The organism is Streptomyces sp. NPDC111744 (assembly GCF_055634995.1).
The window spans coordinates 110,376-223,340 of record NZ_JBVKCG010000013.1 but is presented as its reverse complement, the minus strand read 5'-3'; the positions used below and the strand labels follow the sequence as shown (position 1 = coordinate 223,340).

The 112,965-nt window shown below is 70.5% G+C and carries 94 protein-coding genes and 6 pseudogenes (1 of these 100 cut by a window edge); 48 read left to right on the top strand and 52 right to left on the bottom strand.

Annotated features, from left to right (window positions below; all coding sequences use genetic code 11):
- Positions 1-9: the final stretch of an Hsp20/alpha crystallin family protein gene (locus ACZ7OO_RS27400; RefSeq protein ID WP_471508610.1), read on the top strand. The gene continues 324 nt to the left of window position 1, outside the view; only the last 9 of its 333 coding nucleotides appear in the window; the start codon falls outside the window, past its left edge; it ends in the stop codon at positions 7-9.
- A gap of 64 nt (positions 10-73) precedes the next feature.
- Here ACZ7OO_RS27400 and ACZ7OO_RS27395 read toward each other — a convergent pair whose 3' ends face one another.
- From ACZ7OO_RS27395 to ACZ7OO_RS27355, 9 genes are all read right to left on the bottom strand, one after another.
- A complete protein-coding gene (locus tag ACZ7OO_RS27395; protein ID WP_471508609.1) occupies positions 74-694 on the bottom strand; it encodes a V-type ATP synthase subunit D in 621 nt (206 codons plus the stop codon).
- Positions 691-2,085, bottom strand: a complete 1,395-nt coding sequence (locus ACZ7OO_RS27390; RefSeq protein ID WP_471508607.1) for a V-type ATP synthase subunit B — start codon at positions 2,083-2,085, stop codon at positions 691-693. The genes ACZ7OO_RS27395 and ACZ7OO_RS27390 overlap by 4 nt, the downstream gene beginning before the upstream one ends.
- Complete coding sequence (locus tag ACZ7OO_RS27385; RefSeq protein WP_471508605.1) at positions 2,082-3,881, bottom strand: V-type ATP synthase subunit A; 1,800 nt, start codon at positions 3,879-3,881, stop codon at positions 2,082-2,084. The genes ACZ7OO_RS27390 and ACZ7OO_RS27385 overlap by 4 nt, the downstream gene beginning before the upstream one ends.
- Positions 3,878-4,387, bottom strand: coding sequence for a hypothetical protein (locus tag ACZ7OO_RS27380; protein ID WP_471508603.1), 510 nt, complete (start codon positions 4,385-4,387; stop codon positions 3,878-3,880). Before ACZ7OO_RS27380 ends, ACZ7OO_RS27385 begins: the two co-directional genes overlap by 4 nt.
- Entirely contained in the window at positions 4,384-4,611 is a 228-nt protein-coding gene (locus ACZ7OO_RS27375) for a V-type ATP synthase subunit F (RefSeq protein ID WP_359377107.1), read from the bottom strand. The genes ACZ7OO_RS27380 and ACZ7OO_RS27375 overlap by 4 nt, the downstream gene beginning before the upstream one ends.
- A 2-nt stretch (positions 4,612-4,613) precedes the next feature.
- Positions 4,614-5,027: an ATP synthase subunit C gene (locus tag ACZ7OO_RS27370; RefSeq protein ID WP_471508601.1), complete on the bottom strand. Its 414-nt coding sequence runs from the start codon at positions 5,025-5,027 to the stop codon at positions 4,614-4,616.
- On the bottom strand, positions 5,012-6,454 hold the full coding sequence (locus ACZ7OO_RS27365) for a V-type ATPase 116kDa subunit family protein (RefSeq protein WP_471508599.1): 1,443 nt from the start codon (positions 6,452-6,454) through the stop codon (positions 5,012-5,014). The genes ACZ7OO_RS27370 and ACZ7OO_RS27365 overlap by 16 nt, the downstream gene beginning before the upstream one ends.
- Complete coding sequence (locus tag ACZ7OO_RS27360) at positions 6,441-7,220, bottom strand: hypothetical protein (RefSeq protein ID WP_471508597.1); 780 nt, start codon at positions 7,218-7,220, stop codon at positions 6,441-6,443. Before ACZ7OO_RS27360 ends, ACZ7OO_RS27365 begins: the two co-directional genes overlap by 14 nt.
- A gap of 149 nt (positions 7,221-7,369) precedes the next feature.
- On the bottom strand, positions 7,370-7,807 hold the full coding sequence (locus ACZ7OO_RS27355; protein WP_471508595.1) for a hypothetical protein: 438 nt from the start codon (positions 7,805-7,807) through the stop codon (positions 7,370-7,372).
- A 168-nt stretch (positions 7,808-7,975) separates the two neighbouring features.
- On the opposite strand from ACZ7OO_RS27355, the gene ACZ7OO_RS27350 reads away from it, so the two are divergent.
- Complete coding sequence (locus ACZ7OO_RS27350; RefSeq protein ID WP_471508593.1) at positions 7,976-8,860, top strand: CBS domain-containing protein; 885 nt, start codon at positions 7,976-7,978, stop codon at positions 8,858-8,860.
- A 26-nt stretch (positions 8,861-8,886) separates the two neighbouring features.
- Here the strand turns inward: ACZ7OO_RS27350 and ACZ7OO_RS27345 are convergent, their stop codons facing one another.
- Both ACZ7OO_RS27345 and ACZ7OO_RS27340 read right to left on the bottom strand, forming a co-directional pair.
- Entirely contained in the window at positions 8,887-9,612 is a 726-nt protein-coding gene (locus ACZ7OO_RS27345; protein WP_471508591.1) for a response regulator, read from the bottom strand.
- A gap of 123 nt (positions 9,613-9,735) precedes the next feature.
- Positions 9,736-10,392 (bottom strand): CBS domain-containing protein, encoded by a 657-nt coding sequence (locus ACZ7OO_RS27340; protein WP_471508589.1) that lies wholly within the window; start codon positions 10,390-10,392, stop codon positions 9,736-9,738.
- Between the two features lie 218 nt (positions 10,393-10,610).
- Between ACZ7OO_RS27340 and ACZ7OO_RS27335 the strand changes: the two genes are divergently transcribed.
- Both ACZ7OO_RS27335 and ACZ7OO_RS27330 read left to right on the top strand, forming a co-directional pair.
- Positions 10,611-11,516, top strand: a complete 906-nt coding sequence (locus ACZ7OO_RS27335; protein WP_471508587.1) for a universal stress protein — start codon at positions 10,611-10,613, stop codon at positions 11,514-11,516.
- A 25-nt stretch (positions 11,517-11,541) separates the two neighbouring features.
- A complete protein-coding gene (locus ACZ7OO_RS27330) occupies positions 11,542-12,444 on the top strand; it encodes a universal stress protein (protein ID WP_471508585.1) in 903 nt (300 codons plus the stop codon).
- A gap of 182 nt (positions 12,445-12,626) precedes the next feature.
- Here ACZ7OO_RS27330 and ACZ7OO_RS27325 read toward each other — a convergent pair.
- Positions 12,627-13,656, bottom strand: a pseudogene (locus ACZ7OO_RS27325) (hypothetical protein).
- Between the two features lie 347 nt (positions 13,657-14,003).
- Between ACZ7OO_RS27325 and ACZ7OO_RS27320 the strand changes: the two are divergent.
- Both ACZ7OO_RS27320 and ACZ7OO_RS27315 read left to right on the top strand, forming a co-directional pair.
- Positions 14,004-14,339, top strand: a complete 336-nt coding sequence (locus tag ACZ7OO_RS27320; protein WP_471508584.1) for an NAD(P)H-binding protein — start codon at positions 14,004-14,006, stop codon at positions 14,337-14,339.
- 365 nt (positions 14,340-14,704) lie between these two features.
- Positions 14,705-14,932, top strand: coding sequence for a hypothetical protein (locus ACZ7OO_RS27315; protein WP_471508583.1), 228 nt, complete (start codon positions 14,705-14,707; stop codon positions 14,930-14,932).
- 90 nt (positions 14,933-15,022) lie between these two features.
- Here ACZ7OO_RS27315 and ACZ7OO_RS27310 read toward each other — a convergent pair whose 3' ends face one another.
- The 4 genes and pseudogenes from ACZ7OO_RS27310 to ACZ7OO_RS27295 all read right to left on the bottom strand — a co-directional run bounded on the left by ACZ7OO_RS27310 (position 15,023) and on the right by ACZ7OO_RS27295 (position 17,294).
- The gene (locus ACZ7OO_RS27310) at positions 15,023-15,283 is read right to left on the bottom strand and encodes an OsmC family protein (RefSeq protein WP_471508581.1); all 261 of its coding nucleotides are present in this window, start codon (positions 15,281-15,283) and stop codon (positions 15,023-15,025) included.
- A gap of 177 nt (positions 15,284-15,460) precedes the next feature.
- Entirely contained in the window at positions 15,461-16,219 is a 759-nt protein-coding gene (locus ACZ7OO_RS27305; RefSeq protein ID WP_471508654.1) for a CBS domain-containing protein, read from the bottom strand.
- 92 nt (positions 16,220-16,311) lie between these two features.
- Positions 16,312-16,635: pseudogene (locus ACZ7OO_RS27300) on the bottom strand (site-2 protease family protein); the annotation flags it as partial.
- Positions 16,632-17,294 (bottom strand): Rv1733c family protein, encoded by a 663-nt coding sequence (locus ACZ7OO_RS27295; RefSeq protein ID WP_471508579.1) that lies wholly within the window; start codon positions 17,292-17,294, stop codon positions 16,632-16,634. The gene ACZ7OO_RS27295 and the pseudogene ACZ7OO_RS27300, both read right to left, overlap by 4 nt.
- Positions 17,295-17,701: 407 nt before the next feature.
- On the opposite strand from ACZ7OO_RS27295, the gene ACZ7OO_RS27290 reads away from it, so the two are divergent.
- Together ACZ7OO_RS27290 and ACZ7OO_RS27285 are read left to right on the top strand one after the other, a co-directional pair.
- Positions 17,702-18,772: a zinc-dependent alcohol dehydrogenase family protein gene (locus tag ACZ7OO_RS27290; protein WP_471508577.1), complete on the top strand. Its 1,071-nt coding sequence runs from the start codon at positions 17,702-17,704 to the stop codon at positions 18,770-18,772.
- Positions 18,773-19,011: 239 nt separating this feature from the next.
- The gene (locus tag ACZ7OO_RS27285) at positions 19,012-19,467 is read left to right on the top strand and encodes a pyridoxamine 5'-phosphate oxidase family protein (RefSeq protein WP_471508575.1); all 456 of its coding nucleotides are present in this window, start codon (positions 19,012-19,014) and stop codon (positions 19,465-19,467) included.
- Between the two features lie 80 nt (positions 19,468-19,547).
- Here ACZ7OO_RS27285 and ACZ7OO_RS27280 read toward each other — a convergent pair whose 3' ends face one another.
- Both ACZ7OO_RS27280 and ppdK read right to left on the bottom strand, forming a co-directional pair.
- Positions 19,548-20,006, bottom strand: a complete 459-nt coding sequence (locus tag ACZ7OO_RS27280; protein ID WP_471508573.1) for a pyridoxamine 5'-phosphate oxidase family protein — start codon at positions 20,004-20,006, stop codon at positions 19,548-19,550.
- A 60-nt stretch (positions 20,007-20,066) separates the two neighbouring features.
- Complete coding sequence (ppdK, locus tag ACZ7OO_RS27275; RefSeq protein ID WP_471508571.1) at positions 20,067-22,754, bottom strand: pyruvate, phosphate dikinase; 2,688 nt, start codon at positions 22,752-22,754, stop codon at positions 20,067-20,069.
- Between the two features lie 250 nt (positions 22,755-23,004).
- Here ppdK and ACZ7OO_RS27270 point away from each other — a divergent pair, with 250 nt between their 5' ends.
- From ACZ7OO_RS27270 to ACZ7OO_RS27260, 3 genes are all read left to right on the top strand, one after another.
- Entirely contained in the window at positions 23,005-24,753 is a 1,749-nt protein-coding gene (locus ACZ7OO_RS27270) for a GAF domain-containing sensor histidine kinase (protein WP_471508569.1), read from the top strand.
- A 164-nt stretch (positions 24,754-24,917) separates the two neighbouring features.
- The gene (locus tag ACZ7OO_RS27265; protein WP_471508567.1) at positions 24,918-25,604 is read left to right on the top strand and encodes a CBS domain-containing protein; all 687 of its coding nucleotides are present in this window, start codon (positions 24,918-24,920) and stop codon (positions 25,602-25,604) included.
- 135 nt (positions 25,605-25,739) lie between these two features.
- Positions 25,740-26,243, top strand: a complete 504-nt coding sequence (locus ACZ7OO_RS27260) for an Rv1733c family protein (protein WP_471508565.1) — start codon at positions 25,740-25,742, stop codon at positions 26,241-26,243.
- 159 nt (positions 26,244-26,402) lie between these two features.
- On the opposite strand, the gene ACZ7OO_RS27255 is transcribed toward ACZ7OO_RS27260, so the two are convergent.
- Both ACZ7OO_RS27255 and ACZ7OO_RS27250 read right to left on the bottom strand, forming a co-directional pair.
- Positions 26,403-27,062, bottom strand: coding sequence for a CBS domain-containing protein (locus ACZ7OO_RS27255; protein WP_471508563.1), 660 nt, complete (start codon positions 27,060-27,062; stop codon positions 26,403-26,405).
- A gap of 44 nt (positions 27,063-27,106) precedes the next feature.
- Entirely contained in the window at positions 27,107-27,565 is a 459-nt protein-coding gene (locus tag ACZ7OO_RS27250) for a Crp/Fnr family transcriptional regulator (protein WP_471508561.1), read from the bottom strand.
- A 265-nt stretch (positions 27,566-27,830) separates the two neighbouring features.
- Between ACZ7OO_RS27250 and ACZ7OO_RS27245 the strand changes: the two genes are divergently transcribed.
- Together ACZ7OO_RS27245 and ACZ7OO_RS27240 are read left to right on the top strand one after the other, a co-directional pair.
- Positions 27,831-28,346 carry a hydrogenase maturation protease gene (locus ACZ7OO_RS27245; protein ID WP_471508559.1) on the top strand — a complete coding sequence of 172 codons (516 nt, stop codon included), beginning with the start codon at positions 27,831-27,833 and terminating at the stop codon, positions 28,344-28,346.
- 181 nt (positions 28,347-28,527) lie between these two features.
- Positions 28,528-29,964, top strand: a complete 1,437-nt coding sequence (locus tag ACZ7OO_RS27240) for an MBL fold metallo-hydrolase RNA specificity domain-containing protein (RefSeq protein WP_471508557.1) — start codon at positions 28,528-28,530, stop codon at positions 29,962-29,964.
- A 175-nt stretch (positions 29,965-30,139) separates the two neighbouring features.
- On the opposite strand, the gene ACZ7OO_RS27235 is transcribed toward ACZ7OO_RS27240, so the two are convergent.
- The 3 genes from ACZ7OO_RS27235 to ACZ7OO_RS27225 all read right to left on the bottom strand — a co-directional run bounded on the left by ACZ7OO_RS27235 (position 30,140) and on the right by ACZ7OO_RS27225 (position 36,073).
- Entirely contained in the window at positions 30,140-30,886 is a 747-nt protein-coding gene (locus ACZ7OO_RS27235; protein ID WP_471508555.1) for a CBS domain-containing protein, read from the bottom strand.
- 32 nt (positions 30,887-30,918) lie between these two features.
- Positions 30,919-33,606, bottom strand: a complete 2,688-nt coding sequence (locus ACZ7OO_RS27230) for a bifunctional acetate--CoA ligase family protein/GNAT family N-acetyltransferase (protein WP_471508553.1) — start codon at positions 33,604-33,606, stop codon at positions 30,919-30,921.
- A gap of 136 nt (positions 33,607-33,742) precedes the next feature.
- Entirely contained in the window at positions 33,743-36,073 is a 2,331-nt protein-coding gene (locus ACZ7OO_RS27225) for a heavy metal translocating P-type ATPase (protein ID WP_471508551.1), read from the bottom strand.
- A 311-nt stretch (positions 36,074-36,384) separates the two neighbouring features.
- Between ACZ7OO_RS27225 and ACZ7OO_RS27220 the strand changes: the two genes are divergently transcribed.
- Positions 36,385-36,672, top strand: coding sequence for an SHOCT domain-containing protein (locus ACZ7OO_RS27220; protein ID WP_471508549.1), 288 nt, complete (start codon positions 36,385-36,387; stop codon positions 36,670-36,672).
- Between the two features lie 128 nt (positions 36,673-36,800).
- Here ACZ7OO_RS27220 and ACZ7OO_RS27215 read toward each other — a convergent pair whose 3' ends face one another.
- The 8 genes and pseudogenes from ACZ7OO_RS27215 to ACZ7OO_RS27180 all read right to left on the bottom strand — a co-directional run bounded on the left by ACZ7OO_RS27215 (position 36,801) and on the right by ACZ7OO_RS27180 (position 46,972).
- Positions 36,801-38,540 (bottom strand): AIPR family protein, encoded by a 1,740-nt coding sequence (locus ACZ7OO_RS27215; RefSeq protein WP_471508547.1) that lies wholly within the window; start codon positions 38,538-38,540, stop codon positions 36,801-36,803.
- 183 nt (positions 38,541-38,723) lie between these two features.
- Positions 38,724-40,115, bottom strand: a complete 1,392-nt coding sequence (locus ACZ7OO_RS27210) for a hypothetical protein (RefSeq protein WP_471508662.1) — start codon at positions 40,113-40,115, stop codon at positions 38,724-38,726.
- A gap of 81 nt (positions 40,116-40,196) precedes the next feature.
- Positions 40,197-40,652, bottom strand: a pseudogene (locus tag ACZ7OO_RS27205) (TniQ family protein); the annotation flags it as partial.
- Complete coding sequence (locus ACZ7OO_RS27200; protein WP_471508660.1) at positions 40,649-41,155, bottom strand: hypothetical protein; 507 nt, start codon at positions 41,153-41,155, stop codon at positions 40,649-40,651. The pseudogene ACZ7OO_RS27205 and the gene ACZ7OO_RS27200, both read right to left, overlap by 4 nt.
- A gap of 936 nt (positions 41,156-42,091) precedes the next feature.
- Positions 42,092-42,556: pseudogene (locus ACZ7OO_RS27195) on the bottom strand (TniQ family protein); the annotation flags it as partial.
- Positions 42,553-43,578: an AAA family ATPase gene (locus ACZ7OO_RS27190; protein WP_471508546.1), complete on the bottom strand. Its 1,026-nt coding sequence runs from the start codon at positions 43,576-43,578 to the stop codon at positions 42,553-42,555. The gene ACZ7OO_RS27190 and the pseudogene ACZ7OO_RS27195, both read right to left, overlap by 4 nt.
- 227 nt (positions 43,579-43,805) lie before the next feature.
- Positions 43,806-46,046 (bottom strand): transposase, encoded by a 2,241-nt coding sequence (locus ACZ7OO_RS27185; protein WP_471508544.1) that lies wholly within the window; start codon positions 46,044-46,046, stop codon positions 43,806-43,808.
- A gap of 47 nt (positions 46,047-46,093) precedes the next feature.
- The gene (locus ACZ7OO_RS27180) at positions 46,094-46,972 is read right to left on the bottom strand and encodes a TnsA-like heteromeric transposase endonuclease subunit (RefSeq protein ID WP_471508543.1); all 879 of its coding nucleotides are present in this window, start codon (positions 46,970-46,972) and stop codon (positions 46,094-46,096) included.
- 455 nt (positions 46,973-47,427) lie between these two features.
- Here ACZ7OO_RS27180 and ACZ7OO_RS27175 point away from each other — a divergent pair, with 455 nt between their 5' ends.
- The 5 genes from ACZ7OO_RS27175 to ACZ7OO_RS27155 all read left to right on the top strand — a co-directional run bounded on the left by ACZ7OO_RS27175 (position 47,428) and on the right by ACZ7OO_RS27155 (position 55,155).
- The gene (locus ACZ7OO_RS27175; protein WP_471508542.1) at positions 47,428-48,297 is read left to right on the top strand and encodes an oxygenase MpaB family protein; all 870 of its coding nucleotides are present in this window, start codon (positions 47,428-47,430) and stop codon (positions 48,295-48,297) included.
- A 119-nt stretch (positions 48,298-48,416) separates the two neighbouring features.
- Complete coding sequence (locus ACZ7OO_RS27170; protein ID WP_471508540.1) at positions 48,417-50,642, top strand: serine/threonine-protein kinase; 2,226 nt, start codon at positions 48,417-48,419, stop codon at positions 50,640-50,642.
- A 144-nt stretch (positions 50,643-50,786) separates the two neighbouring features.
- Positions 50,787-52,352, top strand: coding sequence for a phytoene desaturase family protein (locus ACZ7OO_RS27165; protein WP_471508538.1), 1,566 nt, complete (start codon positions 50,787-50,789; stop codon positions 52,350-52,352).
- Between the two features lie 143 nt (positions 52,353-52,495).
- Positions 52,496-53,605 (top strand): NAD(P)H-dependent flavin oxidoreductase, encoded by a 1,110-nt coding sequence (locus ACZ7OO_RS27160; protein ID WP_471508536.1) that lies wholly within the window; start codon positions 52,496-52,498, stop codon positions 53,603-53,605.
- On the top strand, positions 53,602-55,155 hold the full coding sequence (locus ACZ7OO_RS27155) for an acyl-CoA synthetase (RefSeq protein ID WP_471508534.1): 1,554 nt from the start codon (positions 53,602-53,604) through the stop codon (positions 55,153-55,155). Before ACZ7OO_RS27160 ends, ACZ7OO_RS27155 begins: the two co-directional genes overlap by 4 nt.
- A gap of 12 nt (positions 55,156-55,167) precedes the next feature.
- On the opposite strand, the gene ACZ7OO_RS27150 is transcribed toward ACZ7OO_RS27155, so the two are convergent.
- The 3 genes from ACZ7OO_RS27150 to ACZ7OO_RS27140 all read right to left on the bottom strand — a co-directional run bounded on the left by ACZ7OO_RS27150 (position 55,168) and on the right by ACZ7OO_RS27140 (position 60,696).
- Positions 55,168-58,077 (bottom strand): ATP-binding protein, encoded by a 2,910-nt coding sequence (locus ACZ7OO_RS27150; protein ID WP_471508532.1) that lies wholly within the window; start codon positions 58,075-58,077, stop codon positions 55,168-55,170.
- Positions 58,078-58,247: 170 nt separating this feature from the next.
- Complete coding sequence (locus tag ACZ7OO_RS27145) at positions 58,248-59,255, bottom strand: (-)-alpha-amorphene synthase (RefSeq protein ID WP_471508530.1); 1,008 nt, start codon at positions 59,253-59,255, stop codon at positions 58,248-58,250.
- The gene (locus tag ACZ7OO_RS27140; RefSeq protein ID WP_471508528.1) at positions 59,239-60,696 is read right to left on the bottom strand and encodes a cytochrome P450; all 1,458 of its coding nucleotides are present in this window, start codon (positions 60,694-60,696) and stop codon (positions 59,239-59,241) included. Before ACZ7OO_RS27140 ends, ACZ7OO_RS27145 begins: the two co-directional genes overlap by 17 nt.
- Positions 60,697-61,099: 403 nt before the next feature.
- On the opposite strand from ACZ7OO_RS27140, the gene ACZ7OO_RS27135 reads away from it, so the two are divergent.
- From ACZ7OO_RS27135 to ACZ7OO_RS27125, 3 genes are all read left to right on the top strand, one after another.
- Positions 61,100-62,602 (top strand): acyl-CoA synthetase, encoded by a 1,503-nt coding sequence (locus tag ACZ7OO_RS27135; protein ID WP_471508526.1) that lies wholly within the window; start codon positions 61,100-61,102, stop codon positions 62,600-62,602.
- Between the two features lie 67 nt (positions 62,603-62,669).
- Positions 62,670-64,223 (top strand): purple acid phosphatase family protein, encoded by a 1,554-nt coding sequence (locus tag ACZ7OO_RS27130; RefSeq protein ID WP_471508524.1) that lies wholly within the window; start codon positions 62,670-62,672, stop codon positions 64,221-64,223.
- Between the two features lie 321 nt (positions 64,224-64,544).
- Positions 64,545-65,381, top strand: coding sequence for an alpha/beta fold hydrolase (locus tag ACZ7OO_RS27125; protein WP_471508522.1), 837 nt, complete (start codon positions 64,545-64,547; stop codon positions 65,379-65,381).
- Positions 65,382-65,388: 7 nt separating this feature from the next.
- On the opposite strand, the gene ACZ7OO_RS27120 is transcribed toward ACZ7OO_RS27125, so the two are convergent.
- Both ACZ7OO_RS27120 and ACZ7OO_RS27115 read right to left on the bottom strand, forming a co-directional pair.
- A complete protein-coding gene (locus ACZ7OO_RS27120) occupies positions 65,389-65,694 on the bottom strand; it encodes a hypothetical protein (protein WP_471508520.1) in 306 nt (101 codons plus the stop codon).
- A gap of 173 nt (positions 65,695-65,867) precedes the next feature.
- Complete coding sequence (locus ACZ7OO_RS27115) at positions 65,868-67,478, bottom strand: acyl-CoA synthetase (protein WP_471508518.1); 1,611 nt, start codon at positions 67,476-67,478, stop codon at positions 65,868-65,870.
- A 186-nt stretch (positions 67,479-67,664) separates the two neighbouring features.
- Between ACZ7OO_RS27115 and ACZ7OO_RS27110 the strand changes: the two genes are divergently transcribed.
- The 9 genes and pseudogenes from ACZ7OO_RS27110 (at position 67,665) to ACZ7OO_RS27070 (ending at position 75,432) form a co-directional block, all read left to right on the top strand.
- The gene (locus ACZ7OO_RS27110) at positions 67,665-68,465 is read left to right on the top strand and encodes a crotonase/enoyl-CoA hydratase family protein (RefSeq protein ID WP_471508517.1); all 801 of its coding nucleotides are present in this window, start codon (positions 67,665-67,667) and stop codon (positions 68,463-68,465) included.
- A gap of 12 nt (positions 68,466-68,477) precedes the next feature.
- Positions 68,478-69,419 carry a Zn-ribbon domain-containing OB-fold protein gene (locus ACZ7OO_RS27105; RefSeq protein ID WP_471508515.1) on the top strand — a complete coding sequence of 314 codons (942 nt, stop codon included), beginning with the start codon at positions 68,478-68,480 and terminating at the stop codon, positions 69,417-69,419.
- The gene (locus ACZ7OO_RS27100) at positions 69,416-70,516 is read left to right on the top strand and encodes a thiolase domain-containing protein (protein WP_471508513.1); all 1,101 of its coding nucleotides are present in this window, start codon (positions 69,416-69,418) and stop codon (positions 70,514-70,516) included. Before ACZ7OO_RS27105 ends, ACZ7OO_RS27100 begins: the two co-directional genes overlap by 4 nt.
- Positions 70,513-71,679 carry a thiolase domain-containing protein gene (locus ACZ7OO_RS27095; RefSeq protein WP_471508511.1) on the top strand — a complete coding sequence of 389 codons (1,167 nt, stop codon included), beginning with the start codon at positions 70,513-70,515 and terminating at the stop codon, positions 71,677-71,679. Before ACZ7OO_RS27100 ends, ACZ7OO_RS27095 begins: the two co-directional genes overlap by 4 nt.
- Positions 71,680-71,762: 83 nt before the next feature.
- Entirely contained in the window at positions 71,763-72,005 is a 243-nt protein-coding gene (locus ACZ7OO_RS27090; protein WP_450766598.1) for a DUF397 domain-containing protein, read from the top strand.
- Between the two features lie 152 nt (positions 72,006-72,157).
- Positions 72,158-73,078 carry a universal stress protein gene (locus tag ACZ7OO_RS27085; protein ID WP_471508509.1) on the top strand — a complete coding sequence of 307 codons (921 nt, stop codon included), beginning with the start codon at positions 72,158-72,160 and terminating at the stop codon, positions 73,076-73,078.
- Positions 73,079-73,383: 305 nt separating this feature from the next.
- Positions 73,384-74,027: pseudogene (locus ACZ7OO_RS27080) on the top strand (ATP-binding protein); the annotation flags it as partial.
- A 527-nt stretch (positions 74,028-74,554) separates the two neighbouring features.
- Positions 74,555-74,878 (top strand): hypothetical protein, encoded by a 324-nt coding sequence (locus ACZ7OO_RS27075; protein ID WP_471508507.1) that lies wholly within the window; start codon positions 74,555-74,557, stop codon positions 74,876-74,878.
- 56 nt (positions 74,879-74,934) lie between these two features.
- Positions 74,935-75,432 carry a glycosyltransferase family protein gene (locus ACZ7OO_RS27070; RefSeq protein WP_352221697.1) on the top strand — a complete coding sequence of 166 codons (498 nt, stop codon included), beginning with the start codon at positions 74,935-74,937 and terminating at the stop codon, positions 75,430-75,432.
- 6 nt (positions 75,433-75,438) lie between these two features.
- On the opposite strand, the gene ACZ7OO_RS27065 is transcribed toward ACZ7OO_RS27070, so the two are convergent.
- Positions 75,439-77,424, bottom strand: coding sequence for an N-acetylmuramoyl-L-alanine amidase (locus ACZ7OO_RS27065; RefSeq protein WP_471508505.1), 1,986 nt, complete (start codon positions 77,422-77,424; stop codon positions 75,439-75,441).
- Between the two features lie 266 nt (positions 77,425-77,690).
- Positions 77,691-78,830 carry an aminoglycoside phosphotransferase family protein gene (locus ACZ7OO_RS27060; protein ID WP_471508503.1) on the bottom strand — a complete coding sequence of 380 codons (1,140 nt, stop codon included), beginning with the start codon at positions 78,828-78,830 and terminating at the stop codon, positions 77,691-77,693.
- Positions 78,831-79,096: 266 nt separating this feature from the next.
- Between ACZ7OO_RS27060 and ACZ7OO_RS27055 the strand changes: the two genes are divergently transcribed.
- Positions 79,097-80,593: a DNA-binding protein NsdB gene (locus ACZ7OO_RS27055; protein WP_471508501.1), complete on the top strand. Its 1,497-nt coding sequence runs from the start codon at positions 79,097-79,099 to the stop codon at positions 80,591-80,593.
- Positions 80,594-80,666: 73 nt separating this feature from the next.
- Here the strand turns inward: ACZ7OO_RS27055 and ACZ7OO_RS27050 are convergent, their stop codons facing one another.
- Complete coding sequence (locus ACZ7OO_RS27050) at positions 80,667-82,097, bottom strand: PP2C family protein-serine/threonine phosphatase (RefSeq protein ID WP_471508499.1); 1,431 nt, start codon at positions 82,095-82,097, stop codon at positions 80,667-80,669.
- 347 nt (positions 82,098-82,444) lie between these two features.
- Here ACZ7OO_RS27050 and ACZ7OO_RS27045 point away from each other — a divergent pair, with 347 nt between their 5' ends.
- Both ACZ7OO_RS27045 and ACZ7OO_RS27040 read left to right on the top strand, forming a co-directional pair.
- A complete protein-coding gene (locus tag ACZ7OO_RS27045) occupies positions 82,445-82,858 on the top strand; it encodes an SsgA family sporulation/cell division regulator (RefSeq protein WP_352221692.1) in 414 nt (137 codons plus the stop codon).
- Between the two features lie 140 nt (positions 82,859-82,998).
- Positions 82,999-85,026, top strand: coding sequence for a phosphocholine-specific phospholipase C (locus ACZ7OO_RS27040; protein WP_471508497.1), 2,028 nt, complete (start codon positions 82,999-83,001; stop codon positions 85,024-85,026).
- Here ACZ7OO_RS27040 and ACZ7OO_RS27035 read toward each other — a convergent pair.
- Together ACZ7OO_RS27035 and ACZ7OO_RS27030 are read right to left on the bottom strand one after the other, a co-directional pair.
- Complete coding sequence (locus ACZ7OO_RS27035) at positions 85,016-86,044, bottom strand: Gfo/Idh/MocA family protein (RefSeq protein ID WP_471508495.1); 1,029 nt, start codon at positions 86,042-86,044, stop codon at positions 85,016-85,018. The two genes, ACZ7OO_RS27040 and ACZ7OO_RS27035, sit on opposite strands and share 11 nt — an antisense overlap.
- Positions 86,045-86,110: 66 nt before the next feature.
- Positions 86,111-87,205 (bottom strand): baeRF3 domain-containing protein, encoded by a 1,095-nt coding sequence (locus ACZ7OO_RS27030; protein ID WP_471508493.1) that lies wholly within the window; start codon positions 87,203-87,205, stop codon positions 86,111-86,113.
- A gap of 67 nt (positions 87,206-87,272) precedes the next feature.
- Here ACZ7OO_RS27030 and ACZ7OO_RS27025 point away from each other — a divergent pair, with 67 nt between their 5' ends.
- From ACZ7OO_RS27025 to asnB, 3 genes are all read left to right on the top strand, one after another.
- Positions 87,273-87,623: a hypothetical protein gene (locus ACZ7OO_RS27025; protein WP_471508491.1), complete on the top strand. Its 351-nt coding sequence runs from the start codon at positions 87,273-87,275 to the stop codon at positions 87,621-87,623.
- Between the two features lie 89 nt (positions 87,624-87,712).
- Complete coding sequence (locus ACZ7OO_RS27020; protein ID WP_471508489.1) at positions 87,713-88,492, top strand: alpha/beta fold hydrolase; 780 nt, start codon at positions 87,713-87,715, stop codon at positions 88,490-88,492.
- Between the two features lie 323 nt (positions 88,493-88,815).
- Positions 88,816-90,654, top strand: coding sequence for an asparagine synthase (glutamine-hydrolyzing) (gene asnB / locus ACZ7OO_RS27015; protein ID WP_471508487.1), 1,839 nt, complete (start codon positions 88,816-88,818; stop codon positions 90,652-90,654).
- Positions 90,655-90,796: 142 nt separating this feature from the next.
- Here asnB and ACZ7OO_RS27010 read toward each other — a convergent pair whose 3' ends face one another.
- Positions 90,797-92,407 carry an alpha/beta hydrolase gene (locus ACZ7OO_RS27010; RefSeq protein WP_471508485.1) on the bottom strand — a complete coding sequence of 537 codons (1,611 nt, stop codon included), beginning with the start codon at positions 92,405-92,407 and terminating at the stop codon, positions 90,797-90,799.
- Positions 92,408-92,685: 278 nt separating this feature from the next.
- Here ACZ7OO_RS27010 and ACZ7OO_RS27005 point away from each other — a divergent pair, with 278 nt between their 5' ends.
- Both ACZ7OO_RS27005 and ACZ7OO_RS27000 read left to right on the top strand, forming a co-directional pair.
- Positions 92,686-93,342: a chaplin gene (locus tag ACZ7OO_RS27005; protein WP_471508483.1), complete on the top strand. Its 657-nt coding sequence runs from the start codon at positions 92,686-92,688 to the stop codon at positions 93,340-93,342.
- A gap of 253 nt (positions 93,343-93,595) precedes the next feature.
- Positions 93,596-94,450 (top strand): GNAT family N-acetyltransferase, encoded by an 855-nt coding sequence (locus ACZ7OO_RS27000; protein ID WP_471508481.1) that lies wholly within the window; start codon positions 93,596-93,598, stop codon positions 94,448-94,450.
- Here the strand turns inward: ACZ7OO_RS27000 and ACZ7OO_RS26995 are convergent.
- Both ACZ7OO_RS26995 and ACZ7OO_RS26990 read right to left on the bottom strand, forming a co-directional pair.
- Positions 94,402-94,689 (bottom strand): hypothetical protein, encoded by a 288-nt coding sequence (locus ACZ7OO_RS26995; protein WP_471508479.1) that lies wholly within the window; start codon positions 94,687-94,689, stop codon positions 94,402-94,404. The genes ACZ7OO_RS27000 and ACZ7OO_RS26995 overlap by 49 nt on opposite strands.
- Before the next feature lie 14 nt (positions 94,690-94,703).
- Entirely contained in the window at positions 94,704-94,973 is a 270-nt protein-coding gene (locus ACZ7OO_RS26990) for a hypothetical protein (RefSeq protein WP_471508477.1), read from the bottom strand.
- Positions 94,974-94,979: 6 nt separating this feature from the next.
- Here ACZ7OO_RS26990 and ACZ7OO_RS26985 point away from each other — a divergent pair, with 6 nt between their 5' ends.
- On the top strand, positions 94,980-95,333 hold the full coding sequence (locus tag ACZ7OO_RS26985; protein ID WP_471508475.1) for a MerR family transcriptional regulator: 354 nt from the start codon (positions 94,980-94,982) through the stop codon (positions 95,331-95,333).
- Between the two features lie 41 nt (positions 95,334-95,374).
- A complete protein-coding gene (locus tag ACZ7OO_RS26980) occupies positions 95,375-96,151 on the top strand; it encodes a GNAT family N-acetyltransferase (RefSeq protein WP_471508473.1) in 777 nt (258 codons plus the stop codon).
- Between the two features lie 48 nt (positions 96,152-96,199).
- Here ACZ7OO_RS26980 and ACZ7OO_RS26975 read toward each other — a convergent pair whose 3' ends face one another.
- The gene (locus tag ACZ7OO_RS26975) at positions 96,200-96,463 is read right to left on the bottom strand and encodes a GlsB/YeaQ/YmgE family stress response membrane protein (RefSeq protein ID WP_471508471.1); all 264 of its coding nucleotides are present in this window, start codon (positions 96,461-96,463) and stop codon (positions 96,200-96,202) included.
- Between the two features lie 217 nt (positions 96,464-96,680).
- Between ACZ7OO_RS26975 and ACZ7OO_RS26970 the strand changes: the two genes are divergently transcribed.
- Positions 96,681-98,123 carry a hydrolase gene (locus ACZ7OO_RS26970; protein ID WP_471508469.1) on the top strand — a complete coding sequence of 481 codons (1,443 nt, stop codon included), beginning with the start codon at positions 96,681-96,683 and terminating at the stop codon, positions 98,121-98,123.
- Here ACZ7OO_RS26970 and ACZ7OO_RS26965 read toward each other — a convergent pair.
- Both ACZ7OO_RS26965 and ACZ7OO_RS26960 read right to left on the bottom strand, forming a co-directional pair.
- Positions 98,110-100,857: a glycoside hydrolase family 2 protein gene (locus ACZ7OO_RS26965; protein ID WP_471508468.1), complete on the bottom strand. Its 2,748-nt coding sequence runs from the start codon at positions 100,855-100,857 to the stop codon at positions 98,110-98,112. The genes ACZ7OO_RS26970 and ACZ7OO_RS26965 overlap by 14 nt on opposite strands.
- A 112-nt stretch (positions 100,858-100,969) precedes the next feature.
- On the bottom strand, positions 100,970-102,157 hold the full coding sequence (locus tag ACZ7OO_RS26960) for an ROK family protein (RefSeq protein ID WP_471508466.1): 1,188 nt from the start codon (positions 102,155-102,157) through the stop codon (positions 100,970-100,972).
- Positions 102,158-102,296: 139 nt separating this feature from the next.
- On the opposite strand from ACZ7OO_RS26960, the gene ACZ7OO_RS26955 reads away from it, so the two are divergent.
- The 3 genes from ACZ7OO_RS26955 (at position 102,297) to ACZ7OO_RS26945 (ending at position 105,191) form a co-directional block, all read left to right on the top strand.
- Positions 102,297-103,766, top strand: coding sequence for an APC family permease (locus ACZ7OO_RS26955; RefSeq protein ID WP_471508464.1), 1,470 nt, complete (start codon positions 102,297-102,299; stop codon positions 103,764-103,766).
- A gap of 62 nt (positions 103,767-103,828) precedes the next feature.
- Positions 103,829-104,341 carry a GNAT family N-acetyltransferase gene (locus ACZ7OO_RS26950; RefSeq protein ID WP_471508462.1) on the top strand — a complete coding sequence of 171 codons (513 nt, stop codon included), beginning with the start codon at positions 103,829-103,831 and terminating at the stop codon, positions 104,339-104,341.
- Positions 104,342-104,423: 82 nt separating this feature from the next.
- Positions 104,424-105,191 carry an ArsR/SmtB family transcription factor gene (locus ACZ7OO_RS26945; protein ID WP_471508460.1) on the top strand — a complete coding sequence of 256 codons (768 nt, stop codon included), beginning with the start codon at positions 104,424-104,426 and terminating at the stop codon, positions 105,189-105,191.
- Positions 105,192-105,263: 72 nt separating this feature from the next.
- On the opposite strand, the gene ACZ7OO_RS26940 is transcribed toward ACZ7OO_RS26945, so the two are convergent.
- Together ACZ7OO_RS26940 and ACZ7OO_RS26935 are read right to left on the bottom strand one after the other, a co-directional pair.
- The gene (locus ACZ7OO_RS26940; RefSeq protein ID WP_471508458.1) at positions 105,264-105,704 is read right to left on the bottom strand and encodes an SPW repeat protein; all 441 of its coding nucleotides are present in this window, start codon (positions 105,702-105,704) and stop codon (positions 105,264-105,266) included.
- Positions 105,705-105,848: 144 nt separating this feature from the next.
- Entirely contained in the window at positions 105,849-106,439 is a 591-nt protein-coding gene (locus ACZ7OO_RS26935) for a sigma-70 family RNA polymerase sigma factor (protein WP_471508456.1), read from the bottom strand.
- A 176-nt stretch (positions 106,440-106,615) separates the two neighbouring features.
- Between ACZ7OO_RS26935 and ACZ7OO_RS26930 the strand changes: the two genes are divergently transcribed.
- Positions 106,616-107,635, top strand: coding sequence for a MerR family transcriptional regulator (locus ACZ7OO_RS26930; RefSeq protein ID WP_471508454.1), 1,020 nt, complete (start codon positions 106,616-106,618; stop codon positions 107,633-107,635).
- Positions 107,636-107,742: 107 nt separating this feature from the next.
- Here ACZ7OO_RS26930 and ACZ7OO_RS26925 read toward each other — a convergent pair.
- From ACZ7OO_RS26925 to ACZ7OO_RS26915, 3 genes and pseudogenes are all read right to left on the bottom strand, one after another.
- A pseudogene (locus ACZ7OO_RS26925) lies at positions 107,743-108,301 on the bottom strand (cryptochrome/photolyase family protein); the annotation flags it as partial.
- Positions 108,186-109,559, bottom strand: coding sequence for a cryptochrome/photolyase family protein (locus tag ACZ7OO_RS26920; protein ID WP_471508452.1), 1,374 nt, complete (start codon positions 109,557-109,559; stop codon positions 108,186-108,188). The pseudogene ACZ7OO_RS26925 and the gene ACZ7OO_RS26920, both read right to left, overlap by 116 nt.
- Positions 109,560-109,633: 74 nt before the next feature.
- Positions 109,634-111,163, bottom strand: coding sequence for an SDR family oxidoreductase (locus ACZ7OO_RS26915; protein ID WP_471508451.1), 1,530 nt, complete (start codon positions 111,161-111,163; stop codon positions 109,634-109,636).
- A gap of 231 nt (positions 111,164-111,394) precedes the next feature.
- Here ACZ7OO_RS26915 and ACZ7OO_RS26910 point away from each other — a divergent pair, with 231 nt between their 5' ends.
- Both ACZ7OO_RS26910 and ACZ7OO_RS26905 read left to right on the top strand, forming a co-directional pair.
- Positions 111,395-111,562, top strand: a complete 168-nt coding sequence (locus tag ACZ7OO_RS26910; RefSeq protein WP_351707570.1) for a hypothetical protein — start codon at positions 111,395-111,397, stop codon at positions 111,560-111,562.
- A 161-nt stretch (positions 111,563-111,723) separates the two neighbouring features.
- Entirely contained in the window at positions 111,724-112,809 is a 1,086-nt protein-coding gene (locus ACZ7OO_RS26905) for an S-(hydroxymethyl)mycothiol dehydrogenase (RefSeq protein WP_471508449.1), read from the top strand.
- Positions 112,810-112,965 lie beyond the last annotated feature (156 nt).

The window sequence follows — 112,965 nt, the reverse complement described above, 5'->3', positions numbered from 1 at the left end:
GGGAACTGATGCCGAACCGGCGGCGGATGGCGGGCCCCTGGGCCCGCCATCCGCCGCCGGTCGCGCGAAATGCTCAGGTGCCGCCGTGCCCGGCGGCCCAACGTCGCCGTACCGCTTCTTCGCGCTCCGCCTCCTCCAACGCCAGCTCTGCTACGGCCAGTTCGTCCTGCAGCCGAGGGATCCAATGCCGGCGCAGGGCGCGGACCCGCTGCCGGGTCCCTACGGCCTCGGCGGCCAGAAGCTCGGCGGCCGCCTGGTGGGCGGCGAGTTCCGCCGCGGCACGGGCGGCTGCACGATAGGCCGTCTCGGCGTGCGCGAGGGCGGTGTTGGGCGGTGTCTGTTCCCCAGGGGAGCGGGCGGGGTCCGTCCAGGTGACCGCCGCCGGGTGGCGCACGCCCATCAGCGCGCCCCACTGGACGTCGACGCGCGCCGGCCCGGCCGGTGCCGCCTCGGCCAGTGCGCTTTCGCCGCCGAGCAGCACTCCTCGCACGAGCCACGATTCCGCCTCGGCCAGCCTCTGTTGCCACACCCGGTCCGCGTCCTCGGCCGCTTGCCGTGCCGTGTGCTCCCGGTCCAGCAGGAGCCGGAGTTTGCGTTCCAGGAGGTCCGCTCCGCGAACCGCCGTGGCGAGGCTGCGACGCAGCCGCAGGCGCCCGGCGCGTCCCGCCGGGATCCGGCGTGCCCGCGGACTCATCGTGCCTCCTGGTCCTGCGGCGGGGCGTGGGCGTCGAGCAGGTCGGCCGGGAGCATGCCGAGCTGGCTGCGCGGCAGGGTCAGCAGCACCTCCCAGGCCCGGTCCAGGGAGTCGTCCAGCGACCGGTTCTCGTCGGTGCCTTGCGCCAGGAACCGGTGCCGGAAGGCGTCCTCCAGCTCCAGATGGTGCAGATCGGTCGGGCTGAGTGCCGAGCGTCCGATCAGGTCGGCGAGCTCTCGCACCTGCCGGGACCGGGCCAGCGCGGCGATCAACTGCGCCGCGACGGCGGGATGGTCCGCGCGGGTGCGTCCGGCTCCGGTTCCCTTGCGCATCAGTCGCGACAGCGAGGCCAGCGGATCTACGGGCGGGTAGGTACCTGCTGCCTGCATCTCGGCGCTCAGCACGATCTGACCCTCCGTGATGTAGCCGGTGAGGTCCGGGACGGGGTGGGTGATGTCGCCCGCGGGCATGGTGAGAACGGGAAGGATGGTCACCGACCCGGGCCGACCTCTGATGCGGCCACAGCGTTCGTAGAGGGACGCGAGGTCGCTGTAGAGGTATCCGGGATAGGCCCGGCGGGCCGGAATCTCGCCACGCGCGGCGGACACCTCACGCAGCGCCTCCGCGTAGGCCGTCATGTCCGTCATGACCACCAGGACGTGACGGCCCTCGGTGAACGCGAGGTGCTCGGCTGCGGTCAGGGCGAGTCGCGGGGTGAGCAGCCGTTCGATCACCGGGTCGTCGGCGGTGTTGAGGAGCAGAACCAGTTCCCTCGCAGCCGAGCGGGCCGCCAGCCCCTCGCGGACGAACGCCGTGTCGGCATGGGTGAGTCCCATGCCGGCGAACACGACGGCGAACGGCTCATCTCCGCACGACGCCTGAGCGGCGATCTGCACGGCCAGTTCCAGGTGCGGCAGCCCGGCCGCCGAGAACACCGGCAGCTTCTGGCCCCGCACCAGCGTGGTGAGCACGTCCACGGCGCCCACACCGGTGAGTACCGCCTCGTTCGGCGGTTCCCGGCGTACCGGGTTGATCGGCGCGCCGGCGACCTCCGCGTACGATCCGCCGAGCACCGGTGGCCCGCCATCGGTTGGGTCGCCCCGGCCGTTGCACGCCCGTCCCAGCCACCCGGCACCGACCGGTATCCGCAACGGCGTCCCCGAGAAGGCGACACGGGTGCCGGTGCGGTTCATGCCAGCCGTGTCCTCCAAGACCTGCACCACCGCGATGTCGCGGTCCACGTCCAGGACGAGGCCGTGCCGTCGCTCACCGGAGCCGAGGACGATCGTGGCGAACTCGTCCCAGCCGACCCCGCTCACTCCCTCGACGAAGAGGAGCGGACCGCGCAACTCCCGCACCCCCGTGTACTCGATGCCCACGCCGCCGGTCATGCCCTCTCCTTGAGCCGGGCCAGCACGGTGTCGCGGGCTGTGGCCACCGGAGCGGTCTCGGCGGGACCCGCCGTCTCGCGCGCCCGCAGCAGCGGGGTGAAGTCGACCGCTTCGACGGCATCTGCGGGGATGCCAGAGTCCACCAGTTCCACGCAGCGGTCGATGACCGTCAGCACGGCCTGCACCAGGGCCGCCGTCTTCTCGGGCGCGCTGTAGGCGTCCGCCGGGGACAACGCGTTCTGCTGGATCGCGGCCTCACGCAGCAGCCGTCCGGCGAGCACACTGATCCGTTCCCGGGGTGGCAGCGCCGTGATGCCGACCAGTTCGACTAGGTCGGCCAGCCGGTCCGCCTCCCCCAGCTGCCGCGCCACACGACCACGCCGCTCGGCCCACTCGGTGTCACCGGCCTGGGTGTGGGCGGCGGTCAGCGTGGCGGCGTCCCGGGAGAAGGACTCCGACCAGGACACCGCAGGATAGTGGCGTGCGTAGGCGAGATCGCGGTCCAGGCTCCACAGGCAGCGCACGAAACGCTCGGTGTGCGCGGTGACGGGCTCGGTGCGGTCACCGCCCGGTGGAGACACCGCGCCGATCACCGTGACCGAGCCGGTCGCGCCGCCGAGGGTGCGCACGGCGGCGGCCCGCTCGTAGAACGCCGCCAGTTGGGAGGCGAGCCCCGCCGGATAGCCCTCCTCGGCGGGGAGTTCGCCCATACGGGAGGCGAACTCGCGCAGTGCCTCCGCCCATCGGGAGGTCGAGTCGGCGATCAGAACGACGTCGAGGCCCATGTCGCGGAAGTACTCGGCGACCGTCGCACCCGTGTGCACGCCGGCCTCGCGGGCCATCATCGGCATGTTGGAGGTGTTCGCGATCGTCACGGTCCGTTCGGCCAGACGGCCCCCGGTCCGCGGGTCGGTCAGCTCCGCCAACTCCTCGATGACGTCCGCCATCTCGTTGCCGCGCTCACCGCAGCCGACGTAGACGATGACGTCGGCGTCGCACCACTTGGCGATCTGCTGCAGCAGCATGGTCTTGCCGGTGCCGAAGCCGCCGGGCACGGCGACGGTGCTGCCACGTGCCACCGGGAAGAGCAGGTCGACGGCGCGCTGCCCGGTGTTCAGGGGCACGTCCGCCGGCAACCGCCGCGCGACGGGTCGCGGTCTGCGCACCGGCCAGGACTGCGCCATCCTCACTTCCCGGCCGCCCACCACGGCGAGCACACCGTTCGAGGGGTGATCACCCGCCGCCGCGACCCAAGTCACCTCACCCGACACGTCCGGAGGCACCAGGAGTCGCAGCGGCACGCCCGCGCCGATCTCCCCGAGGACGTCACCGGCCGCGACCGGCTCTCCCTCAGCCACTTGCGGTGTGAACGACCAGGTGCGTCGGTCCGGTTCACCTGCTGACGGTCCGCTCGCCGTGAGAAGGTCGCCGATGCCGGCCAGAGGACGCAGCAGCCCGTCGAACACGCCGCCGAGCAGATCTGGTGCGAGCCGCACCGACAGGGGGCGGCCCTGGGGCTCCGCTGGGTGCCCGGGCGCAAGTCCGCCGGTGTACTCGTACGCCTCGATGGTGGCCGTGTCGCCCTGGATGGCGACCACCTCGCCCGGCATCCGGGCGGCACCCAGCACGACCAGGTCGTGCATGGCCACCGTGGGCGGGCAGGTGATCTCCACGAGGGGGCCGGCGACACGAAGGATCCGTGGGCAGTCCGCGCCGTCCGGCGGAGCGCCGGGCGTGATCTGCGGAAGCGTGTGCCTGTCCGACGAGTCCGATGAAGGGTTGCCGGAGCTGGTCATGCCGGCTCCCACAACGTCTCGGCCCGGACGCCCAGCCGGTTTAGGGCACGATCGGCGAGGGCTTCCGCCGACAGGTCGACCCGGCGGCCGGGCACCTCGGCCGTCACCCCGCCCTCCGAGGCTGCCGTGACCCTCGCCTGCGGGCCCAACAGCTTTCGTGCCGCCTCCGCGCAGCGCGCCCGCAGAGACGAGTCTTCCATGAACTTCCTTCGCACACCCGCGCGGACCGCAGCCCTGAGAGCCACGTAGACCTCGGCCCTGGCGGCCAGTTCTGCTGCCCAGACGCACTGGACCGCCCGCACCCGTTCCCGAGCCGCCTCGGCGGCACCGTCGGCTCTGCCGAGGTCCCGGGCCCGTGCGAGCACTGCCTCGGCCGTGGCGCGGGCTGAGCGCAGGGTTTCCTCCGCGTCGGCCTGCGCGCGGTCCCGCACGGCGTCGGCGGAGGCCCGTGCCGCGCGCAGCAACTCGGCGCGGACGGGGCTCAGGGCGTCGACAGGCGCGGTCATCCGGGCATCACCACCGTCAGCGGCCGGGACGGGTTCGGCGCCGTCGTCGCGCCGCCCAGCGCTTCGGCGGCCTCGACCGTGAGGATCACCAGACCGACCGTGCCGGGCAGCGTCCGCCAGGCACTGCGGACGGCGTCCGGGTCCTCCGCGACGAGGACGTCGACCCCGGCCAGCGCCAGACCGGACACGCTGGTCCGTGTGCCGATAGCGGCCACGGTAGCCATCGTCATCCCTTTCCGATCAGCAGGATCGCGACCACCAGCCCGTACACCGCGATGCCCTCCGCCAGACCGACGATCACCATCGCCCGGCCGAACATCTCCGGTCGCTCGCTCAACGCGGCCAGCGCCGCGGCACCCGTGTAGGCGACGGCGATCGCGGCTCCCATCGACGCGCCGGCCACAGCGATGGCCGCCCCGATCAAGGCGGATCCGTTGACCCCACCGGACGCGGCGGCCTGCGCCGAGGCCTGCGCCGGACCTGCCAACGCCGTGGCGAGGACGACGAGAGCGCCGCCCAGCAGGGCGATGTTCGTGGCCAGGAGCCAGCGGAAGGCATGTCTGGTGCGGCGCCGCCGCAGCAGCCGGACGGCGCCGAGCACCGCCACGAGGACCGGCAGGACGATCAGCCAGGTGAGCATGGGATCACCTTCGTAGCGGGATCGGCAGGCTCCGCCGGGGGAACGTGCCAGGGACGGAACGGTCGGCCCTCGGTCTCGAAGAGCCGGGAGAAGAGTTCGTAGAACTCCAGCCGCAGCGCCTGCACGCCGCCCACCAGGGCTTCCAGGCCGAAGGAGACGGCCGTGCCCACGACGAACAGCAGGGCGGCGCCCGCGACCCCGGCGGCGCCACGCCCGGCCAGGCCGGTGGTACCGCGCCACACAAGATCCGCGAGGGCGGCATGGGTCAGGCCGAAGGCGGCCAGCCGGGCGAACGACAGGGTGTTGGTGCCGGTCCGTACGACGACGTCGAACAGCCGCACCACCGTCTCGGCGAGTCCCGCGCCGCCGCCCGCAGTGGCCCGGAACAGGCCGAACCCCACCAGCGCCAGCCCGGTGACGGCGAGAGCGGCTCCGGCCACGGCCGGAGCCTGCCTGTGTAGCACCAGGCCCGCCGCGGCCAGAGCGAGGCCCAGGTAGAACAGCAGCCCGGCACAGCCCGACGCCGCGTACAGCCCCGAGCCCCAGCCGCCCTCACGCACCCGGTTCACCGCTCCGGCGGCGTGTGCGAGGGCCAGCAGACCGGCACCGAACACCACGGCGGCGGCCAGCAGACGGGCAGGACTCTCCAGCGGGCTCAGCCACAGCACCGGCAGCAGGCCCGTCGGCCCGAAGAACTCGCCGTAGGCGGCACCCGCCGCCATGGAGGCGACGCCCGCACCCGCGAGGAACGGCCACAACCGGCCCAGCCCGGCCAACCGGCGGGGCCACCCGAGGCGCAACGCGATCGCGCCGAGTACCAGCAGTGCCCCGTGCCCCACGTCGCCGAACATGATCCCGAACATCGCGACGTAGGCGAGGCCCGCCGGCCACGAGGGATCGACGTCTGCGTAGGGGGGTGTCCCGTACGTCGTCACCAGCGGCGTGAAGGAGGTGGCCCGGCCCGGCCGCAGCAGCGTCGGCGGATCGGTCCCGTGCGGGGACGGCAGCGGCAGCAGCGCGCCTCCCGCAGCGGCCAGGCGTCCCGCGACGCGGGATACCTCGGCGGCCGGGCACCACCCGGCGAGCGCGGCCACCTCTCCCTGCCGTACCGCGCCCTCCGCGCGCTCCTCCAACTGGGCCTCGCCCGCCAGCAGTGCGACGTTTTCACGGCGTTCGAGCAGGTCGAGATCGGGCGCGGCGGAGGACAGAACTGCTGTCGCGGCGCTTTCAGGGCCGGTTGTTGCGCCCCGCCCCCGCACCCGCTGCAGTCGCGCGGCCGCCGCCCCCGGAGCCGCTTCCTCGGCGCGGTCCAGCTCCACGCAGCCCTCCTCGGCGATCCGCACCAGAGCGTCCCGCAGGGCCGCCTGCGGCACGACCACCGCCACGCGGCGCATCCGGACCGGCGTCACCGCCTCAGACCAGGGCATCGAACACCTCCCCCGGCCGTCCCCCGCGCGCCGCCGACTCCAGCGCCGCCCGCACCCGCCATGCGTCCACGGACAGTAGCGCCACTGCACCGACGACCACCCGGGGCCCGTACCGGCCTTCACGCAGCAGCGCCGTGCCGTCAGCCTGCACCGTCCGCCACCAGCGGGCCTCCGCCAGCCACAGCTCACCCGGCTCGTTGATGTCCTTCAGGGCCCAACCCGCGGACGAGGGCAGACGCTCACGGAACTCCTGGTATGTGGCGGCGGCCGTCGCCCGCGTCCCGAGCAGCCGGGCCGCATCGCGCAATACGGGCTCCGGAAGAGAGCGGTGGTGTACGAACAGTTCACGAGCTGCCAGCAGGACGGCGCGCCCCTGGGCCCAGCGGCGCGCGGGCTGTACGGCGACAGCGGTGCGGCGTGCCGCGGCCATCCGCATGCCGGTGACCAGGGCCCACGGCGTGTCACCGCCCGGGTCGCCCCAAGGCGAGGCGGTGAGCGCGGTCCGTGTCTCAGCGGGTGTCCCTGCGCGTTTCAGACTTCGCCAGGCGGTCTCCAGCGCCCCCAGCCGATAGGGCTCCAGAGCCTCCGCGCGGCGCCCGTCCGGTGTGGGCAGCCGCGAGGCCACGTTGGCGATCTCGAAGCCGGCGGCGAGCGGAACCAGCAGGCGTGCGCCGCCCCGGGGCAGCCAGCCGGCCAGTACCCGCAGATGCCACAGCAGGGTGGCGGACACCGCCCGCTGGGCCTGGCGCACGTCGTTCGCAGACATCCGCACGTATCTCGCGTAGGGCGTGGTCGCCAGGCGTTGCACGGCGTCGTGGAGCGTCGGACCACGTGCGATATCCCGCGCCCCGTCGGTGCCCGGATACCGGCCGACGAGGGCCTTTGCGCGCACCGCTCCGGCGACCCACCCGGCACTCATGGCTCATCTCGCTCTCCGCCTGTCAGGCGCAGGGCGTCGGCCACGGCGAGATCCACCAGGTGGGGCATACGCTCCGGGGCCCGCTCGCGGATCGCCGAGGCAGTGCGGTCTCCGGCGGCGCGGAGGGCGTCCGCCTCTTGCTGCGCCGCCCGCAGGAGGGGTTCTGCGGTCTGCCGGCGAAGCTCGTGAGCGTGCTCCCGCGCGGCATCCACCATCCGTGCCGCCTCTCGCGCGGCGTTCTGCCGCAGGGCCTCGGCTTCCTGCTCAGCGGCGGCCCGGATCTGCGCCGCCTCCTGCTGAACGCTTGCGAGCCGGGCGAGGGAGGGCTCCAGTTCCGCGGCGCGTTCGGCCGTACGGTCGGCGGGCACGCCGGTGGCGGACGCTCCGGGCGTGCCCGCCGGACGGAACCGCTCCAGGAAGTCCCGCAAGCTCATCGGCGGCCTCCTCCGGGTCGGCTGCTCCTCCAGTCTCACCGTTGCCGTTCCGGCCCGCACCGGATAGGACCGTCACGCCGTTCCACCAGGGCCGTTCGGCTCTTGGCTCGGGCAGCGAGAGCGAAAGACTGGGACGGTAGGCAACTCGACATCAGTCAGGAGGCCGCCGTGAACGAGCACGAGAACTTCTCCGCGAAGGCCGAAGCCCGGCGGGATGTGCCCGCCCGCCCCTGGAGCCCCGGCGAAACAGCACGGCAGGACACCCTGCTCCGCTACCTGGGTGCCGTGGCCACCGCCGCCGCCAAGCATGCAGGTACAGAAGCGCAGGCTCCGACGACTCCACCGAGCGCTACGGCCCGGCCCGCACCGCCGTCCGCCCCGCTCACGCCGCAGTCCGTATCCGCGCCCGAACCGGGACTGCCTCTGGTGCGGGACGTGATGGACGTGCCCGCCGCCTCCCTGCGCGAAGACCTGCCGTACCGCGACATCGCCCGCTCGCTGGCGCGCGTGCACGCTGGCGCGCTCCCGGTCGTGAATGCCGATGACCATGTGGTCGGCGTCGTCTCGGAGTCCGACCTGCTGGCCAAGGTCGCCTTCGAGGCATCCGGTCACCGGCCCGGCCCCATCGGCAGGCTGCGTGAGCGCCGGATTCATGGCAAGGCTCGTGGCGACCTGGCCGCCGACCTGATGACAAGTCCCGCGATCACTGTGCTCCCGGGCGCGACTGTTGCCGAGGCGGCCTGGCTCGCCGCGCTGTCCCGGCTGAAGCGGATGCCTGTCACCGACCGCGATGGCCGCCTGGTGGGCGTTGTGCGCCGTGATGCGCTGCTGCAGTCGCTCATCAGGGACGACGCCGGTATCCGGACGGAGGTCGAGGCAACGATCGCAGCGTGCTGCCCCCCGGGCGACCGGGAAAACATGGAAGTGGCCGTGCACGGCGGCATTGTGGAGCTGACCGGGCGGATGCCCTCGGCGGCGATGGCCCGGCTGGTGGCGGAGGTCGAGGAGATCTCCGACGTGGTCGAGGTGAAGAACCTGCTCACTGCCGCCTGATTACCGGCCCTGATCCCCGGCCGCCCTCAGCGGGAAGAACGATCCTTGACTTCGTGGGAGTCGTGCGGGCCGGATTCGTGCTGGTCCAAGTGGGAGGCGAGGACCGCCGCCTGGACGCGGCGCTGCACGCCCAGTTTGGCCAGCAGCCGTGAGATGTGGTTCTTGACGGTCTTCTCCGACAAGTACAGCTTCTTGCCGATCTCGCGGTTGGTCAGACCGTCGCCGATCAGCGCGAGAATGTCGCGTTCTCGGGGCGAGAGGCCGGCCAGTTCAGGGGGCAGCGACGGCACCTCGGCCGGGTCGGCCCGTAGGGATCGCATGAGCCGGGCGGTCGTCGCCGGGTCCAGCATCGACTGCCCCGAAGCGACGGTACGCACCGCCGACACGAGGTCGGAGCCCTTGATCTGCTTCAGCACATATCCGGCCGCCCCGGCCATGATCGCGTCCAGTAGGGCCTCCTCGTCGTCGAAGGAGGTCAGCATCAGGCATGCCAGTTCCGGCATCCGGTCTCGCAGCTCGCGGCAGACCGTGATGCCGTCGCCGTCGGGCAGGCGGACGTCGAGCACGGCTACGTGCGGTCGCAGAGCGGGGCCCCGGGTGAGCGCGTGTTCGGCGGTGTCCGCGTCGCCGACCACGGAGATGTCCGGTTCGGCGTCGAGGAGGTCGGTCAGGCCGCGTCGTACGACCTCGTGGTCGTCGAGCAGGAACACACGGATGGGGTTCTGCTCGGTGAAGGTGCGTGTCTCGGCCATGGCGACCTCGATTCCGCAGACGTGGCACACTGCCGAATGTCCTAGACGTCGATCATCACCTGACGATGCCCATCGCACCAGGGCCGTTCGGCCCCAGTCACCCGGCAGCGGTATGCACTCCAGCTACTGCGTCCTACCGTCCTGCGCGAGGTCGAACCCCACGTCCACCACTCCTTCGACGCCCCTCACCAGCCGCGCGGCCACAGGAACGAGGGCAGTGTCGCCGACCCGCCCGGTGAGTGTCACGACACCGTCGTGCACCTCCACCTGGACGGTCGACGACGGCGGCGGGAAGAGGTACGAGGCGATCTCGTGTCGGACCTCCTCGGCGATGTCCTCGTCGTCGCGCAGGAAGACCTTGAGCAGGTCGGCCCGGCTGACGACGCCCGCCAACAGCCCGGCTTCGTCCACCACGGGCAGCCTCTTGACCCCCTCTCGCGCCATGATGCGTGCGGCCTCGGCGAGCGTGGCGGCGGCCCGGACCGTGACGGCGGGGGAGGACATCAAGTCTCCTGCGGTGAGGGCGGCGGCCTTGGCCACGTCGACGGGCTGACGCAGTTGCAGATAGCCCACATCGGGGTCGTCCCGGAGCTCCTCCTTGGGCAGGAGGTCGGCCTCGGAGACGACTCCGACCACCCGGCCCTCGCCCTCGATCACGGGCAGGGCGCTGACCTGCCAGTCCTGCATCAACTGCACGATCTCCTTGAAGGGGGCCCGTCGGCCGACGGCGGCGACCGTCTGGGTCATGACATCGCTGACGGTGTGCGGGGTGCCGTACATGGTGACTCCACAGGGGCCTCGATGGGGTGTCCGGCTTTTTTCAGGGTGTGCCGACAGGCTGCAGGCGGGCCAGGGCCGCCCGGCCCCTGGATGGCCCGTCCGGCTACCGCACTGCTGAGGGTCGGTCGGTCCCCGAACGGGCCGTGTGGCCCCTGATGCGGCCGGCGCTGCGGCGCCACGCTGATAGCGGAACCCTCTCTCACCCGGAGGTGGAGACGATGTCCCGCACCGTCACCGTCGGCCTCGACGACTCGCCCGAAAGCCGGGCCGCAGCCGAGTGGGCGGCTCGCGAAGCGCTGCTGCGTGGCCTGCCCCTGAAGATCGTGCATGTCCAGGAGCCGACGCCCCGGTACGCCGCCCGGACCCCGTTGCTGGACCTCGACCGTTACCAGCACTGGGCCGAGCAGTTGACACACGAGTCCGCGGAAGGGATCCGGCTGCGCCACCCGGGCATCGAGGTGATCACCGAGCAGCTCACGGGGACCGTGGCCGACGTCCTCTGTGAGGCGGCAGGCTTCGCCGAACTGCTGGTGCTGGGCTCGCGAGCGCTCGGTGGACTGCAGGGGTTCATGGTCGGCTCGGTGAGTCTGGGGATCGTGGCCCGCGCCGAGCGCCCGGTGGTGCTGGTGCGCGCGGAGGAGCAGGCCGCTGACGAGCACAGGATGGACCCGGCGGGCGTACCGTCCGCTGCGGCGCCGTTCCGTCCCGTCGTACTGGGCCTCGACATCGATCAGCCGGACGACACGCTGCTGGAATTCGCCTTCGACGCAGCAGCTCGCCGGAAAGCTGCTCTACGGGCGGTCCACGCCTGGCCTGAACCGCCCACCTCCTTCTACCGCTTCCCCGGTGACGCCGAACTCTACGACACGCTCGAGCGCGGACAGGCCTCCCTCCTGAGCAAGGTGCTGCGTCCCTGGCGGCAGAAGTTCCCGGACGTCGAGGTCATCGAGGCGAGCCGGTGCGGCAACGCCGCCCAAGTCCTCGTCAACGATTCCCGTGACGCCTCCCTGGTGGTCGTCGGCCGGCGCATCCGCACCGGCTCCTTCGGCGCCCACATCGGCCATGTCACGCACTCGGCCCTGCACCACATCACCGCCCCCATCGCGGTCGTCGCGCACAGCTGAGCCGTCGCCCCGAGGAGGAGACCCCATGAAGGCATCAGCCGCACGGGCCTTTGGCGAGCCCGTGGACCTCCCGATCGTCGTCGGTGTCGACGGCTCCGAGCCGAGCATGAGAGCAGTGGAGTGGGCTGCCGACGAGGCGGCCCTGCGCGGGGCGTCACTCCGACTGGTGTACGCCTCGCTCTGGGAGCGCTACGAAGGCGCATCCTTCGCCCACGACCTCGGCAAGCCCTCGGAGGAGGTGATGGCCGAGGACATCGTAGAGACCGCCGAACGGCGCGCCCGTCAGCGGCAGCCAGGCGTGAAGGTCACCACAGACGTGCTGCCCGAGGAAGCCGGGTACGGCCTGATCCGGGAGACCCACAGCGCCCTCGCCATGGCCCTGGGCTGCCGAGGCCGCAGCGGTGTGACCGAGGCACTGCTCGGCTCCGTGAGCGTCACGGTGGCCGGGCACGCGCACTGCCCGCTGGTCGTCGTGCGCGGCAGCCACGACAACCGCTCCGGTGCACGCGGTCGCATCGTCCTGGGGGTGAGCGAGAAGCAGGCAGGCTCGGCTGCCGTACGTTTCGCGGTCGAGGAGGCTCTGCTGCGCGAGGTCCCGCTGGAGGCTGTGCGGGCCTGGCGTCGACCGCTGCACGAGCCCCGTCCGCATCCGCTGATCGTCGGAGAACCGGCCCACCTGCAAGAGCGGCAAGCTGCGGAAACGGTGGAGGAGGCGCTGCGGGACACCCCGGCCGGTCTGCAGGTGCACCGCCGTACGATCGAGGGCTTCGCCCGCGACGCCCTGCTGGCGGTGTCCCGTGAAGGCGACCTGTTGGTCGTCGGCGCCCGGCGCCGCCAGGGTCACTTCGGGCTCCAACTCGGCCGCGTTGCCCACGGGGTGCTCCACCACGCGGCCTGCCCGGTGGCCGTGGTACCGGAGCCTGCCTGAGCCCGCCCCGCACGGGCGGCGGTCACCGCTCTGCCCGCTGGTTTTGTTCACGAGAACCGACAGCACCTGTAAACGAGTTTGGGAGGCGTCGGCGGCGAGTCGTGTTCGATGTTCATGAGAAGCGACAGCACCCGAGTTCACCGAGGATCGGGTGCCGAGCCGGGCGTGGGGCGCCGCCAGCGCTACTGGATGTTCCAGCGGTGCGGATGGTTGAGATCGGTGGGGCAGACAAAGACGTTCAGCTCGCCGAATCGGCCCACGACGACTTCGGTGGGGGTGGCAGACCGATGGGCGGGCAGGTCTCGATCCTCAAACGGTTTCCAGCTGCCGCTGCCGCCGTCCCACTCCGAGCTGTCGATGGTCAGCAGTAGGTGCATCGGCGCGCGGCAGGTCTGGCAGTCCATGGGGTACGGGTCGGTGGCGTGCCAGGAGGCGAAGCCGCCGACGCGCCAGCCGGGCGGGATGGACAGGTCGTACTGGTAGTAGACCGGATCGGCCGCGTTCTCGTCGGCCTCCTGCTCGGCCTGCTCTTCCTGGGCTTCCTCCCAGGCGTCGAGTCGGGCGCACAGCCTCGGGCAGGAGGCCGGCGAACGGGTAGGTGGTCACCTGCTCCGGTTGCAGGACGCAGGGCTCGGGCACGAACCCAGCGGACCCGGCGACCAACGGCTGCGGGGGAACGGTCAACACGTCCGCGACTTCCCACGACCGCCGCCAGCGCAGATGCAGATTCAGGTCGTACCGGCTCGGGCCGTGCGCATCGAAGGGGCACCAGAACACCTGGAACAGGTCGCATTCCTTCGGCCCCTGCGGCAGGTCCGGGACATCGCGCCGGTACAGCTGGGCCAGGCCGATCATCGGCAGCGGATCCGTCTCCGACGCCTCGGAGAGCCGGTGCTCCAGGTACAGCTCGGCCAGCAGCTCCCGTTCCTCCTCCGTCGGGCCCGGGCTCTGTTCCCGAGCCCACGCGGCAGCCAGGATCCGCCGGTAGCGGTGGATATCGGCCGGGCGCCGACCTCGCCCCCGGCCGTGGGCCTCACCGCACACCGGCCACGGCTCGTTCGCCGGCCACAGCATCGGACCACCCACCGAGCTGTCAGAAGTCTGCGGGCTGCCCGGTCGCGGGTGGAGCCGCGTCGTCGTACCCCGGTAGGCAGCCAGTTCCTGGAAGAGCACCTCGACATCAAGCGGGCGCGGTGGAGTGGTCCTCGTCATGGAACGCGACCATAGACACCCAGCGATCTTGGCGGTCGAGCACCCTCGGCAGCAGTCTCTGCGGTGCTGAAGCTGCTGTCGAAACCCGTGAACATTTCGATTCGTTCACCGGGTCGACTGCCTCCCAAACCGGCGAACATTCGCTGTCCGTTCTCGCGGACAGAGCCAGCCCGCTCTGCCGGCACCGTTCGACCTCACCGATCACAGCACCTCCGCACGGCCAAGGCGGGCTCGATGATGAGCGCAGAGTGCAGTCTTTCTTGCAATCTCTCTCGGGCCTGCGGTCTGCCGGTCCGCCCGCGCCCGCTTGGTCGGCACCCAGAGGGAAACGCATCGCGATAGGGGACATGGGGTGTCCGGAATCGCTCGGAGTGTCGCGTGGGAAACCGCCGAAGGGACACCGAGCCATGCGTATCGCAGTCACGACGCCCACCGGTAACGTCGGACGACACGTCGTCCCCATGCTCCTGAGAGCCGGGATACGCCCACTCGTGCTGGCGCGTGATCCCGGCCGGCTTCATCCCGACGTCCGCAACGAGGTGGATGCCGTCGCGGTCGACCAGCGCGACGTGGAGGCGGTCGTCGCCGCCACGGCCGGGACGGAAGCTCTGTTCAGGGTGGACCCCCGTCTACGGGCGAGAATCCACTCGCGGACTACGAGCCGGCTACGGCGAGCGTGGTGAGCGCCGTCAAGGCGAACGGCATCAAGCGGACAGTGTTCCAGAGCAGCGTCGGTGCCGAAAAGCGGCGCGGAGCCGGTGAGATCGACGGCCTCGCGGGCACCGAGCTCGCCCTCGACACCCTCGGTGCCTCGGTCACACACCTGCGGGTGCGGCTACTTCTTCACCAACCTCGAGCTACAGCTCGATGCCGTGCGGACCGGCTTCGTCCCCGTGATCCTGCCCTTGGACCAGCCTCTGGCATCGGTCGCGCCGCGCGACATCGCGGAGGTCGCCGTGACACGGCTGCTGTCGACCGCCTGGTCCGGACGCTGCGTACAGGCCTCCACGGGCCAGCAGACCTCACCTGGCCGCAGGCCGCCGCGATCGTGTCCGCCGCCACCGGCCGTCCGGTGCGCGTCGAGCGCGTCGGCGACGACGCGATGCGGAAACTGCTGCGCGTATCCGGGATGACCGACGGCCTGGTCGAAGCGGTTGTCGGGATGTCGACCGGTCTGCGGGACGGCTTCGTCCCGGACAACCGCGAACCCCGTACACCACCACCCCCACCACTTTGGCGGCCTGGGCCTACGACCTCCTCCGCCCCCCAGCTGTGACAGCGAGCGGCACAGGCGCAGGATGACCGATGAGGCTGTCTCTGGGCCTGACACGGGCCGGGACTGCCACGGATGGCTCTCCCGGTCGCGTCAGCCGAACTCGATCGTCACCTGCGGTGGTTGACGCAGTGTGCTGTGCACCGTGCAGTGGTCGACCACGGCGCGCAGCGCCTGGAGCCTCGCCTCGCTCAGTCCCTCCGACAGAAAAATCCGCATACGGACAGCGGCGACGCGGGCCGGCCGGTCGTCGGCCATCGTGAAGTCCGCCGACACACGCAACCGTTGGCGGTCGATGTGATGGCGCTCCAGGAAGCGCCCCGCGTAGTAGGCGACACACGAGGCGAGCGACACGATGAGAACCTCGACGGGCGTCGGGCCGCGGTCGCCGCCCCCCTGCCTCGACAGGCTGGTCGATGACGAGGGCGTGTCCCCGTACGTCGACCTTGAACGCACAGCCTCCCAGGTGGCATACCTCGACGTGGCCCTCGGGCAGTGCGGTGGTCCGTCCGGTGGCCAAGGTCGTGTCCGTCATGATGCCTCCTTCGTCAGGTGTGGGTCGGTGCTCCGTGGCAGGGTCTGCGTGGGCTCGGCCGGCCAGGCCAGGGCCCGGGTGATGTCGGCGACGGTGAGGATGCCGACGAGGCGTCCTTCGTCCAGGACCACCGCACGGCGGACGGGGCTCGCCTCCAGCCGGGGGAACAGATCGAGCACCGGCTCCTCGGGCGCGGCGATGACGACGTCGGCGAGAGGACGCATCACCTGGCCGACCGTCGTGCTTACGCGGCCCTGAGCCGGCGCCAACTCGACACGCCGCACGGTGAGCAGACCGACCACCGAGCCACCTGCCGCCAGCACCGGGAAGGCTGAGTGGCGGTAGTGGCCGAAAGGCCCCTCGGCCAGGAAGTCAGCGAGTGTCGCCGTGTCCGGAACCGTGACCGGATTCGGGGTCATGACGCGGCTGACCGGGACACCGCCCAGCACGCTCCGCATCTCGGCCTGGCGAGCCTCCGCGGTCGCCGCGCTGATGAGGAACCAGCCGATCAGCGCGGGCCACAGGCCGGACAGATTGTGCGCGAACAGCACGGCCGCGAAGCCGGTCACCACCAGGAACCAGCCCAGCGCCCGGCCCGCAGCCGAGGCGCCGCGGGTGGCCCGCAGTCGGTCGCCGGTGCGATGCCACAGGTACGCCCGCAGCAGCCGTCCCCCGTCGAGTGGGGCGGCGGGCATCGCGTTGAAGACGGCCAGCAAGATATTGATCGCGGACAGCCAGGCGACCGCCTCGACCACGAGCCCGGACGCGTGCACGCGTCCAGCCCGGCGGCAACGCCCGCGAGGGCGCCACCGGCCAGCAGACTGGTGAGCGGGCCCACGGCGGCGATGCGCAGCTCCGCGGCCGGGGTCGCGGCCTCGCTGTGCAGGCGCGCCGCGCCGCCCAGCATCCACAGGGTGATGCCGTCGACCTGCACGCCGTTGCGGCGGGCGACCACGGCGTGCGCCAGCTCGTGCGCCAGCAGCGAGACGAGGAAGACGACCGCGGCCAGCAGGGCCAGCGCCCAGTACTGCACGGCGGAGTAGCCCGGATGGGCGGCAGGGAATTCACCACGCGCGAGAGCGACCGTCACCAGGACGACGATGACCAGGACGCTCCAGTGCAGGCCGACCCGCACGCCGGCGATCCGACCGAGGGACAGCGTCTCGTTCATGAACCTCGCCTCATCCTCCAGCTTGCGTACCGAGGGCCGGGTGCGCGCTCGGTGGGGGCGGGGTGCGCAGCTCTCGGGGGTACGTTGCAACCCGTCTTCGGGCCCCACTGCGGTCCCACCAGATCCCACTCCTGGTCCCAGCGGGCCATGCGACGCCGGTCGAGCCGTGCCCGTGCGAAAGCGCCCGCACCGAAGACCGGAGCCGCGACGGCGAGGGCGGCCGCGGCACCGAAGAGGGCGGCCTCGACGTGCCCTTCGGCACGGCCCGTCGGCTGTGAGAGCGCGAGCCGGCCCTGGTCGTCCTGCCAGACGGTCACCGAGGCTCCGGCCTTCAGGCCGCCGTCGACCAGCGTCTGCCCACTACGAGGGGTGCCGTCGGGAGCCGCCCAGCGCACGGAGCCCCGGACACGGCCGTCTGTCTGCCGGTCCGCGGTGACGCCGTGTGGCGCCTCGGCGACAAGGACCGCTCGAACGGCGTGCCTGTGGGCGCGCTGCTCCGCGAACTCATGCTCGGCGCTGCGGGCCGTCACCAGTCCGGCGACGGCGCCGGCAAAGGCGACTATCACCCAGACAGTCAGGACGACCCAGGCCTCGACGATGTCCTCGTGCCGCCGCAGCGGATTGCTCCGCCACCGCCACAGCCGCTTCGTGGTGCTCATGACGGAACACCTCCTCATCGTGGTGCCTCCTTCGACGGTGGCTCCGGCGGGGCCGTGCTCACAGGGGCCGACGGGGCTCGGTGAAAGGCCGCCCGGACCCCTATCACGCGCTGGTAGGGCCCATTGGTCCCTATTGGGCTCTTGAGGGCGACGCCCAAAGGCCGCTGCAAGTGATGTGGGTCCGTCGCGCCCCGTTGCGTTACCGAAGCCGCCCTGCCACGGGTCGGTGAGCCATTGGGCACCGTCCGGCTGAGTACAAGGGCCGGAAGGCCCAAGCGCGACCTCCTGCGGACCGCCCAGGCTGAACGTGCGGGGCGCTTCCCGGCACCGTGCCGGAGCCGGCCCGCGTCCCTCGTCGTACGCGCCGGAACGCGGGTCCCGCAGCAGACAACAGGGTGAGGAGCGCGATGAAAGGCTTCGTCTTCCACGGTCCCGGACAGGCCTCCTGGCAGGACGTTCCGGACCCAGCCGTCAAGGAACCGACCGACGCGATTGTGAAGGTCGGCGTCGTGACAATCTGCGGGACGGACCTGCACATCCTCAAGGGCGACGTTTCGGAGGTCCGTCCCGGCACCATACTCGGTCATGAGGCGGTCGGCGAGATCGTCGAGGTCGGCAGCGATGTGCGCACCGTACGGCCCGGCGACCGGGTGCTGCTCTCCTGCATCACCTCCTGCGGACGGTGCCGGTTCTGCCGGGACGGCTCCTACGGACAGTGCCGGGGCGGCGGAGGCTGGATCCTCGGCCACCTCGTCGACGGCACCCAAGCCGAGTACGTCCGCGTGCCTCACGCCGACCTGTCCGTCCACCCGCTGCCCGCCGCCGTGCCCAGCGAGGAAGCCGTCCTGTTCGCGGACATCTTCCCGACGTCCTACGAGGTGGGCGTCCTCAACGGGCATGTGCGTCCGGGGGACACCGTGGCCATCGTCGGCGCCGGGCCGATCGGACTTGCGGCCATCGCCACGGCTCGGCTGTTCTCGCCCGAGCGGGTCATTGCCGTCGACCTGGCTCCGGCCCGTCTGGAGGCTGCGCATCGGCTTGGTGCCGACGCGGTAGCCGACGTGCACGAGGCACCCGGCCAGCTGGTCGCCGACCTCACCGGCGGGCTCGGAGCCGATGTGGTCATCGAGGCGGTCGGCGTGCCGGAGAGCTTCGAGCTGTGCACCCGCATGGTCCGTCCTGGCGGGCATGTCGCCAACGTAGGCGTGCACGGCAAGCCCGCCACGCTCCACCTCGAAGACCTGTGGATCAAGAACGTGACGATCACGACCGGTCTGGTGGACACCTACTCCACCCCGACCCTGCTGCGGATGGCCGCGGCCGGCCGGCTGCGGACCGGGCAGCTGGTCACTCACACCTTCCCGCTGAACCGCATGGAAGAGGCGTACGACGTCTTCTCCAAGGCCGCCGAGACCGGCGCGCTGAAAGTGGTGCTGGGCGGGGAGCAGCACGCGGAAGTGGCCGTTCCCGCGGCCTGATCGAGAAGGACACGACGGCCATGACCGAACAGACGAGCGCGCATGTCGCGACGGAGGCGCCACTGGGCGACCTGGGCCGCCGCCTGGCTACCCAGCGGGCCCGACTCGGTCTGACACGAAGGTAGACGGCCGCCCGCGCCGGCATGGCCGCCGGCTACCACCGATACCTGGAAGAACATCCCGGTGCCGCCCCCGGCTCTGGCGTGCTGCACCGGCTGGCCGAGGCGTTGGAAACCACCGTGACCGAGCTGACCGGCGGCGCGGTCGACGTGTCACCCGGACCCGGTTGCGCCGCCCGTGACCCCCGCTTCACCGAATTGAGCGCTGTCGAGTGCCAGGCACTGCTGGGGTCGCACGGAGTCGGGCGGCTCGCGGTGTCCACGAGTTCCGGGCCGGAGATCGTGCCGGTCAACTACAGCGTTGTGGATGGTGCGATCGTCTTCCGGACCGCTACCGGCGCCACGTCGGCGCTGGCCGACGGCCGCCAGGTGGCCTTCGAGGTCGACCGCATCGACGACGCGTTCAGCCAGCGCTGGAGCGTCCTGGTGCACGGCGTCGGGCGGGTGGTGCTGAACCCACGGCAGCAGCGCCGGTACGACGAGAAGGCACACAGCAAGCCATGGGCGGGCGGACACCGCGAACGGTGGATGCGAATCGACTCCGGCATGGTCACGGGACGCCGGATCACCGTGTGAGCGGCTGCTGCTCTATCCCAGCAGAGGCGGTACGAGTGGCTCGACACTCGTACCGCCTCTGCCGCGTATGTAACTGCACGTCAGCTGTCAGCCGGTTGCCGCGCCCCCGTCTCGGTGAGGAGGACACCGGTGACCAGTTCGGGGCGAATGCGCACCGCCTGGTCCATCGGTTCCATTGGCACCCAAGGTTGCAGCAGCCCACGGATACGCTCCAGTTCAACCGGGTCGGTCACCAGCTGGGCGTACCCAGTGACGACCACGCTCCAGCCGAGGTGGGTGTCCGGGTCGATGGCATCGGCCTCGTACGCGACGACGACGCCCGTGCTCTCGACTTCCTGCGCGTGAGACGTGAGCGCAGCACCCTCGTGGGTACGGATGACGATGTCCCCGTCGTCCAGGACGTGGTTGACCGGGCGGACGGTGGGCAGCGCCTGCCGGGTGAAGACGATCCTTCCCAGCGACACGCTGCCGAGCAACCGCAGCGCCTCGGCGTCGTCGAGGTCGATGCGCCGATGTGCTCGCAACTCACCGGCTGCCATCACGTGCCTCCCTTCCGCTGCCAGTCGGGCCCATGCCGATGAAGGGACCGTGCACCCCCCTCACCTGCTGTCACTCGTGTCCATGTCCGCCAAGGCCGCCCGGCCCGCCTCAAGACGGGCCACCGGGACCCGGAACGGCGAGCAGGAGACATAGTCCAGGCCGACCTCATGGAAGAAGTGGATCGACTCCGGATCGCCACCGTGTTCGCCGCAGACGCCGGTCTCGAGGTCCGGGCGGGCCGCACGGCCCTCCTCGACGGCGATCCGGACCAGTCGGCCCACCCCCTCCCGGTCGAGCGTCTCGAACGGCGATGCGGCGAAGACGCCCTTGTCCAAGTAGGCCGAGAAGAACGCGGCCTCCACGTCGTCCCGGGAGAAGCCCCATGTGGTCTGGGTGAGATCGTTGGTGCCGAAGGAGAAGAACTCCGCCTCCTCGGCGATCCGGCCGGCCGTGAGCGCCGCACGGGGCAGTTCGATCATCGTGCCGACAGGACAGTGGACAGGGGTGCCGGTCTCCTCACCGACCTCGGTCAGAACGCGGACCACCTCCTCGCGGGCGAGCCGCAGTTCCTCGACGGCACCGACAAGCGGCACCATGATCTCCGCATGCGGAGAGCCACCCGCTCGCGTGCGCTCTACGACCGCTTCGGCGATCGCCCGGACCTGCATCGCGACCAGACCAGGAACCACCAGGCCGAGCCGCACGCCACGCAGGCCGAGCATCGGGTTCTCCTCGTGCATCCGGTTCACCGCTGCCAGCAACTCCACGTGGTGCGCCTCCGGTTGTTGACCCGTGGCCTCGGCGGCGGCGATACGGACGGCCAGGTCGGTGCGGTCGGGCAGGAACTCGTGCAGCGGCGGGTCGAGCAGCCGGATGGTGACCGGAAAGCCGTCCATCGCCTCAAGGATGCCCGTGAAGTCCCGCCGCTGGAGCGGCAGCAGAGCCGCCAGCGCGCGGTCGCGGTCGGCATCCGTACGGGCGAGGATCATCGCCTCGACCAGCTTGCGCCGCTCGCCGAGGAACATGTGCTCGGTGCGGCACAGCCCGACCCCCTGTGCCCCGAACCTCCGGGCCCGGGCAGCGTCTTCGGGGGTGTCGGCGTTGGCCCGCACCTCCAAGCGCCGTACCGAGTCGGCGTGGTCCAGCGCCCGGGCCACCGCGCAGACCATGCTGTCGGCCTGCTCACCGCTCTCCAAGTAGCGCATGGTGGCCGACGCGACCAACGGGACTGCCCCGAGGAACACGTCACCGGTGGAACCGTCGACCGAGATGACGGTGCCCTCCTCGACGACAATGCCGTCACGGGCGGTGAAACGCCGTGCCTGCGCGTTGACGGTGATGTCCTGCGCCCCGCACACGCACACCTTGCCCATGCCACGGGCGACAACGGCCGCGTGGCTGGTCTTGCCGCCGCGGCCCGTCAGCACCGCCTGCGCGGCCACCATCCCGGGCAGGTCGTCGGGCGTCGTCTCCTCGCGGACGAGTACAACCTTCTCGTCGGCCGCGGCGCGCTGTACGGCCTCCGCGGAGTCGAACACGGCCGCGCCCACCGCGGCGCCCGGCGAGGCCGGCACACCGCGGGCAAGCGTCTCACCGGTGGCGGTGGTCTCGAAGCGCGGGAACATCAGCCGGGCCAGCCCGTCACCACTCACCCGCGCCAGGCCCTCGTCGGAACCAATGAGACCTTCCTGCACCAGCTCGGTGGCGATGGCGAAGGCGGCCTCGGCGGTGCGCTTGCCCACCCGGGTCTGCAGCATCCACAGCGTTCCACGCTCGATGGTGAACTCGATGTCGCACAGGTCGCGGTAATGCCGTTCCAGCGTCTGTGCGTGATCGCGCAGTTGCCGGTACGAGCGTGGGTCCAGCTGTTCCAGCTCGGCCAGCGGTACGGCGTCCCGCACGCCCGACACGACGTCCTCGCCCCGGGCGTTCGGCAGGTAGTCGCCGTACAGGCCGGGGCGCCCGGTGGCCGGGTCACGGGTGAAGGCGACGCCGCTGCCCGAGTCGGGGCCGAGGTTGCCGAACACCATGCGCTGCACGGTGACGGCCGTTCCCAGGTCGTCCGGGATGCGCTCGCGCCGCCGGTACAGCACGGCGCGTTCGGCGTTCCAGGACCGGAAGACGGCGAGAATCGCCTGCTGGAGCTGCTGGGCGGGGGACTGAGGGAAGTCGCGGCCGGTCTCGTCCCGGATCAGGCTCTTGTACGTCTCCACCAGCCATGCGAGGTCGCTCGCGTCGAGATGGAGATCGTCGGGGGCTTCGCGGGCGTCCTTCAGCAGGGTCATGGCCTCGTCGAACAGGGCCGGATCGACCCCCATCACCGTGCTGCCGTACATGTGGACGAGCCGGCGGTAGGACTCCCAGGCGAAGCGCTCGCTGCCGGACACCTTGGCCAGGCCGAGCACGGAGTCGTCGTTGAGGCCGATGTCGAGAACCGTCTCCATCATGCCGGGCATCGAGAAGCGGGCCCCGGAGCGGACGGACACCAGCAGCGGGTCGTCCCCCTGCCCGAGCAGCCGCCCGACACCCGTCTCCAGCGCCGAAAGGTGCCGGGAGACCTCCGCGGACATGCCCTTGGGTTCCTCGCCGGTGGCCAGGAACGCGCGGCAGGCTTCAGTGGAGACGATGAATCCCGGCGGTACGGGCAGTCCCAGCCGGGTCATCTCGGCCAGGTTCGCGCCCTTGCCGCCGAGCAGGCCGGCCAGGTCGCGGCCACCGTCCTGGAAGTCGTACACATAACGGACCATGACGCCACTCCTGGGCTCCGAGGTCTTGTGCTTCCCAGCCTGGAAGAAAGTGCCGCGCCGGGGCAGGTGCCCTCCGTCCCACGACGTGGGCCGACCGGCCCTGAGTGGCGAGGATGCGGCCCGCTCCCACGTGGGGAGTCGGATTCGGGCCACTGGTACGGCCGCGCTGCCTGCGTCCGCAGAGGACGGGTAGCGTGGGCAGTGACCGCGACAGTCCGGACTCGTGTGCGAGGGGACATGGAGGAGCGGCGTGGCAGGCGCAGAAGAGCCCCGTGTACGACTGCCGCAGCTCAAACTCGACGAGCTGCTGGAGGAGCTGCAGGCCCGGATCGACGCGGCCCGCGGCACTCAGGACCGGGTGCACAGCCTGCTGGAGGCGGTGCTCTCCGTCGGCCGCGAACTGGACCTTGAACAGGCACTGCACTCCATCGTTGAGGCAGCTGCCGTGCTCGTCGACGCCGAATACGCCGCCCTCGGCGTCATCGGACCCGGCGGCAGCTCCCTCTCGGCCTTTCTCACCGTCGGAGTGACCGAGGAGCAGATCGCCGAGATCGGCTCCTTCCCCGAGGGCCACGGCATCCTCGGAGAGGTGATCCGACACCCGGAGCCGCTTCGACTGGAGAAGATCTCCCAGCACCCGGCCTCGTACGGCTTCCCGGCCCGCCATCCGCCGATGAACAGCTTTCTGGGCGTTCCCATCCGCGTCCGCGGTCAGGTCTTCGGCAATCTGTACCTGACCGAAAAGCGTGGCGGGGTGCAGTTCGACGAGGAGGACGAGTCGGTGCTGTCCACGCTGGCCGTGGCGGCCGGTGTGGCGATCGACAATGCCCGGCTGTACGAGGAGTCCAGGCTGCGCGAGCGCTGGCTGCTGGCGAACGCCGAGATCACCCACAGTCTGATGTCGGGCAGCGAACGCGCCGAGGCGCTGAAACTGATTGCCGAACGGGCACGCGAGATCATGGGGTCGGCTCTGGCGGCGGTGGCGATGCCCATGGCGGCCACCGAGTCCCTCACAGTGGAGATCGCCGTGGGTGTGGACGCGGAGGCACATCGGGGGCTGGTGCTGCCCCTGTCCAAAACTCTCATGGGGCTTGCCTTCTCCGCTGCCGAGCCGGTCACCAGCGACGACGTGCAGCAGGACGAGAGGATCTCCCCAGATCCGCCGCGCTTCCACGGGTTGGGCCCCGCCGTGGCCGTCCCCATCGGCACCCGGGACGGCGGCGTGCGCGGCGTGGTGCTGGTGGCCCGCGAGACCGGCGCGCCGGTTTTCTTGGGCGAGGAGACCCAGAAACTGCAGGGCTTCGCCGCGCAGGCCGCGATCGCGATGGAACTGGCCGAGCGCCGCAAGGACGCAGAACAGATCGCCGTTCTCCAGGATCGCGACCGGATCGCCCGGGACCTGCACGACCTTGCCATCCAGCGGCTCTTCGCGACGGGCATGACGCTGCAGAGCGCCGGCCGCTTCATCGAGCATCCCGAGGCCGCCGAGCGGGTGCTGCGGGCCGTGGACGACCTGGACGAGACCATCAAGATCATCCGTTCGACCATCTTCGCGCTGCGCGCCCGTGCGAGCGCCGTCGACGCCGGGCTGCGGGCCCGGGTCGTAGACGTCGTCGGCGAGAAAACCCCGATGCTGGGTTTCACGCCCAGCGTGCGCATCGAGGGCCTGCTCGACACCGACGTCCCGTCTCAAATCGCCGACAACATCGTGGCCGTCCTCTCCGAGGCCCTCACCAACATCGCCCGCCATGCCCATGCCGACAGGGCCCAGGTCGCCCTGACGACCGACGGCCGGGAGGTCACTCTCACGATCGCCGACAACGGTGTGGGAATCCCGCCTGACGGCCGGCACAGCGGGCTGCGCAACATCGCCGAGCGCGCGGAGCAGCTGGGCGGGCACCTCGATGTGTCCAGCCCCGACGGGGGCGGTGCCGACGTGTCCAGCCCCGACGGGGGCGGTGCCAGACTGCAGTGGCGGGTGCCCCTGCCCGGCACATAGGAGAGCGGACATTCCCCGGCACGGGGGCGGAGTCTGGCAGGTCCGCGCTGACGGACCACACGGGCAAGGGGCCCAGGGACGGGCCACTCGGCCCATGTCCCGCGACCGCTCGTCGGCGCAGCCTGAAGGTGTCGTAGAACGGTACCCAGCCCCCGGAGGACGCCATGAAGGGCACTCCCACCGTCGTGAACGATGTGATGACCCGCAGGGTCGTCGCCCTGCGCACGGGGGCGGCCTTCAAGGACATCGTGCGGACCATGCAGGAGTGGAGGGTCAGCGCCCTCCCCGTGCTGGACGACGGTGGACGCGTCGTCGGCATCGTCTCCGAGGCCGATCTACTGCCCAAGGAGGAGTACAGCGAGGGCGACGTGGGCCGGTACGGGCAGGAGGGCCGCAAGGCGGACGCGGTGACCGCCGGTGAGCTGATGACCGCTCCAGCTGTCGCTGTGACGGCCGACGCCACCCTCGCCCGCGCCGCTCGCGTCATGGCTCGCAGGAGGGTCAAGCGACTGCCGGTGGTCGGCGCCGACGGCACTCTGCAGGGCATCGTCAGCCGGTCCGACCTGCTCAAGGTCTTCCTGCGCGACGATCCGGACATCGCCGAGGACGTCCGGTGCGAGGTCGCCGAGAGGCTCTTCGGTGCACACGCCGAAGCGATCCGGATCGAGGTGCGCGACGGTGTCGTGACTCTCACCGGCCGGGTCCACGAAACTGCTCTGATTCCGCTCGCCGCCCGCCTCGCGCGGGCTGTCGCGGGCGTGGTGGACGTGCACTGTGCGCTCAGCGGTCCGCCCCGCCATCCGGACCTCGCCCCGGACCTGCCGGACCCGCAACGGTGGGCCCCTGCCTGACGGACGCCGACCGCATGCCGAAGGAGGGGCGGCCGATGGCACGGACACCTCCTACGACCGTGGCACGAGTGCGGCTGTGGCGCTGGCGGCACAACCCGCTGAAGCGGCACAAGCGACGTCGTCGAGGCCTGGATCGTGCTTGTCACTTGGACCCTGGCTCTCCTCGGAGGAGTGCTCGCGGGCGTGGTGGCGGCGCAGGCGACGGACTCGGCGTTCGCCGCCCCGCGCGCTCAGGTGCACGCCGTGTCCGCCGTACTCACCGACGGCGCGGCGAAGGCCCCGCCCGGCGTCAGTGGGTACGAGGACGGCCGGGTGTGGGCCGCCGTGCGCTGGACGGACGCGGTCGGCAAGGTGCACATCGGCCAGGCGAAGATCTTCCCGGGCTCCCCCGTGGGCAGCAGGCTCACCGTGTGGACGGACCATACCGGCCGGATCGTCTCCCCGCCTCCCAGCGGGACAGGGGCAACGCTGCAGGTGGTTCTGACCGGCGTCCTCGTGGCTCCGCCAGCCGGTGCAACGGTCTGGGCCGGCGGCTGGCTGATCCGTACGCGGCTCCTTCGGCGGCGCCTGGCCGAGTGGGAGGAGGAGTGGGAGCAGGTCGGACCTGAGTGGCGGAAGCGGAGCGGCGGCAGAGGTTGATCGGCAACGCCGGCGGCAAGAGGCTCGGCAGCAGCACCGCCAAAGGCTCAGTCCCACGAGGGCTCGGTCTCACGCCGCAGCGAAGGCCCAGCCCCACCGTCGAGTGAGCTGGGCGGTCGGACGCATCACCGAACGCCGATCGGGTGCGCGCTGAAGGCGTCACCCGGCGTCGGAGCCGGCGGCGGTAAGCCGGCAGTCCACGCCCACGACCCCTTCCACACCCTGGACGAGGCGCGCGGTCAGTGGAATCCGTGCAGCGTCCCCGACGCGTCCCGTCAGGGTCGCGACGCCGTCGCTGACGATGATGTGGACGGGCTCGACCGGGGCTGGGAAGAGAACGTCGACGATGTCGCGCCGGATCTCGTCCGCCAGGTCGTTGTCGGGACGCAGGAACACCTTCAGCAGATCCCCGCGACTGACGACGCCTTCGAGGACGCCCTCGGCATTCACCACGGGCAGCCGTTTGACATGCCGCAAGGCCATGATCCGTGCCGCCTCGGCGAGCGTGGCGTCTCCGTGGACGGTGACGGCCGGGGTGCTCATCAACTCCTCGGCGGACACCGCCCCGGCCTTAGCCAGGTCGGGCAGCCGGCGCAGTTGGGTGAACCGGTCCGGGTCGCTGTCCCGGAACTCCTCCTTGGGCAGCAGGTCGGCCTCGGAGACCACCCCGATCACCCGCCCGTCGCCCTCCAGCACGGGAAGGGCACTGACCTTCCACTGCTCCATGCGTTCGACGATGTCCTTGAACAGGGCCTTGCGGCCCACCGCGACGACGGCATGCGTCATCACGTCGCTCACCTGGTGCGGGCTGCTGTCCATGCTTTCCTCCCAGGGCCGTTCGGCCGGACGGAGCGTGCGCGCGGTCACAAAAGGTCACCGCTGCCGTAGGGGGCGTACAGGTCGAGCAGCCGGACCCGGGTGGCGTGCAGCCGCTGGGCGGCCACGCGTCCCACCCACACCGCTATAGTCCGGCCGAACGTGGGGTCCGCGGCGCACATCGTGCGGACCGCCTCGGCGTCGAACTCCCAGGCCCGCACCGGGGTCATCGCCTCGGCGCCCAGGTGCCAGAGATGCGGCGGGAAGTGCCAGGACCAGCCGACCAGCTCGCCGTGCCCGAGCGACTCGACGACGGCCGGTCGGCGGCCGGGCACATGCAGATCGAGGGCGACGGTTCCGGTGCGTACGATCCAGAACCGGTCGGCGTGTCGGCCCTCCTCGAACAGGCGGGTCCCGGCCTCGAAGGAGACCTCGCGGGCGAGGCGCATCAGCCTTTCGCGGTGCACGGGCTCAAGCGCCGTGCTAATGGTGGTTGCGGAGGTCATCGCACCGGCTCCCTTCATGGGGCTGTCGATCCCAGCGTGCGCGACTTCGGGAGCCGGTACCACGGGCCGCCCGGACCCGGCCGTGGGCCCTTCGGCTCATGCCGCGCGGGGTGTCGCCCGGCCGATGCCCATCCACCACCCGAACCGAGCCGGTGCCGCACACCCGAAAGGGCCGCCCTGGCCCCTTGTCGGGCCTCTTCGGCTCATGCGCCCCGACCGCCGGTCCACGCACGCTGGACGCACTCGCAGTGGAGGGAGAACGATCATGAGCGTCTCCACGCGCATCGCCGTCATCGCGGTCGGTGACCCGTCCCGGCACGACGAGGGGGTCGGCCGGGCGGTGCTGTCCCGCCTTCGGGAGCGGGCGCTGGAGAGGCCTTTCCCGCCGGGCACCGTACTCGCGGAGTGCGACCTCGATCCGGGACGGCTGATCCGGTTGTGGGAACACACGGACCTGACCGTCGTCCTGGAGGCCGCGCATATCCGACCGGGGAACCCCGGCCGCATCCACCGCCTGGAGCTGGACGCCCGCCAACTGGACCGGCCGAACGCCATGGTTGCTCGCGGACTCGGCGAGGCCGTCGAAGTGGCCTGGGAGGTGAACCGGCTGCCTGGTCAGCTGGTGGCGTACGCCGTCGAGGCCGCCGACACCTCGCTCGGACCAGGGCTGTCTCCACCCGTCAACGCAGTGGTGGACGTCCTCGCGAGGCGAGTCGAGGACGAGATCGTCCGGCACAGGGTCGCTGCGGCGCGTGGGGCCGATGGCGTGGCCATGGCATGACTGGACGGGAAGGGTTCGTGTCCCGCTTCTCGCGGATCCCGATTGCGCGGTACGCGGCTGCCGGCCGCTTCTCCGCGTCTCCTACGGGTCCTTCCCGCCACTACCAGCACACCACCGAGACCGCTGGCCCACCAGGGCCGATCGGCCCCGATGCGGCGGCAATCGCGAGGAGCCCGATGACATGACAACCGCCCTTCATGACTCCGCGGCCCTGCCGGCCGTACGGCCCCGGCCCGCGCTGCTCACCTTCCTCGGCGGCGTCGGCACGGTCACCGGCAGCAAGTTCCTGGTAGAGAGCGACCACGCCCGGGTCCTGGTCGACTGCGGTCTCTTCCAGGGTCTCGCCGACCTTCGCCGACGCAACTGGCGCGGCTTGCCCTGCGACGCGGGGGACATCGAGGCCGTCGCGATCACGCATGCCCACCTGGACCACTGCGGCTTCCTGCCGCGGCTGGTCCGCCACGGCTTCCGCGGCCGGGTCGTGACGACGGAGTTCAGCGCCCGCCTCATGGAGATCGTGCTGCGCGACAGCGCGAAGCTGCAGATGGAGGCCGCTCAGCACGCCAACGAGCACGGCTGGTCCAGACACCGGCCTGCGCAGCCCCTGTACGACGACTCCGACGTGGACCGCACCCTCAAACTCCTCGACCCGGTCCCGACCGGCACCGAGACCGGCCTGGCCACCGGAACCCGGCTGACGCTGCATCCCGCCGGCCACATCCTCGGCTCGGCATGGGCGCACCTCACCCTGGAGGACGGTCACACCGTCGCTGTCAGCGGCGACCTCGGCCGCCCCGGCCACCCCCTCCTGCTCCCGCCGGAGCCCTTCTCCGGCGCAGACGTGCTGCTCGTGGAGTCGACGTACGGCGACCGGCAGCACGAGCAGGAGGGGGGCCGGGCCCGGTTCGCCGGCGTGCTGAACCGGACGCTCGCCCGCGGCGGCACCGTCGTCATCCCGGCGTTCGCTCTGGACCGCACCGAGGTCGTCCTGCACGAACTGGCTCAACTGCGCCACGCGGGCCGCCTACCGGTCTCCGTTCCCGTCTATGTCGACAGCCCCATGGCACTGGCCGCCCTGGACGTCTACCGGGACGCCCTCCTGACCAGAGCCCCGGAACTCCGCCCCGAGATCACCGCGGAGGGCACTGTCGCCCTCAGCCCCGAGCCGTTCCTTGCCGTGCGCACCGTTCAGGAATCCATTGACATCAGCCGCTCCGGCGGCCCGGCGATCATTGTCTCCGCCTCGGGCATGGCCACCGGCGGCCGTGTCCTGCACCACCTGCGCCGCGTTCTGCCCGATCCACGCAACGCGGTGGTCGTGGTCGGCTTCGCCGCGCAAGGCACACGCGCCCGGGACCTCGTCGACGACGCCCGGGTGCCGAAGATGTTCGGTGAGTACGTTCCGGTCAGGGCGACGGTGGCCGACGTACCGCACTTCTCGGCGCATGCCGATGCCGGCCAGATCATCGGCTGGCTGCGCGGGGCCACAGCACCGCACACGACGTATTTGGTGCACGGCGAACCGGACGCGGCCGTAGCACTCCGCGACCGCATCGACCGCCAACTGGGATCGACGGCGGTCGTACCGCGTTCTGGGGAGCATGTGCTCGTTCGCTGAGCATGCACGCGACGGGACCCGGCCGGTCATCGGCCCGGGTCCCGTCACACGCCAGTGGAACTCTCAGTACGGCAGGTGCCGCCCCGACGGCGTCCGCAGGTCCTGAGACTCCGCGCCTGAGTTGACCGGCCCAATGGCCCCATGAGGCGGACGGCGCAGCCGCCGCACCGACCGCTCACAGCCTGGAGGACTTCTCACAACCGGCGCAGCCAGTCGTCGGCCACCCCGTGTGCGGCCGGGCCGGCGGCCTTCCCGTGCCTGTCGCGAAGCGGTAGGTGAGGTCGTCGACCACGTCCACGACGCCGTCGATGCGCCGAGTGATGGCGACGGAGACGGCGGCATCGCTGTGGCGTTCCAGTTGCCCGGAGAGAGTGACCACACCTTCGCAGACGGCCACGTCCACGGTGTGCGGGTCGAGCCAGAGTGCGTCGACGAGCACCTGGCGCTGCACAGCCCGCCGGATCTCGTCGTCGCTGCGCAGGAAGACCTGGAGCAACTCGCGGTGGGTGACGATGCCGACGAGCCAGTCCTCCTCGTCGACCACCGGCAGACGTTCGATGCCGTGCCGAGCCATCAGCCGGGCGGCCTCCGGCAGGCCGGCTTCGGCACGCACCGTCACCGCGGGTGCCGACATGATTCCGCGGGCCGTACGAGCCCGGCTCCGTGCGAAACTCTCGCGTGTACGACGCCGGTGCTTGCACGCCCAGACGTTGAGACGGCCGCCGGTTTCACTCGACCGCGCCTGGCGCTGCATCAGATCGGTCTCGGAGACGACCCCGATGACCTTGTCGTCCTCGTCGATCACGGGCAACCCGCTGATGCCGTGGTCACGCAAGAGTCGGACGACGTCCTTGAACGGGGTGTCGTACTGGGCGGTGACGACGTCGCCGCTCATGACGGCACCGATCTTCGTCGTCTTCATGGCCGTCCTCCTTTGCAATGGTCGTGGCCCGGTCAGCGAAGTCGGCGCAGGTACGGGTCGTGGGGCCGGCGCGGAACCAGCCGTACGCGAGCGTCGAGGGTGGTGACGCCGTGTGGCCCGGCCAGCACAGGGTTGAGGTCGGCCTCCGCCAGCTGGGGAAGGTCCGCGGCCATCCTGGAGAGGCGGTGCAGGAGTTGCTCCAGGTGGCCGAGGTCGACGGCAGGGCTGCCGGCGTAGCCGAACAGCAGGGGAGAGCAGCGTGGGGAGGTGAGCAGGTCGTACACGTCCAGGTCGGTCAGCGGGGCGAGCCGGGCGGCGTGGTCGGCGAGCAGTTCGGTCGCCGTACCGCCGAGGCCGAACACCACGAGGGGTCCGAAAACCTCGTCCTGGACGACTCCGGCGAACAGTTCGGTGCCGCGCTCGGCGAGCGGCTGGACGACCACTCCGGTCATCCGGTCGCCGAATCGGGTGACCAGATCGCGGTGGGCGGCCCTGACCTGTGAGGCGTTCTGCAGGTCGAGGTGGAGGGCGTGTTGCTCGCTCTTGTGGACCAGACCCGGCCAGTAGGCCTTCATGACCACGCGTCCGTCCGGTCCGGCGAGCCGTTCGGCCGCTGCGACCGCCTCATCCTCGTCCCGGGCCCATACCCAAGGGATCTGTCGGATGCCGTAGCAGCCCAGGAGCACGGCCGTGGTCTGAGGGTCGAGCCAGCCGCCCTCCGGATGGGCCTCCAGGTAGGCGGTGGCCAGGTCCTTCGCGCGTACGGTTTCCACGTCCGGCAACTGCGGTACGGCGCCCGGCTGTCGGGCGAGCCAGTCGGCGCGCGTTGCGGCGTGGGCCAAGGCGTGGGCGGCGTCCTCGCCGTCGGAGTACGCGGGCAAGGTGCCCCTGCCGACGGTAGGCAGCAGCTCGACGCGGGCCGCTTGCGCGGGGAGCACCGCGACGACGGGGCGGGCGAGCGGGCCAGGGGCCGAGGTCAGGGCGCGTACCAGGTCTTCTCTGGTGGCCGTGGCGACCGCCGTGGGGACCAGGCTCACGAGGACGGAGTCGACAGCGCCGTGCCGGGCCAAAAGGCTGATGCATGCCTGTAGTTGCTCCTCGCCGACGGCCGCAGTGACGTCCACGGGGTTGGTCGCGGTGGCGCCGTCGGGCAGCAGGGCGAGGAGTTCGTCCACCAGGTCGGCGGCGACTGGCGGGATCACCAGTCCGGCGTCCACGCACGCGTCGGCGGCCAGGACACCGGCCCCGCCCGCGTTGCTGACGACGGCGACCTTCGTACCGTGGGGCAGCGGCTGGGCATGCACCAGGGCGGCGGTGTCCAGGAGTTCACCGATCGTGCGGGTGGCGGTGATGCCGGCCTGGGTGAACAGGGCCTGCCGGGTCATGGTCGGGGTGGCCGCCGCCGCGGTGTGCGAGGCTGCGGCCCGCCGCCCGGCCTCGGAGCGGCCTGCGTCCACGGTCAGCACGGGCATGGTCCGGGCTACCCGGCGGGCGGTGCGCGAGAAGGCGCGGGGGTTGCCGAAGGACTCCAGGTGCAGCAGCGCCAGGTCGGTGTGCCCGTCGCTCTCCCACCACTGGAGCATGTCGTTGCCGCTGACGTCGTACTTGTCGCCGAGCGAGACGAAGGTCGACACCCCGATGCCCAGCCGGGCCAGCCCATCCAGCAGCGCGATGCCGACACCGCCGGACTGCACGGCCACCCCGGCGGTGCCTGGTCCGGGGTGCCGGGCGGCGAAGGTGGCGTCCAGGTGGACGTCGTCCTCGGTGTTGGCCAGGCCCAGGCAGTTCGGGCCGACGAGCCGCATGCCGTGGCGTCGGCACGCGTCCATCAGTGCGCTGCTCTCGTGTGTGTCCAGGCCCGCGGACACCACGAGCAGGGCGCGCACGCCGATCCTCCCGCACTCTTCGGCCACCTGGGAAACGGATGCGGCCGGTAGGGCGATCACGGCCAGCTCGGGCACCTGCGGCAGGTCGGCGACGGACCGGCAGGCGTGCACCCCGGCAATCGCGGCGGCCTCCGGATGCACGGCGAACAGCCGCCCGGTGTAGGAACCGTTCTGAATGTTCCGCAGGATGGCGCGCCCGACCGACCCTGGCCTGGGGCCCGCGCCGATCACGGCGACCGTCCGGGGCCGCAGCAGCGGCTGCAAACTGATGACGTCGGCCAACCGACCCCGGGCTTCGACCGCGCTCAAGTAGGTCTCGTCCTCCGTGAGTTCGACCGAGCAGTGCACCTCCGGCCCGTCGAAGTGGCGCGTGACGCGCAGCCCCAGGTCGTGGAAGACCTTCAGCACGTCGTGGTTCTCGGCCAGGGCGTCGGCGCTGAACGCGGTGATGCCCGCCGTACGCGCGGCGTCCGCGAGGTGTTCCAGCAGGAGGGTTGCCACACCACGGTGATGCCAGCCGTCGGCTACGGCCACCGAGATCTCCGCCGTGCTGTCGCCCGGCAGCACCTCGTACTCGGCCAGCCCCACTAGCCGCCCGTCGTACTCAGCGGCCAGCGCGCGGTACCCGGGGCGGCCGCCCTTGGCCACCCGCTCGACGGCCTGCCGGGCGGAGGACGGGCTGACGGAGAAGAACCGCAACCGCAGGTTCTGTGGTGACATCGCCTCGTACAGCTGCTGCACCTGTGCATGATCAGCCGGACCCGCCTGCCGTATGCGGACTGTGGTTCCGTCGGCCACCAGGGCATGCACCGGGGCTTCCTGGATGCCGGTCATCACGAACTCTCCCTCCGGAGGATCCCGCGTTCAGCGTCCGGCGGCGGGGGCCCGGTGGCACAGGGGCTGACCGGGCACCGCGCGGGCCGAATGGCCCTCCGGTGCGGAGCGCTCCGGCACAAACCCTTGCCGGATCTCACTGGGCCAGCGAGAAATAGCTCTCCTCCTCCTGCGTGAAGTGCAAGCGAAGGACGGTGTGCAGCCCGTACAGGCAGGAACGCAGGTCGTCGAGCTGGCCAGGGGACAGGCCGCCTTCGGCGCGGGCCAGCTGCAGGTGGGTGGCGATGCGGCGGGAGAGGCGTTCGATCTCGGTGTGGGCCCGGCTCATGGTGGCCGTGGCCTCCGGGCCGCCGAGCGCGGGGGCGATGGCGGGGTAGAGCTCGTGCTCCTCGGCGTACTCGTGAGGCAGCAGCCGATCGGTGAGCAGCCGGTGCGCCTCCTCGACGGCCGCCAGAGCCTGTGGGCCGGGGCGGTCGGAGAGGCGGTCGGCCGCGCTGTGCACCGCTTCGAGCACATCCTGGAGGTCGTTGTGTTCCGAGGCGAAGCGTTGGATGAGCGCCTCGGCGGCGGGGGCCAGCGCCGGCCGTGTGGCCTGATCCGTGCGCAGCGCGCGCAGGGCGTTCAGGATGACCGCCACGTCGATGGCCTCCTGGAGGAGGGCGCCGCCGGCGGGTGGTAGGAGGCCGAAGGCGGCGGCGGCCATCGCGGCCAAGGACATCGCCATTCCGCCCAGAGCACTCTGCACAGCGATCCGCCGGGCCCGTACGGCGATGAAGACGGCGTCGACGAGCCGGTCCACGCGATCGGTGGTCAGCACGATGTCGGCAGCCTCCGAGGAGGCGGTGGAACCGCGGGCCCCCATCGCCACACCGATGTCCGCGGCGGCCAGCGCCGGCGCGTCGTTCACGCCGTCGCCCACCATGACGGTGACCGCGCGTTCTCGTTCGGCCCGTACGACGGCGACCTTGCCAGCGGGGTCGAGCCCGGAGCGGACGTCGTCCAGGCCGAGGACGGCGCCCGCCTCGGCTGCCGGCTCCGCGCGGTCGCCCGTCAGCATCATCAGCCGCTCGATGCCCGCGGCCCGCAGGTGGCGCAGGGTGCGCGGGGCGTCGGGGCGGAGGGGATCCCGGAGCAGCACCGCACCTACCGAACATGCGTCGACGGTCAGCCAGGCGACGGCCGCGCCGTCGAGAAGCGCCCGGTTGTCCACCGCCCTCGCCCAGGCCGGGCGGGCGCCGGACGCGTCGATGCGGCCGACGGACACCCGGTGCCCGTCCACGGTGCCTGAAGCACCTCGGCCGGGTTCCTCCGTGACGTCGGACGGCACCGACAGGACCAGCTTCCGCTCCTGCGCGGCGCCGACGATCGCCTCGGCCAGAACATGAGGGGAGTACTGGTCCAGCGACGCGGCCTGCCTCAGCACCTCCGCAGGCTGCCACCCCGGTGCGGCAACCACGTCGAGGACGTGAGGGCGGCCGCGGGTGAGGGTGCCGGTCTTGTCGAGCAGCAGGGTGCGGGCCCGGCCCAGGTTCTCCAGGGCGCCACCGTCGCGCATGACGACTCCCAGGCGTGAGGCGCGGGAGATTCCGGAGACGATGGCCACCGGAGCGGCCAGCAGCAGCGGACAGGGGGTGGCGACCACCAGCACCGCGACCGCTCGGACCGCCGAGCCACTGAGCAGCCATGCCAGTCCCGCCACCGTGAGGGTGAGGGGCAGGAACCAGGCCGCGTAGCGGTCGGCCAGCCGGACCACGGGTGCGGACTCGGCCCCGGCCTGCCTGGCCAGACGCACGATTCCGGCGTAGGTACTGTCCTGCTCGGCTGCCGTGGCCCGCAGCTCGAAGGCGTGGCCGGCGTTGACCACCCCGCTGCGGACCGTGTCACCCGCCGCCCGTTCGACGTGCAGGGACTCGCCGGTGAGCACGGACTCGTCGAGGCTGGCCACGGCGCCCTCTACCCGCCCGTCGACCGGGACGACCTCGCCAGGGCCTACGACGAGCAGGTCCCCTACGGCGACTTCGGCCAGCGGAACCGTGGCGACGCCGGCCGCTGTGCGGCGGCGCGCCGAGCGGGGCGCACGCTCCAGCAGCGCACGCAGATCGTGCGAGGCGCGCCGCTGGGCTGCCGCCTCCAGGGTGCGACCGGTGGCCAGCATCAGCGCGATCAGCGCACCGGCCAGGTATTCATGGACGGCGAGGGTGCCACCGAGAGCGAGAACCGCGATCAGGTCGACGCCAGCACGGCCGTGACGAAGTGCGGTGAGCACCCAGCCCACCGCCGGTAGGACCGCGGCCAAGGTGCCCAGACCCCACATGAGGTCGGCGAGGCCCTCGTCACCGGCGAGCCAGGCAGCACCCCCTGCAGTCAAGGCCGCCGCCGTGACGGCCAGAAGGGCGGGCTCCAGCCATTCCGAGGCGACGGCCACGGTCAGGGAGCGCAGCCGTGTGATGAAGGCGGAGCGGTTCATGGCCACCTCTGTCCGTCCGGCATTGCTGCATGAAGCCTGATCCCCGTCCATCACATCCCGGCGCGCTGGCCCCGCGACAGGGGACGAGTGGCCCTGCCACCAGGGCCATACCAACCCTGTTCGCGCTATCGCGGTCGTCCGCTGCGACACGCCCCGAGCACCCTCGATGCGATGAGGTCCCATCGGCCCCTCGCGTTGGCCTCACCGACCCATGACATGCTCTGTGACCCGAGTGAACCTAAGGAGCGGGCACTCCAAAGCAGCAGGCACCGGGCGTATTGCTCCCGGCGTCCGAAGGGGATGAGCCACCAATGTTCTGGTACGACCACGACGTCGGCGGATGGGGCTGGTTCGCCATGTCAGCCGGCATGATCTTCTTTTGGGCGGTGATCATCGCCTTGGGCGTCCTTCTGTACCGCGCTTTGACGAGGCCAGGAGGGAGCAGCGACCATGCCGACACCCGGCCGCTCGACCCCACCCCTGAGCAGATCCTTGCCGAACGCTTCGCCCGAGGCGAGATCGACGAGGACGAGTACCACCGCCGCCTGACCGTCCTGGCGAAAACCACTGGCGACGTTCCTCGGCCCGGTCGGCACTGATCGGGAGGTGACAGCCGTGGACGAGAGGCTTTCCGCGGGTGCCGTGATGAACGGGGCGTTGTACGCGATCAGTGAAACGAGCCTGAAGGTAGACAGCCATACTCCCGTAGGGCATCACGATCAGCTATTCAGCCTTCGATGTGATAACGACCTTGAGACACGACCGCCTGGCGGATCTTGGTGGTGAAGTCGGCGGTACGGGCGATGCGGTCGACTCCACCAGCCTTGCTGCGACGCAAGACACCTTTGAAACTCTGCTCGAGAGTGCCCGTCATGCGGGACATGAGGTCGTCACTCAGGTGATCGAGATCGATGTTCAGAAGGTCCCGTGGCGTGGGCTGCCGTAGCCGTGTGAGGGTGTACGCCGACATTGCGGCGAGTGGGTGGAGCCAGTTCTCCACAGAGTCGCCCAGTAGGGGCCGGTCTTCGGCGTACCGGGTCAGGAAGGTTCGCAGTCGGGTGTGGACGTCGAGGCTGAGACGGTAGATGTCCAGGTCGTGGCGTGGCGAGAAGATCCGGGCGTAGTGCTGGTCGTCGAGGAGCAGAGCGTCCGAGTGCCGTAGCGCGGTGTGTGGCTCGCGCAGGACGAAAGCGGTGAACTCGCGTGCGAGCCGGGCCATGCTGACGACGCGGTCGAGTGGAAAACCGAGGTTGCGGTAGTAGCTGGCACGGCGCTCGTAGTAGTAACCGCCCGCATGGTTGAGGCTTTCCTCGATGTCCTTCTGGATGGATTCGGTTGCTCGCAGGGCGCCGGCCGGCAGCTGGGTCTGGCTGTTGGTCGCCCGGATGATGCGATCACGAGCGGTGCCTGACTCAGGCGCCACCACGATTTTGACCAGGAGGGACCGGTCGCGGTGGTGGCCGCCGTTCTGGAAGTAGCTGTAGATCTCATGGCTGGTTTGCAGCCCGTTGACGATCTGCGGGTCCTTGACGACGATCTTCTTGCCGGCGATCTGGGCGGCGTCGCCCACGACGGTGACACCGTTGTTGAACCACCAGAAGTCCTCGCCCGTGGCGGACTTGAGTGTCTCGCCGATGGCGTTGTTCACCGACGTGGACCCCGCGTAGTCGCGGACGTTCGACTCGAACAGCTCCAGCCGCAGTGCCTCGTTCTCGGAGGTGATGAAACGGTAGTACTCGTCAAGCCGCGCCAGACACACGTACCCCTCCCCGAGGGACGTGCTCATCGGGGTCTCGGTGAACACCAACTGTGCGACCGCTTTGGCCCCACGAGCGGTCCGTTCCCGCAAATCAGCGGCATTGAGGTACTCCAGATCTGCGCTGGTGTCGGAGGTGATCTTCGAAAGCTCTCTCCGGAGTCGGTCTCCCTTCGCCTTGACGTTCGGGTGAGGGGTCTCAGCCGACTTGTTGGCGTAGATCACCTTGATGCGAACCTGCGGGAACGAGGACGCCAACTCCTCGAGGATGTGCAGGAAGCGCCTCGTGCGTTCAAGCAGTTTGGCGTTGGTATGGGCGACCAGGTCGTCTTCGTCCCTGCTCATGTCCAAGAGGGTGGGCAGGTGGAAGTGCAGCTTCTCGATCACGGACTCCTGGTAGCCCGACGAGTTCTTCGCCTGCAGGATCACCAACTCGATCTTGCTCGCGCGCGAGGAGAGGAACTGATGCGCGTCGGCGGTGATGTAGCGCTCGTCCACGAAGGTCCAGATGCCGTCGATGCCGCAGTCGTGCGCCCCATCGACGATGCCGTCCAAGATCTCGTCGTTGTCGAGGTCCCAGTCCTGCAAGGCCTTGTCGGCGGAGAAGAAGGTGAAGAAGTCGTCCCTGCTCTTGTCCGGCGCCAGCTTGCGGTGCTGGTCCTCCAGGATGCGGTCGAGCAGCCGCTGATCATTGTTCTGCACAGACGTCACGCGAGACCCCCACCAAGCCCTCGGACCGAGACAAATAGATGTTGGCAGGCTGATGAGACGGTGAACACCCCGCGTGCAGCAGGGCTTTGCTGGAACCGAAGCGGGTGTTCGACGTGGCAGCTGGTGTGCCGGAGGCGAGTGCCGTCGACGCCTCTCAGGGTCGCCAAAGCGCGGAGGGTCCGTTCACCCTGTGATCTCGCTTCCCGCGAGTCTGCTGGAGGTGGATGCTGCCGAAGTCCCTTGCTGGTCGGAGATAGCGGCCAGACGAACTGCGTAGGCTTCGAGACGGCACAGCAGTTCCAGTTTGGCGCCCTTGCGATTTGCTGGTGTACGGAGCTGGCTGATCGATGCGACGAGTCGATGAGTGCTTTGGCCAGACTGGCGTAGGGCACTCAGCACGGGGCTGTGAAGATGATCGCCTTGAGTCACCTGCGCCCAGATGAGGGCGGTCGCGGTCTCCTCGTTGGGCGAGTTGATCCCTCGTCGGAAGCGGCTGAGGCCGTGGCACAGCTGAGCCCAGTCAGTGTCCGACAACTGCCATGGTTCGAGGAGCGCACGGCGACTCCGATAGTCGACGCGATCAGAGCTGGCATCCAACTGGCGGGCGAGGCTCTCCATCGCCTCATCGAAGGCGGGCCAGAGGTTGCTCTCGGTAAGTGCATTCTTGACCACCCTGAGGGACTGCTGAGCAGTTCGCCACGGGATTTGAAGCTTCTTCGCGCACTCCGGCCAGGTGCCGCCGGCACTCATCTCCGCCAGCTTGAGTGAGGCGACCCGACGCAGATGCCGCACCTTCCCATCGCTGGGATGTTCCGACAAGGACAGCAGGTCGCTGAAGTGTTCGTGTAGCCACGTCTCCGGAAGGAGAGCCGGCACGTGCTGGATCCCGAAACGACACCGTCGCGAAGGAACCTGCTGTTTTGCCTGGCGGCGGCCACCGGCCCGATAGAAACCGTCGGACCGGCAAGCGAGGGCTCGCGCCAGGTCAGGGGAGACATCCATTCGCCGCAACGCCGCGCCGATATTTGCGGCACTGCGGCCGTAAGCGGCGGCAGCGAGCGGTTGGACACGATCGACCAGGCCGGAAGCCCCGTGATCTTCGCCGACGAGTAGGGCATGCGCGGCAACCAGCAGCGCGGCGCACTCCGCAGGATCCTCGGGTGCGGGCCAAGTGCTGCCGGCGCGCTGCCCGGGTGCGTATCGGTGGCGTTGGACGGCGGCGGAGACCAGGTGGTGGTCGATCAGGTCGGCCAGCGGCCCGGAGGGCGCGAAGCAGGTACCGTCGGGCCAGCTGAGTCGAATGAGATGCGCGGCGACGATGAGATCCGGGAAGAAGTAGCGGTCCAGAGGATCCGGATGTGAATGCGACGCATCGCGGTGAAGTGTCAGGTGCTGATCGATACGGTGTTGCAGGGCCAGCAGTGTAAGAAGATCGGAGTCCGTCACTGCGGTAGCCCGAAAGCCCTGGTCAAAGCGCGCCGAGCACAGGGAAGCTCGCGGGCCCTGCCCTCCGAGTGCGGGCGGAGCAAGGTGCCGGCACTGGGCGGGGTGCAGTCCGCTGACGGTGCGCTGCATGATCAGCCCTTGGCGCTCGGTAGTCGCGGGCTGGTTGGGCAGGCCACGGCAGCGCGGGCAGGTGTGGACGAGCAGGCACCGGTGCGTGGTGCACGCGAAGGACACCGGAAGGTGCCAACGCAGCTTCCACGGACCTCCGTAGAGGCGTTGAACTGTACTTTCGTCTCCAGAGAGGCAGGCGGGGCAGTAGCGGCTGGAGAGGTTTGCCGCCCACGAATTTCGAGCAGCGGTGGCATTGCGGTTGCCATCGAGCCGAACGGAGGCCAGTGGAGGGTATGAGTCGGCGAGAGAGGAGAGGGTCAGGGCGTGGGCCTCATCTATGTTCAGACGGGTGACGCGTGCGAACTCCTCGGCACGGCTCGTGGGCAAGGCCAAGAGGTACTCTGCTGGCAGACGGTTCTGACGGTGACTGAGACCGCACAGCTCTGCGATTCTGGCCGGTGAACGCTCCAGGCGACAGGCCAGTCGGAGTACGAGCCCGGGCAAGGACTCCTCGGGCAGCGGTGTGAGGCCACGTGCCAGTGGGCGTACGGTCATCGGATGGGAACGCACTGGTAGGCGCTGTTGAGCAGGGCGTCAGCTGTTGTCGGCATGTCAGCATGCAGGGCTCCTCGATCGCAGGCTTGGCTTAGCCGATCTGCATAGAGCTTCAGCCGCCGAGACAGCGCCACAAAGCTCGGTCGCTGACGGCGGATAATGCTTCCGATCTCGTCGGTGATTCGGTCGGGCACCTGACACATGGAGCGTCGCCGGGTCACGGTCGGGCTGTGAAGGTAACTGGCCTCGTTGGCCCAACTCCAGATGATGGCCTCGCCGACGCACGGATCGCCTGAGGCGCCACGCTCTTCAAGCCCGCTGATGTCCGCACAAATCCGCATCCACTGACCATGCGAAAGACGCCAGTTTGAGGTTAAGCGGCGGCGATTGGAGTAGTCGACTCGGCGATCCTGGTTGTGCAGCAGCAACGCGACATCATCGATGGCTGACTCGAAGACGGGCCACAAGCCGGCGTCGGTCATCTGCTGGCCCAACACGTTCATCGTCCGCATTGCGCTTCTCTCTGGGATCCCCAAGGCAGGAGCGCATGCGCGCCAGCCTTGCCCAGTGACCAATTCGGCGAGCCGAAGTGAACCGGCCCACCTGAGGTGACGCTCGAAGCGCCCCGTGATCTCGGTGAAATGCTGGGTTAACGGTCGGAGATGGGTTTCGTACCAGTCTCTGAGGAGTAGTGGTGGAATCTCCTCAACGCGGTAACCATACAAACAAGGGGTCGTCCTAAGGGCGCATCTTTTCTGGACTCCGTAGACGCGCGGAGCGGTAGCTCGAAGCAGTACCGCGGAGGCATCGCTCTTGCGGAACAATTTGTTCCCGGTCGAGGTGGACCGCCGGTAGACCGCTCGGGCCAGGGGTTCGACTCGCTCCCGTAGGGAGGCCAAGTCCCGGTCACCGAGTGCCGTTGCTGCGGCAAGAAGGAGGGCCGCAGAGCAAGCGGCACGGTGCGGCGCGCTGCGTTGTGCTTGCAGGGCTTCCGAGGAGTGCGAAGGCGGAGCGGCGCATTGATCGACGAGATCCATCAGAGGGGACGAGGGCAGCAGTGACGCGCCGAGTGGCCAGCTCAGTGTGATCAGCTTTGCTGTGAGAACCAGGTCGGAAAAGTAGGTATCCTGCCCGTCGCCGCTGTACTCCTTGCTCGGCGTGTCCGGCGCCAGTCGGTGGTCCAAGCGCTCCTGCAGCCGGAGGGTTCGAGCCAAGTCCTCCGCAGAGAGGGCGGCGGTCGGAGTCCTCGGGGTGTCCAGTCGAGCGGCGCAAGGTGTGGCAGGGCCGTGGTGGCGACGAGCCACACCGAGTGCCTGGCTTCGGCACTGTGCCGGATGCAATCCGCTGACATGTGGTGATTGGAAGAGGACGTAGCGTCTGACGACCCGCCCACTCAGTGGTTGCGCGCAATGCGGACAGGTATGTTCAAGGAGGCATTGATGCTTTGTGCAGGCGAATACGACAGGAAGGTGCCAACGGAGCTGCCAAGCGCCACCGAAGGCATCTTGAACCGGACTGGCATCTCCCTTCAGGCAATCGGGACAGTACCGACTCACGGGATTCACGGCCCAGTCAATGTTCGACTTGCTTCTCGTGCGGTCGCCACCGGCACGCAGTTTGGCCAGTGGCGAATAGGCGCGGGCGATTGCCTCGAGCGTCAAGGCGTGTGTCTCAGGCACTGTCAACTGTGCGGCCGTCGCGAGGCGCTGGGCTACATCTGGGCTGAGTCCGCGCAATTGATCCTGCGGGACGCCATCGCTTCGGCACTCCAGACCGCATAGGGTCGCCACACGGTGAGGCGTGATGTCCAGCCGGTAGGCCAGCCTGAGGGTAAATCCGCTCAAGGACTCGCCCGGCAATGGATCAAGGCTACGCGCGAGGGGACGATGCGCCGTCGCCGTCATCCAGCAGACTCCGCTGGACCGGAGTCGTCGAAGACGCTGTTCCTGCCCTTCGCTCTCTTCTTGGGAGGATTCTGGATCGGAGGAATCGTCGGCTGCTCACCGGATTCTGCGTCGAGGTCGGGCAGGTCCGTAGGGCTGACCCGGCAGCGGTTCAGCAGCCCCGTGTCCAGCCGCTCACAGCCGTCCTCGATGGCGAGCCGGCATCCACGCTGGATGAGCTTCTCCAGCAGTCCGACCACTCCGTTGGTTCGGCCGAAGAGGTATTCCGGCATGGCACCACCGCTCAGCATGCCCGAGGTATCGGTCAGAAGCCTCAAGCTCTGTTCCAGAGCTGCAAGGTGGTCGACCCAGGCATTGATCTGTGCGGGGGAATCGTAGCTGAAGGCTTCCAGTTCGATCATCTCGAAGCGCCGCTCGTGTTGCGTTGCTGCCTCCGGGTTGGGGCTGCGCCCACGGTCCCTGACCGGCGGGATGATCCATTGCTTACGGACAGGGTCGAAGCGGCCGCGACGTAGCAGTCCGGAGACGGGGATGCCGACCCCCACGAGGATCAGGGTGACGGACATGCTCATCACCTCCAACAGCAGGTCCAGGACATCCTGGTCGCTTTCGCGGTGCAGCTTGAGCCGAGTGATGTCGTCGATCACGAGGGCCTTTGTGGCATGTGCGGAGATAGCGGCGTTGACGGTGCGGATCAGGTCCTCCTGCCGCATGTTCTTGTAGTCCTCGCCGTAGAAGTCGAGGATGCGCTGGCAGGTGGACACAGGAGTGGCCTTCACAGGACACCGGACGTACGCGACCGGAGCCAGCAGGTCCCTGGTCCCGGCCATGGCCTCTGGGTTCATGTACTCGTTCACCTCCAGCCATTCAGCCTCGAACGCCGCCAGGGCTTCGCACACGGTTTCCGTCTTTCCTTGCGCACCGCCCCCGTTGACCATGACACCCGTGCGGATGCCGGCTTTGTGACTGTAGGCACCGTCCTCGATCCGAGCCTTCACCAACCACGCCACCGCATCGCTCATCGGAGTGCTGAGAACCGGCAGACTGCTGTGAGTGGCCAGACGGTGGAGGTCGTGAATCCGGCGCCGGCGGGGAGACATGTTCGAGTACTGGCTCCGATCAAGGACCGGGGCCGACTCGAACGACTCTCGGGTCCGGACCCACCGCTGCCAGCCTTCGACGCGAGTACGGTCGATCGGAGGGCCGGGAAGGAAGGCGGCAGAGTCAGAGCTGGGCTTGGCGAGAGCAGTCATGCTCGCCCTTCTGGTGGGGTGCCGGCGTCGGACTCGTCGTCGAGGAGGTCCATGAGGCTGGTTCCGCGCAAGCGCTGGCCGAGCGTAGAGGGCACATGTGGCTCGTGGTCTCCCGCTTCGCGCCTGCGTTGGCGCTCCGTATCGATGGCTGCTTGGCCCTGTTCGACACGTTGACGCCAGCGCAATTCGACGACATTGTCGGCCGGTTCAGCCTGGCGGGGAACACGCAAGTCAGTGGCGTCGTCCATGGGCATCGGTTTGGGCCTGTCCGCGGCAGCTGCAGAGGCCTGGGAAACCTCGCGGGCGTGTTCCACTCTCTGAGATTTCGTGAGCCGAGTCGGCCAATGCTCCACAGGCACCTTGCCTCCGATCAGGTCCAGCAAGAGAGGCAACAGGTCCTTGTCGGACTTCGGTGTGAGACCTTGCTTGCGTAGATCACGCATGACCTGACGCACTCGGGCGTCGCTGAAAGCAGGCATGCGCCCCTCCTCCGGGAGGCCGACCCAGCGCAGTTGGTGCCACTCATGGGTCAGCGGATCCTGGAAGTAAACAAAGCAGGGGTCACGCGGATCCCGGTGGAACACATATTTGTTCTTGGCAACCCCGCCCCGGCCAGAGAGGCGGAAACGCCACTCGTCCAAGGCAGGGCCGTCGTACCAAAGATTTCTGATTTTCACGCCTCGTCGACCGTGGATCGTCACGCGGTGTGTGGGCAACAGGCGGTAGTAGAGATCTGCTGGCGGGATCTGAAGGGCGAACCCTCCCTGTGCCATGGAGGATGCGAACAAGGAGTTCGGACTGTGGTCACCTGATGGGTCCCAACTCGGTGCATATGACCCGAACCTGCGGTTCTGCCAGATCTTCACGATCCATGTGGCAATGAGATGCTCCATCTCGGCAACCGTGAGGCATGCGTCGCCTTCTGGGTCGACGCCTCGGTCGGCACTGTCGATCCCTTGAAAGCCTGGAAGGATTCGGAACAGCAGGGACTGAATAGCGCCGAACGTCCGCTCCACGGCCTGCTTGTCCGGCGGTCGCAGCACCCGGCTCGGGCGGATGTTCGCTCCGATCACCCGCTGTACCTCGATCAGATGGTGATTCTTGTAGACCGAACCGTGGTCCGTCGTCACCGTCTCGGGCGAGAAGAACGGCAGGCCGGCGACTTTACCACCGGCGAAACCGGCCACAACTGTGCTGGGCACCCCGGGGTACGCCCACTCCATTTCGTCGCCCCAGTCGGGTCGCATGGGCAACGGCATCATGACATCACGCAGGATCATGGCAATGTCGACGGAGGTGTCCGAAACCAGAGTGAGCCGGAAAGCGACAATCGAATGTGTGTAGACATCCAGGGCCAAAGTAAGGTGCACCGAAACCGGATCACCGAATACTGTTTCGCGTACCTTCACCGGCAGGACCGTTGTGTCGAGCGCGACCACCTGACCAGGGCGGCTCACCACCACGTGTCGGCCCGTAGCCACTGCCTGGGCTCTGGCCGCCGACACCGCATAACGCTGACGGGCCCCCGAGGAGCCGAACCACTCGCGCCACACGACGCGAAGTGTTTCGTAGCTCGGTACCTTCTCCTCCTCTCCGAACTCCTCCCGCACGTACTGATGGATCAGGCGTTCACGGTCCTTGGCGGTGAGCTTGGAACGGTGCAGGGTTTCATGGCGCACAGCGAAGATCGCCTCGCGCACCGCGCTCGAGATGTGACGCCCGGTTGCCTCCCGCAGCCAGCGGTCATCGGCGCACCCCGCCGGCCCGAATCGACGTCGGTCGAGATCCCAGCGGACCAGGGTGCGGTAGCTGACCTTGTCCAACCTCTGTTCTGCCGCCAGATCCGGGTTAGCGACAGTGTCCTTTCGCAACTCCCGTACCTTCGCATGGCGGCGCTGTGTGAGCGTGGTGGAGTCGGGGTCGTACTGAGCCTTCGGCTCTCCCGGCAGCGCCTTCATGGGATCACCACTGCGAAATCCTGAATCCACCTCTCGTAGATGGTCCACGCGCAGCATCACCAACCGCTGCTTGTCAGGGGGAAGGTCGAGCATGCTCTTCGGCTGGCGCCCACGGCTTGCCGCCGGCAGATCCTTGCGAGTCCGGGTGGACTGGCGGACATCCGTGCGGTGGATCAACTGCCGTACGGTGGTCTGCCACGGCTGGTGTTCGGGCCGTACGAGAACGACTTTGCCGACCTCAGGGTGGAAGGTCTCCACTGTCCAGGGCAGGCCGTTCACAATGAATTCGTTACCCGCGGAGAGGTCCCACGCTGTGGAGGCCACCATCACCGAACCCGGGCCGCGGCTTCAGACACCGGGGACAGACGTACGGTGCTCCGATCCATCAGCGGCCCCGACATGTCCAGGCCCAATCGACGGTGCCACAACAAATGGATTGCCTGCGCTCGGGCAACTGCTGGGATGGTGCAGCGCTCCACCAGGGCCGAGAATGGCTGCGGGCCGTCCGCGGCCGCAGACAGCAACTGTTGTTGCAAACCCAAAGGGTCCGACAGCTGCCTCCGACCTGCGGACAAGGTGTCGACCAAACCCACCACATGGTCATGCCAGCCTGTGACTACGGCGTAGTTCCAGCCTGCCGCCAGCGCGACTTCTGCGGAAGCGGCGAATTTGACGTCGTCCTCGAAGGAAATCCGGCCAACGGGACGCACATCGATGAGCAACGGAATGGTTTGCGTCAACAGCAGGAAGTCGGGAACGTGTTCCTCAGCCCCTCTAACACTGTTGAAACGTAGCCTGAAGGGCTGAGCCAAGGCTTCCACCAGCGACCCAGAGAAGTCGGCGGCCAGAAGCAGGAGTTCCTCCTCATAGCTCTCGAATCCGTGGTGCCGGTCCGTGCTGACCAGGTACTCGAGGCCTGGTCGGTGCCATTGGTCCGTGCGCCAGGTGAATCGGCGCACAGGAACGCTGGACAACACGTCGACCTGGTGGAGGTCCCTCACTGTGCCGCCGATCAGCGTTCTTCCGAAGCGCCAAGCCGTTGTCCACCGGGCGGTCCAGTCCGGCGGCATGACGAGCTGGGCGACAGCCTCTGCCGGAATCGCGTGTGTGCGTGCGAGGTCGGACAGTGAAGAGACGTCCGACCACAGGCAGGAGGCGGAGGTGTCAATCGGCGCTGGCTCGCGCAGGAGGATCTTGGACGGCATGTCTCTGCCTTGTGTTCAAAGCGGTGAGGTGGAAATTCGCCTGATCATCGTGAGACGTGTCCTGATGCTGCAACTCGTCTCATCGGACCGCGGTGTCGATCAGAGCGACTGTGCTATGTGGCGGGCAATCTCGTCGGCGGCCTTGTGGGCCAAGTGGCACAGGTCCGAGCGTCGCCTCTTGGTGAACCGATCTTGAGCTCTGCACGTCTGGGCAGTGCGCGTCGTGCGAGATGGATGACTACCCTTTCGAGTGAATGATCCTCTGACAATCTGGGCAGGTACTGATCGCAGAGCGGTGCCTCATTCGCGCGGCGGTGCCGTGGGTACGGAGGACGCCGTGAGCTGGGAGCCGTCGGCGTGTACCAATGTGCCAAGAAAGCTCGGTAGCCGGCGCAGCGCGATGCCGCCGCTGGTTGGCAAAAGCGCAGGTCAACGGCGACAAGAGGTGACAACCAATGGCTGTGGTCACACCTGCGGTCATGGGCGGCGACCCCGGACTGTTCACCCCTGACTCCGTGACCTGGCAGCTGCACGGCGACCCGATGATGTGGGTCGCCGGCATCCGCGCGCTCTACCTGCAGGCCCTGCACCCGCGCGCGGTGCGCGGCGTGATGGAGAACTCGGACTTCCGCCGGGACGCCTGGGGCCGGCTGATGCGGACCGCGAACTTCGTCGGCACGACGACCTACGGCACGACGGAGGCCGCCGAGCGGGCCGGGGCCCGGGTGCGGAAGATCCACAGCATGCTGGCCGCGACCGACCCGGACACCGGCGAGCGGTACGGCGTGGACGAACCCGAGCTGCTGCTGTGGGTGCACTGCGCCGAGATCGACTCGTATCTGCACGTCCTGCGCCGCTCCGGCTACCCGCTCACCGACGCCCAGGCCGACCGCTACCTCGCCGAGCACCGGGTCAGCGCCCGCCTGGTGGGCCTCGACCCGGCCGCCGTACCGGCCGACCGGGCGGAGCTGGCCGCCTACTTCCAGCAGATGCGGCCGCGGCTCGCCGTCGGAGCCGACGCACGCGCGGTGGACGACTTTCTGCTCCGCCCTCCGACGCACCCGCTCCTGACACCGGCGCGCGAGGTGCTGTGGCGGCGCGTGGCCCACCTGGCGTACGCCTCCCTGCCGCCGTACGCCCACGAGCTGTACGGCAGACCGGCCCCCGAACCCGCCGTCGTGACCCGTCGACTGCGCGCCACCGGCACCCTGTTGCGCTGTGTTCCCGCACGTCTGCGCTGGCAACTCCCGCCCAAACACATCCTTCGCGCCATGGCGAGGCTCGGCCCCCACGCGCGCCCGGCACCGTACAAAGTCGGGTATTAGACCGCCATACTGGACGACCAGGGGGTGTGTCATGGAACGGGCCGGTTCGCGACGGCCGCACCTTGACGGCGACCCCCTGGGGAGGGCGGGGCTGTAGCGACGGGGGGCGACGGCGCGCGATGGCTGACACCAGGCTGGTCCAGGGGCGGTACCGGCTGCTCGACCTGATCGGACGGGGCGGGATGGGCGAGGTCTGGCGGGCCCGCGACGAGTCCCTCGGCCGGCAGGTCGCCGTGAAGTGCCTCAAACCGCTGGGCCCGCACCACGACCAGGCGTTCACCCGCGTCCTGCGTGAACGGTTCCGCCGTGAGGCGAGAGTGGCCGCCGCCCTCTCGCACCGCGGGGTGACCGTCGTCCACGACTTCGGCGAGCACGAAGGCATCCTCTACCTCGTGATGGAACTGCTGGACGGCCGCGACCTCAGCCAGCTCATGGAGGAGAACAAGCACCATCCGCTGCCCGTCGGCGACGTCGTCGACATCGCCGAGCAGGTCGCCGCCGCCCTCGCCTACACCCATCAGCAGGGCATCGTGCACCGGGACCTGAAACCCGCCAACATCATGCGGCTCACCGACGGCACGGTGAAGCTCTGCGACTTCGGCATCGCCCGCCTCGGCCACGACATCGGCTTCACCTCCCGGCTGACCGGCACCGGCATCGCCATGGGCACCCCGCACTACATGTCACCGGAACAGATCGGCGGCGCCGAGGTCGACCAGCGCAGCGACCTGTACTCCCTGGGCTGCGTGCTGTACGAGATCGCCACCGGGGCACCGCCCTTCGACCTGGACGACGCCTGGGCGGTCCTCGTCGGCCACCGCGACACCCCACCCGCGCCGCCCCGCGGCCGGCGCGCCGAACTGCCGGGCTGGCTCGAGAAGGTCATCCTGGACCTGCTGGCCAAACGGCCCGGGCAACGTCCCTACGACGCCGAGGAGTTGGTCCGCCGGATCGCCTCCGGGCGTACGACACCCACGTACGTCCCCACCGTCGTCACCGCGCAGCCCCAACTCCAACCCTCAGAACCGGCGTTCCGTGAGCACCGGCTGCCGTCCTGGACCCGTGGCATGACCACCGGCCACAAGGCGACCGGCGCCGGCCTGCGCAGCACCCCGCCCGACCCCGGAGCCGGGCTGACCGGGGAGTGGATCGCCCGCCCGGCCACCGGCGCCGCCCAGCCCGTCCCCGCCCCCGACCCGGAGACCGTCACCGCCCTCGCCGGCCGGCACAACGCCGGTCTCGGTCTCGGGCGGCTCGGGCGCTGGACCGAGGCCGGCGAGGTCCACCGCGCGGTCGCCGCCGAGCGCGTCCACCTCCTCGGCCCCGACCACCCGGACACCCTCGCCAGCCGCTACGAGATCGCCTTCACCCTGAGCCGCACCGGGCGCACCACCGACGCCCTGCGCGAGTACACCGAGGTCGCCCGCGCCCGAGAGCACGTGCTCGGCGCCGACCACCCCGACACCCTCGCCGCCCGCCAGGAAATGGCCTACGTCCTGGGCCAGTTGGGCCGTCACTTCGAAGCCCACCAGGTGTACACGGCCGTACTCGCCGCCCGGCGACGGCTGATGGGCCCGGACCATCCCGACACCCTGCGCTGCCGCCACAACCTCGCCTTCAACCTCAGCAGGCTGGGCCGGCTGGAGGACTCGTACCGCATGGCCCACGACGTGGCCGACGCCCGCACTCGCGTCCTCGGCCCGCAGCACCCCGACACCCTGGTCACCCGCTACGAGGTCGCCTACGCCCTGGGTCAGTTGGGACGCTGGGAGGAGGCCCTGGGGACCTACCGCGAGGTCGCCGAGGCACGCTCCCGAACCCTCGGACCCGACCATCCCGACACCCTCGCCGCCCGCTACGAGGTCGGCATCAGCCTCGGCCGCCTCGGCCGCAGCGCCGACGCGCTCACCCTCTACCGCGCCCTGATCGACGACCGCACCCGAGTCCAGGGCCCCGCCCACCCGGAGACCCTGCGCGCCCGCCACGGCCTCGGCGTCAACCTGGGCCGCCTCGCCCGCTGGGAGGAGGCCCTCGCCGAGTCACGCGACGTATGCGCCATCCGCGAGCGGGTCCTCGGCCTCGACCACCCCGACACCCTGGTCAGCCGCCGGGAGGTCGCGGTGAGCCTGGGGTGGCTGGGACGGTGGGCGGCTGCACTGACCGAGTATCGGCGCGTTGCCAGTGCGCGCGAGCGCGTCCTCGGCCCGGACCATCCGGACACGCTGGCCAGCCGGAACGACGAGGCGCACTGCCTGGAGCAGCTGGGGCGAGGGGTCGAGGCGGTGCAGCTGTACCGCCGTGTGGCGGTACTACGCCAACAGCGAGCATCTGGCGGACGCCTGTGAAACGCGCCACATCAGGAGCGCGGGGCTGTGACAATGCGGCTCCGCCGCGTGGGTGCGACCGGCCACACACAACCCGCGCTGTCCGAACGGCCGCCCTGCGGCAAGCCTCTTACTTGGCCAGATCATCATGTGTTACGAAGAACCATGCCCCCTGCCACCGAAGCATCCAGGACCTACGACGCCATCATCGTCGGCGGCGGCCACAACGGCCTGGTCGCGGCGGCCTATCTGGCCAGGGCCGGCCGCACCGTGCTGGTGCTGGAGCGGCTGGGCCGCACCGGTGGCGCCGCCGTCTCGACCCGCCCGTTCACCGGTGTGGACGCGCGGCTGTCACGCTACTCCTACCTGGTCAGCCTGCTGCCCAGGAAGATCGTCCGCGACCTGGGCCTGAACTTCCGTGTCCGCGGCCGCACCATCTCGTCGTACACCCCCGTGGAGCGCGCCGGCCGGCCGACCGGACTGCTGGTCGGCGGCGGCGAGCGGCGCATCCGCGAGGCGTTCGAAAGGCTGACCGGGGGCAAGAAGGAGTACCAGGCCTGGCAGCGGTTCTACGGCATGACCGGCCGGGTCGCCGAGCGCGTCTTCCCCACGCTCACCGGGCCGCTGCCCTCGCGCGAGGAACTGCGCCACCGGATCGACGACAAGGAGGCCTGGCGGGCCCTGTTCGAGGAGCCCATCGGGGTCGCCATCGAGGAGAACTTCACGGACGACCTGGTCCGCGGGATCGTCCTCACGGACGCGCTGATCGGCACGTTCGCCGACGCCCATGACGCCTCGCTGCGGCAGAACCGCTGCTTCCTCTACCACGTCATCGGCGGCGGCACGGGCGCCTGGGACGTGCCGGTCGGCGGCATGGGCGCCCTCACCGACGCCCTGGCCGCGGCCGCGCGCTCGGCGGGCGCGGTGCTCGCCACCGGGCACGAGGCGGTACGGATCGAGACGGACGGCCGGGCCGCCGAGGTCGCCTACCGCACCGCCGACGGCGAGGGGGTCGTCGCCGCCCGGCACGTCCTGGTCAACGCAGCCCCGCAGGAACTCGCCGCCCTCACCGGCGACCCGGCACCGGAGCCCGCCGAGGGCGCCCAGCTCAAGGTGAACATGCTGCTGAAGCGGCTGCCCCGGCTGCGGGACACCGCCGTCGACCCGCGTGAGGCGTTCTCCGGCACCTTCCACATCGCCGAGGGCTACGAGCAGCTGGCCACCGCCCACGCCCAGGCGGCGGCCGGCCGGCTCCCCGCCGCCCCGCCCTCGGAGATCTACTGCCACTCCCTGACCGACCCCACGATCCTCAGCCGTGACCTGGTCGAACGCGGCTACCAGACGCTCACCCTCTTCGGCCTGCACACCCCAGCCCGGCTCTTCACCGCCGACAACGACGCCGTACGCGGCGAACTCCTCAGGTCCACCGTCGCCCAGCTCGACGCCCATCTCGCCGAGCCCCTCGTCGACTGCCTCGCCCTCGACGCGGACGGCCGCCCCTGCATCGAGGCGAAGACCCCCCTGGACCTCGAACGCGACCTCCGACTCCCCGGCGGCAACATCTTCCACCGTGACCTCTCCTGGCCCTACGCCCAGGACGGCACCGGCCGCTGGGGCGTCGAGACCCGGCACGCCAACGTCCTGCTGTGCGGGGCGGGCGCGGTGCGCGGGGGAGGGGTGAGCGGGGTACCGGGGCACAACGCGGCGATGGCGGTGCTGGAGGGGGAGTGACGGGCGGCTCGCCCGGCCCGGTTGTCCGCCACAGAATCCGACCAAGCAAACTCCTGCCGGAGCGAAAACCTGCCGAAGCAGAAATCTGACGGCGCATCAGAAAAGCTCTTCCGTCGGTCGGTCGACTGCGGCATCCTGCGCCCATGCAGACGGAGCTGAGCAAGACCCTGGGAGTCGAGCACGCCGTCTTCGGCTTCACGCCGTTCCCCGCCGTCGCCGCGGCCATCAGCCGGGCCGGAGGTCTCGGAGTGCTCGGCGCGGTCCGCTACACCGCCCCCGACGACCTCAAACGCGACCTCGACTGGATCGAGGCGCATGTGGAGGGGAAGCCGTACGGCCTCGACGTAGTGATGCCCGCCAAGAAGGTGGAAGGCGTCAGCGAGGCCGACGTCGAGGCGATGATCCCGGACGGACACCGGCAGTTCGTGCGGGAGACCCTCGCCAAGTACGGGGTGCCCGAGCTGGCCGAGGGCGAGGCGTCGGGGTGGCGGATCACCGGCTGGATGGAGCAGGTCGCCCGCACCCAGCTCGACGTCGCCTTCGACTACCCCATCCGGCTGCTCGCCAACGCCCTCGGCTCCCCGCCCGCCGACGTCATCGACCGCGCCCACGACCAGGACATCCTGGTCGCCGCGCTCGCGGGCAGCGCCCGGCACGCCGTGAAGCATCGGGACGCGGGCATCGACGTCGTCGTGGCGCAGGGCTACGAGGCCGGCGGTCACACCGGCGAGATCGCCACCATGGTGCTCACCCCGGAGGTCGTCGACGCCGTCGCCCCGCTGCCCGTGCTGGCGGCGGGCGGCATCGGCAGCGGACGGCAGGTGGCGGCCGCACTCAGTCTCGGCGCCCAGGGTGTGTGGCTCGGCTCCATGTGGCTGACCACCACAGAAGCCGATCTCTCCTCGCCCGCGGTGACGCGCAAGCTGCTCGCCGCCGGCTCCGGCGACACGGTCCGCTCCCGCGCCCTGACCGGGAAACCGGCACGTCAGCTGCGCACCGAGTGGACCGACGCCTGGGACGACCCGAACGGCCCGGGTGCTCTCCCCATGCCACTGCAGGGCCTGCTCGTCGCGGAGGCCGTCACCCGTATCCAGAAGTACGAGGTCGAGCCCCTGCTCGGCACCCCCGTCGGTCAGATCGTCGGCCGCATGACCAGTGAACGCAGCGTCCAGGCCGTCTTCGACGACCTCACCCGCGGTTTCGAGCAGGCCGTCGACCGCATCAACCGCATCGCCGGAAGGAGCGCCAAGTGACCAGCACGCCCCCCGCCGGATTCTGGGCCCAGGCCGCCCGCGAACCCGACCGCACGGTGCTCGTCGCACCCGACGGCGAGGAATGGACCGCAGGCCGCCTGCACGCCGCCGCCAACCGGCTCGTCCACGGACTGCGCGCCGCGGGCCTGGAGCGCGGCGACGCCTTCGCGGCCGTGCTGCCCAACGGGCCCGAGTTCTTCACCGCCTACCTGGCCGCCACCCAGGCCGGCCTCTACCTCGTCCCCGTCAACCACCACTTCGTCGGCCCTGAGATCGCCTGGATCGTCTCCGACTCCGGTGCCAAGGTGCTCCTCGCCCACGAACGCTTCGCCGGTCCCGCCCGCCACGCCGCCGACGAGGCCGGTCTCCCGGCCACCCACCGGTACGCCGTCGGCGAGGTCGAGGACTTCAGGCCGTATGCCGAACTCCTCGACGGACAGCCCGAGTCGGCGCCCGCGGACCGCGAGCTCGGCTGGGTCATGAACTACACCTCGGGTACGACCGGCCGCCCCCGTGGCATCCGCCGCCCCCTGCCCGGCCGGCTCCCCGAGGAGGCCTACCTCGGCGGCTTTCTCGGTATCTTCGGCATCCGGCCCTTCGGCGACAACGTCCACCTGGTCTGCTCGCCGCTCTACCACACGGCCGTACTGCAGTTCGCGGGCGCGTCACTCCACATAGGCCACCGCCTGGTCCTCATGGACAAGTGGGCCCCCGAGGAGATGCTCCGCCTGATCGACACACACGACTGCACCCACACCCATATGGTCCCCACCCAGTTCCACCGCCTGCTCGCCCTCCCCGAGGAGGTGCGCGCCCGCTATGACGTCTCCTCCATGCGGCACGCCATCCACGGCGCCGCCCCCTGCCCGGACCACGTCAAACGGGCGATGCTCGACTGGTGGGGCCCCAGCGTGGAGGAGTACTACGCGGCCAGCGAGGGCGGCGGCGCCTTCGCGACCGCGGAGGACTGGCTCAAGAAGCCCGGTACGGTCGGCAAGGCCTGGCCCATCAGCGAACTCGCGGTCTTCGACGACGACGGCAACCGGCTGCCGCCCGGTGAACTCGGCACCGTCTACATGAAGATGAACACCGGCGGCTTCTCCTACCACAAGGACGAGGCCAAGACGAGGAAGAACCGCATCGGCGACTTCTTCACCGTCGGCGACCTCGGCTACCTCGACGAGGACGGCTACCTCTTCCTCCGCGACCGCAAGATCGACATGATCATCTCCGGTGGGGTCAACATCTACCCCGCCGAGATCGAGTCCGCGCTCCTCTCCCACCCCGCCGTCGCCGACGCCGCCGCCTTCGGCATCCCGCACGACGACTGGGGCGAGGAGGTCAAGGCCGTCGTCGAACCCGCTCCGGGACACGAACCGGGACCCGACCTCGCCGCGGCCCTCCTCGCCCACTGCGCGGAACAGCTCGCCGGCTACAAACGGCCCAAGACCGTCGACTTCATCACCGAGATGCCCCGCGACCCCAACGGCAAGCTGTACAAGCGGCGACTGCGCGACCCGTACTGGGAGGGCCGCACCCGCCCGGTGTGAGCCCCGGCGGCCTCAGAGGTGCCGGTGAGGGTGGTCCTCCAGGAACCCGGCGAGGCCGGCGGCGTCGGTGCCGATCTTGCGGTAGACGCGGGACAGCAACTGCCGAACGCCCTGCTCGGTGAGGCGCAGCTCCTTGGCGACCACGGCCACCGGGTGGCCCTGGACGGTCAGTTCGGCGGTACGGAGTTCCTTGGCGGTCAGCGTGTCCGCCTGCACATAGCGCAACGGCAGCGGGCGCAGCCCGGCCGTCGAGAGCTCCCCCCGGGCCCGGGCGGCGAGCGCCTCGGCCCCGCAGTGGACGGCACCTTCCAGCCCCTGGTAGAGCCGTTCGGCGGCCTCCTGCAGCCGCCCGTTGCGGGACAGCGCGGCACCGTGGCCGACCTGGGCGCGGGCGAGTTCGTAGGCGGCGGGCGACTGCTCCAGGTGGTCGACGGCCTCCGCGTACAGATCGACGGCCGCGGGCCCACCGGTCACCTCCGCGAGGGTGTGCAGGGCCTGACCGACGGTGGAGGCGGCCCCGAACTCCCGGGCGCGCCGTACGGCTTCCTGGGCGTGATGGACCGCCTCCTGGGGGGCGGTTGGGGCGAGCGCGGAGGCGAGCCGCAGCTGCCACGGGCACCAGGCCGGGTTGCGCCAGCCCCGAGCGTCCAGCCAGTCCCCGACCGAGGACAGCAGCAGCACCGCCTCGGCATGCCGTCCTTCCGCCAGGAGCAGTTCCGCGTAGACGGTGCGGGGGTCTGGGTAGATGACGGCGTTGACGGGTGCCTCACCGAAGTGGTGTTCGTCGGCGAATGCACGTGCTTCGGCGATGCGCCCGCGGGCCAGCAGGGTCTTGATGAGAATGCTCACGCCGAACCACTGGGCGGCCACCACCCCGTCCACCTTGTCGGCGATACGCAGACCCTCCCGCACCAGGTCCTCGGCTTCGGCCAGGCTGCCACGGCGGTAGCGGATGTATCCGGCGATCGTCTGGCCGAAGGCCAGGTGGGAACCGTGCCAGCCCTTGGCCACGCATTCGGCGATCCCTTTGCTGAACAACTCCTCGGCCCGTTGCGGCTGGTCCCCGTACACGAACACCAGGGCGACGGAGACGGGTACCTCGAACCCCCGGTTCTCGTCGGTCCAGCTCATACCGCCGCACAGGGCCTTCCCGGCATACGCGAGGGATGTCTGCCTCGGTTCGCCGCGCATGGCGGCATCCCAGGACCGCAGTCCCAGGATGTAGCGTTCCTCCAAGCTGCGACCGGGCAACTGCTCGGCCAGACGGGCCAGTGTTCGGGAGCGGGCAGGCGAGTCGCCGTCGTCGGGGCGGACCATGCTCCAGACGAACTGATCGGCCTGCATCCGCAGTTTGACGCGCGGATTCGTGGCCTGCCGTGCCTCTTCGGCGGCCACGGTCACGGCATCGGCCAGCTGATCGGTGTGGGCCATGGCCGTCGTCAGCCGATAGACGATGGAGGCGCGCAGATCGGGGTCGACATGGGGCTGCGCCAGCGCTTGGCGCAGGTGCCTCACCGTGGCAGTGGGTTCGATCAGGAACGTGGCGCAGGCGAGTTCGTGAAGTACCGCGGCACGGTCCTCGGGCAGGGGTGGCTCTTGCAGCGCGCGGGTCAGCAGACGCCGGGCTGCCTCGGTGGCCCCGGAGCGAAGGTATTCGCGCGCGGCCTCGCGCAGACAGGCGACGGTCTCGGGACGGTCGTCGCAGGGGACTTCCAGGAGGTGCCGGGCGGCTTTGGTGGGGCCGTATCCCGCGGCCAGGACGGCCTGCGCGGCGGCGTTGTGCAGACCGGTCCGGAATCCCGTGCGGATGGACCGGTAGATGGTCGTGGCGATCAGAGGGTGAACGAACTCGAGCTCACCCTCGGGGCCGTGGCCGTCGGCCAGGATCCGGGCCGTTCGCAACTTCTCGGTCGCCTCGGCGACGGCTTCTTCGCCGAGCACCGCGATGGTCGCGGCGACCTGTGGTGAGAAGGGCGAACCCAGTACGGCCGCGGTGTGCGCGAAGCGGACGGTCGTTGTGCCGAGTCGTTCGAGACGCTCGATCAGTCCCGGGCCCTTGATCGTCGCGGCCAGCTCACGCATGGCGGGCAGGTCGCCGTCGGTGCCGCTCAGTTTCCGTTCGGCGAGTCCGATGGCGAGCTCCACCGCCTCGAAGGGGCTCCCGCCGGTGGCTGACCAGCATTCCTTGCAGAACTGGTCCTCGGCTGCCTCTCCGATCTCGTTCCTGACGATCTTCGCCACGCCATCGGGGGTGAGCAGCGCAAGGTTGTGGGGGCGATCCCCGTGATCTCCCACGAGCGTCCGCAGTTCGGTCGGCTCGGACGGCAGCTCGTCGGGCCGGTAGGCGACCACGATCAGCAGGGGGAGGTCGTCGACCCGTGGCGCGAAGGAGGCGAGCCAGCTCAGTGACTCCAGGTCCGTCCAGTGCAGGTCGTCCAGGAGCAGGACGATCGGAGCCTTCCTCACCGCCAGGCGCGTCATGACCCAGTCGAGACCTTCACGGACTCCTGTCGGGTCCGGCGCGGGGGCGGGCCCCTTCGCTTCGAGACCGAGGACGGCGGCGACGGTGTCGTACCAACTTCCCAGGAAGCCGTGGAGTTCGGTCTCGTTCATCCTCGCCAGTGAGGGCTGCATCAACTGGCGTACCACGCGGAACGCCGAACCCTGTTCCGTCTCGCCGCCCCGGCCCGACAGTACGGTGAACCCGTGTGCCGCGGCCCGGGCGCGAGCTTCGGTGATGAGTGCGGTTTTGCCCAATCCGGCCGACCCGGTGAAGGCGAGCCGTCCCTTGCGCCGCGCTCGTGGCATGCCGTCGGTGGCGCGGCGCAGCTCCTGGAACGCGGCATCGAGGGCTTGAAGTTCCCGTCGGCGCTCGATCAATGTCGGTTGGTCAGTGATCGGTTGCCGCGGCTCCGTTGCCATGTGCCGTACCGCTTTCTGTAGTTCGGCCCAGGAGAGCCGAGCGTACGCCCAGACCAGGTACGGCAGGTCGGATTGGGCACCATAGGGTGAATCATGAACTGCGGGAGGGACAATGTCCGATCTCCGGGTATAGGGTCCCGGTGACCCTGTCGCCGGGCGCTTCAGGTGCCCTACGAGACGGCGGGCACCGACACCACGTCGGCGTAGCGCGGCACGGTGCGGGACCAGTGGTAACACCCGGGGATCCAGCCGATCATGCCCTCCAGGTAACCCACACCGGCGGCGCTCAACTCCGGTTCGATGGCTTGACGGAGCTCCTGGAACTCTTCGATCGTGCCGTTGATCTGCTGAACGGCCCGGAGGACGGCGGTCTGCAGAGAGCATCGGTGTTCGCGCTGGCACGCCAGGGCCAAGTTGATCATTTCGCCCGCACGCTGCTCCTTCACAGCGGAGAACAGGTCGGCCGTCCACACGGCCGCGTCGGCCGACAGCCGACTGAGTCGTGCTACATCGGGGTGGTGGAGTTCGGCAAGCGGCACTTCGAGGGGCTGGGCCGCCTCGTACAGCGGGTAGAACGGCTCGACTCCCGCGGTCAGTGACCGTATGGAGGTGCAGTCCGCGGAGCGCACGAGGAAGGGGTCGTCCTGGGCCACCGCTTCGTACAGCAGCCCGTGCACGTACTCGCGGCTCTTCCAGGCCCACCGCGCGGCCTGTGCCGGTGTGCACCGTTCCCGGACCTGTCGGTGGAGATCGGCCAGAGCCGCTCCGAGGGGAGTGCTGGGAGGCTGGCCGTCCCGCAAGATCGCAACGCTCTCGCACAGCATGGGCAGCAGCCTGCCCGGAGAACACCGCCCGACGTCCTCCGCAAGGTCGTCGAAAACGAACTGATAGGCGATCTGGGCGGCCACGATCTGGAGGAGATCACAGTCCACAGCCGGGCTGGTGTAGGACGCGAGTTCGGCCGGCCGAGTATAAGCGATCATCTCCGCCACACCCGGTTCGCCGGTCAGGCCCCACCTGCTCAGCCATGCGTCGACGCCGGCCGCGGCCTCGGCTTCATGGGGGTTGCGCTGGAAGGGGAAGGGCATGTGGAGGTGGGCGTCGATCAGGTCCCGGAGGTTGGCGGCCGGGGTTTCGTCCAGTACACCGACCGTGATGTCCTCATGTGTTGCCGACAACGTGATCACCTGCCGTTCGGGAGTCCGATACGCGAGGGGCGGCTGCGGCTCGCGGCGCCGCGCCTGAAGGCATGCTGGAACGGGCTTCGCAGGCCATGACCAGGGAACGCGGGCCCAGCGTGATCGCGGGGCGCGGTGGCTGTTCGGCGGAGCCGGGCAGGTGGCGCAGGCGCAGGCGGCCGGCGATGGTCGCGAGCGCCAGGGTGACCTCCACCATGGCGAACTCGTCGCCGAGGCATTTGCGGTTGCCCGCGGAGAACGGCATCGTCGCGCGGCGCTGTGCGGCGGTGGGCCGCCCCGGCAGCCAGCGGTCGGGGTCGAAGCGCTCGGGGTCGGGGAACCACGACGGATCGTGGTGCAGGAGGTAGGGGCTGTAGAGCACGGTGGCTCCCTTGGGCAGTCGGCACCCGGCGAGTTCCGTCTCCCGGGTGGTGACGCGGGTGAAGAGCCAGCCGGGCGAGGAGTGGCGCAGCGTCTCGGAGACGACGCACCGGGTGTGGACGAGGTGCGGCAGATCGTCGGGGCCGGGCCGGCGGCCGTCGGGGAGGACGGCGTCGAGTTCGGCGTGCAGGCGGCGCTCCGCCTCCGGATGGCGGGCCAGCAGGTTGAAGACCGCGGCCAGAGCCAGTGCCGATGTCTCGGCGCCGGTGAGCAGGAGCGTGATCAGGTGATCGTGGATCTCCTGGTCGGTTATCGCCGCTGCGCCGCCGTCGTCACGCGCGGCCGCCAGCAGCGTTCCGAGCACGTCGTCACGGTCGGTACCGAGCCGGCGCTTCGCGATCGCCGTGTCGATGATCGCGTGCAGACGGGAGAGGGCGCGCCGATAACGACGGTTGGCGGGGGTCGGAAGGCGGAAGAGGGCGTCGACCGGGACGACCGTGCGCAGGAACAGGCCACGGACGACGTCCGCGAGACAGTCCCGCACCTCGGCGGTCGTCGTGTCGTCCAGTGAGTCGGAGAGCAGGACCCGGCTGATCACCCGGGTCGTGAGGGTCATCATCGCCTCGGTGACGGGAACGGTCCCGCCCGCCTGCCACGCCTCGCACACCGACTCGGCCTCCTCGGTGACGAGGTCCGTGTAGGCGGCGACGTGGGAGGGGCGGAAGGCCGGTTGCAGCAGCCTGCGCTTGTCCCGGTGGGCCGGCTGGCGGCAGGTGACGAGACCGTCGCCCATCAGGTTCCCGAGCCTGTCGTAGAGCGGGCCCCCCTTGTCGAAGGTGTGCGGATCCATGAGCACCTCGTGGGTCAGCTCCGGGTGGCACACCATCCAGGCACGCTGGGGGCCCAGCCGTATCTCGACCAGGTCCCCGTGTGCGGGCAAAGAATTGAGAAACGCAAGCGGCCGACGGTATAAGGCGATACCGTGACCGAGGAGAGGGAATATGCCGGGAGCAGTACCTGTCGTCCATGTTCGTTTTTGTTCAGGCACGACACGGTTCATGAAAACCTCCTGCCCGGTGCTACACGTGAAATGAGTGAACGTGCTCCGGACTTGGTGTCCGAGACGAGTCCTGCCCAGGTTTCACGTTTCTCGGTTTCCCGAAACCCTTCTCCAAAGGGGCGCACGGAAGCACGCTGAAGCAGAGTCCCCATGTTCTGAACGACTGTTGATGCATTGTGCATCAACCGGGATTTCCCTGCGTCACTCACGTGTGGTCCCGCCCCATGGGGAACGGGACCGCACGCGCTCAGCTTTCGTGCGCGCGGGCGGAATTCAACGCGGGGGACGCAAACGTCTGTGCCTCCCGACGTCGTTGCAGGAAGATGTGGTTGAGCGCGGGTGTGTGCGGGCGCGGTTCCGTGGTGCTTGACCTGCCTGGGCGACGGGCCGAGGATCATGAGTCATGACGCAGGGACAGGGCAGCACGGTTGACGGGGTACTGCGGCGCAGCGCCCGGCGCACCCCCGCGCGGGTGGCGCTGGAGTACGGCGAGCGCCGGTGGACGTACGCGGAACTCGACGACGCCGTCTCCCGGGCGGCGAGCGTACTGCTCGACCAGGGCCTCGCCCGCGGCGACCGGGTCGGTACCTACGGGCACAACTCGGACGCGTACCTGATCGCCTTCCTGGCCTGCGCCCGGGCCGGCCTGGTGCATGTGCCGGTCAACCAGAACCTGACCGGCGACGACCTCGCCTACATCGTCGGCCAGTCGGGCAGCTCGCTGGTGCTGGCCGACCCACGTCTGGCCGGTCATCTCCCGGACGGGGTGAGGGTGCTGCCGCTGCGGGACGCCGACGGCTCGCTCCTCGCCCGGCTCGCGGCCGCGCCGCCGTACGACGGTCCCGAACCGCGTACCGAGGACCTGGTGCAGTTGCTGTACACCTCGGGGACGACGGCGCTGCCCAAGGGCGCGATGATGACCCACCGGGCGCTGGTGCACGAGTACCTGAGCGCGATCGCCGCCCTCGACTTGAGCGCCGGGGACCGGCCCGCGCACGCGCTGCCGCTCTACCACTCCGCCCAGATGCATGTGTTCCTGCTGCCCTACCTGGCGGTCGGCGCGACCAACATCGTCCTGGACGGCCCCGACGGCGACACTCTCTTCGACCTGATCGAGGCCGGACGCGTGGACAGCCTCTTCGCGCCGCCCACCGTGTGGATCGGGCTGTCCAACCGGCCCGACTTCGCCTCCCGCGACCTGGGCGGACTGCGCAAGGCCTACTACGGTGCGTCGATCATGCCGGTGCCCGTCCTTGAGCGGCTCCGTGAACGGCTGCCGAAACTGGCCCTGTTCAACTGCTTCGGGCAGAGCGAGATCGGGCCCCTGGCCACCGTGCTGGCGCCCGAGGAGCACAAGGGGCGGCTGGACTCCTGCGGCCGTACCGTGCTGTTCGTGGAGGCGCGGGTGGTCGACGAGGACGGCGAGGACGTGCCCGACGGCTCGCCCGGCGAAATCGTCTACCGGTCACCGCAGTTGTGCGAGGGGTACTGGGAGAAGCCCGAGGAGACCCAGGAGGCCTTCCGGGACGGCTGGTTCCACTCCGGTGACCTCGCGGTGCGCGACGCCCACGGCTACTTCACCATCGTCGACCGGGTGAAGGACGTCATCAACTCCGGTGGCGTACTGGTCGCTTCACGACAGGTCGAGGACGCCCTCTACACCCACGAGGCCGTCGCGGAGGCCGCCGTGATCGGCCTGCCCGACGAGCGGTGGATCGAGGCGGTCACGGCGGTCGTCGTGGCGCACGGCGAGGTCGGTGAGGCCGAGCTGATCGCCCATGTGAAGGAGAAGATCCCCGCCTTCAAGGCACCCAAGCGGGTGCTGTTCGTGGACTCGCTGCCCCGCAACGCCAGCGGCAAGATCCTGAAGCGGGAGCTTCGGCAACGGTTCGGTGACGCCTCATGAGGATCCAAGAAGTCTGGTTCCATACCTTGCGCGGCTTCCGGTACCACGTCCGCCGTTCACTGGGGGAGTGCACATAGCAGACATGCGCTGCTGCCTCCCCGTCCCCCTTGGCGCACTCGCGGGCATACCCGGCCCCTGCGAGATGCTGCGCTCCGGTTTCCTGCTCGCACCCGCTCTGCTCCGGTCCGCCACCGCCCCCGCGCCCCGTCACCCCCACCTCCTCGCCGCCGTCCACCTGGAACTGGTCACCCTCACCGAGGACCGCGCCGTCATCACCTGGCACACCGCCCTGCCCGGCACCGACGACGGCACCGGCCGTATGCTGCCCGCCGTCACGGAGGGCGAGGTCGTCTACGGCACCCATCCCGCCCGCCTCAACCGCACCGTGGGCGAGGACCGGCCCACCGCCCACCACCATGTCGAGCTCACCGGCCTGGAGCCGGACCAGACCTACTACTACCAGGCCCGCTCCCGGGGCGTGCCCGCCGCACCCACCGCGCTGCACCTGGTGCGCGGCAACGCGGCCGGCACCTCCCGGCACGGCCTCGGCTCGCCCGGCGGCCCCTACTCCTTCACCACCCCGCAGCCCCCGCCCGGCCGCCATCTGCTCTCCCTCGCCCTCTGCAACGACCTGCACATCGGCGAGACCGTCGCCGGTCTGGTGGCCGGTGTGCCCTTCCTGCGCGGAGTGGCACAGGGGGCCGGACTCACCGCCTATCCGGAGCTGATGAGCCGCGCCGTGGTGGACGAGGCCCGCAGCCGCGGGGCCGACCTGCTGCTGGCGGCCGGTGACATCTCCGCCGGCGGCGGACCGCGCGACCTGGCGGAGGCCAGACGGATCCTGGACGGCTTCGGCACCCACCGGCGGGACTACTTCGTCGTCCGCGGCAACCACGACCGCAACGCGAAGGAGGGCGACACCTTCCGCCGCGCCTTCGGTACACCGGACGGTCCCGGCTACTTCGAGCACGACGTGGGCGGACTGCGGATCATCGGGCTCGACACCTACGACAAACGCGGGAACGGCGGCGACGCGGGCGGCCTCGGCGCCGAGCAACTGTCCTGGTTCCGGCGCCGGTTGCGCGCCCACCGGGAACAGCCCACCGTGGTCTTCGGACACCATCCGCTCACCGTCCGGGACGCCCTCTTCCCGGTGAGCCCCGCACAGCGCCTCGGCCGCCGCCAGGCCCGCGCGATCCTCCGGGCCTATGCCGCCGCCCCCGGTGTGTTCCTCCACCATGTCGGCCACACCCACCGCAACAAGCGCACCCATGTGCCTCTCGCCCCCCAGGTGACGCTCCAGGAGGTCGGCGCCGCCAAGGAGTACCCCGGCGGGTTCTTCCTGCTGCGGATCCACTCCGGCGGCTACGCGCTCAACTTCTTCCGGGCCCGCGCCGCCGAGGCCATGGAGTGGAACGAGCGCAGCCGGCGCCAGGCCGGGGGACTGTGGCCGTACCACGCGCTCGGCCGCACGGTCGCCGACCGCAACAGCGTGGCCGTCCGCGACCTGTCCGGCATCAGCCGCCCGGCACAGCTGTCCGCGCCGCCCCGTTCGTCCCAAGGGATGACGGCCGTCCCGAACCCCCGCCTGGACGTGGCCCAGCGAACGGCGCCTCCGTAGCGTGGGTGCATGTCGGCCCTCCGTGAACTCATGCACGACTGCATCCCTGACGACCACGCCCGCCAGGTCACCTCCCGCTACTACCTCGACGAGGCCATGAGCTCGTCGCGGGCACCGGACCGGGTGGTCGACCTCGGGTGCGGGCGCGGTACGGCCGGGTTCTTCCGGGGCCCTGGTGAACCCGCGCAAGCTCACCTTCTGCGGACAGTTCGCGTTCCGGGTGAGCAAGCCGGGACCGAACGCCTGACACCGCCGCCCGCACGGGTGGGGCCCCTTGAACTCCGTTGCGATACGGCGCCGCCGTCCCCCATGATCAGTGGCATGCCCACCTTCACCGCGGCGGACGGGACCCGCCTCGCCTACCAGGTCAGAGGGGAGGGCGAACCGCTCGTCGTGGTGCCGGGCGGCCCCATGCGTGCCTCCGACTACCTCGGGGACCTGGGCGGCCTGGCCGCCCACCGCCGGCTGATCCTGCTCGATCTGCGGGGGACCGGCGACTCCGCGGTGCCCGCCGACCCCGCGTCGTACCGCTGTGACCGGCAGGTCGACGACGTGGAGATGTTGCGGGCCCACATAGGGCTCGACCACATGGACGTACTGTCGCACTCGGCGGGCGCGAGCCTGGCGATCCTGTACGCGGCGGCCCATCCGCACCGGGTGCGGCGGCTCGCGCTGATCACCGGCAATCCCTCGGCGCTCGGCCTGAGGACCACGCCCGAGGAGCGGCTGACGGCGGCCCGGCAGCGGTCCGGGGAGCCCTGGTTCGACAAGGCGTTCCCCGCGCTGGAGGCATGGCTCACCGGCACCGGGGACTTCGACGAGGCGTTCATGCCCTTCTTCTACGGCCGTTGGGACGACACCGCCCGGGCCCATGACGCGGCCGCCGAGGAACAGACCAACGACGAGGCAGGCGAGCGCTACTTCGCCGAAGGCGCCTTCACACCCGGCGCCACCCGGACCGCCCTGCGCGCCCTCACCGCCCCCGTCCTGCTGTACGCGGGCGAACTCGACGGCGGACCCAGCCCGGCGCTGGCCCGGCGGGCCGCCGAGGCCTTCCCGAACGCCGAGGTCACCGTCCACCCCGGCGCCGGTCACTACCCCTGGCTCGACGACCCCGAAGGGTTCGTCCGCCGTACCCTCGGCTTCCTGGACGCCTGAGCCGCGCTCAGTCCCGCGGCCCGAACGCCTTCAGGGAGCGCGTGCGGAACTGGTTCATCGCCCAGATCGGGGCGTCCCCGGCCGGCTTCAGACCCGGCGTCCAGCCAACGCCGGCGACCCGGGCCAGGACCTTCCGGTCATGGGCGACGATCGTGATCGGGACGTCCCTGCGCGGGCTGCCCGCGACGACCTCCGGGCGGGGCTGGTGGTCGCCGAGGAACACCAGGACCGTGTCCTGGTCGGCGTAGCCCCGTATGAACCCGAACAGGCTGCGCAGCGAGTACTCGACGGAGTCCCGGTACTCGGTGCGCACGCGCTCCGTGTCCTTCCAGACCTCCGCCGGGTCCTGCCCGCCTTCCGGATCGGCCCGGAGACCGAGCCGTCGCCCAGATGCCGTCGTGACACCGTGTGCGTGATCCATGTCGAATCGTGCGCACAGAGTGCGGCCCCCCGGACCGCCGCGCCGCGGTGGTACACCCGTGCGTCCTACCGGTCGGCGGCGACCGCCACCTCCCGCGCCCACCGGTAGTCCGCCTTGCCGCTCGGCGACCTCTGGATGGACTCGGTGATCACCAGCTGACGGGGGATCTTGTATCCGGCCAGCTGGGTACGGCAGTGGGTCTGGATGTCCGTGAGAGAGGGCCGCACGGCGCCCTCGCGCAGCTGCACCACGGCCGCCACATGGTTGCCCCACTTGGCGTCCGGCACCCCGGCCACCAACGCGTCGTACACGTCCGGATGGGACTTCAGGGCCTGCTCGACCTCCTCCGGGTAGACTTTCTCGCCCCCGGTGTTGATGCACTGCGAGCCCCGGCCGAGCACCGTGACGACACCGTCCTCGTCGACTGTTCCCATGTCGCCGAGGAGCACCCAGCGCCGGCCGTCCTTCTCGAAGAAGGTCTCGGCCGTTTTCCGCGGGTCGTTGTAGTAGCCGAGCGGCACATGGCCGCACTGCGCGACCCGGCCGATCTCGCCCGGCGCGACCGGCTCGTGGGTGGCCGGGTCGACCACCTGCGTACGGGAGTTGACGCGGACGCGGAACCGGCTGCCGGCCCCGGAGCCGTTCGTCGCGGTGCCGTTGAAGCCGGACTCGGAGGATCCGAAGTTGTTGAGCAGCATGCAGTTCGGGACGAGTTCGCTGAACTGCCGGCGCACCGTCTCGGAGAGGATCGCACCGGAGGAGGAGACACTGAACATGGAGGAGCAGTCGGTGCCCTTCAGCGGCCCCCTCAGAGCGTCGATCAGCGGGCGCAGCATCGCGTCGCCGACCAGGGACATGCTGGTGACCTTCTCCTTCTCGACGGTCCGGAGCACTTCCTCGGGCACGAACTTGCGGTGGATCACCACCCGTTGCCCGAAGTTGAAGCCGATGAACGTCGTGAGGGTCGACGTGCCGTGCATCAGCGGGGGAGTGGGGAAGAAGGTGATGCCGGTGCCGCCCGCCGCGACCCGCTCGGCCAGCTCCTGCGGCCGCTTCACCGGCTCACCGGTCGGCGCACCACCGCCCAACCCGGCGAAGAACAGATCCTCCTGACGCCACATCACACCCTTGGGCATCCCGGTGGTGCCGCCGGTGTAGATGATGAACTGGTCGTCCGCCGAGCGCGCCGCGAAGCCCCGCCCGGGCGAGCCCGCCGCCTCGGCCTCCGCGAAGGACACGGCCTTCGGGCCCGAGTCCGGCTCGCCCACCCGCACCAGGTGCCGCAGCTTCGCCGCCCGCGGCAGCGCCGCCGCCACGCGGTCGCCGAACTCCGCGTCGAAGACCAGCGCGACCAGGTCGGCATCCTGGTAGAGGTACACCAACTCCTCTTCTACATAGCGGTAGTTGACGTTGACCGGTACGACCCGCGCCTTCAGGCAGCCGAGCACCGTCTGGAGGTACTCGACCCCGTTGTAGAGGTGAAGCCCGAGATGCTCGCCCGGGCGGATCCCACTGTCCACCAGGTGGTGGCCGATGCGGTTGGCGGCCGCGTCAAGCTCCGCGTAGGTCAGCCGCCGCTCCGCGCCCGTGCCGGGGTGGTCGAGGTACACGAGCGCCTCGCGGTCCGCGGCCACGTCGACGACCGACTCGAACAGATCGGCAAGGTTGTACTCCACCGCTCCTCCTGACCCCGGCAACCATGGCGAAGAAAGGCGCACTTGTCGGTTCGCCGGTCATCAGAGCAAAGGGCGCGGCAAGTGTGAAGGGTTCGCGCGAAGAAATCTGACTGTCTGTCAGAAAACCCTTGAAGTGCCTCCCGCCCTACTGCAACCTGTTCTCGTTCCGGCAGAGGGGAGAGGTCCATGGGCGGGACGGAACACCTCACCGTACGGCGCGAGGGCGGCACACTGGTGCTCACGCTCAACAGGCCCGAGGCGAAGAACGCGCTGTCGATCTCCATGCTCGTCGGCCTGTACGACGGCTGGATCGAGGCCGACGAGGACGACACGGTCCGCTCGATCGTGCTCACCGGAGCCGGCGGCGCCTTCTGCGCCGGGATGGACCTCAAGGCGCTGGCCGGAAAGGGCATGGCGGGCGAGCACCTCCGCGACCGGCTGACGGCCGACCCGGACCTGCACTGGAAGGCGATGCTCCGTCATCATCGCCCACGCAAACCGGTGATCGCCGCCGTCGAGGGTTACTGCGTCGCGGGCGGCACCGAGATCCTCCAGGGCACCGACATCCGGGTCGCGGGCGAGTCCGCGACCTTCGGGCTCTTCGAGGTCAGACGGGGGCTCTTCCCGATCGGCGGCTCGACGGTCCGCCTGCAACGCCAGATCCCGCGCACCCACGCCCTGGAGATGCTGCTGACCGGACGGCCGTACACCGCCCGCGAGGCCGCCTCCGTCGGGCTCGTCGGCCATGTCGTCCCGGACGGTGGCGCGCTCGACAAGGCTCTGGAGATCGCCGAACAGATCAACGCCTGCGGCCCGCTGGCGGTCGAGGCGGTCAAGGCCTCCGTGTACGAGACCGCGGAGCTGACCGAGACCGACGGGCTCGCCGCCGAACTCAAACGCGGCTGGCCGATCTTCGACACCGCCGACGCGAAGGAAGGCGCCCGCGCCTTCGCGGAGAAGCGGCCGCCCCTCTACAAGCGCCACTGAAGGAGACCGGGCATGCCCGAAGTCCTCAAAGCCCCGCTCGTCGTCGAGTTCCCCTTCACTCGCTCCCTCGGACCCGTCCAGAGCGCCTTCCTCACCGGCCTGCGCGAACGAGTCGTCCTCGGCGTGCGGACCGGCGACGGCCGCACCCTCGTCCCGCCCGTCGAGTACGACCCGGTCACCGCCGAGGAGATCCGCGAACTGGTCGAGGTCGCCCCCACCGGCACCGTCACCACCTGGGCCTGGAACCACGAACCCCGCCGCGGCCAGCCCCTCGACACCCCCTTCGCCTGGGTCCTGGTCCGACTCGACGGCGCCGACACCGCCCTTCTGCACGCCCTTGACGCCCCTGGCCCCGATGCCGTCCGCACCGGCATGCGGGTCCGTATCCGCTGGGCCGCGGAGCGGTCGGGGGCCATCACCGACATCGCCTGCTTCGAACCGTACGACGGCGCGGCGGCCGAACCGACCGGCCACAGCGGCGAGTTCGAGGACGCCGTGCACGGCATCGTCGCCCACGCCCGCCTCGACTACACCTACTCGCCCGGTCGCGCCCAGTCCGCCTACATCAACGCCCTCTCCACCCGGCGGACCTACGGCGAGCGCTGCCCCTCCTGCCGCAAGGTGTACGTCCCGCCGAGGGGTGCGTGCCCCACATGTGGGGTGGCCACATCAGAACAGGTCGAAGTAGGTCCCGGGGGCACGGTCACCACCTTCTGCATCGTCAACATCAAGGCGAAGAACCTCGACATCGAGGTGCCGTACGTCTACGGGCACATCGCCCTCGACGGCGCCGGACTCGCCCTGCACGGCCGGATCGGCGGCATCCCCTACGACCAGGTGCGGATGGGCCTCAGGGTCGAGCCGGTGTGGACCGAGGGGGCCCGCTACCCCGACCACTACCGGCCCACCGGCGAACCCGACGCGGACTACGAGACATACAAGGAGCTGCTGTGACCAGGGAGGAAGCATCCGGCGCCCGGGACATCGCCGTCGTCGCCTTCGCGCAGACCGACCACCGGCGCACCAGCGAGGAGCTCTCCGAGGTGGAGATGCTCATGCCGGTCCTGCACGACGTACTCCAGCAGACCGGTCTGCGCACCGCCGACATCGGCTTCACCTGCTCCGGCTCCAGCGACTACCTGGCCGGCCGCGCCTTCTCCTTCACCCTCGCCCTCGACGGCGTCGGCGCGTGGCCGCCGATCTCCGAGTCGCACGTCGAGATGGACGGCGCCTGGGCGCTGTACGAGGCGTGGACCAAGCTGCTCACCGGCGACGCCGACACCGCACTCGTCTACTCGTACGGCAAGTCCTCACCGGGCTCGGTCCGGGACGTGCTCACCCGCCAGCTCGACCCCTACTACGTGGCCCCCCTCTGGCCGGACTCCGTCGCCCTCGCCGCGCTCCAGGCACAGGCCTTGATCGACGCGGGCGAGACCGACGAGCCCGCGCTGGCCGCCGTCGGCGCCCGCAGCCGGGCCGACGCCGGTGCCAACTCCCATGCCCAGTTGCGGGGTCCGGTGCCCCAGGGCGACTACCTCGTACGACCGCTGCGCACCGGCGACTGCCCGCCCATCGGGGACGGGGCCGCCGCGGTGGTCCTCGCGGCCGGGGAACGGGCCCGCGAGCTGTGCTCCCGGCCCGCCTGGATCCGGGGCATCGACCACCGTATCGAGGCGCACAGCCTCGGCGTCCGCGACCTGACCGACGCACCGTCCGCGCGGCTCGCCGCCGAGCGGGCCGGCGCCTTCGAACGGCCCGTCGACACCGCAGAGCTGCACGCCCCGTTCAGCTCGCAGGAGGTCGTCCTCCGCAGGGCGCTGCGGCTCGGCGACGACGTACGGGTGAACCCGTCCGGCGGGGCCCTCGCCGCCAACCCGATCATGGCCGCCGGGCTGATCCGCATCGGCGAGGCAGCCGCCCGCATCCACCGCGGCGACTCCGACCGCGCCCTCGCCCACGCCACCTCGGGGCCCTGTCTGCAGCAGAACCTGGTCGCCGTACTCGAAGGGGACCCACTGGAGAGCCCCTCTCAGGAAGGGGATCCGCGATGAGCAAGGAGCCCGTGGCCGTCGTAGGGATCGGCCAGACCAAGCACGTGGCGGCCCGGCGGGACGTGTCGATCGCCGGACTGGTCCGGGAGGCCGCGCAACGCGCCCTCGACGACGCCGAGTTGGCCTGGGCCGACGTCGACGCAGTCGTCATCGGCAAGGCACCCGACTTCTTCGAGGGCGTGATGATGCCCGAGCTGTACCTGGCGGACGCTCTCGGGGCGGTCGGCAAGCCCATGTTGCGGGTCCACACGGCGGGGTCCGTCGGCGGCTCCACGGCACTCGTCGCGGCCAACCTGGTCGCCGCCCGCGTCCACTCCACCGTGCTGACCCTCGCCTTCGAAAAGCAGTCCGAGTCCAACGCCATGTGGGGACTGTCCCTGCCGATCCCCTTCCAGCAGCCGCTGCTGGCGGGCGCGGGCGGTTTCTTCGCCCCCCATGTGCGGGCCTACATGCGGCGTACCGGCGCCCCCGACACGGTCGGCTCGCTGGTCGCCTACAAGGACCGCCGCAACGCGCTCAAGAACCCCTACGCCCACCTCCACGAGCACGACATCACTCTGGAGAAGGTCCAGGCGTCCCCCATGTTGTGGGACCCCATCCGCTACTCGGAGACCTGCCCCTCCTCCGACGGCGCCTGCGCCATGGTCCTCACCGACCGGGCCGGAGCCGCCCGCTCCCCGAAACCGCCCGCCTGGATGCTGGGCGGCGCCATGCGCAGCGAACCCACCCTGTTCGCCGGCAAGGACGCCGTCTCGCCGCAGGCCGGCAAGGACTGCGCGGCCGACGTCTACCGCCAGGCCGGGGTCGCGGACCCGCGCCGGGACATCGACGCCGTCGAGATGTACGTACCGTTCTCGTGGTACGAGCCCATGTGGCTGGAGAACCTCGGCTTCGCCGAGGAGGGCGAAGGCTGGAAACTCACCGAATCGGGCGTCACCGAACTCGACGGGGACCTCCCCGTCAACATGTCGGGCGGTGTCCTCTCCACCAATCCGATCGGCGCCTCCGGCATGATCCGCTTCGCCGAGGCCGCCCTCCAGGTGCGTGGCCTGGCCGGAGAACACCAGGTGGACGGCGCCCGCAAGGTGCTCGGGCACGCCTACGGCGGCGGCTCCCAGTTCTTCTCGATGTGGCTGGTCGGCGCCGCGGCCCCCGACTCCTGAAAGGTCCCCTTCACGTGGCCTGTTGAGTGCCGGAACCGAAAGCTAGGCTGGCCGCGGACGACGAATTCGGGAGGAGCACGGACGTGGCCGAGAGCACCATCCAGCAGCAGTCGGTACTGGGCTGGGACAAGCCGGAGCTGGACCTCAGCGAGGCGGAGTGGCAGTCCAGCAGCCGTGGCCTGGGGGATGTCCAGATCGCCTTTGTCGAGGGATTCATCGCGATGCGCAACAGCGGCCGCCCGCAGAGCGCTTCCCTCATCTTCACCCCCGCCGAATGGGGCGCCTTCGTGTCGGGGGCCCGGGAGGGCGAGTTCGACCTGACCTGAGCGCCGCCTCCCCCCGGTTCCGCGGCAGAGAGGTGAACCGGGGGGTGTTCCGCAAGGATTTCCGGACACGTGACCGGCAGCGCCCTTCCGGGGCCGCCGCCTGCGACAGGCTGGCCCCGGACAGGAAGGTCGTATTCCGGAGGTGGGCAACGATGAGCACTGCGCCGGTCATCGCGGCTGTGGACGGTTCGGACGACAGCCTGCGCGCCCTGGACTGGGCCCTTGACGCGGCCCGCCGACGGGCCGCGCCGCTGCGGGTGGTGCATGTGCGCCAGTACGCCGCGTGGGGGCAGCCGGACGTGCTGGTCGCCGGGGAGCCCGACGCGGCCGGCGACCCCGTCCTCGACGAGGTCCGCGACCGGCTGGCCGCCGACGCCGTGGGACCGGTCGCCGACTACCCGGCCGTCGAGTACGTCGCCCTGGAGGGCGCTCCGTCCGCGCTGCTGCCCGAACTGGGCTCCGACGCCCAGCTGCTGGTGCTCGGCTCCCGGGGCCGCGGCGGCTTCGCCGGCCTGATCCTGGGCTCCAACGGCATGGCCGCCGCCCGCGACGCCCGGTGCCCGGTGGTCGTCGTACCCCGGCCGGGGCGGGAGGTGCACGACGAGCTGCCCGCGCAGCCCGGGCCCCGGGTCGTCGTCGGCGTGGACGTGGACAGCCCCGACGACGCCACCCTCGCCTTCGGCTTCACGGAGGCCACGTGGCGCGGCGCCCGGCTCCAGGTGATCGCCGCCTACCCGTGGCCGGTCCAGTTCTGGGCCACGGCCGGGGAGCTCGCCCCGCCGACCGTCGACCAGGACGAGGTCGAGCAGGAGACCCGCACCCTCGCCGAGGGCTTTCTCGCCCCGCACCTCAAGGAGTACCCGAACGTGCGCGCCGAGGTGCTCGCGCTGCCCGGAGACGCGGCCGGCGCCCTGGTCGCCGCCTCCAAGGACGCCGAACTGGTCGTCGTCGGCCGCCACCGCAGGCGCCTGCTCGCCCCTGCCCGCATGATGGGCTCGGTCACCCAGGCCGTCCTGCTGCACGCGGCCGGCCCCGTCGCGGTGATCCCGCCGTCGCCGTCCGAAGAGTCCTGAAGTGTCCCGTCAAGACCCTCGGGTCAGTAACCGTCAGTAGGGGGTGGACCACGCTCATCGAGCGTACGCTGAACTGCCTGCAAGCCACGGTGCGCGCGCTCCCCGCGCTCGCACATCACCGTGGCGGGGGGTGGTCATGGGACAGCGGGTCCTTCGCAACCGACGGACGCTCTACGAACGTGAGAGCGAACTCGCTGTCGTGGACGAGGCGTTGGCCGAGCTCACCGGTCTGAGCGTGGACAGCGCCACACCGGCCGACCGACCGCTCGGCGCAGTGCTGGCCTTCGCCGGCCGCGCCGGCATCGGCGAGACCGCTCCTCGGTTACGTCCGCTACCGGCGCGGCCGCCTCGCCGAGGCCGAGGACCTGGTCCGCTCCGGACTGCGCCTCGCCGAACGCGTCGGCCCCGGCACCCCCGTCCACTGGTACGCGGTCGGCACCCTCGTCCAGACCCTCCTCGCCCGCGGCCGTACCGACGAGGCGACCCGGCTCGCCGAGGACCACTCCTTCCACGAGCCCTTCCCGGCGGCCGTGGTCTTCCCCGACGTCCAGACGGTCCACGGTGAACTGCTCCTCGCCCGTGGCCTCCCCCAGGACGCGGCGGCCGAGCTCGCGGCCGCGGGTCGCCGCCTCGAACCGCGCGGCATCCGCAACCCGGCGTGGTGCCCCTGGCAGCTCCACCTGGCCCGCGCCGAAAGCCACGACACACCCGCCGCGCCCTGGCCACGGCGGCGGAGGTCTCCACCGGCCAGGACCGCCTGACCTACCTGAAGGAGGCGGTGACCCACCTGGAACGCTCCCCGGCAGCCTACGAACTCGCGTGCGCGCTGGTAGCCCTGGGCACAGCGCTCCACGCCCCCGCCCACCTCCGCAGGGGCCTGGAAACAGCCGAACAGTGCGGGGCGGACGGCCTGGCGGACGAGGCACGAGCCGGACTGGCAGCGGCCGGGACGGCGACTTTGTAGTGTCCTGTGCCGACCTTTGTAGTGTCCTGTGCCGACCGCGGACGGCACGGGATGCGGGATGGTGCGTTTCGTTGGAACGTGGTCGTGTCCGCCCACGGGCTGAGGAGGGAGAATGAGCGGCCTGCTCTCGGAGGTTCTCGACGCTCACGGCGGCGTCAAGCGGTGGGAGCAGCTGACGACCGCGACGGCCACCATCGTCAGCGACGGCGAACTCTTCGCGTCCAAGGGTCTGCCTCAGGACCTCCAGCCGCGCCGAATGACAGTCAGCTTGCATGAGGAACGCGCGTCGGTGAGCCCCTTCGGCTCCCCCGACCAGCACACCGACTTCACGCCCGGCCGGGTGGCGATCATGCGGAGTGACGGCACGGTCGTGGCCGAGCGTCTCAACCCGCGCAAGTCGTTCTCGGGGCACGTCCTGGACACCCCCTGGGAATCCGCTGGAGCGTGCCTATTTCAACGGCTACGCGCTGTGGACGTACCTGACCACACCGTTCTTCATGATCATGGACGGCATGACCGTGGCGGAAGGGGAGCCGTGGACCGAATCCCCGACCGAGCGCTGGCGCGGTCTCCGGGTCACGTTCCCGGACGGCCTCGCTAGCCACAGCACGGTCCAGGACTTCTACTTCGGGGACGACCTTCTCCTCAGAAGGCACGACTACCACGTGGACATCGCCGGCGGCTTCGCGGCCGCTCAGTACGTCACCGACATCGAGGAACGGGACGGCATCAAGTTCCCGGCCCGGCGTCGCGCGTATCTGCGCGGGCCCGACGGACGTCCCGACCACGATCACGTCATGGTGAGCATCGACCTGAGCGACGTGCACTTCTCCTGACGCTCCCAGAAGGCGCGGCGGTGGGGAAAGCCCCGCGGCCCCGTACCATGGACCGCATGTCGTTCCTCCGTCGCCGCAGCGCCACTCCCGCCGGCCCCGACTTCGACGTACTGGCCATGGACCCGGGCGACTGGCCCGGCAACCTCGGCGCCGGGCTGCTGCCCGCCCCCGACGGCACCTGCCAGGGCGTCTTCCTGCGCTACGACCTCTTCGGCGGCCGCGGCCCCGCGATGATCATCGGCAACCTCCCCGAGGGCTCCCCGGCCCGCGAGGTCGCGGAGGACGAGATCCCCTTCGAGGTCGGCCAGCTCCTGCTGGCGCTGGAGAACGACGAGGACGTCACCGTCGTGGGCACCGAGGACATGCCGGTCCTGCAGGGCGACAACCTGCTGATCGTGCGCCGGCTCAAGCTCTCCGAGAGCCGGATCTCCTGCGTCCAGTTCGACCGCAGCGACGGCGTCCTCGTGACCATCGCCGCCTGGGACCGCCCGATCACGGACGACCTGTACGCCCTGCTGAAACCGCTCCCGGCGGAGCTGTTCCAGCAGGGCTGACGAGGGTTACCTCCTGACCCACCGGCTGGCCGGCGTCACCGTCACGTCGGCCGCGCGGACGAACGCGACCCGGTGGCCGTACTGGATCTCGTAGTACAGGTCCTTGCCGACCACCACCTGGTGCGAGGCGGTGTCGAAGGTGACCGCGTAGTAGTACTCGCCCGGCACCTCGTCACCGACCACGTACTCCTGGCCCGCGGGAATGGTGTACGGCAGCGCCGCCACCGCCTGGGCAGGTACCCCGGACGGGTACGCGGCCGCCTCCGGATAGGCACGGCCGTACACCGGGACGCTGGTCAGACCCGCCTTCGGCGTCACCACCAGCCCTGCGGCGGTCACCGCCGTCGGCGCCTTCGCCGGGTTCTTGAACCAGGCCTTCTGCCCCAGGTACCAGATCGCCGTCCAGTCGCCCCAGGTGTCCGCCACCGCGTACTGCTGGCCGGTGGAGGCCCGCGAGGAGATGTCGTTCACGTCGGCCGTCGGTGTCGTACCGCGACCGATGTCCTTGATCAGGGCCGAGCTCTCGTCGTGGTCGGAGTACAGCCGTACCTCGCTGGAACCGTGCGCGGCGCACGGCTGGCCCTTGGTGACACAGCCCGTGTACGTCGGCTGGTTCGTGGCGTAGTCCGGCAGGATCGTCACCAGACCGCCCTTCTTGCCCGCCGTGCGCTTGAAGGGGTGCTCCAGCAGCTCGAAGTAGTGCCGCCAGTCCCAGTACGGGCCGGGGTCGGTGTGCATCCCGGGGATCGTGGAGGTGGTCGGTCCCGGCACGTTGTCGTGGCCGAGGATGTGCTGCCGGTCCAGCGGGATGCCGTACTTGGCGGTCAGGTACTTCACCAGCCGCGCCGACGAGCGGTACATCGCCTCCGTGTACCAGGCGTCCGGCGAGGCGAGGAAGCCCTCGTGCTCGATGCCGATCGACTTGGCGTTGATGTACCAGTTGCCCGCGTGCCAGGCCACGTCCTTCGCCTTGACGTGCTGGGCGATCAGACCGTCGGTCGAGCGGACGGTGTAGTTCCAGGACACATAGGTCGGGTCCTGGATCAGGTTGATGGTCCCGTCCCAGGCGCCTTCCGTGTCATGGATGATGATGTACTTGATGCTCTGCGAGACCGGCCGGTCGCCGACGTCGTGGTTGCCGTAGTCGTTGTCCCCGAACTGCTCGTAGGGCGCCGGGATCCATTCGCACGACACCGTTGTCGGGCATTCCGTGTCGTCCGCCGCCACCGTGCGCAGCCCGGTCAGCTTCAGCTGCGCGGTGTCGGCCTTCAGGTCCGGCTGGGCGGCGAGGGCGACCACCTGTCCCTCGTCCGTGGTGCGCTCCTCGCCCGTGCGGAGGACGTCGAACACGTCGTTCGCGTACGCCGCCGCGGTCGCCGTGTCGTCGGCGCCGGAGAAGCGGGCGATCGCGCCGTACCAGTCGGCCGGGTCGGCGCTGAGCGGCTGGTGCAGGGACTGCTGGGCGGCCGCGAGCAGGGCGGCGCCGCCGGCCACGTTCGCCGCCGGGTCGGTGCGCAGCTCCGCCGGCGGGATGCCGGTCAGCCCGGCGGCCCGGACGAGGGTCTTGAGACGGGCCGGGAGCGCGGAGGTCGCCGGCACCTTGACGCTGGGGTGCAGGGCCGGGCGGGCGCTGTCGCCGCGGGCGTCCTCGGTGCCGTCGGCGAAGTGCTCGGTGGTGGTGGCCAGCGCGGTGCGCGCGTCGGTGAGGTGCATCGGGCCGTAGCCGCCCGTCACACTCGGCGCGCCGTCGTGGGTGTCCCAGCGGGACTGGAGATAGGAGACAGCCAGCAGAACGCTCTGCGGCACGTGGTACTCGGTGGCGGCCGACGCGAACGCACGCTGAAGCAGTCCGGCGGACGACGCGGTCTCGCCGGGGGGCGGAGCGGCGCCCAGCAACGGCAACAGCAGCGCCGCGGAGGCTACGGCACCGGCCGCCCTCCGTAGATGTCTGCCGCCGCGCGTGGGCGCTGGCTCGGTGACGGATCCTCGCAAGACGGCCTCCTGGGGCGATCGGGCGCGGCGGGGCGTGCGGGGCTGAGCGTGGCTCAGTGGTACCGGCTGGCCGACGATCCGTCAATCATGCCCAGAGGAGGGAGAATTCCCATGTCATACGATGATCGTGGGAGTTTCGCGGGGGAGGCTCCCGGCCTGCGCGGCGTCAGTGGCGTACACCAGTGTGAGCGGTACGGCCATCCGGGAAATCCGAGAAATCCGCGGTGCGCAGTTGTCCTGAGCGCACCGCGGATTTCTCGTCCCCGTCAGCGAGTGCCGACCGCCGCGCGCACGGCCCGGCGGGCCAGCTGGCAGTCGTCGTGCAGCCGCCGGAGCAACAGCCGCTGTTCCTCGCCGGTCGGCGCGACACCCGGGTGGGCCATACCCGGTGCCGCCGGGGTCGCGTCGTGCATCGAACGCTGCACGGCGGTCTCGTACGTCCGGATCTCCCGGGTGAGGACCAGCATCAGGTTCACCAGGAAGGCGTCCCGGGACGCGGGCCCCGCCGACTGGGCGATCTGGCTGATCTGACGACGCGCCACCGGGGCGTCCCCCAGAACCGACCAGAGCGTCGCCAGGTCGTATCCCGGCAGATACCAGCCCGCGTGCTCCCAGTCCACCAGCACTGGACCGGCCGGCGACAGCAGGATGTTCGAGAGCAGGGCGTCGCCGTGGCAGAACTGGCCCATTCCCTGTCGGCCCGCCGCGACCGCGATGCCGTGCAGCAGCTTCTGCAGGTCACCCATGTCCCGGTCGGTGAGCAGACCCAGCTCGTGGTACCGGGAGATACGGGCCGCGTAGTCCACGGGCGCGTCGAAGGTGCCCGCCGGAGGTCGCCACGCGTTCAGCCGGCAGATCGCGCCGAGAGCGGCCCGGATGTCCGCCCGGGGCGGAGCCTCCGCCGGGTGGCGCTGTACCGCCGCCACCCGCCCTGGCATCCGCTCGATCACCAGCGTGCAGTTGTCCGGGTCCGCCGCGATCAGCCTCGGCGCCCGGATCGGCGGCCGGTGCCGGACGAACGAGCGGTATGCAGCTATTTCGTGGCGGATCCGCTCCGCCCAGGCGGGGGATTGGTCCAGTAGACACTTCGCTACGGCCGTGCTGCGCCCCGTCGTCCCGACGAGGATCACGGACCGCCCGGAGCGCCGCAGCACCTGCACCGGAGCGAACTCCGGGCAGATCCGGTGCACCGACGCGATCGCGGTGCGCAGCTGTGCGCCCTGGGGGCCGGACAAGTCGAGTCTCCCGCTGAGCGGTTGGGTGCCTGGACCCGCGGGTCGCCGTGGCCGGCCCACGACCGGTACGGCGGCCCCGGTACGGGCGGGGTCGAGATAGGGTCCGCTGCCCGCCGGGCGGGGGCGCAGCGTCCGGGGCGGGGCGGACACGGAGGACGATGCTGCGTACATGGGCGATACAGATCCCTTCGTGTACCTGCGGTGCCTGCCTGAGAAGTCCTGCGAGAGGTCCTCGGCGCCCACCCGGCCCGGCCGCCCGGACACACCCTGGGGAGTGTGCCCGTCGAGTGGTGACCGGGTCGGGGTGGCGCGTTCCTACCTGACACCCGTTGCCCAGTGGCACACCATCTGGCGCACCCTGGCGAACCGTGGCGAATAGTCGCCCGGCAACCGGCCCGGGGCTACTGTCAACTCAGCCGAGAACCTGGGGGCTTGACGTGAGCGGACAATCCAACACCCGTCTCTCGGACCTGTTCGGCCTGGCCGGCTGGTCCAAGGGCGAACTCGCGAGGCTGGTCAACCGGCAGGCGGCGGCCATGGGCCACCCCCAGCTGGCGACCGACACCTCGCGGGTGCGGCGGTGGATCGACACGGGAGAGATCCCGCGCGATCCGGTGCCGCGGGTGCTGGCGGCCCTGTTCACCGAGCGTCTCGGCCGTGTCGTGACCATCGAGGACCTCGGTCTGGTACGGCACGGGCGTACGGGAAAACGGTCGGACGACGGGAACGTGGAACATCCCGACGGCATGCCGTGGGCGCCCGAACGAACCGCCGCGGTCCTCACCGAATTCACGGGAATGGACCTCATGCTCAACCGACGCGGCTTGGTGGGCGCGGGTGCCGCGCTCACCGCGGGATCCGTACTCAGCAGCGCCATGCACGACTGGCTGCACACCGACCCCACGCTCAAGGCCGACGCCCCCGTCCTGGACGACCCTCTGCACGCCGACCCCGCTGGGTTCGACCGCTACGAGGCCGCCCCCATCGGGTCCGAGGAGATCGAGGAACTGGAGCGTTCCGTCGAGGTGTTCCGCGCCTGGGACGCGGCCCGTGGCGGCGGGCTGCAGCGCAAGGCCGTGGTGGGACAGCTCAACGAGGTGGGCGGCATGCTCGCCTACCGCCACCCCGACCATCTCCAGCGGCGCCTGTGGGGCGTCGCCGCCAATCTCGCCGTCCTCGCGGGCTGGATGTCGCACGACGTCGGCCTGGAGCCCACGGCCCAGAAGTACTTCGTCATCGCCGCCCACGCGGCCCGTGAGGGCGGTGACCGGCCGCGTGCCGGCGAGGCGCTCTCCAGAGCGGCTCGCCAGATGGTGCATCTCGGCCGGCCCGACGACGCGCTCGACCTGATGAAGCTCGCCAAGTCCGGCTCGGGCGACGAGGTGCTGCCACGCACCAGGGCGATGCTCTACACCATCGAGGCCTGGGCGCAGGCGTCGATGGGCAGGGGCCAGGCGATGCGCCGCACCCTCGGCCAGGCGGAGGACCTCTTCGTCTCCGACCGGGGCGACGTGCCGCCGCCGAGCTGGATGCAGATGTTCAAAGAAGAGGATCTGTACGGCATGCAGGCCCTGGCCTACCGCACGCTGGCCGAGCACGACCCGGGCGCGGCCGTACACGCCCAGCACTTCGCGGAGAAGGCTCTGGCGCTGAGGGTCGACGGCCGGCAGCGGTCGAAGATCTTCGACTTCCTGTCCATGGCGTCCGCCTGCTTCATCGCGGACGACCCCGAACAGGCGGACCGCTACGCGCGGTTGGCACTGATGTCGATGGGATCGAACTCCTCCCACCGCACCTGGGACCGGCTGCGCCAGATGTACCGGCTCACCGCCGAATACTCCACCTACCCGAAGATCCAGGAACTGAGGGAGGAGATCAAGCTCGTCCTGCCCAAGGCCAGGAGCAGGGGGACGAACAACAGCGCACAGGCATAAAGAGCCTGTACGCATTGTGACGCGCGCCGGCAGACTCGCGTGCGCCGACTGATCCGGGTGGCGCCGACTGCCCTTATTCACTCACCTTGGCGATGAGCACGCAGGCCTCGTCCTCGCGCCCGGTCTCGCCGAACTCCTCGATCACGGTCCTGACACATTCGTGGGCGGTGCGTGCCGCTCCGAACCGCGGCGCCATGCCGAGGAGACGGTCCAGGGAGTCCGCCGCGCTGTGCCCGGGCAGCAGTCCGTCGGTGTGCAGCAGGAGCAGGTCGCCGGGTTCCAGGGTCACTTCGGCCTGCCCGTAACCGGCTCCCGAGGTGGCGCCGAGCAGGACGCCGTCCGGCGCGCTCAGCACGCACCCTGTCCCGCCGCGGAACAGCAGCGGGGCGGGGTGTCCTGCCTGTGCCCAGGTCAGGGTACGGGTCAGGGGGCGGTAGCGGCAGCAGACGGCGCTGCCCAGCGCGGGTTGCACGGTGGCGTCGAGCAACTGGTTCAGCAGGGACATGAGTTGCCCCGGCCCGGCGCCGGCCATCGCCATGCCGCGTACGGCGCCCAGCAGCATCGCCATGCCCGAGGTGACGGCGACACCGTGTCCGGTGAGGTCGCCGACGCTGAGCAGGGTGTCGCCGTCGGGCAGCTCCAGCGCGTCGTACCAGTCGCCCCCGAGCAGGGCACCGGCGCCCGACGGCAGGTAACGGGCGGCGGCTTCCAGGGCGCCCGGGCCCCGGCGCGGCAGCCGCAGCGCACCGCGGCCCAGCGGCAGCACGGCTTCCTGCAGTTCGGCCGCGAGCCGCTGCTCCGTCCGGTCCTGTCGGTGCTGGTACCGCATCGAGTCACGGGTCTCGCGCACCGTACGCTGGCTGCGCCGCAGCTCGCTGACGTCCCGCAGCACGGCCCACATCGAGGCGGTGCTGCCGTCGCCGCCGAGCACGGGCTCGCCCATCATGTGCACGGTCCGCACGTGTCCGTCGGGCCGCAGGACGCGGAACTCGCCGTCGATCGGCTTGGCGTCGACCAGACAGTCGGTGACCATCGCGGTCAGCCCGGGCCGGTCCTCGTCCACTACCAGGGAGGGCAGTTCGTCGAGGGTGAGCGCGGGCGCGGCCGGGTCGCGGCCGAGGATCTGGTAGAGCTCACCGGACCAACTGGCCTCGTCCGTCAGGAGGTTCCACTCCGCGCTGCCGACCCTGCTGAGCAGCGAACCGTGCGGAATACCGACCGGCGCCGACGGGTGCACGAGCCCGGCGTCCGGGCCGGGCGGCAGCGGCGCGGGGCCGTCCCGCAGCTGCGCCAAGTGCTCGTCCAGATCGTTGAGTTGATGCAGCGCCAGGTCGCAGAGCGCCCGCTGCCAGCGATCCCGGGGATCCGAACCGTCGCTCCGGGTGTCCCGCCGTACGGCGTCCACGTCGCCCTTGAGCCGCCGCGTCTGCGATATCAACGCCTCGACCGAGCCGCGCCCGGGCGGCTGGGCGGCGGGGCGGTCCGCGGAGACATGGGACGGCATGACGCACTCCGATGGGGGGACGGTACGGCCAGGACGGGCGGGGGACCGGTTACGACTGTGGCACAGCCTGCGACGCCCCGTAAGGGATTTGGCAACACACGATCCGGTGGTGCTTCTGACATATGCCAGAGTCTTCACGGGCTGGTGGACCCCCATGAAAGACGTAGCGGCCGGGTGGGGCAAGGCGTAGGCGCACTACGTGACTTGGCCTACCTTCAAGGCCTTCCGTGTAGCGCTCGGGCGACTGTTCGACGCGCCTGTGTTCGCAGTGTCGCGGTCTTGGCCAACCGCTGAAACTCTGTCCGGATTTCGCGTCATGCGAAGGGCACCTGTGGAGTCCTACAGGCATGGACATCACTTTCGAGCAACCCGCCCGCGCCCGGCTGATCACCGCCGAGGACCAGGAGGTCCCGGTGCCCGCCACGCTCCGGTACACCTCCGGTGATCCGCTGGCCGTGTTCGTCGACTTCCCCGCCGAGGTCACCCTCGGCGGGGAGGAGGTCACCTGGACCTTCGCGCGCTCGCTGCTGGACCAGGGCCTCGATGTCCCCGCCGGACGCGGGGACGTGCACATCTGGCCCTGCGGCCGGGGCCGTACGGCCGTGGAGTTCCACTCGCCGCACGGGCTCGCCCTGCTCCAGTTCGACACTCAGGCACTCTTCCGTTTCCTGCAGCGCACCCACGAGGTGGTGGCACCGGGGGAGGAGGACGTCGAGGCGGTCGTGGAGCGGGGCCTGAGCACCTTGTTCGGGGGCGTGTGAGGGCGATCCGGCGCTACCGACGCGTATTTTGACTTTTGTTCACTCCCGCCTCACCGCTCCGGCCTGGACCTTGGTGAACGGCCCGTGCACCCTTGCGCGCGGTGTGCCACAGGGGCACACCCGTGACGAGGACGGGGCGAATGACACCGATCAGCCGAAGAGGCTTCGTGGGACTGGGCGCTTCCGTGGCGGCGGGCATGGCGGTAAGTGCCGCCGGCCCACGGACGGCGGCCGCGGCCCGGAGCACGGCGACCGGCACGATCTCGGACGTGAAGCACGTGGTCGTCCTGATGCAGGAGAACCGCAGCTTCGACCACTACTTCGGGCGCCTCAAGGGCGTCCGCGGCTTCGCGGACCGCAGCGGCATCACCCTCAGCGGCGGCTACCCGGTCTTCAACCAGCCCAACGGCTCCGGCCGGCAGTACCCGTGGAAGCTGAGCGCCACCCCCGACGCCGGCGGTCAGGACGGCGAGACCCTCGCCCAGTGCAACGGCGACCTGCCGCACTCCTGGTCCTCCCAGCACTCCGCCTGGAACAAGGGCCGCCTCGACAACTGGGTCGCGGGAGTCGGCAATGTGCGGTCGCTCGGCTATCTGGACCGCTCCGACATCTCCTTCCACTACGCGCTCGCCGACAACTACACGATCTGCGACGCCTACTTCTGCTCCACCCTCAGCGCCACCGGCCCCAACCGCACCTACCTGTGGAGCGGCAAGGTCGACTCCGCCAGCTACGACGGCGGTGACGAGTCCGGACTGACCTGGCAGAACTACGCCGAGGCACTGCAGAACGCCGGGGTGACCTGGAAGGTCTACCAGAACGCCCAGGACAACTACGGGGACAACGGCTGCGCCTACTTCAAGAACTTCGCCGGCGCCAAGGCGGGCGACCCGCTGTACGACCGGGGCATGGCCTCCGTCCCCAGGGTGACGGGCTCCACCCCCGACGACATCGCCGCCGCCATCAGGGCCGACGCCGTCGCCGGCACCCTTCCGCAGGTCTCCTGGGTGGTCGCCAACCAGGCGTTCTCCGAGCACCCCTACGCCCCGCCCGGCGACGGTGCCCACTTCGTCAACCTGGTCTACCAGGCGCTCGCCGCCGACGAGGACGTCTTCAACTCGACCGTCCTGTTCCTCAACTACGACGAGAACGACGGCTATTTCGACCACGTCCCGCCCCCGGCGCCGCCTGCCGGCACGGCCGGTGAGTTCCTGAACGGCGTGCCCTACGGCTTCGGGTTCCGCGTCCCGATGATCGTCATCTCGCCCTGGACGCGCGGCGGCTGGGTCTCCTCCGAGGTCTTCGAGCACACCTCGGTGCTCCGATTCCTGGAGACCTGGACCTCGGCCCTCGGCAGGCCCGCCAACTGCCCCAACATCAGCGCCTGGCGGCGCACGGTGAGCGGCGACCTGACCGGCGTCTTCGACTTCGCCAACCCGGTCTACGGCGCCGTCTCCCTGCCCGCGACCAGCGTGATCGGCTACTCCACCTGCGGCCCGCTGCCCAACCCGGTGCCCACCACCAACGCCCTGCCCACCCAGGAGTCCGGCACCCGTCCGGCCCGCGCGCTGCCCTACCAGCCCAACGGGTACCTGGACCACCTGGAGTTCGGGACCGGCGGCAAGATCCTCGCCTGGTTCTCCATGGCCAACCAGGGCGCCCCGGCGACCCGGGCAGCCCACCTCTCCATCCACCCGAACGCCTACCGGGACACGACGCCCTGGCAGTACACGGTGGCCGCGGGCGGAACCGCCTCGGACTACTTCAACATCGGCACGGGCTACGGCGGCGGCAAGTACGACCTGACCATGGCCGGCCCCAACCGCTTCCTGCGCCGCTTCCAGGGCGACGCCACCAAGGCCGGCAAGTCCGCCGAGGTGAGCACCCGTTACGCCGTTGAACCCGGCACTGGCAAGCTCGCCATCTGGTTCAAGCTGACCAACTCGGGTTCCGCGCCGGTGAAGTTCACGATCACCTCGAACAACTACCGCACCGACGGCCCATGGACGTACCCGGTCGCGGCCGGTGCCTCGGTCGAGGACTACTTCAACGCCGTCGCCTACCAGGGCGGCTGGTACGACTTCACGGTCACGGTGGACTCCGACGCGACCTGGTCGCGCCGGTTCACCGGTCACCTGGAGACGGGCTCCGCGAGCGTCAGCGGCTGACGCCTTCGGCGTACAGGTGCGGGCGCGGGGCGAGTGCGACGGTCGTACGGCCGCCGGACTCCAGCGCCCGGACCCCGGCCTCGGCGACCACGGAGGACGCGTAGCCGTCCCAGACGCTCGGTCCGGTCACCCGCCCCTCGCGGGTGGCGTCCACCCAGGACTGCACCTCGCGGTCGTAGGCGTCGGCGAACCGCACCAGATAGTCCTGCGGCACCTCCTCGCGGGCGGCGCCGGCCGAGGTGACCAGCATGGTGTGGTCCTCGCCGATCCGGGCGCTGCCCCGCTCGCAGACCGCCTCGCAGCGCACCTGGTAGCCGAAGCCGCAGTTGACGAAGACCTCGACGTCGACGAGGGCGCCGCCGTCGGTCTCGAAGAGGACCAGTTGCGGGTCGAGCAGCCCCTGGGGGGCACCTGAGGAGGGCTGCGGGCGCAGCACGGTCACCGCGGTCAGCTCCTGGCCCAGCAGCCAGCGGGCCGCGTCGATCTCGTGCGAGACCGAGCTGTTGATCAGCATGGCGCTGGTGAAACCGGGCGGCGAGGACACGTTGCGATGGGTGCAGTGCAGCATCAGCGGCCGGCCCAGGCCGCCGCCGTCCAGCAGGGACTTCAGGCGCCGGTACTCGGCGTCGTAGCGGCGCATGAACCCGATCTGGGCCAGCCTGCGTCCGAGCGCGGCTTCGGCCTCCACCACCCGCAGCGCACCTGTGGAGTCCGGCACCATGGGCTTCTCGCACAGCACCGGCAGCCCGCGCGTGAAGGCCGCGAGCAGCGGCTCCTCGTGCGCGGGGCCGGGGGAGGCGATCAGCACGGCCTCGACACCGGGTGCGTCCAGGGCGGCCAGCGGATCCGCGTGAACGGTGACCCCGTCAAGGCCGGCCACCGCCTCCTTGGCGCGATCGAGGTCGGGGTCGGCGACAGCCGCCACCCTCGCACCGCTCACCACCTGGTCGAGCCGTCGTATGTGGTCCGCACCCATGTGTCCGGCACCCAGTACCGCGACGCCCAGCAGCTCAGCCACGCCCACACTCCCTCTCAGCCGACGATCACGTTCCGAGCCTAGACGTCGGCCGAGTGAGCAGGTTCGTCAGTAGCGCAGCACCCCGGCGATGCCGTTCTCGTCGCCCAGGGTGCCGTCCGGGACGAAGCGGACGTCGGCGCCTGTCTCCAGGCACTGCTCGACGATCTCGTCCACGATGTCGTCGCGGGCGTCGAGGTCGCCGCTCGCGGCCGGGACCAGGTGGTCGCCGTCGTCACGGACGGCCGTGCGGTAGTTCTCCTCGACGGCCAGGAGCCGGACGCGGCCCTCGCGGGCGCTCTGCCAGACCTCGTCGACACCGGCCGCGAACGTCCTGTGACCGCGCGCGGATTCCAGTTCCCGGGTCACCGACGCGGTGTTCCGGCGGGCGTCCGCCTCCAGCAGCGGCCGGATCACCTGCCACACGGCCTCCGGACCGGCGTGCGTGAGGCCGCCGTGCTGCACGGGGATGCTGTGCCTGGTGACGTTGCCGAACTCCTCCCACAGGGACAGCGCGGCCTGCTCGCCGGTCACGTAGAGGCGCCTCGGCTCCTCACGCAGCAGCGCGGCCATCATGGTGTCCGCGTCCCGCAGGAAGCGCTTGGTGTCCTCGTCGCGGAAGGTGCTGGGCATGTCGCCGATACGCTGCAGCCGCTCGGCGTCGAAGTTCTCCTGGCTGCGGGTCATCGGGAAGCCGCCGGCCTTGCTCTCGGTGACCCGGTCGACCCCGCCGTTCCACAGCGTGACGCGGTCGGACGAGATCGACAGCACCCAGAACGGCCGCTCGGCGGCCTGGGCCGAGACCAGGTTGCGGGTGAGGAAGGTGTCCGAGAGCACCACGCGCTCGGGCACGCTGCGGGCCAGCGACCACACCTGGTGCTCACCCGGCGCGGCGAAGATCACCAGACCGTCCTCGGCATGTGCCAGATCGATCTCGGCGAGGGCCCGGTCGAGCTGGTCGAAGACGTCGCTGCGCCGCTCCCGGGTGACCGCGGGATCGGTTTCCAGCTGCTTCTTCGCCTCGGCCACGACATTGCGCAGCCGGACGGGATCCTGGGCGTTGTCGGGCTCGCGGCGGTGCGTCGGCGTCAGCACGGACACGGCGGGGTAAGGGCGCGGGCGGCGCAGCTCGGCGAGGGTCGAAGGACTGAGTGCGTGCTCCATATCAGCACCATAGGGCCGATTCGCCATTGGGGCATTTGGGGTAATTATCCCAGTGGAGGTGAGCGTGATGGCCCGGCTGACCGTCGAAGGCGACGAGGTCGTCGTCCGCCTGGGCGGGCGGGAGCGGCTGCTCGCCCACCGTGGCCGGGTCAGGGTGCCGCTCGCGCAGGTGCGCGCGGCCTCGGTGGAGCCCGACTGGTGGCGGGTGCTGCGCGGTGAACCGCACCCCGGCCACTTTCTGCCCGACCGGTTCTGTGTCGGCGCCTGGGAGCACCCCGGCGGGCGGGACTTCGTCGCCGTCCACGAGCACGGCCCGGTCGTCCTGGTCGAGTTGGAGCCGTCCGCGCCCTTCGCGCGGCTCGCGGTGTCCGCGGACGACGCCGAGGCCACCGTGGCGGCCATCCGGCGCACGCTGTAACCGTGTTGAGGCCGGCTTCCCGATGACGGTGGCCGGGGCGGCCGGTTACCGTACCCGGCAGTAACCGGATCACGCCCCAGGAGGCCCCCATGTCGCAGCTCGAAGTCGACGGAGCGGCGCTGACGTACGACGACGAGGGCCCCCGGGACGGCGCCGCCGCGCCCCTGGTGTTCATCCACGGCTGGACCGCCGACCGGCACCGCTGGGACCACCAGATGGCGCACTTCGCCGAGTTGCGCCGGGTGATCCGCCTCGACCTGCGCGGTCACGGCGAGAGCACCGGGGTCGGCGTGAAGACGATCGCCGAACTCTCCGAGGACGTCGTCGCCCTCCTCGACCATCTCAAGGTGGATCGTTTCGTCCCCGTCGGTCACTCCATGGGCGGCATGATCTCCCAGACCCTCGCGCTCACCCGTCCCGAGCGGGTCGAGCGGATGGTGCTGGTCAACTCCATCGGCCGGATGACGTACAGCCGCGGCCGTGGTCTGCTGATGGCGGCCTCCACCCTGGCGCCGTTCAAGCTGTTCGTCGCCGCGAACATCCAGCGCGCCTTCGCACCCGGTCATCCCCGCGAGGAGATACGGGAGTACATCCGCGCCTCCGCGGCCACCCCGCGCGAGGTCGTCATGACGCTGTACGGCGCCATGCGGGCCTTCGACGTCCTCGACCGGGCCGGGGAGATCGCCGCGCCCACCCTGATGGTGCACGGCTACCACGACATCCAGCTGCCGGTGGGGCAGATGCTGCGGATGGCCAAGGCCTACCCGGACGCGGTGGTCCGGATCATCGACGCGGGCCATGAGCTTCCCGTGGAGCGGCCGGCCGAGCTGACGGCGGCGCTGGACCGGTTCCTGACGGCGGCGCCGTAGCGCGAGGGCGCGACAGCGACAGGTGACCGGCGCCCAGGAAAACCGCGGCGCCGGTTCCGCTTGGGGAACATTTTGCGCTTGGCGTGTTCCGGCCGGGCGGAGCCCGGTGTGAGGCCGGATCGCGGGCCTCGCGCGGGCAAAGCACGGCCGAAAGCGGAGGCCGAGGCGGCCGTTCGTGTTACAGCCAGGTTGACCGTGCCGGGTCCCGGGCGCACGCTCGTTATGTAGGTGCTGAATACAAGTGGTTCGCTCGGGCAATCGCCTCCGTCGTGGAGCCGCAGGTGGCGCGGGCTGTCCGGCAGACCGGCAGCAGGAGGTAACGCATGTGTGGCATCACCGGCTGGGTCTCCTTCGACCGTGACCTCACCACCGAGAAGCGCGCATTGGATGCAATGACGGAGACCATGGCCTGCCGCGGCCCCGACGACCGGGGTACCTGGAGCGAGGGTCCCGCCGCCCTGGGCCACCGTCGGCTCGCGATCATCGACCTGCCCGGCGGCCGCCAGCCCATGACCGTCCGTACCCCGGACGGCACCGTCGCGATGGTCTACTCCGGCGAGGCCTACAACTTCACCGAACTGCGCCGCGAACTCGCCGCCCGCGGCCACGAGTTCACCACCGACTCCGACACCGAGGTCGTGCTCCGCGGCTATGTGGAGTGGGGCGACACCGTCGCCGAGCGGCTGAACGGCATGTACGCCTTCGCCGTCTGGGACGGCCGCCACGACAAGCTCGTGATGATCCGCGACCGCATGGGCATCAAGCCGTTCTACATGTACCCGACCCCGGACGGCGTCCTGTTCGGCTCGGAACCGAAGGCGATCCTGGCGAACCCGCTGGTCCGCCCCCGGGTCGGCCTCGACGGACTGCGCGAGCTGTTCACCATGGTCAAGACCCCCGGGCACGCGGTGTGGGAGGGCATGCGCGAGGTGGAACCCGGCACCGTCGTCACCGTCGACCGCCACGGACTGCGCACCCGGGCGTACTGGCGGCTGGAGACCCGCCCGCACTCCGACGACCGTGACACCACCGTCGCCACCGTCCGCGAGCTCCTCGACGACATCGTGCGCCGCCAGCTGGTCGCCGACGTGCCCCGCTGCACCCTGCTCTCCGGCGGCCTCGACTCCTCGGCCATGACGGCCCTGGCCGCCCGGCAACTCGCCGCGCGGGGCGAGAAGGTCCGCAGCTTCTCCGTCGACTTCGTCGGCCAGGCCGACAACTTCGTCGCCGACGAACTGCGCGGCACCCCCGACACACCCTTCGTGCACGACGTGGCCAGGCTCGCCCGCACCGACCACCAGGACATCGTCCTGGACGTGAACAGCCTCGCCGACCCAGCCGTCCGCGAGCGGGTGATCCGGGCCCGCGACCTGCCCGCCGGGTTCGGGGACATGGACGCCTCCCTACTGCTGCTCTTCCGGGCCGTCCGCGACCAGTCCACCGTCGCGCTGTCCGGGGAGTCCGCCGACGAGGTGTTCGGTGGCTACCTGCAGTTCTTCGACGAGGAAGCACGCACCGCCGACACCTTCCCCTGGCTGTACATGTCCGGCCGGCACTTCGGCGACGACACCGACGTCCTGCGCACCGACCTCACCAAGTCCCTCGACCTGGAGTCGTACATCGCCGACGGCTACCGCTCCGCCGTCACCGGCGTACAGCGCCTCGACGGCGAGAGCGACTTCGAGTTCCGGATGCGCCGGATGAGCTATCTCCACCTCACCCGTTTCGTGCGCATGCTGCTCGACCGCAAGGACCGGATGAGCATGGCCGTCGGCCTGGAGGTCCGGGTGCCGTTCTGCGACCACCGGCTGGTCGAGTACGTCTACAACGCGCCCTGGGCCCTGAAGTCCTTCGACGGCCGCGAGAAGACCCTGCTCCGGGAGGCCACCCGGGACGTCCTCCCGCAGTCCGTGTACGACCGGGTCAAGAGCCCCTACCCCTCCACCCAGGACCCGGAGTACGGCCGGGCCCTCCAGGAGCAGGTCAAGGAGCTGCTGACCCGGCCCGACCACCGGGTCTTCGACCTCGTCGACCGCGAGAAGGCGGAGCGGGCGGCCCACCGGACCGGGCTGGGCAGCCAGGTCGCCCGGCGCGGCCTGGAACGCACCCTCGACCTGGCCCACTGGCTCGACCTCTACGCCCCCGAAATCACTCTCGCCTAAAGGCCGCCCGGCGGGTCATGCCGCCGACGCGGGGTGTGGCACGCACCCGTGCCGCGTTGTCGTCACACCACACTCCGCTCACCGGCGTACATAAGGCACCGCTCGTTTCCTGCGACTTGATCCGCCGGACAGGACCTGAGCCTCAGCCCGACGAGTCGGCGGTGGCGCCGCGGCTGTCGCCGTCCGCCGGGCAGGAGCTGCCGTCGGCCGGCAGCGTGCCGTACAGCAGGAAGTCGTCGACCTTGCCGTGCACGCACTTGGAGGACGTGTACCCGGTGTGGCCGTCGTCCCTGTTGTCCAGCACCACGGCCGACGGCCCGAGCCGCTTCGCCGTCTCGATCGCCCAGCGGTACGGCGTCGCCGGGTCGCCGCGCGTGCCCACCAGCAGCATCGGGGCGGACGATACGTTCTTCACCTTGTCGCGGATGAAGTCCGTGCCGCGCGGCCGGCCGTAGCACAGCAGCACCTGGGTGAGCCGGAACCGGCCGAAGACCGGCGACGCCTGCTGGTACTCCTTGGAGAGCCGGTCGACATCCTGGGTGAGCTGCCGGGCGCTCGGCCGGTCGGGATCGTCGGCGCAGCTGATCGCCATCAGGGCGGCCGACAGGTTGTCCACGGGGATGTCGCCGCCGTCCACGAGCCCTATGCCACGGCGCTGCCCGACGGGGAGGGCGTAGCCGCCGGAGGCGACGTTCTGCACCCCCCGGGTGTCACCGTCCTCGATCAGGGAGGCCAGCGCCCGCTCCAGCAGCGGCCACAGCTCCTTGCTGTACAGCCCCTGCCCGATGGCGCCCACCAGGTCCTGACCGGAGAAGGGGCCGCCGAAGTCGGACGGGACCGGGTTCTCGTCGAGCGAGCGCACCAGCTCCACGACCGCGTCCCCCGCCTTGCGCCGGTCCTGCCCGAACGGGCACCCGAGGTCGGTGACGCACCAGTCGAGGAAGTCGTCCAGCGCCGTCTGCTGTCCCTGGGCGCCCGCCACCCCCTGCTCGGCCAGTGACTCGGTCAGTGTGTCCACGCCGTCCAGGGCCATCCGGCCCACCTTGTGCGGGAACTGCGCCGCGTACACCGCGCCGAGCTTGGTGCCGTAGGAGAAGCCCAGGTAGTTCAGTTTCTTGTCGCCGAGCGCCTGGCGGATGACGTCCAGGTCCCGGGAGGCGTTCACCGTGCCTATGTGGGACAGCACGGGCCCGGAGTTCTCGGTGCACCGGACCGTCAGCTGCTTGAGCATCTTCATCAGGGCCTGGGGATGGGCGATGTCGGGGGGCTTGTCGGAGCTCGCGTCGTCCGAGGACTCGTCCAGGCCGTCGCCGCAGCTGACAGGGGAGGAGCGGCCGACCCCGCGCGGATCGAAGCCGACCACGTCATAGCCGTTGGTCAGGCTCATGAAGTCCTTGCCGCCGAGCCCGAGCCCGCTCACGCCCGAGCCGCCGGGGCCGCCGAAGTTCAGCAGCACCGAGCCCCGGGACTTCCCGGTCGCCCGGTAACGGGACAGCGCCAGGTCGATGGTGCCCTTGGCCGGGTTCGCGTAGTCGAGCGGCACGGTCACCTTGGCGCACTGCATGTCCTTGGGCAGCTCCACGTCCTTGCACGCCGTCCAGCGGGCCTTCTGCCGGTAGAAACGGGTCAGGTCCGGCTCCTTGCCGCTCGCCCCGGCGGTCGCGGGCAGCCCCGCGCCGAGCAGGGCCAGCGCGACGGCTCCGGCGCCGGCGCAGCGTCGCACGGCGGGCCGGGTACGGGGCATGGCCGGCATCGAGGGCCTCCAGGACGCTCCGTGGCGGACCGGAAACGGGGCTTTCGATCACCATAAGCGGGCGCCGGTGAGCACGCCTCCCGGCGAGCCGGCCCGAGCGGGGTGCCGTATTCTGCCGCGATCACCGGCTTCAGGCCCATTACACGATTTTGCCACGAGTTCGATATCAGTGCCGCTCGATGGGGTGAAATGTCGATCGGCCATAACTCACATGGTGCGTTCACGGTTTAACCGGTGCGGGCGAGCGCCCGCATCAATTTCTGGAAGGCAGGGAACCTATGAAACGGGTTACCCGAAACGGTGTGATCGCCGTCGCCGCCGCCTCCGGTGCGATGGCCGTGGCGGTTCCGTGCTGGGCCGACTCCGGCGCGGACGGCACCGCGGCCGGTTCGCCCGGGGTGATCTCCGGTAATGGCATCCAGTTGCCGGTACATGTCCCGGTGAACGTGTGCGGGAACACCGTGGACGTGGTGGGGCTCCTGAACCCGGCGGCCGGCAACACCTGCGCGAACGAGGGCGGCGACGCAGGCAAAGGCGCGCCCGGCGGCTCGGCCACGACCGGCGGCGCGTCCGCGCAGGGCACCGAGGCCGACTCGCCCGGGGTGATCTCCGGCAACGGCATCCAGCTGCCGGTCCACCTCCCGGTCAACGTCAGCGGCAACAGCGTGAACGTGGTCGGTGCACTCAATCCGGTCACCGGCAACACCTCGGTGAACACCTCCGGCGACCACCCGAACACCCCGGAGCCGCCCGCCCCCACACCGATCAAGACCCACCCCGGCCCCAGGACGCACCCCGCCCCGCCGCCGGCCGCGGTGACCACGCTCGCCCACACCGGGACGGACCTCACGGGCCCGGCCGTCGCGGGCAGTGCGGCGCTGCTGCTCACCGGGACCGTGCTGCGCCGGCGCTTCGGGCCGGGCCGCACGCGCTGACCGTCCGGCACGCAACCGGGTCGGCGCGCCGAGAAACGTGCCTGCAGGCCCCACCGGACCCCGACCGGTGGGGCCTGCGCCGTGCACCGGTCCCGGTGCGCCGACTCGGCCAACAAGCGCACCGAAGTGGCTTGTTGCGCATGGCGACGGCTTGATCCCGGCGTGGTGCGACGCCCGGTGATCGGGAAGGATGCTGCGGACGTGGCGCCGGTCGCCGCCCCCGTCCGAACCAGCCGCTGAATGGAGCGCATCGATGACATCTCCGGCCCCCCAGGACCTCGTCGTCACCCAGGCCACGCCCGACGACTGGCCGGTGGTCCGCGGCTGGGCAGCGGACGAGGGCTGGAATCCGGGGCTGTCGGACGTGCCCGCCTTCTTCGCCCAGGATCCCGAAGGGTTCTTCATCGGCCGCATCGACGGCGAACCGGTGTCGGCCGTCTCCGTCGTCAACTACAGCGCCGACTACGCCTTCCTGGGCTGGTACCTGGTCCGCCCCGACCTGCGCGGCCACGGCCACGGCCTCGCCACCTGGAAGACCGCACTGGCCCACGCCGGCACCCGCACAGTCGGCCTCGACGGCGTGGTGGCCCAGCAGGACAACTACCGCCAGTCGGGCTTCGAACTGGCATACCGCACCGCCCGGTTCGTGGGTTCCGCCCCGGCCGCCGAGATCCCCGAGGGCGTCCGCCCGGCGCGCGCCGCCGACCTGCCGGCCGTCACGGCGTACGACAGCGCCTGCTGCCCGGCCGACCGGCCGCGGTTCGTGGCCGCCTGGCTGACAGGCACTGGCCACCGGGCCTTCGTACGCCGTGACGGCGACCGACTCACCGGCTACGGCGTGATCCGCCCCGGCCAGGACTGCCTGCGCATCGGCCCCCTGTTCGCCGACACCGCCGAGGACGCCCGCGCCCTGTTCACCGCCCTCGTCGCCGAGGCGGCCGGCCGCCAGGTCGCCGTCGACGTGCCCGAGACCAGCGCGGCGGGCGTCGCCCTCGCCGAAGGGGCCGGATTCACGCCCTCCTTCGAGACCGCCCGCATGTACACGGGCCCGGTCCGCGACTACGCCCTGGAGCGGGTCTTCGGGGTGACGACGCTCGAACTCGGCTGAGCGGACGAGCGGTCGCGTCGCCTGCCGTACCGGCCGGCGGGGAACGCGTTCCGCCGTCCCAGCACGACGACCGCGAGCGCGGCCGACACCAGCGGCAGCGCGGTCCAGGGCAGCGCTGCCGCGCCCAGCCGGTCCAGGGCGAGGCCGCCGACCAGGGAACCTGCGGCGATGCCGGTGTTGTAGACGGTGGTCTGCAGCGAGGTCGCCACCTCGGCGTCGGCGGGTCCCGAGGCGTCCACCAGCGCCGTCCGGATCAGGGTCGGTGCCCGCCGAAGGCCACACCCCACAGGGCGACGGCGCCCACGAGCACCGCGGGCGTGCCGGCGTACCGGCCGAGCACCAGCAGCACGGAGGCGAACAGCGCCAGCGCGGTGAGCACCGTCGCCCGCGGATGCCGGTCGACCAGGAGGCCCGTGACCCAGATCCCGGCGACGGTGGCCGTGCCGAACACCGCCAGCAGCAGGCCCGTACGCCCTTGGCCGAACCCGGCATGCCGCGCGAACGGCACGAGGTACGTGTACATCACCTGGTGTCCGAGCAGCAGGAACAGCGGCTGCTGCGCTACTACGAGGAACAGGACCTGCTCCACCCCGACCGCGCCGACAACGGCTACCGGTTCTACGGCGAGGCCGCCGTCCAGGACGTCCAGCGGATCCGCGGCCTGCTCGACTCCGGGCTGACCACGGAGATGATCCGCGCGATCCTCCCGTATCTCTCCGACCCCGACCAGATCCATCCGCCCCGGGAGTGCGTGACCCCGGAGACGGCGGCGCTGCTCAGCGGGCACATCGAGCGCATCCAGGCCCGCATCGACTGCCTGGCCCGCAACCGGGACCGGCTCGCCGCGTACCTGGCGGCCGTGCGGCCGCGCGGGACCGGGTAATTGCGTTGCCGCCGGGGGCGCGTGGATGGTGGAGTGCTCTGATGGATCATCAAGCGGTGCTCGCTCTGTACGACCGTGACATGCGAGAGGGCGCCCGGCCCGACGGTCCCGGCGCGCGTATCGAACGCGTGGGCTCCGTAGTACGCCAGGTGGCGGACGGTGAGGGATGGAACGGCGTTGTCTGGTCGGCCCTGGACGGGGCGACCGCGGATCGTGCGATCGCCGAGCAGATCGACCGTTTCCGGGGGCTGGGCCGCGACTTCGAGTGGAAGCTGTACGGCCACGACCTCCCGCCGGACCTGGGCACGCGCCTTGTCGAGGCCGGATTCCGGCCCGAGCCGGAGGAGACGCTGATGATCGCCGAGGGTGCCGGACTGACCGTCGACGCCGGACTTCCGGACGGCGTGCGGGTGGTGACCGTCACGGACGCGGTGGGCGTCGAGCTCGTGGTGGACGTCCACGAGAAGGCGTTCGGCACCGACGGTTCGCGGCTGCGGCACTGGTTGCTTGCGCGGCTCGCCGAGCAGCCCGACACCGTGGTCGCGGTCGTCGCCCTGGCGGGGGACGAGCCGGTGAGTGCCGCTCGTATGGAGTTGGTGCCGGGGACGCGATTCGCCGGGTTGTGGGGCGGCGGCACGGTGGAGGGGTGGCGGGGGCGCGGTGTCTATCGCGCCCTCGTCGCCCATCGGGCCCGTGCCGCCGCGACTCACGGTTATCGGTATCTGCAGGTGGACGCCTCTGCGATGAGCAGGCCGATCCTCGAGCGACTGGGTTTCCACGCGCTGAGCACGACCACGCCGTACATCTACGCGATGTGAGCGGCGCTTCCCAGCTGTCGGCGCGCTTCGGCCACCAGACCGCTCCCGCTACCGGCGCACCCTGGTCCGGTCCAGCGCCGCGATGCCCAGCGCCGCCAGTGCGATCTGGATGAACCACTCGATCCAGTCCGGCCCCTTGGTGTCCGCCACGCCGAAGCCGGCCGCGATCGCCGACCCCAGCAGCGCCGCCACGATGCCGACGACGATCGTCAACAGAATGCCGATGTGCTGGCGGCCGGGGACGACCAGGCGCCCCAGCACACCGATGATGATACCGATGATGATGGCACTGATGATGCCCGAGATCTCCATGTCCGCCCCTCTTCGTCTGAACTCCGCTGGAATCCAATCTGCCCGCTCAATCCGCCGGCAGTCCCGTCCGGTTGTTACAGCGGTTTTCTGTTCACCGACCCGACATGCCATGTACCTTTCAACGAGTCGACGCGTGTAGAAATCTCAAACGAGTTCTACGCGCGCAGAGTTGGCGCCCGCACCGCCTCTACCCCACCCCCTCACGGAGGTTCGCCGGATGCTTGGATCCAGCAGATCCCGCCATAGAATCACCACCGCCCTGGCCGGGTTCGCCCTGCTCGTCACGGGAGCCGCCCTCCAGGTCGGCACCGCGGCCGCCCCCGCCCACGCGGCCACCACCTACCGCGTCCTGTTCGACGACGGCCACGCCGAGGAGGCCGGCAACGCGGACTGGATCATCTCCACCAGCAAGCCCGACCCGCTCTCCCAGAACTCCTCCCCGTCCTCGGAGACGGACTGGACCGGCGCCCTCTCGTCATGGGGCGTCGCTCTCCAGAAGACCGGCAGCTACAGCCTCAAGACCGCCACCAGCGCCCTGACGTACGGCGGTTCGTCGACCACCGACCTGTCGAACTTCGACGCGCTGGTGCTGCCCGAGCCGAACACGCTGTTCACGACCGCCGAGAAGACGGCGATCATGAACTTCGTGAAGAACGGCGGCGGTCTGTTCATGATCTCCGACCACACCGGCGCCGACCGCAACAACGACGGCTACGACGCGGTCGAGATCTTCAACGACCTGATGACGAACAACAGCGTCGACTCGACCGACCCGTTCGGCCTCTCGGTCGACACGCTCGACGTCAGCTCCGGCTACCCGGCCGCGATCAGCGACAGCACCGACCCCGTGCTGCACGGCTCGTTCGGCACCGTCACCAAGAGCCTGATCGCCGACGGTACGACCGCCACCCTTAAGCCCTCCGACAACTCCAGCGTCAAGGGCCTCCTCTACCGCAGCGGTTACTCCGGCAACACCGGAGCCTTCGTCGCCACCAGCACCTTCGGCAGCGGGCGGGTCGCCTTCTGGGGCGACTCCTCGCCCATCGACGACGGCACCGGCCAGTCCGGCAACACGCTGTACGACGGCTGGAACGACAGCGGCGCCACCAACGCGGCCCTTGCCCTGAACGCCACCGCCTGGCTCGCCGGGAACGGCAGCAGCAGCGGCGGAGGCGGAGGCGGTGGCGGTGGCGGTGGTGGCGGCACCTGCACCGCCACCCAGCTGCTCGGCAACCCCGGCTTCGAGTCCGGAAACACCACCTGGACCGCCAGCAGCGGGGTCATCACCAACTCCACCAGCGAGGCCGCCCGCACCGGCTCCTACAAGGCCTGGCTCGACGGCTACGGATCGGCCCACACCGACACGCTGTCCCAGTCGGTGACCATCCCGTCCGGCTGCTCCGCGACCCTGAGCTTCTATCTGCACGTGGACACCGCGGAGACCACCACCAGCACCGCCTACGACAAGCTGACGGTGACCGCCGGATCCACCACCCTGGCCACGTACTCCAACCTCAACGCGGCCTCCGGATACGTCCTGAAGAGCTTTGACGTCTCCTCCCTGGCCGGCACGACGGCCACGATCAAGTTCAGCGGCGTCGAGGGGTCGACCCTCCAGACGTCCTTCGTCATCGACGACACCGCGCTCAACGTGAGCTGAGCTGGGCGGACGGTTCCGGCAGCCCCGCCGGAACCGTCCGCTCCACCGCGTTCCAGCCGGAGACCCGCACCCGGGGCTGCGAGCCGTGCAGGTCGGCGATGCGGTAGGTGGCCGTCAGGGTCGCCGACTCGCCCGGCCACAGACTGACCTCGTTGTCCGACCAGCGCACCGGCAGCACCGGCCTGCCGTTCGCGTCGACCAAGTGGACGTCCGTCAGCAGGGATGGGGTCCTGTCCGTGCCCGTGTTGCGGACCGTCACCGTGGTGGTCGCCATGCCGTCCGCGGCCGTGGTCGACGCCGTGGCCGTGACCGGCACCTGGGCCATCGACGTCAGCCCCTTCAGGTCCGCGTAGCTCGTCGTCGGCGTGTAATACCAGTCCGTGCCCGCCCAGTCCAGGGCGTCCGGCTTGGTGGAGAGCCAGTAGACGTTGCGGCTCACCTCCTTACCCGTCGCGTCGGTCAGGACCAGCCGCGCCAGGTACGTGGACGACAGTCCGCTCACCGACGCCGGCAGGGTGAGCGCGGTGGTGTGCCCACCGTCGCCCCTGACCGAGACATCGGTGACGCTCTGGTCGTACTTCTGGGTGCCGTCCGGGTTGAAGAGCGTCGCCCGCGCGGTGAGCCGGGACGCCGAGGTGTGCCGGTTGTTCACCACGGCCACGGAGCGGTCGTCGTACGAGTACTGGATGTGCAGGGGCTCGTTGGCCTTCTTCGCGCCGAAGTAGGCGCCGCCCTGGTCGAGGTAACGGTCCATCAGCTGCCAGTGCAGGGACGTCCAGCCGCTGTTGAACATCCAGTAGACGACCCCGGTGGACGGCTTCGAGGAGTCGGTCTGGTTGCGTCCGTACGCCTCGTACTGGGCGCGGACGTTCTCGTACTGGGCGAGCTGCGCCTTGCGTACGTAGTCGGTGAGGCTCTTCGGGGCGCCGTAGCGGCCGGTGAGAGCCTCGTCGTAGATCTTGAGGGTGCCGAAGACCGGGGACGGGGAGCGGTGGTACTGCTTGAGGTCCGGGTTCTTCCAGAGGGTGTCCAGCTCGGCCGGGGTCATCATGCGGCGCAGGGTGTCGAGGGTGGGGATGTCCGGGCCCGCGCTGGTCTCGGAATTGAAGCCGGTGGCGCCCCCCTCACGTTTGGCGTACCAGTAGTTCGGCGGGATCCAGTCGTAGGGGCCGGTCATCTTCATGCCCGAACTGCCCAGCTGCGGAGTGGAGTTGTCGGAGGCGGCGGAGACCACGGGGGTGGCCCAGTCGGCCGCCTTCAGGGCGTCCAGGTAGGTCTTCTCGATCTTCGCGTCGGGTGCGAAGTCGCTGCCGATCAGGAAGGAGACGACGCTCGGATGGTCCCGCAGCCGGGCGGCCTCGGCGCTCATGGAGGCCTGGGCCACCGGGTAGTCGGCGGCCGTCCACTTCTCGCCGCGCTCGCCGTCGCCGTTGACCTGGCCCTCCCACTTGTCGCAGCACTCCCAGCCGGGCAGCGTGAGGATGCCGTACCGGTCGGCGATGTCGAAGAACTCGTCGGGCTCGATATGGCCTTCCAGACGGATGGCGTTGAGTCCGAGGTCGAGCGCGTACTTCAGGCGGTCCTCGACATAGGTCCGGTCCCAGCGCAGGAACTCGTCCGGTGACCAGCCGCCGCCCTTGATCAGCAGCCTGCGGCCGTTGATCGAGTACTGGCGGGCGCCGTCGGAGTTCAGCGGTGCCTGGACGTCACGGATGCCGAAGCTCTCGTGCGCGGTGTCCGACGCCGTGCCGGCGACGGAGGCGGTGAGATCGAGGTCGTAGAGCGGCTGGCCGCCCATGCCGGCCGGCCACCACACCTTCGGGGACGTGAGGTGCAGGTCCGGGACGTCGGCGGGGGTGAAGGTCACGGTCTTGGTCTGGTGGGCTGCGAGGGCGACAGACCGGGTGACGGCCACTCCGGCGACCGTGCCGGAGACCTCGGCCGTGACCGGCGTGTCGGAGTCGTTGCGGGCCTGTGCCCTCACCGTCAGGTCGGCCGTCGCCAGGGACGGCACCGCGAGCTTGGTCACCACGTGCGCGTCGCGCAGCGCCACCGGGCCGCCGCGCCGGACCAGGACGTCACGGACGATGCCCATGTTCTGGTCGGGGGGCGGCTGGAGCCAGTCGATCCAGCCCATGGTGAGGTTCTTGTCCGGGTCGTTGGGCTGGATACGGAAGGCGACCGTGTTCGTCCCGGACCCGACCAGCGAGGTGACGTCCAGCTCATGGTGGGTGTAAGCGCCGGTCACGTCGGTGGTCGTCGCGACCCGGTGGCCGTTGACGTACACGTCCGCCGCCGAGATCACCCCGCTGAAGTCCAGATAGGTGCGCTGCGAGGTGTCCGTCACGGTGAAGTCGCTGCGGTACCACCAGGGCACCTGGAAGGGCGACTTGGGGATCTTCTGCAGATTGGTGGAGACGAACGGGTCGGGGTACGCACCGTCGGCCAGGAGCGCGGCCAGCACCGTGGAGCGGGCGCCCGCCGGATACCAGCCCTTGGCCGGGTAGCCGGGGGAGGAGACCGCCGACGCCGAGTCGCTCACGTCGGCCGTCGACCGGATCGCGTAGCCGGACAGCGGGGTCTGCGACCCGGCGGTGGACGGCACACGGGTGATCCGGGTGTGCCCGTGGGCCGGGTCGCGGGCCCCGGCCCAGGCGCTCGTGTTGAGTGAACAGAGCAGGCCCAGGGCCACGGCGGCCGTGGCGAGGCGGTGTCCGGGGCGGCGAGGGAACACGGTGGTCTCCAGGCTCGTAAAGTTAGGAAACTTTACTAACTCGGCTCAAGCTAGGGTCCTGAGAGGGCCGTGTCAATCACCATGGCGCCCGCGCGAGTTGGCGGCGCCGGATTCAGGACGTGGCCGACCTGCGCTCGAAGACCAGGTCACGGGCGGTCCCCAGGGCCGTGGCCACCGCGCCGAGCAGCACCGCGTCCTCGCCGAGCCGGCTGGGCGCGAGCTTCGGGCGCAGCGGGGTGAGCGTGCGCAGATGGTCCCGGACCGGGCGCAGCAGCAGGTCGACGCTGTGGCCTACCCCGCCGCCCAGCACCACCAGGTCGGGATCGAGTACGGCCGCGGCCGCCGCCACCGTGTGCGCGATCCGCTCGCCCTCGAGCCGTACCGCCTCGACGGCGGCGGGGTCCCCCTGGCGGGCCGCGTCGAACACGGCCTTCGCGGTGAGCTGCCCGGTCATCCCGAACCGGCGCGCCGCCTCGACCACGGCCACCCCCGACACCGCGTCCTCCAGCCGCTCGGATTTGCGCTGCTGCCCGGGCCACGGCAGGAAGCCGATCTCCCCGGCGAGCCCGTGCGCCCCTGTGAACAGCCGCCCCTCGCTGACGACGCCCATCCCCAGACCGGTGCCGATCATGATGTACGCGAACAGCCGGCTGCCCGCCCCGACGCCGTACGTGTACTCGCCCAGCGCCGCGAGATTGGCGTCGTTGTGCACCTCCAGCGGGATGCCCAGCTCGTCGTGCATCCGGTCGAACAGTCCCGCGCGCCCCCAGCCCGGCAGATGCATCGCGTACCGCACCCGCCGCTGCCGCTCGTCGTAGACGCCGGGCGTGCCCACCACTCCGTGCACCACCTCGGCCGGATCCACCCCCGAGTTGGCTACGACCTGCCGTGCGGTGGTGACCACCAGGTCGGCCATGGCGCCCGAACCACGGGCCCGGTTGCGCACGTCGGAGCGGGCGACCAGGGTGCCGTCCAGGTCGGCGACCGCCACCCGCAGCCAGCCGCGGCCCACGTCGACGCCGAGCGCGTACCCGGCCGCCGGGTCGGGCGCGTACAGCACGGCCGTGCGGCCGCGCTCCGGGGCGTGGGTGCCGACCTCGTGGACCAGGGCCGCCGACTCCAGTGCCGCGAGCGCGCTGGAGACCGTCGGCTTCGACAGCCCGGTCTCACGGGCGAGTTGGGCACGGGAGGCGGAACCGAGCAGGCGCAGCCGGTCCAGCAGCAGCCGCTCGTTGGTGCTGCGCAGTCGCTGCCGGCTCCAGGGCTGTTCCTGCTGCTCTACGACGTCGCTGGCGGCCATCACACCATTCTCACCGATTCCCGACGCATACTTGACGCATCTAGTAAGGCTCCTTAACTTTATCGGCCATCCCGCCGAATCGGCCGCTGCCCGTCGTCCGCGTCCCGCCTCTTCCCCAGCGCCTCGCTCAGGAGCCCCCATGTCCGGTAGTCCCGGTAGTCCCCTCGGTCCTGGTAGTCCGCCGTCCGAAGGCGGTTTCGTCCGGCGCGTCGGCCAGTTCCAGGCCACCGCCATCAACATGAGCCAGATGTGCGGCATCGGCCCGTTCGTGACCATCCCGCTGATGGTGGGTGCGTTCGGCGGCCCGCAGGCGGTGATCGGCTTCGTGGCAGGCGCCGTGCTCGCGCTCTGCGACGGCCTCGTCTGGGCCGAGCTCGGCGCCGCGATGCCCGGCTCCGGCGGCAGTTACGTCTATCTGCGCCAGGCCTTCCAGTACCGCACCGGACGCCTGATGCCGTTCCTCTTCGTCTGGACGGCGATGCTCTTCATCCCGCTGATCATGTCCACGGGCGTGGTCGGTTTCGTCCAGTACCTGGGCTATCTCTCCCCCGGCCTCGGCCAGACCTCGGGCGACCTGACCGGGCTCGGCATCATCGCCCTGGTGGTGCTCCTGCTCTGGCGGGGCATCGAGCACATCGCCCGGATCACCGCCGTCATGTGGACGGTGATGATCGCCTCGGTGCTGCTGGTGATCGTCGCCGCGGCCTCCGACTTCAGCCCGCACCTCGCTTTCACCTACCCGGCGCACGCCTTCGACCTGACCAGCGACCACTTCTGGCTCGGCTTCGCCGCGGGCCTGACCATCGGCATCTACGACTACCTCGGCTACAACACCACCGCCTACATGGGCGCCGAGATCAAGGACCCGGGCCGCATCCTGCCGCGCTCCATCCTCTTCTCGATCGTCGGCATCATGGCGATCTACCTGCTGCTGCAGATCGGCACGCTCGGCGTCATCGACTGGCACCGCATGACGAACCCGGACGACATCGCCTCGACCTCGGTCGCCTCGGCTGTCCTGGAGAAGACCTGGGGCAAGGGCGCCGCCGACACGGTGACCGTCCTGATCCTGATCACGGCGTTCGCCTCGGTCTTCACCGGCCTGCTCGGCGGCTCCCGGGTGCCGTACGACGCGGCCCGGGACCGGGTCTTCTTCCGCCCCTACGAGAAGCTCCACCCCAAGCACCGCTTCCCGATGCTGGGCCTTGCCACCATGGGCGTGATCACCGCCGTCGGCTTCCTGATCGGCCGCCACACCGACCTGGCCACGCTGATCCAGCTGCTCACCACCGTGATGGTGATCGTGCAGGCGCTCGCCCAGATCGTGGCGCTCACGGTGCTGCGCCGCCGCCAGCCGGCACTGAAACGGCCGTACCGCATGTGGCTCTACCCCGTGCCGAGCATCATCGCCTTCGCCGGCTGGTGCGTGATCTACGGCTACGCCGACAAAAACTCCCCGGGCCGCCACCCCGTCGAGTGGTCCCTGGCCTGGCTCGCCCTCGGCTGTGTGGCGTTCCTGATCTGGGCGCGCCTGGAGAAGGTGTGGCCGTTCGGACGCAAGGAGGTCAGCGAGGAGTATCTGGCGCCCGAGAGCCCGGTCGCGGTGTAGTCTCCGGAACACACGTCAGCCTCACCCGGCGCCATCAACTCCCGTCGGGTGAGGCTTTTTTCATGTCCGACACCACAGAAACCGACGTCGTCGTCCGCCCGGCATCCATCGAGGACCGCCCTGCCGTCGAACGGCTGTGGCTGATGTTCCGCCACGATCTGTCCGAGTTCCGCCGGCTGCTGCCCAACCCCGACGGCACGTTCCGTAGCGAGCGCGTCGAGGACGCCTTCTCCTCGCCCGACTGGGCGCCCTATCTGTTCGTGCGGGGCGAGCATCCGGTCGGCTTCGCCTTCGTCCGGGGGCTGGGCGGACCCCTGCGGGTGCTCAACAGCTTCTTCGTGGCCCGAGGCGCACGCCGGACGGGCGTCGGGCTGCGTGCCGTGCGCGAGGTCCTCACCCGGCATCCGGGCAGCTGGGAGATCGCGTTCCAGTACGAGAACCCCGGCGCCGTCGCCTTCTGGCGGCGGGTCGCGGCCGATCTCGCGGGCGACTCGTGGACGGAGGAACCCCGCCCGGTCCCGGGTCGGCCGGAGCTGTCGCCGGACGTGTGGATCTCGTTCGATCTGGGGGTATGAGTGCGCGCCGCCCACCGCCGACGTTGACATGCAGGTAGTTGCCTGCATAACGTTGAGTGTGCGATCAGGGGACGGCAGCGGAATGGACCAGGTCTTCAGGGCGCTGGCCGACGACACGCGCAGACGGTTGCTCGACCGGCTGCACGAGCAGAACGGGCAGACGCTGGGCGAGCTGTGCGAGCGCATCGCGATGACCCGGCAGTCGGTGACCGGGCACCTGGCCGTCCTGGAGGCCGCGAACCTGATCAGCACGGTGCGGCGGGGGCGGGAGAAGCTGCACTACCTCAACCCCGTGCCGCTCCACGAGATCCAGGAGCGGTGGATCGACAAGTTCGAGCGCCCGCGGCTGCGCGCGCTCGGCGACCTGAAGCGGCGAGCCGAGGAAGCCATGAGCGACAAGCCCAGCTATGTCTACGTCACCTACATCGCCAGCACCCCCGAGAAGGTCTGGGACGCCCTCACGGACGCCGACCTGACCGCCGTCTACTGGGGGCACTCCAACGTCTCCGACTGGCGGCCCGGCTCCCGCTGGGAGCATGTGCGCACCGACGGCTCCGGCATCGCCGACGTGGTCGGCACCGTCGTCGAGAGCGAGCGCCCGACCCGGCTGGTCACCAGCTGGGCCGCGCCGGAGCACGAAGGGGAGCCGGACCGGCACTCCCGGGTCACCTTCGACATCCAGCGGCACGCCGACATCGTCCGGCTCACCGTCACCCACGAGGACCTGGACGGCGAGGACGAGCTGCGCGCCGTCTCGGCCGGCTGGCCCGCCGTACTCTCCAACCTGAAGTCCCTCATCGAGACCGGCAGCCCGCTCCCGCAGGAGCCCTGGCTGGTACCCGGCCGATGACCCGCGGCGGGGCCGGTCCGCCGTCACCGGACCGACCCCGCAGCCTCCCTTCAAAGGGGGAGCTCGGTGTGGCTACGCCATAGGCGTCCGCCGGGCCGTCGAAGCGGCACACATCAGCCCGAGGCAGAAGGCCAGTGCGCCGATGACGACGTTGTTGATGATGACGCCCGTGTCCGGACTGCGGCCGACCACCCAGGGCGCGATGATCATCCAGAGGCCCATGGCGCACATGGCCCAGCTGAGGCCGTACATGCGCTCCGGAGCCCGGGTGAACCCCAGCGCCAGCAGGCCTATCGCTATGCCGATGATCAGGTTGTGGGTCATCAGTGCCGGCTGGCTGGCCGTGTAGTGGAGGATCCACGGGGACGCCGCGCAGTACAGACCGAGCAGGAACACCGGTCCGTCCACGAGGGCCACATCACGACCGCCGAGCATGCGGTCGTAGCGCTCCCGCATCTCTCCGACATCGGGGTGGCTCGTTATGTCGCTTCTGCCGTGCGAGACGTTGGCCATGAGTCGTCTCCTTTGACTGTGCAGGCCTGACTGCGGCTGATGCGTGCGATATAAGCAGCTATCACACATTCTGCCCTTATTTCGCTTTTATGTGTAGGGCTGGGGTGCGGGTACCGGCGTGGGCGGGGTGTGGTGGCATGGGGCTCAGCCGCCCGCCTCCTGCTGGAGACGGCCGTGCAGCCGGTGCAGGCCACGGCGGGCGTGACTTTTGACCGTGCCCAGCGGCCAGCCGGTGCGTTCCGCGATCTGGGTGTGGGTGAGGTCCTCGTAGAAGGCCAGCCTGAGCACCCGCTGCTGAGGGGCGGGCAGCTTGGCCAGCTCGTGCAGGACGATGACCCGGTCGAGGGCCGCGTCGGGCTGCCGGGCCGCGGGATCGGCCAGGGCCAGCGACGAGCCGGCCGACGCGATCAGGGCGAGCCGACGGGTCCGGGCGGTCAGCGCGTCGGAGATCTTCCGCCTGGTGATCCCCGTGATCCAGCCGCCGAACGAGCCGCGCTCCGGACGGAAACCCCGGCGCCCGCGCCACACCCCGAGGAACACCTGCTGGGTGACGTCCTCCGCCTCCCTGGCGTCGCCCAGGGAGCGCCAGGCCAGCGTGTGCACCAGGGCCGACCAGCGGTGATAGGCCGCCGCCAGGCAGTCCTCGTCACCCGCCACGAGCCCGCGCGCGAGCTCCTCGTCGGTGCGGGACTCCGCCGTCGGCGCCGGCGGGACGGCACTGTGCTGCGGGCTCATGACGGCGGCTCCTCACGTCGCGCGACGACCCTGCGGGGGGACACTCGGCCCGGCCGGGCGGCTGCCGGAAGGGCGGACTCGGGACTGCCGCCGACGCGGGCCCAGGCACCGCCATCGTCCGAGGCGCCGAACCCGGCCATCAACTCGCATCGTTTCTGCGTCGTATAGTCGCTGCCATGATCCGGCCATCCCCGCACGGCGAGGCGCAGGACCGGCCCGGACGGTCCGGGAAGGCGGTGGACGTGCCCCTGACGACCGGCGCACTGGCCCGTCGGCTGGGGGTGTCGCCCACCACGCTCCGCTCCTGGGACCGCCGCTACGGCATCGGGCCCGCGGTCCGCGCCGACGGACGGCACCGCCGCTGGTCCCCGCACGATGTGGCCGTGCTCGAGGAGATGTGCCGGCTGACCTCGTCGGGGGTGCCGCCGGCCGAGGCGGCCCGGGCCGCCAGGGAGACGGCCGAGGCACCGCCGGGAACGGTCGGGGCGACGGTGCGGCCACCGGACCGCAGCCCTTCGCACGCGGCCGGCGCGCTGCCGCTCGGCGACGTGCGCCAGGAGTGCCGGGGGCTGGCCCGTGCGGCGGTACGGCTGGACGCCCCGGCCGTCGAGGAACTGCTGACCGCCGCCGTGGAGCAGTACGGCATCACCGTCGCCTGGCACGAGGTGATGGTGCCGACCCTGCACGCCGTCGGACGCAAGTGGGCCTCGTCCGGAGACCGTTACGTCGAGGTCGAGCACCTGCTGTCCTGGCATGTCTCCACCGCCCTGCGCCGCCGCACCCCGCCGCCCGACCGGCAGGGCGCCGGACCCGTCGTCCTGGCCTGCGTGCCCGGCGAGCAGCACACCCTGCCGATCGAGGCGCTCAACGCCGGACTGGGAGAACTGCGCCTGCCCACCCGCATGTTCGGCGCCGCCGTCCCGGCGGAGGCGCTCGCGGCGGCGGTGCGCCGGCTGGGCCCGTCGGCCGTGGTGCTGTGGGCGCAGGCACGCTCCACGGCCAGCCTGCCGCTGGCCCGGCATGTCGCCGACACCGAGTGGGGGGTGAAGGGCGCACGCCGCCGTCCCCTGGTCGTGCTGGGCGGACCCGGCTGGTCCGGTTCCCCGGCCCGCGGGATGCTCCGGCCGCCGAGCCTGCAGCACGCCCTCGACATCCTCGCCGCGTACCGGGAGGGACCGTCCGGCGAACCGGCCTGACGGTCGGTCCCGGGGGAGGGCCGGGCAGCGGCCGCCGCATCCGGGGTACACGGTGAACGGGAAGTCGTTCCCGTACGCGTGCGCCGTCGCGCACGGCCGACGCCGCCCGGGGCGTCGCCGTTCACGAAGATTCCGTGGCCGCGCCGTACCCAGCGGTAGAAGTCCTCCTGGCGCAGCCGCTGCCCGCCGTGGCCGTCCGCCCGGGCGCGGAAGGCCTTGTGCGGGACCAGGAATCCGCGCCCGGGCCGGACCGTGACGCCGGGCAGTGCTCCGGTCGGCCGGCCGACCCGACCCCGGCGGCCGACAGCAGCCGCAGGGCGGCCCGCGCGGTGGGGTGATGGACCGTCACAGAGCTGTCAGCGAAGGCCCGCCGGAGTCCCTCGCGGTAGGTCTCGGCCCGCACGTACCGCACCCGGTCGCCGAGTTCGGCCGCGCGAGATGGGCCTTGGCCCGGTGGAAGTGCCGGTGCCGGAAGTCCGACCTGGCCTCGATGACCACGACCTTGCGCGCCGGGGGTCGGGGCCGCCGGGCCGTGCGCGGGGGCCTTCCCTCATTCGCGGGCGCGGGCCCGCTTGAAGCGGGCGAGGCCTTCGGAGAGCTCGACCACCTGGTCCGGGTAGCCGTCGAGACCGGCCCGGTCCGGGCCCCGCAGCTTCCAGGGCTCATGCACCGCCGGGCCGTCGACCGCGGCGAGTTCGGGAACCCAGCGGCGGACGTACGCCCCGTCGGGGTCGTAGCGCTTGGCCTGGGTCACGGGGTTGAGGACGCGGTTGGGGCGGGTGTCGGTGCCGGTGCCCGCCATCCACTGCCAGTTGAGCTGGTTGTTGGCGACGTCACCGTCGACCAGGAGGTCCAGGAAGTGGCGGGCGCCCACGCGCCAGTCGACGTACAGGGTCTTGGCGAGGAAACTCGCGGCCAGCAGACGGCCGCGGTTGTGCATCCAGCCCTCGTGGCGCAGCTGGCGCATCGCCGCGTCGATCACCGGGTATCCGGTGCGTCCCTGCTTCCAGGCCGCGATGTCCTCGCGCGCGGCGTACTCGGAGCGCCAGCGGTCGCGTTTGGTCCGGTAGTCGGCGGTGGCGGCCGCGGGCCGGGCGGCGAGCACCTGGCGGTGGAAGTCACGCCAGGCGATCTGCCGTACGAAGGCCTCGGCGCCGGGCCCGCCCACCGTGCGTGCCCGGTGGACCAGTTCCACGGGGGAGACCGTCCCGAAGTGCAGATGGGGCGAGAGCCGGGAGGTGGCGTCGCCCGCCAGGTCGTCGTGCCGGTCCTCGTACGCGCCGATCCCGTCGCGCAACCAGGCCGACATGCGCCTGCGGCCCGCGGTCTCCCCGCCGGCCGCCAGGCCCTCGGAGACTCCGGAGAGGTCCGCGGGGGAGGGCAGGTCCTCGGAGCCGACCCCGTCCGGGACCCGCACGGTGCGCGGCGCGGTCAGCGCGTCCCGAAGCCGCACTCCGGACCACTGGCGGAAGTACGGGGTGAAGACGGCGAAGTGGTCCGAGGAGGCCGGGGTGAGGTCGCCGGGGGTCACGGCGGTGGTCACGGTGTCGTGCACGTGCAGCCGCCGCCCCTCCGGCTCCAGCGCCCGGCGCAGCCGCCCCTCCCGCAGCTGGGCGTAGGCGCTGACGTCGCCGGCCAGGTGGACCTCGTCGGCGTCCGTCTCGGCGGCCACCTTGCACACCTCCTCGACGACGTCGCCGGAGCGCACCACCAGCCGCCCGCCCCGCTTGCGCAGACCGCCGTCGAGGTCCCGCAGGCAGTCGGCGAGGAAGGCCATCCGGTTGGGCACGGCGAACCCGGCGTCCATGACACCCGTGTCGAGTACGAACAACGGGACCACCTCGCGGGCCTCGGCGGCCGCCCGCAGCGGCGGATGGTCGTGCAGACGCAGGTCGGCGGTGAACAGGACGACCGAGACGTTCATGGTGCTTCTCCGGATTCGAATGGCGGGCGGCCGGTGAGGTACTTCCGGCCCGGGCGGCCCTGCGGATGCGGCCGTCACCCGCGGGGCGTGAATTCCCTCGCCGGAGTGATCGGGGTGCGGGCCGCGGCCAGCGCGATGTTGCGGGCCATGCCGCCGAACACGACCGCGTGGAAGGGGGAGACACTCCACCAGTAGGCGTGGCCGAGCAGCCCGTGCGGATGGAACAGGGCGCGCTGGCGGTAGCGGGTGCGGCCCCCGGGATCCGTGTCGGCGTACATCTCCAGCCAGGCGAGACCCGGCAGCCGCATCTCGGCGCGCAGGCGCAGCAGACGGCCGGGCTCGATCTCCTCCACCCGCCAGAAGTCCACCGAGTCGCCGACCCGCAGCCGCGCCGCGTCGCGCCGCCCCCGGCGCAGCCCCACCCCGCCCACCAGCCGGTCCAGGCCGCCCCGTACCGCCCAGGCCAGCGGGAAGGAGTACCAGCCGTGGTCCCCGCCGATCCCCTCGATCACCCGCCACAGGGCCTCCCGCGAGGCGTCCACGGTCAGCTCCCGTCGGTCCGTGTAGAGGCTGCCGCCCGCCCAGTCGGGGTCGGTGGGCAGCGGGTCGCTGGGCGCGCCCGGCACCGCCGCCGAGGACCAGCGGGTGGTCACCTGCGCGTCCTGGATGCGCTGCAGGGCCAGCCGTACCGCCTCGTCGAAGCCGAACGGATGGCCGGGAGGATCCGGAACGTACCGGGCGATGTCGTGCTCGTGGCAGACGACCTCGTGGCGCAGCGACTCGGTCAGCGGCCGGGCGATCGACGCGGGAACCGGGGTGACCAGCCCGACCCAGTGACTGGACAGGCCGGGGGTCAGCACCGGCACGGGGAGGATGAGCCGGCGGGGCAGTCCGGCGACCGCCGCGTACCCCGTCATCATGTCGCGGTAGGTCAGGACGTCCGGTCCGCCGACGTCGAAGGCCCGGCTGACGCCGGCCGGCATCCGGGCGCTGCCGACGAGATACCGCAGCACGTCGCGGACCGCCACCGGCTGGATGCGGGCGCGCACCCAGCTGGGGGTGACCATGACCGGCAGACGCTCCGTGAGGTAGCGCAACATCTCGAAGGAGACGGAGCCCGAACCGATGACGACCGCGGCCCGCAGCACGGTCGTGGGCACCCCGGAGTCCAGCAGGATCCGGCCCACCTCGGCCCGCGACCGCAGATGCGGCGACAGCTCGGACTCCGGCACGCCCGACGGCGTCAGACCGCCGAGGTAGACGACGCGCCGTACCCCCGCGGTCCGGGCCGCCTCGCCGAAGATCCGCGCCGCCCTCCGGTCCGTCGCCTCGAAGTCGTCGCCGCTGCCCAGCGCGTGCACCAGGTAGTAGGCCACGTCGACGCCCCGCATGGCCTCGGCGACGTCGGCGGCGTCCGTGACATCGCCCCGCACCACCTCTGCCTGCCCGGCCCACGGGTGGTCGCGCAGCTTGCCGGGGGAGCGCGCCAGACAGCGCACCCGATGGCCGTCGGCGAGCAGCTCCGGCACCAGCCTGCCGCCGATGTATCCGGTCGCCCCGGTCACCAGGCAACGCAGGCCGGGGGCGTGGTCGTCAGTGTTCATCAGCTCTGCGTCCTCCGCGTGGGCCCTCCTGGAGATCACTTCCCCGTGTGCCGCCGTCTCGGATGCGGCGGATTCCATGGTCTGCCCTTCGGCGACCACGGTCGACCGGGAGCGGCGGAGGGCGGACCCGGGGCCGGGGCCTTGGGCATGTCCGCGCCGATCACGGGCAGACGAACCGCAGGACAGAGGCCGGATCCGGCCGGAGGAAGGACGCTGGAGGTGTTTGCCGCCATGAGCGCGAAGGTGTTGGAACGTTTCCCCGCCGGAGCTCCGCGGGGATCGTGGCCGGCGGAGGAGTACGCGGCGGAGCGCCGCGCCGAGGGTGAGCCCGCGACGGTCGTGATGGATCTGCGGACGGACGCCTTCCTGGTCGTGGTACCGGGCCCGGACGACGACTGACGTCCTGGTCACCGGCCGGCTCACGATCGGCTCGGCGGTGAACTTCGCGATGCGGCGGTGTCCTTGACCGCCGCTGCGGGCTCCGCGATGCTGTGTTGCGATACGCGAGATGAGTGTCGCCATAGGCAACGTCTCGCCCCTCTGTCAGCCGAGGAGTGGCCATGTCGCAGCAGGTCCGTGCCGTCGTCGCGCGGAGGAAGGGCGCCCCCGTCGGCCTGGAGACGATCGTGGTGCCCGATCCCGGGCCGGGTGAGGCGCTGGTCAAGGTCGAGGCCTGCGGGGTCTGCCACACCGATCTGCACTACCGGGAGGGCGGGATCGGCGACGACTTCCCGTACCTGCTGGGACACGAGGCGGCGGGGGTCGTCGAGGCGGTCGGTGACGGGGTCACCGACGTGGCACCCGGCGACTTCGTCATCCTCAACTGGCGGGCCGTGTGCGGACAGTGCCGCGCCTGTCTGCGCGGGCGGCCGTGGTACTGCTTCAGCACGCACAACGCCAGGCAGAAGATGACGTTGACCGACCGAACGGAACTCTCCCCTGCCCTCGGGATCGGTGCCTTCGCCGAGAAGACGCTGGTGGCGGCCGGACAGTGCACCAAGGTCGACCGGGGCGCCTCCGCGGCGGCCGCCGGACTGCTCGGCTGCGGGGTGATGGCCGGCATCGGCGCCGCCCTCAACACCGGCGGCGTCGGACGCGGCGACAGCGTCGCCGTGATCGGCTGCGGCGGCGTGGGCGCCGCCGCGGTCCTCGGCTCGCACCTGGCCGGGGCGGCGAGGATCATCGCGGTGGACATCGACGACCGCAAGCTGGACACGGCGCGGAAACTCGGCGCCACCCATACGGTCAACTCCCAGGAGACCGACGCCATCGAAGCGGTGCGGGAGTTGACCGGCGGATTCGGCGCCGACGTCGTGATCGAGGCGGTGGGGCGGCCGGAGACCTACCGGCAGGCCTTCTACGCCCGTGACCTCGCCGGGACCGTCGTGCTGGTCGGCGTCCCCACCCCGGAGATGAAGCTGGAACTGCCGTTGCTGGACGTCTTCGGCCGGGGCGGGGCGCTCAAGTCGTCCTGGTACGGGGACTGTCTGCCCTCCCGTGACTTCCCGATGCTCATCGACCTCTGTCTTCAGGGCCGCATCGACCTGGACGCCTTCGTCACCGAGACCATCGCCCTGGACGAGGTCGAGAAGGCCTTCGAGCGGATGCGCCACGGTGACGTCCTGCGCTCGGTGGTGCTCCTGTGACGAGCCGGGAACGGGTCGACCGCGGTCTCTGACCGCACCCCCGCGACGACGCGGCCGGGGGGAAACACGGAGCCGCCCCCCCCACCAAACCCTCCCCCCCCCCCCACAATGCACATCCCTCCCCCCCCCCCACAAATACCCCTTCTCCTCCTTCCC

What these genes read in the sequence shown, in the direction of transcription:
- ACZ7OO_RS27095 (WP_471508511.1), top strand. Translation starts at nt 70,513, where the DNA reads ATGAGCAAGGAGCCCGTGGCCGTCGTAGGGATCGGCCAGACCAAGCAC.
- ACZ7OO_RS27105 (WP_471508515.1), top strand. Translation starts at nt 68,478, where the DNA reads ATGCCCGAAGTCCTCAAAGCCCCGCTCGTCGTCGAGTTCCCCTTCACT.
- ACZ7OO_RS27190 (WP_471508546.1), bottom strand. Translation starts at nt 43,578, where the DNA reads ATGAGCGATGCGGTGGCGTGGTTGGTGAAGGCTCGGATCGAGGACGGT.
- ACZ7OO_RS27390 (WP_471508607.1), bottom strand. Translation starts at nt 2,085, where the DNA reads ATGACCGGCGGCGTGGGCATCGAGTACACGGGGGTGCGGGAGTTGCGC.
- ACZ7OO_RS26910 (WP_351707570.1), top strand. Translation starts at nt 111,395, where the DNA reads ATGAGCGCGAAGGTGTTGGAACGTTTCCCCGCCGGAGCTCCGCGGGGA.
- ACZ7OO_RS27180 (WP_471508543.1), bottom strand. Translation starts at nt 46,972, where the DNA reads ATGCCGTCCAAGATCCTCCTGCGCGAGCCAGCGCCGATTGACACCTCC.
- ACZ7OO_RS27340 (WP_471508589.1), bottom strand. Translation starts at nt 10,392, where the DNA reads ATGTACGGCACCCCGCACACCGTCAGCGATGTCATGACCCAGACGGTC.
- ACZ7OO_RS27075 (WP_471508507.1), top strand. Translation starts at nt 74,555, where the DNA reads ATGACCGTGGCGGAAGGGGAGCCGTGGACCGAATCCCCGACCGAGCGC.
- ACZ7OO_RS27265 (WP_471508567.1), top strand. Translation starts at nt 24,918, where the DNA reads ATGAAGGGCACTCCCACCGTCGTGAACGATGTGATGACCCGCAGGGTC.
- ACZ7OO_RS27255 (WP_471508563.1), bottom strand. Translation starts at nt 27,062, where the DNA reads ATGGACAGCAGCCCGCACCAGGTGAGCGACGTGATGACGCATGCCGTC.
- ACZ7OO_RS27085 (WP_471508509.1), top strand. Translation starts at nt 72,158, where the DNA reads ATGAGCACTGCGCCGGTCATCGCGGCTGTGGACGGTTCGGACGACAGC.
- ACZ7OO_RS27385 (WP_471508605.1), bottom strand. Translation starts at nt 3,881, where the DNA reads ATGACCAGCTCCGGCAACCCTTCATCGGACTCGTCGGACAGGCACACG.
- ACZ7OO_RS27375 (WP_359377107.1), bottom strand. Translation starts at nt 4,611, where the DNA reads ATGGCTACCGTGGCCGCTATCGGCACACGGACCAGCGTGTCCGGTCTG.
- ACZ7OO_RS27125 (WP_471508522.1), top strand. Translation starts at nt 64,545, where the DNA reads ATGCCCACCTTCACCGCGGCGGACGGGACCCGCCTCGCCTACCAGGTC.
- ACZ7OO_RS27060 (WP_471508503.1), bottom strand. Translation starts at nt 78,830, where the DNA reads ATGTACGCAGCATCGTCCTCCGTGTCCGCCCCGCCCCGGACGCTGCGC.
- ACZ7OO_RS26945 (WP_471508460.1), top strand. Translation starts at nt 104,424, where the DNA reads ATGGACCAGGTCTTCAGGGCGCTGGCCGACGACACGCGCAGACGGTTG.
- ACZ7OO_RS27110 (WP_471508517.1), top strand. Translation starts at nt 67,665, where the DNA reads ATGGGCGGGACGGAACACCTCACCGTACGGCGCGAGGGCGGCACACTG.
- ACZ7OO_RS27330 (WP_471508585.1), top strand. Translation starts at nt 11,542, where the DNA reads ATGAAGGCATCAGCCGCACGGGCCTTTGGCGAGCCCGTGGACCTCCCG.
- ACZ7OO_RS27280 (WP_471508573.1), bottom strand. Translation starts at nt 20,006, where the DNA reads ATGGCAGCCGGTGAGTTGCGAGCACATCGGCGCATCGACCTCGACGAC.
- ACZ7OO_RS27250 (WP_471508561.1), bottom strand. Translation starts at nt 27,565, where the DNA reads ATGACCTCCGCAACCACCATTAGCACGGCGCTTGAGCCCGTGCACCGC.
- asnB (WP_471508487.1), top strand. Translation starts at nt 88,816, where the DNA reads ATGTGTGGCATCACCGGCTGGGTCTCCTTCGACCGTGACCTCACCACC.
- ACZ7OO_RS27025 (WP_471508491.1), top strand. Translation starts at nt 87,273, where the DNA reads ATGGCCCGGCTGACCGTCGAAGGCGACGAGGTCGTCGTCCGCCTGGGC.
- ACZ7OO_RS27175 (WP_471508542.1), top strand. Translation starts at nt 47,428, where the DNA reads ATGGCTGTGGTCACACCTGCGGTCATGGGCGGCGACCCCGGACTGTTC.
- ACZ7OO_RS27000 (WP_471508481.1), top strand. Translation starts at nt 93,596, where the DNA reads ATGACATCTCCGGCCCCCCAGGACCTCGTCGTCACCCAGGCCACGCCC.
- ACZ7OO_RS27355 (WP_471508595.1), bottom strand. Translation starts at nt 7,807, where the DNA reads ATGAGCTTGCGGGACTTCCTGGAGCGGTTCCGTCCGGCGGGCACGCCC.
- ACZ7OO_RS27010 (WP_471508485.1), bottom strand. Translation starts at nt 92,407, where the DNA reads ATGCCGGCCATGCCCCGTACCCGGCCCGCCGTGCGACGCTGCGCCGGC.
- ACZ7OO_RS26950 (WP_471508462.1), top strand. Translation starts at nt 103,829, where the DNA reads ATGTCCGACACCACAGAAACCGACGTCGTCGTCCGCCCGGCATCCATC.
- ACZ7OO_RS26930 (WP_471508454.1), top strand. Translation starts at nt 106,616, where the DNA reads ATGATCCGGCCATCCCCGCACGGCGAGGCGCAGGACCGGCCCGGACGG.
- ACZ7OO_RS27040 (WP_471508497.1), top strand. Translation starts at nt 82,999, where the DNA reads ATGACACCGATCAGCCGAAGAGGCTTCGTGGGACTGGGCGCTTCCGTG.
- ACZ7OO_RS27235 (WP_471508555.1), bottom strand. Translation starts at nt 30,886, where the DNA reads ATGAAGACGACGAAGATCGGTGCCGTCATGAGCGGCGACGTCGTCACC.
- ACZ7OO_RS26960 (WP_471508466.1), bottom strand. Translation starts at nt 102,157, where the DNA reads ATGGCCGCCAGCGACGTCGTAGAGCAGCAGGAACAGCCCTGGAGCCGG.
- ACZ7OO_RS27345 (WP_471508591.1), bottom strand. Translation starts at nt 9,612, where the DNA reads ATGGCCGAGACACGCACCTTCACCGAGCAGAACCCCATCCGTGTGTTC.
- ACZ7OO_RS27160 (WP_471508536.1), top strand. Translation starts at nt 52,496, where the DNA reads ATGCAGACGGAGCTGAGCAAGACCCTGGGAGTCGAGCACGCCGTCTTC.
- ACZ7OO_RS26980 (WP_471508473.1), top strand. Translation starts at nt 95,375, where the DNA reads ATGGATCATCAAGCGGTGCTCGCTCTGTACGACCGTGACATGCGAGAG.
- ACZ7OO_RS27050 (WP_471508499.1), bottom strand. Translation starts at nt 82,097, where the DNA reads ATGCCGTCCCATGTCTCCGCGGACCGCCCCGCCGCCCAGCCGCCCGGG.
- ACZ7OO_RS27225 (WP_471508551.1), bottom strand. Translation starts at nt 36,073, where the DNA reads ATGAACCGCTCCGCCTTCATCACACGGCTGCGCTCCCTGACCGTGGCC.
- ACZ7OO_RS27240 (WP_471508557.1), top strand. Translation starts at nt 28,528, where the DNA reads ATGACAACCGCCCTTCATGACTCCGCGGCCCTGCCGGCCGTACGGCCC.
- ACZ7OO_RS27045 (WP_352221692.1), top strand. Translation starts at nt 82,445, where the DNA reads ATGGACATCACTTTCGAGCAACCCGCCCGCGCCCGGCTGATCACCGCC.
- ACZ7OO_RS27005 (WP_471508483.1), top strand. Translation starts at nt 92,686, where the DNA reads ATGAAACGGGTTACCCGAAACGGTGTGATCGCCGTCGCCGCCGCCTCC.
- ACZ7OO_RS27365 (WP_471508599.1), bottom strand. Translation starts at nt 6,454, where the DNA reads ATGCCCTGGTCTGAGGCGGTGACGCCGGTCCGGATGCGCCGCGTGGCG.
- ACZ7OO_RS27380 (WP_471508603.1), bottom strand. Translation starts at nt 4,387, where the DNA reads ATGACCGCGCCTGTCGACGCCCTGAGCCCCGTCCGCGCCGAGTTGCTG.
- ACZ7OO_RS27030 (WP_471508493.1), bottom strand. Translation starts at nt 87,205, where the DNA reads ATGGAGCACGCACTCAGTCCTTCGACCCTCGCCGAGCTGCGCCGCCCG.
- ACZ7OO_RS27200 (WP_471508660.1), bottom strand. Translation starts at nt 41,155, where the DNA reads ATGAACGTGTTGGGCCAGCAGATGACCGACGCCGGCTTGTGGCCCGTC.
- ACZ7OO_RS27295 (WP_471508579.1), bottom strand. Translation starts at nt 17,294, where the DNA reads ATGAGCACCACGAAGCGGCTGTGGCGGTGGCGGAGCAATCCGCTGCGG.
- ACZ7OO_RS27140 (WP_471508528.1), bottom strand. Translation starts at nt 60,696, where the DNA reads ATGAACCGTGTCGTGCCTGAACAAAAACGAACATGGACGACAGGTACT.
- ACZ7OO_RS27150 (WP_471508532.1), bottom strand. Translation starts at nt 58,077, where the DNA reads ATGGCAACGGAGCCGCGGCAACCGATCACTGACCAACCGACATTGATC.
- ACZ7OO_RS26915 (WP_471508451.1), bottom strand. Translation starts at nt 111,163, where the DNA reads ATGAACACTGACGACCACGCCCCCGGCCTGCGTTGCCTGGTGACCGGG.
- ACZ7OO_RS26990 (WP_471508477.1), bottom strand. Translation starts at nt 94,973, where the DNA reads ATGTACACGTACCTCGTGCCGTTCGCGCGGCATGCCGGGTTCGGCCAA.
- ACZ7OO_RS26920 (WP_471508452.1), bottom strand. Translation starts at nt 109,559, where the DNA reads ATGAACGTCTCGGTCGTCCTGTTCACCGCCGACCTGCGTCTGCACGAC.
- ACZ7OO_RS26955 (WP_471508464.1), top strand. Translation starts at nt 102,297, where the DNA reads ATGTCCGGTAGTCCCGGTAGTCCCCTCGGTCCTGGTAGTCCGCCGTCC.
- ACZ7OO_RS26975 (WP_471508471.1), bottom strand. Translation starts at nt 96,463, where the DNA reads ATGGAGATCTCGGGCATCATCAGTGCCATCATCATCGGTATCATCATC.
- ACZ7OO_RS27165 (WP_471508538.1), top strand. Translation starts at nt 50,787, where the DNA reads ATGCCCCCTGCCACCGAAGCATCCAGGACCTACGACGCCATCATCGTC.
- ppdK (WP_471508571.1), bottom strand. Translation starts at nt 22,754, where the DNA reads ATGGTCCGTTATGTGTACGACTTCCAGGACGGTGGCCGCGACCTGGCC.
- ACZ7OO_RS27230 (WP_471508553.1), bottom strand. Translation starts at nt 33,606, where the DNA reads ATGACCGGCATCCAGGAAGCCCCGGTGCATGCCCTGGTGGCCGACGGA.
- ACZ7OO_RS27290 (WP_471508577.1), top strand. Translation starts at nt 17,702, where the DNA reads ATGAAAGGCTTCGTCTTCCACGGTCCCGGACAGGCCTCCTGGCAGGAC.
- ACZ7OO_RS26940 (WP_471508458.1), bottom strand. Translation starts at nt 105,704, where the DNA reads ATGGCCAACGTCTCGCACGGCAGAAGCGACATAACGAGCCACCCCGAT.
- ACZ7OO_RS27335 (WP_471508587.1), top strand. Translation starts at nt 10,611, where the DNA reads ATGTCCCGCACCGTCACCGTCGGCCTCGACGACTCGCCCGAAAGCCGG.
- ACZ7OO_RS26970 (WP_471508469.1), top strand. Translation starts at nt 96,681, where the DNA reads ATGCTTGGATCCAGCAGATCCCGCCATAGAATCACCACCGCCCTGGCC.
- ACZ7OO_RS27070 (WP_352221697.1), top strand. Translation starts at nt 74,935, where the DNA reads ATGTCGTTCCTCCGTCGCCGCAGCGCCACTCCCGCCGGCCCCGACTTC.
- ACZ7OO_RS26935 (WP_471508456.1), bottom strand. Translation starts at nt 106,439, where the DNA reads ATGAGCCCGCAGCACAGTGCCGTCCCGCCGGCGCCGACGGCGGAGTCC.
- ACZ7OO_RS27360 (WP_471508597.1), bottom strand. Translation starts at nt 7,220, where the DNA reads ATGTCTGCGAACGACGTGCGCCAGGCCCAGCGGGCGGTGTCCGCCACC.
- ACZ7OO_RS27170 (WP_471508540.1), top strand. Translation starts at nt 48,417, where the DNA reads ATGGCTGACACCAGGCTGGTCCAGGGGCGGTACCGGCTGCTCGACCTG.
- ACZ7OO_RS27135 (WP_471508526.1), top strand. Translation starts at nt 61,100, where the DNA reads ATGACGCAGGGACAGGGCAGCACGGTTGACGGGGTACTGCGGCGCAGC.
- ACZ7OO_RS27220 (WP_471508549.1), top strand. Translation starts at nt 36,385, where the DNA reads ATGTTCTGGTACGACCACGACGTCGGCGGATGGGGCTGGTTCGCCATG.
- ACZ7OO_RS27245 (WP_471508559.1), top strand. Translation starts at nt 27,831, where the DNA reads ATGAGCGTCTCCACGCGCATCGCCGTCATCGCGGTCGGTGACCCGTCC.
- ACZ7OO_RS27020 (WP_471508489.1), top strand. Translation starts at nt 87,713, where the DNA reads ATGTCGCAGCTCGAAGTCGACGGAGCGGCGCTGACGTACGACGACGAG.
- ACZ7OO_RS27395 (WP_471508609.1), bottom strand. Translation starts at nt 694, where the DNA reads ATGAGTCCGCGGGCACGCCGGATCCCGGCGGGACGCGCCGGGCGCCTG.
- ACZ7OO_RS27210 (WP_471508662.1), bottom strand. Translation starts at nt 40,115, where the DNA reads ATGCAGCGCACCGTCAGCGGACTGCACCCCGCCCAGTGCCGGCACCTT.
- ACZ7OO_RS27320 (WP_471508584.1), top strand. Translation starts at nt 14,004, where the DNA reads ATGGGGTGTCCGGAATCGCTCGGAGTGTCGCGTGGGAAACCGCCGAAG.
- ACZ7OO_RS26905 (WP_471508449.1), top strand. Translation starts at nt 111,724, where the DNA reads ATGTCGCAGCAGGTCCGTGCCGTCGTCGCGCGGAGGAAGGGCGCCCCC.
- ACZ7OO_RS27370 (WP_471508601.1), bottom strand. Translation starts at nt 5,027, where the DNA reads ATGCTCACCTGGCTGATCGTCCTGCCGGTCCTCGTGGCGGTGCTCGGC.